Source organism: Neobacillus sp. BF23-41 (assembly GCF_041106275.1).
In genome coordinates this window covers 1-108,349 of record NZ_JBGBPR010000016.1, presented here as the reverse complement: position 1 = coordinate 108,349, position 108,349 = coordinate 1, and the positions used below count along the sequence as shown (strand labels likewise).

Sequence of the window (108,349 nt, the reverse complement as noted above, 5' to 3'; positions counted from 1 at the left end):
GTTACGTTGGCTTAGTTTCTTAATTGAAACTAAAATTTTTGTTTGTTTGCACGATTTTGTTTGTTTAGTTTTCAAAGGACAATTTCTCTATCGCCCGTAAGCGACTTAACTAATATACCATCTGTAAAAATTAAAGTCAACAGTTTTTCTATCTTTTTTACTATGAACAATATAATAACTCTTTCTTACGATTACATCTCTATTTTATAATTCATGGACATAAGAAAAGGAGCACATTTATTGTGTGCCCCCTCTACTTTTTTATTCTACATCCTCGTTTGTTTCAACCTCATGATTTTCTTCAGGAGAGTCTCCTTCAGCTTCATTAGGATTATTTTCAAGGTTTTCTTCCTCTTCTTCTTTCTCTACTTTTGCCACAGTGGCAACAAATTCATCTTCGCTTTCCTTCATACTAATGAGCTTTACACCTTGAGTATTACGTCCCATTTTAGAAATACTGCCAACATCCATTCGGATGAGGACACCACCTGTGGTAATAAGCATCAGGTCCTCTTCACCTGTTACCGCACGCATCGAAACAAGGTCGCCATTTTTTTCTGTAACGTGGCAGGTTTTAATCCCTTTACCGCCCCTGCCTTGGATCCGGTATTCTTCCGCTTTGGTACGTTTACCGTAACCATTTTTCGTTACAATTAACACATCATTCGTTTCCTCTAATACTTCCATTCCGACAACTTCATCGTCACTATCGAGCGTAATGCCTTTCACGCCAGTGGCTGTTCGTCCCATTGATCGAACATCCGTTTCCGGGAAACGAATCAGCATACCCTTCTTTGTTCCGATAATCATATGCTTTGTGCCATCAGTTAAGCGGACAGAGATTAGTTCATCCCCTTCACGCAAACTTAGCGCAATTAGGCCGTTGTTGCGGATATGTGCAAACGATGTTAACGGAGACCGTTTTGAAATCCCTTCTTTGGTCGTAAAGAATAAGAACCAATCATCTACAAATTCCGAAACGGGAATGATTGCATTGACCCATTCTCCCTTTTCGACACCAAGGAGATTGATAATTGGTATCCCTTTCGCTGTTCGGCTGTATTCAGGGATTTCATATCCTTTAGAACGGTATACCTTCCCTTTATTTGTAAAGAAAAGGATCGTATCATGTGTTGAGGTGGTGATCAAGTGTTCAACAAAGTCATCCTCGTTTGTACCCATTCCTTGGATTCCCCGTCCGCCTCGTCTTTGAGCACGATAGGTGGAAACAGGGAGACGTTTAACATATCCGTTATGGGTTAAAGAAATAACAATATTTTCACGAGGAATTAGATCTTCATCCTCAATATTTTCAATTCCGCCCGTTACGATTTCTGTCCGGCGCTTATCATTAAAACGCTCTTTGATTTCATTCATTTCTTCGCGGATAATTTCAAATACCTTTTCCTCATCCGCTAAAATTGCCTTTAATTCAGCGATTAGCTTCACAAGGTTTTGATATTCTTCTTCGATCTTTTCTCTTTCCAATCCAGTTAAACGCTGTAGGCGCATATCCAGAATGGCCTGAGCTTGCTTTTCAGAAAGATTAAAGGTAGTCATTAAGCCTTCACGAGCGATGTCTGTCGTTTGTGAGCTGCGGATTAAACTAATAACTTCATCAAGATGATCCAAGGCAATTCTTAAACCATCTAAGATGTGGGCACGTGCTTCCGCTTTACGTAATTCAAACTCGGTCCTTCTACGAATGACTACTACTTGATGATCTAAGTAATGCACTAAGCATTGCTTGAGAGTCAACACCTTTGGATGTCCATTAACTAGGGCTAGGGTGTTAATTCCAAAGCTGGTTTGAAGTGCTGTATGTTTATATAAATTATTTAAAAGGACGTTGGCATTCGCATCTTTACGAACCTCAATAACAATCCGCATTCCTTTACGATCGGATTCATCTCTTAGGTCGGTAATGCCTTCAATTTTTTTATCGCGGGCTAATTCAGCGATTTTTTCAACTAATCTCGCTTTGTTCACTTGGTATGGTAATTCATTAACAATGATAACTTCTTTACCATTTGCTTTTTGTTCGATTACTACTTTTGCACGAACTGTTATTGATCCTCTGCCTGTTTCATACGCTTTACGAATACCGCTCCGGCCCAAGATGATTCCACCTGTTGGGAAATCTGGACCTGGGATAATTTCCATAAGCTCCTGCGTCGTAATTTCAGGGTCACGACTAAGCGCTAACACAGCATCAATTACCTCGCCAAGCTGGTGCGGAGGGATATTGGTCGCCATACCAACGGCAATCCCGGTCGACCCATTGACTAAAAGGTTAGGGAACCTGGCCGGTAATACAACAGGCTCTCTTTCTTCGCCATCATAGTTGTCTTGATAATCAATGGTATCTTTGTTTATATCTCTTAATAATTCCATCGAGATTTTAGACATTCTTGATTCTGTATAACGCATTGCTGCCGCTGAGTCACCATCGACAGAACCGAAGTTTCCATGTCCATCTACAAGCATGTACCGATAGTTGAAGTCCTGTGCCATCCGAACCATTGTTTCATAAACGGCAGAGTCACCATGCGGGTGATACTTACCGATGACATCCCCAACGATACGGGCTGATTTTTTATATGGTTTATCTGAATGCATACCCAGATCATGCATAGCATATAGAATTCGGCGATGAACTGGTTTCAACCCATCCCGAACATCTGGAAGGGCACGTGAAACGATAACACTCATCGCATAGTCAAGAAAGGAAGCTTTCATTTCTTTACTAATATTAATCTCTGTTACTTGAGAATTTGGGGTTTCAGCCATACTTATTTCCTCCTTTCACCTTTTCTTTATATATCTAAATTCTTCACGTATTGAGCATTCGCCTCAATGAAATTACGACGTGGTTCTACTTTTTCACCCATTAACATATCAAAGGTTTCGTCTGCTTCGATCGCATCTTCAAGACTTACCTGCAGCATAGCTCTATTTTCAGGATCCATTGTTGTTTCCCATAATTGATCAGGATTCATCTCACCTAAACCTTTATACCGTTGGATATTCGGTTTTGGAGCAGCTGGAAGCATGGCAAATATCCGTTCAAGTTCTTTATCATTATAGGCGTACTCAATTCGTTTACCTTGTTGAACCTTATAAAGCGGCGGCTGGGCAATATAAATATAACCGGCTTCTAAGATTTTTCTCATAAAACGGTAAAAGAACGTTAAGAGAAGCGTCCGAATATGGGCACCATCCACATCAGCATCGGTCATAATGACAATTTTATGATAACGGGCTTTAGCAATATCAAAATCTTCACCAATGCCTGTTCCAATCGCTGTAATCATCGCCCTAACTTCATTGTTAGAAAGGATTCTATCGAGACGTGCTTTTTCCACATTAAGAATTTTCCCTCGAAGTGGCAGTATCGCTTGGAAATGGCGATCACGACCTTGCTTTGCCGATCCGCCAGCGGAATCACCCTCTACGATATACATTTCACTTTCAGCCGGATCCTTTGAAGAACAGTCAGCCAATTTCCCAGGTAAACTAGAAACCTCTAAAGCACTTTTCCGGCGTGTTAATTCCCTAGCTTTCTTTGCAGCAAGCCTTGCACGTGCTGCCATTAAGCCTTTTTCGACAATTTTTCTAGCAACTGATGGATTTTCCAACATGAACTTATCAAAGGTACTTGCAAAAACGGTATCAGTGATCGTTCTCACTTCAGAATTCCCTAATTTAGTCTTCGTTTGTCCTTCAAATTGGGGATCAGGATGTTTAATCGAGACGATCGCCGTGATACCTTCACGAACATCTTCACCAGAAAGATTGGTATCGTTCTCCTTGATTAAGCTATTTTTCCGAGCGTAATCATTGATAACCCTTGTTAACGCAGTCTTAAAACCGGATTCATGCGTTCCACCTTCATAGGTGTGGATATTATTTGCGAAAGAGTAAATGTTATCTGTATACCCCTCGTTATATTGGAGTGCGACTTCAACACTAATGCCGTCACGCTCTCCCTCCATGTAAATCGGTTCTTCATGAATCACTTCTTTTGTGCGGTTTAAATGCTCAACATATGATTTAATTCCGCCTTCGTAGTAGTATTCATTGCGTTTATTTTCAACACGCTTATCCTCAATCGTGATCTTTATTCCCCTGTTAAGGAAGGCAAGTTCACGAAGTCTAGTGGCTAGAATGTCATATTCATATACTAATGTTTCTGTAAAAATCTCACCATCTGGTTTAAAGTGCGTAACTGTACCCGTGATATCAGTCGTTCCAATGACCTCTAATTCTTGAACTACCGCGCCGCGTTCAAATTTGATTGAGTAAATTTGACCATCCCTGTGTACATATACCTCAAGTTCCGTGGAAAGGGCATTAACTACTGACGCGCCAACACCATGCAGTCCTCCGGATACCTTATATCCTCCGCCGCCGAATTTACCGCCGGCGTGCAGCACAGTCATTATGACTTCTACCGCTGGTCTACCCATTTTTTCCTGAATTCCGACTGGGATTCCACGGCCATTATCCTTTACCGTGATGCTGTTGTCTTCTTCAATAATGACATTGATTTCATCACAGAAACCAGCCAGCGCCTCGTCAATACTGTTATCAACAATTTCCCAAACAAGATGATGAAGACCTTTACCACTTGTTGAACCAATATACATACCGGGTCTTTTTCGAACAGCTTCAAGTCCTTCAAGAACCTGTATCTGTTCCGCACCATATGCTTCTTCGACTGCTTTTTGTTCCAAAGTCATGCTTGTTCACCTGCACCTTCTGACAAAAATATATCTATATCGTTAATTAAAAAATAAATAAATATCAAAATTCATGTATATTCATTTGAGTTGATCGTTTCTTTAAAGTTCCTGAAGAAATCGGGGATAAGTAAACATTGTCATATGTAATAATGACTGATTTAAAGGGGTTTTTCGATAGATTGATTACCTTTTCTTTACGTTGACTGATGAACTCCTCTACAAGCGGCGAGTTGTTTGCACTCTCTTTATCCAAGATAGAAATAATATCTCTTGCCCTAATATTAATATCTTCCCCGATATGGATATACATGGTACACCTCAATTAATTTTCTTTATGACACCAGCTTCAACGATAAACGTGGAAGCTTCCCTTAATGTTTGATGGTCAATCCCCTCGACACTTGTGGTAGTCACGAAGGTTTGAACTCTTCCTTGGATGGTATTAAGCAAGTGAGACTGCCGATAGTCATCTAATTCCGATAAAACATCATCTAGCAGTAAAATGGGATATTCACCAATTTCAGCAGAAATTAATTCAATTTCTGCAAGCTTTACGGATAGTGCTGTGGTACGCTGCTGACCTTGTGATCCAAATGTTTGAACGTCTCTTCCGTTTACATAAAAAAGCAGATCATCACGATGGGGACCGAAAAGCGTAGTACCTCGCTCAATTTCCCTAGTTCTAACCTTGCTGAATTTTTCTTCAAAGCATGCTATCATCTTCGACAAATTTTGATCTTCTAATACCTCTACCGACGGTTTATAGGTAATTTCGAGCGTTTCCAAGCCTCTTGAAATCCCTTGATGAATCGGTTTTGCCCAATTCTGAAGTAAGTGCAGGAATTCAAACCTTTTCGCCACAATTTTCACAGCCATCTGGATAAATTGTTCCGTTAATATCTCAAGCATGGTCTGATCGGTCTGTTTTCTGATCTGTAACATTTTCAAAAAATGATTACGCTGCTGGAGAATTTTTTGATATTGACTCATATCATGTAAATAAATGGGCGATACCTGTCCAATTTCCATATCAATAAATCGTCTTCGGACCTGCGGGCTGCCTTTCACTAAGTTAAGGTCCTCAGGAGCAAACATAACCACATTCATATTGCCTACATATTGACTTAATTTTTGCTGCTCAATATGGTTGCATTTTGCTTTTTTGCCCTTTTTAGAAATAATTAATTGCAGCGGCAATGAGCTGTGTTGTTTTTGAACCCTACCCTCTATTTTAGCATACTCTTGGTCCCAGCGAATAAGTTCTTTATCATTGGAGGTCCGGTGCGACTTCGCCATAGCCAAAACATAAATTGATTCCATGACGTTTGTTTTACCTTGGGCGTTTTCACCCAGGATGACATTTACTTTATTTTCAAATTCTACGAACAATTCTTCGTAGTTTCGATAATTTGTTAGCGCTAATTTTTCGATATACATGCAAACGACATCCTTTAGCCTTGCTACTCGGTAATTATTTTGATAATTACTCGGTAATCACAAACTCCCCAAAACCAGCAATTTGGATTTTGTCACCGGTGCGCAGCTTTCTTCCTCTTCTTTGATCTTGTTCGCCATTAATCAATATATCATGTTCACTTAAAAACCATTTTGCCATGCCGCCCGATTGAATTACTTCAGCCAATTTAAGAAATTGACCCAGCGTAATAAATTCAGTATCGATCTTAATTTTTTCAGGCAAATCGTCACCCTCGTTTCTAAAATGGTCTCAATACTTTATTTTACTAAATATTTCACAGAGATACAAAGGAAACTAAAAGAAAGCCACCAATGTGTGGTGGCATATGGGTTTAGACTCTATAAATTTAGTATGTTCGAACGGGTAATATTAATTGCAAAATCGTTTCATCATGAAGCGGGCGAATGACGAACGGGCGCATGGCTCCAGTAAAGCTTACCCTAACATCTGTTCCTTCAAGCGCCTTTAATGCATCCATCATATATTTGGCACTAAAAGAAATCTTCAAATCTTCACCCTCGATGGCTTCGCTTTGAATTTCCTCGACTACCTTCCCGACCTCAGGAGTATTTGAAGAAATTTCAATAATTCCGCCTTCAATTGTCGAAAATTTGACAACATTGTTTCTTCCTTCTCTTGCCAGCAAAGAGGCACGATCAATTGCATGCAAGAATTCCTTTGTATTTACCGTCACATCCGTTTTACTTTCATTCGGAATTAAACGAGAGGTATCCGGATAATTTCCTTCTAACAATCTTGAGAAAAATAATAAGTGCTTCGCTTTAAATAATATTTGATTCTCGGTAATAACAATATCAATTAAGTCATGGCTGTCATCAATAATCTTACTCAACTCATTCAAGCTTTTTCCTGGAATGACCACATTATAGTTTTCGTTGTTCGCTATTTCGATCTTTGCCTTTCGAAGCGCGAGTCGGTGACTATCTGTTGCAATACAGTTTAGTTCCCCGTTTTCAACCTTCCAGTTTACACCTGTCAAGATGGGGCGTGTTTCTGAGGAGGACACTGCAAAATGAGTTTGGCGAATCATCGCTTTTAAAAGATCTGTTGCAATATGAAATTTATTATTTTCTTCGATCTGTGGAAGGTGAGGATACTCTTCAGCATCCAGGCCAATCAAGTTAAATTCAGATTTTCCAGAACGAATGACCGTTTGAAGCGAGCCTAAGACTTCAATTTCAACCGAATCAGTCGGGAGCTTTTTGACAATTTCACTAAATACTTTTGCTTGGAGAACGATCGCTCCTGCTTGTTTCAATTCAATAATTTCATTACCAGCATCCTCTTTTGGAATAAAGGATTCAATGGAAATATCAGAATCACTTCCTGTTAAGGTAACACCTTCTGATGTAGCTGTGATTTTAATTCCGGTTAAGATAGGGATTGTTGTTCTTGTAGTAACAGCCTTCATAACGTCTTGAACACTCTGAACTAACCGATCTCTTTGAATGATAAATTTCATCGCATGTATTCCTCCGTTTTAAGCATATTTTTTATAGCTATAACATAATATATTTTTTTAAAAAAAGAGTAGAAGTACTAGTAGGGCCTGTTGATATGTGGATAACTGGATTATTTCAACGGAAACACAGCCTATCCACATGTGGACAGACTGTGTGTAAATGCAAAGAAGTTATTCACATATTTGAAAGAAAAAAACACCAATAACTGCCTAAACTTTTAATAGTTCATGCAGTTCTTTCATTTGCCTTTGCAGCTGGGCATCGGTCTGAAGTAGTTTGGAAATTTTCTCATGAGCATGTATGACAGTCGTATGATCGCGGCCGCCAAATTCTTCTCCTATTTTAGGCAAAGAATAATCGGTTAATTCCCGTGATAGGTACATCGCAATTTGTCTAGGAAAGGCAAGCGACTTTGTCCGCTTTTTTGCCTTAAAGTCCTCGAGTTTTATACTAAAGAGTTCCCCGACTGTCTTCTGAATATCCAGAATGGTTATTACTTTAGGCTTTGAACTTGGAATAATATCTTTTAATGCCTCTGCTGCTAAATTAGCATTAATATCTTTATTGATTAAGGAAGAATAGGCGACCACTCGGATCAGTGCTCCTTCTAGCTCCCGGATGTTTGTATCAATTTGGTTGGCGATATAAAGCATTACCTCGTTAGGTATATCTAATCCTTCGGCTCTAGCTTTTTTGCGAAGAATGGCAATTCTCGTTTCCAAATCGGGCGGTGTAATATCTGTAATCAATCCCCATTCAAACCGTGACCTGAGCCGGTCCTCTAACGTTGGAATTTCTCTAGGCGGCCGGTCGCTGGAGATAATAATCTGTTTGCTTTCCTCATGAAGAGCATTGAAGGTATGAAAAAATTCTTCTTGTGTTGATTCTTTTCCAGCTAAAAATTGAATATCATCTATAAGTAAAATATCGACATTTCGATATTTATTGCGGAAACTCTCTGCTTTATTGTCACGAATCGAGTTAATAAATTCATTTGTAAATTTTTCAGATGATAAATAAACCACTTTTGCTGCAGGGTTATGATCTAAGACATAATGGCCAATTGCATGCATTAAGTGCGTTTTTCCTAATCCAACTCCTCCATAAATAAAGAGGGGATTGTATGCTTTGGCTGGTGCTTCGGCAACTGCCAGTGAAGCAGCGTGGGCAAAACGGTTGCCTGAGCCAATAACAAACGTATCAAAAGTGTATTTCTGATTTAAAATACCCTGAGGAAATTCCCCATGGTCATCGTCCTTTTTTACCTTTTTCGGTGGCAGCAGGACATCACTTTCTGACTCGTTTTGATTTTGCGGAATGATAAACTTAACAGAAAGCTCTTCTCCGGTAATTTCATAGAGGATCCCAGAGATTAGCTGCGAATAACGCTCTTCCAGCCAATCACGAGCAAACTCATTGGGAGCAGTGATGATTAGCAAATCGCCTTGAAGGGAATGGGCCTTTGTGGACTTAAGCCAGGTATCAAAGCTTGGTTTGCTTATTTTTTTTTCTATATTGGCTAATGCAGCATGCCAAAGATCCGCGATATTTTCCAAATAATATCCCTCCTTTGTTGTGTTTTTTTATAAAACAACGCGTTTTTCTTAATTATACCGTCAGTACAACCTATTAATTTATAAATATACGAAATAGTGAATGTGGATAATAAATAATAAGGAAGTAAAATGGAGTTTCGACAATATCCACCTCTTGTGGACAACTTTCTGCAGTACCCTCGGATAAACTATCCACATGATATCCACAAATTGTGGATAACGTATTATTGTGGATAAAGTTATTCAGAGTGAAAACACAAATATGATATCAAATTATTGCTTGATGTGCAATGCCTTTTCGCAGTTTATCCACAACTGTAACAATATGTGCACAGTAATTGTCCACAAGTAGATATTTTGTGCAAAACCTGTCAATATCTTGTGTAGAATGTGAAAAAAATGTCGAAAATTTATCCACAGGATATTCGTACTTTCCAGGAGAAAGGGCTGGATGAATTATGGGAGTAAAAATAAGAATTCCACTTTCATGGTTCAGATCTATTCTTATAGCTATAGAATTTCTGGAAATTAGCAAATTCATGTTCAATAAAATTTGGAAATGGAAACAATAGTGAAGAGTAGTTGACAATTTTATGGTGAGGTCTTTATAATAAGTAAGACTGTCATTTAAACTTGATAGCTATTCCTCAGGGAGGTGTCATATAATGAAAAGAACATATCAACCAAATAGCCGTAAACACAGTAAAGTTCATGGCTTCCGTAGTCGTATGAGCTCAGCTAATGGCCGTAAGGTTCTAGCTCGTCGTCGTCTAAAGGGAAGAAAAGTATTATCAGCATAGACCACTGCAAAGTCAGTGGTCTTTTTTCTAATCCGACTGAAGGTGTTTTTATGAAAAAAGAGCTGCGTATTAAAAAAAATAAAGAATTTCAAACGGCATTTCAAAAGGGCCAATCATTTGCAAATAGGCAATTTGTCGTCTATTCATTAAAAAAAGAGGGACAAGACTATTTTCGCATTGGCCTATCGGTGAGTAAGAAGATTGGAAATGCGGTGACAAGGAATAGAATTAAAAGGTATGTAAGGCAATCCATTTTTGAACTGAACGAACAGTTAGCACCAGGGAATGATTACGTGATTATTGCCAGGAAGCCAGCAGCTGAAATGGATTTTTTTGAGGTGAAAAAAAGTTTAACCCATGTACTTAAAGTTGGGAAGGTTTTGAAAAAGTGACTTTAAGGACAAAATTTGCAAAGGAATTCGTTGAATATTTATATCCTATTGAAGACAATTCCTTTGCCTAGGTGATAAAATACCTTTGAAATCATCCAAAATAAATTGTACATAGATTTGATTCTAAACTGTTCATTATCTTTATTGTAAGGAGGAAAATTTGGTTGAAAAAACGAATATTACTAGGTATTGGTTTACTTTCTGTATTTATGTTCCTAACAGGATGCAGTGAAATTAAGAAGCCAATCACATCGGAGAGTTCAGGCTTTTGGAATGAGTATATTGTCTATCCTTTATCCTGGTTGATCAAAGAAGGGGCGCTTATTCTCGGGGGCAGTTTTGGGTTATCGATTATTGTCGTAACTATCCTGATCCGCCTTGCGATTTTGCCACTAATGATCAAGCAGACAAGAAGTTCAAAAGCGATGCAAGCATTGCAGCCAGAAATGGCCGAACTGAAAAAGAAATATAGTTCTAAAGATCAAAAAACACAGCAAAAGCTGCAACAGGAAACCATGGCACTTTTTTCAAAACATGGTGTAAATCCAATGGCTGGCTGTTTTCCATTAATTGTACAAATGCCAATTTTAATTGGTTTTTACCATGCCATCTCACGAACAAGGGAAATTGCAAACGATAATTTCCTATGGTTTGACCTTGGTGATAAAGATCCTTACTATATTTTGCCGATAGTGGCAGGTATAACCACGTTTATTCAGCAAAAAATTATGATGGCTGGACAAGATCAGAATCCACAAATGGCGATGATGCTTTGGATGATGCCAATCATGATTGTTGTTTTTGCCTTTAGTTTCCCTGCCGCGCTTTCGTTGTACTGGGTAGTAGGAAATATTTTTATGATTGTGCAGACCTATTTTATTAAAGGACCGGATTTGAAAATGGCAAAAGCATCCGGTAATGCGGGAGGAGCAAAAAAGTGAAACAGGTAACTGCTACAGGACAAACTGTCGAAGAAGCAGTAAAATCAGCTTTAGCTCAATTACAAACCAGCAAAGACCGCACAGATATTGACATTATTGATCAAGGAAAAAAAGGGATTTTCGGTATTTTTGGTTCACGTCCGGCTGTTGTAAAAGTAACTGTCATCATAGATCCCATTGAAGAAGCAAAGAAATTTCTAACTCAAGTAAGTGAACAGATGGGAGCGCCCGCAGAAATAGAAATCAAACGCGAAGGTAAACATGTTCATTTTATTATGACGGGTGAAAAGATTGCGTTATTGATTGGGAAAAGAGGTCAAACATTAAATTCGCTTCAATATTTAACACAATTAGTGCTAAATCGTTTTTCGAATCAGTATTTAACCGTGATCTTGGACGCGGAGGATTACCGAAAAAGAAGAAATGAAACGCTGATTCAATTAGCCCATCGTCTCGCCCAAAAGGTGGTTAAGTCAGGAAAAGATGTAACCTTAGAACCGATGCCTTCCTATGAGCGAAAAGTGATTCATGCTGCTTTATCTGATAATAAACGCATCAAAACACTTTCTGATGGATCGGAGCCACATCGCTTTATTGTGATTACTCCAGCATCAAAAAGATAAGGATTTAAACTTAAAAACAAAATCACAAAGGCATCCTATTGAATGATAGGGTGTCTTTTTTTGTCGAATTTTAAAAAAATGAGCCTGTTGATAACATTCAATTTTTTCACATTTTTCGTTTTATTGTTATTCACATGTGGATAAGTTAAAATAATAATGAGATAGAAGTGAATTGTGGATTAATAATTATTTGGAAGATGGTTTACTTTTTCCACAGAAAATGATGTGGTATTCTATTGTTTTGGAGAAAAAATATTTTTTATATAGATGAACCGATTTTTTAATGTGAGGTGAAGGAAATGGAATCTGATACGATTGCGGCAATATCGACTCCGATGGGTGAGGGTGCGATTGCGATTGTGCGTTTGAGCGGGGATGAAGCATTCCCGATAGCAGACAAGCTATTTAGGAGTATCGGTGGGAAAAGGCTGACTGAGGCAGCAACCCATACGATCCACTATGGACACTTGATAGACCCTAATACGGGGCAAGTGGTTGAAGAGGTTATGGTGTCTGTCATGAAAGGGCCAAAAACTTTTACAAAAGAGGATGTTGTTGAAATAAACTGCCATGGCGGGATTGTTTCTGTGAATAGAGTTCTTCAGCAGGTGTTAACGAATGGAGCGAGACTCGCGGAACCGGGAGAGTTTACAAAAAGGGCATTTTTAAATGGACGGATTGATTTATCCCAAGCGGAAGCGGTGATGGATTTAATCAGGGCAAAAACGGACCGCGCGATGAACGTCGCTTTGGGACAAATGGAAGGGCGCCTGTCGAAATTAATTCGAAGACTACGTCAGGAGATTTTAGAAATCCTTGCCCATGTGGAAGTGAATATAGATTATCCGGAATATGACGATGTCGAAGAAATGACCCATAAGATGTTAGCAGAGAAGGCCCATTTTGTTCGGGAAGAGATCAAAAAGCTATTGCAAACGTCGGAACAGGGGAAAATTTTACGAGAAGGACTGTCTACTGCGATTGTTGGCCGTCCGAATGTAGGAAAATCCTCGCTATTAAACAGTCTAGTTCATGAAAACAAGGCGATTGTGACGGATATTCCTGGAACCACAAGGGATGTAATTGAAGAATACGTGAATGTTCGCGGTGTCCCATTGCGACTTTTGGACACGGCAGGAATTAGGGAAACAGAGGATATTGTCGAACGAATTGGAGTGGAGCGTTCCCGCCAAGTTTTACAAGACGCGGATTTAATTTTGCTTGTTTTAAATTATGCTGACAAGTTAAGTATGGAAGATGAGCAGCTTTTTGAAGTGGTCAAAGGGATGGATGTTATCGTTATCGTCAATAAAACGGATTTGCCGCAGCAAATTGATCTGGAGAAAGTGAATGAGTTAGCAAAAGAGCATAAGATTGTCACTACTTCACTACTTGAGGACCGTGGCGTCGATGAGTTAGAGGAAGCGATCGCTTCGTTATTTTTTGCAGGCTCGATTGATGCTGGCGATATGACCTATGTTTCAAACAGTCGTCATATTGCACTATTGCACCAAAGCTTAAAGACAATCGAAGAAGCAATTGATGGGGTCGAAATGGGTACCCCTATTGATATTGTTCAAATAGATTTAACAAGAACATGGGAATTACTTGGCGAAATCATTGGCGAGAGTGTCCACGAAAGCCTGATCGACCAGTTATTTTCGCAATTCTGTTTAGGGAAATAGAAAGAGGAGTGACTACATGCAATACGAAGCAGGAAATTATGACGTCATTGTCGTTGGAGCAGGCCATGCCGGCTGTGAAGCGGGCCTTGCGGCGGCGAGACTTGGCGCCAAAACATTAATGATTACCATCAATCTTGATATGGTTGCCTTTATGCCATGTAACCCATCCGTAGGCGGACCAGCTAAGGGGATCGTCGTTCGTGAAATAGATGCTCTGGGCGGGGAAATGGGTCGAAATATTGATAAAACCTATATCCAAATGAGAATGCTGAACACGGGAAAAGGTCCAGCTGTCCGCGCGTTAAGAGCGCAGGCTGATAAATTTGCTTACCAGCATGAAATGAAAAAAACACTCGAGGAAGAACCGAATTTAACTTTACTGCAGGGTATGGTCGAGAAACTGATTGTCGAGGATGGAATTTCTAAAGGGGTTATCACAAAGACAGGGGCGGTCTACCGCTCAAAAACGGTCGTCATTACAACCGGAACCTATTTACGTGGGGAAATTATCCTTGGTGAGTTGAAATATTCAAGTGGTCCAAATAATCAGCAGCCATCGATTAAGCTGTCTGAACATTTAGAGGAGCTTGGTTTCGACCTTGTTCGTTTTAAGACTGGAACCCCGCCACGTGTTAATAGTAATACGATTGATTATAGTAAAACAGAAATCCAGCCTGGCGACGAAGTTCCACGATCGTTTTCCTATGAAACAACGAAATATATTACGGACCAACTGCCATGCTGGTTGACCTATACCAATGAACGCACCCATCAGTTAATTGACGCCAATCTACATCGTTCTCCAATGTATTCCGGAATGATTAAAGGGACAGGACCAAGGTATTGTCCATCGATTGAAGATAAGGTCGTCCGCTTTAATGATAAGCCGCGCCATCAGATTTTCCTTGAGCCTGAAGGAAGACACACAAAGGAAGTCTATGTACAGGGTCTATCCACGAGCTTACCGGAAGATGTACAGCAGGAAATTCTTAAAACCGTTCCAGGACTTGAAAATGTGCAAATGATGAGAGCTGGATATGCGATTGAATACGATGCGATTGTGCCAACACAGTTATGGCCTACCCTGGAAACCAAAGTGGTTGAAGGACTGTATACGGCTGGTCAAATTAATGGAACTTCCGGCTATGAAGAAGCAGCAGGACAAGGAATCATGGCTGGTATCAATGCAGGACTGAAAGCGATTGGCCGTGACCAGTTAATTTTAAGTCGTTCCGATGCGTATATTGGAGTTTTAATTGATGATTTGATCACTAAAGGAACAAATGAGCCATACCGATTGTTAACGTCAAGAGCAGAGTATCGCCTACTGTTACGACATGATAATGCTGATTTACGCTTAACCGAAATGGGCCATCAAATCGGACTGATTCGTGACGACCGATACGAACGATTTTTAGCAAAGAAAGACGCAATTGAGGCTGAAAAGCAGCGTTTAGAGTCGACGTTTTTGAAACCGACGGCTGAGGTTCAAGAGCTGATTCGAAGCATTGGCGGCAGTGAATTAAAGGATGGAATCCGCGCTTCTGATTTATTAAAAAGACCAGAAATGAACTATGAACTGCTTGAAACCATTTTTCCAAGTGATGTCAGCCTTGATGAAGATGTGAAGGAACAGGTTGAAATCCAGTTAAAATATGAGGGCTATATTACCAAGTCACTACAACAGGTTGACCGCTTAAAGAAAATGGAAGATAAGAAAATCCCTGAGAATATTGATTATGACACGGTGTCAGGCCTTGCGACAGAAGCCAGACAGAAACTAAAACTAGTCAAACCGCTATCAATTGCCCAGGCATCCCGGATTTCAGGAGTGAATCCAGCGGATGTTTCGATCCTGCTTGTGTACCTAGAACAAGGCAAAATAGCTAGAGTTTCAAATGAATAATTATGTGAGGAAGATTATTGAATGATCATTGAACAATTTGCAGCAAACCTAAGGGAAAAAGGGATCTCCCTTTCAAGTGAACAGCTCGGCCAATTTGAAATATACTTTGAGACATTGGTCGAGTGGAATGAAAAAATGAATTTAACCGCTATTACGGATAAAGCTGAAGTGTATCTTAAGCATTTTTATGATTCGATTACGGCTTCCTTCTATTTTGATTTTACAAAGCCTTTTCATCTTTGTGATGTGGGGGCGGGAGCGGGGTTCCCTAGTATTCCGCTAAAAATTGTTTTCCCACATATCGAAGTGACGATTGTTGATTCACTAAACAAGCGCATTTCGTTTTTAAATCATCTCGCGAAGGAATTAAAATTGGAAAATGTTCATTTTATTCATGATCGCGCCGAAACCTTTGGGGTAAATCCAAATTTCCGCGAAAATTTTGAAGTCGTAACCGCAAGGGCCGTGGCAAGAATGTCTGTGTTGAGCGAGCTCTGCCTGCCACTTGTTAAAGTAGGCGGACACTTTATTGCCATGAAAGCTGCCCATGCGAAAGATGAATTAGAGATCGGTCAAAAGGCAATTTCCATTCTGGGCGGAAGGTTGGAAGATATGCACACCTTTACACTGCCAATGGAAGAAAGCGAGCGGAATATTTTAATCATTAAAAAGGAAAAACAAACACCAATGAAATACCCGCGCAAGCCTGGGACACCAGGAAAGACACCGATTGAATAAGAAAAGCACACTTCCTTTGCGAGGTGTATTGTAAGAAAAACGGATTTGGAGTGCTAACAATTTTTCAATAAACATGTTATTCTAGGCAGGAAGAATGTCTGTATTCAGAGAATAAGTAATAGGGAGTTTCGTAAAGGTGGTGTTGGGGATGAAGCAATCGTTTACACGCTTTTTTGGCCTCGGCGATAAGGGAGAACAAGAGGTTGCGCTTGAAAAAGAGCTAATTGTAGAAAAAAACGAGGAAATAAAAAAGATTCCAATTGACCATATTGTTGCAAACCGATTTCAGCCTCGTACGGTTTTTGATGAAGAGAAAATTGAAGAATTAGCGCGAACAATTCACATTCATGGGATCATTCAACCGATTGTCGTTAGAGAGTTTGCCATTGACCAATATGAAATTATTGCTGGGGAACGCCGTTTTCGTGCGATGAAAAAGCTCGGTTGGACCGAAGCACCAGCCATTATAAAAAATTTATCAGATACTGAAACGGCCTCTGTTGCTTTAATTGAGAATTTACAACGGGAAGAGCTGTCGCCGATTGAAGAAGCGATGGCGTATGGGAAATTGCTGGAATTGCACAATTTAACCCAAGAAGCATTAGCACAACGCCTTGGGAAAGGGCAGTCAACCGTTGCCAACAAGCTTCGTCTTCTTAAATTGCCGCAGCCTATTCAAGAGGCATTGTTAAATAAAATTATTACAGAGCGTCATGCACGTGCACTGATCCCTCTTAAAGATCCAGAAAAACAAGTGGTGCTATTGGCTGAAATTATTGAAAAGAATTTTAATGTCAAGCAGACAGAGGAACGTGTGGTCAAACTGCTTGAACAAAAAAGCGAAAAGCCAAAGCCGAAACGGAAGGCTTTCAGTAAAGATATGAGAATCGCCGTAAATACCATTCGTCAATCATTAACAATGGTAACAGACAGCGGGATTAACCTCGATGCTGAAGAAGAAGAATTTGATGAATTCTACCAATTTACAATTCGCATACCAAAGAAAAAGTAAGATCAATAGAATAATAGATGCTAGAACCAAACGAAATCACAAGTTTGGTTCTTTTTATTATGTTAAAGATCAATATTGATTTTGCCACTATGTTGATTGGAGCGGAAATCAACATTCCAGTATAAAGAGCCTTTATTTGAGGAATTTTCGTAATAAATAGTAATTTATGGATAATTAATGTCCATTCCCCCTCTAAATCACAGATATAAACTAATTGAAAATTTGAATATTTTTAGAAAAAATCCAACAACCTTTCTGTTTCATGCTAAAATAAAGGAATGGAATTTTTCCTATCATAAATTCAGTTTAGATTAGCCAAATGACTAGTATTTTAATAGAATTTAATAGAAACATAGAATAAAACTTTGAGAGAATAAAAGGGTAGGTGACATCGTGGGCAAAATTCTTGCAATCGCGAATCAAAAAGGCGGAGTCGGTAAAACGACTACCTCTGTCAACCTAGGGGCCTGCTTAGCATATATTGGGAAACGTGTCCTGCTAGTCGACACGGACCCGCAGGGAAACGCAACAAGCGGGATTGGTATTGAAAAGGCAGAAGTTGACCAATGCATATATGATGTTTTAGTAGATGATGTAGAAGCAAAGGATGTTATTAAACAAACATCGGTCGAAAATTTGTATGTGATACCAGCAACAATTCAGCTGGCAGGGGCAGAAATTGAATTGGTTCCGACGATTTCTAGAGAAGTTCGTCTGAAACGAGCTCTTGGAGAGGTTAAAGATCAATTTGATTATATTATAATTGACTGTCCGCCATCGTTAGGATTATTGACGATCAATGCGTTAACGGCCTCTGATGCTGTCTTAATTCCTGTTCAATGTGAGTACTATGCGTTAGAAGGCCTAAGCCAATTATTAAGTACAGTAAGACTTGTTCAAAAGCATTTGAATCAGGATTTGAAAATTGAAGGCGTCTTATTAACGATGCTTGATGCTCGAACCAATCTCGGCCTTCAAGTAATTGAAGAAGTAAAAAAGTATTTTCAAGATAAAGTGTATAAAACCATTATTCCAAGGAATGTCCGTCTAAGTGAAGCACCAAGCCATGGGGAACCAATCATTACTTATGATTCGAAATCGCGTGGTGCTGAGGTGTATTTAGATTTAGCGAAGGAAGTGGTCTCAAATGGCTAAAGGTTTAGGAAAAGGACTAAACGCAATTTTTACGGATGTTGGCAAGGAAGAAACAGTTCAAGAAATCAAGCTTAAGGAACTGCGCCCCAACCCTTACCAGCCGCGAAAAACCTTCCAACAAGAGGCAATTGATGAATTAAAAGATTCTATTTTAGAACATGGAATCTTACAGCCAATCGTCGTGAGAAAAAGCCTTAGAGGGTATGAAATTGTTGTCGGTGAACGGCGTTTTCGGGCTGCAAAGGAAGCAAAGCTTGAAACAGTCCCGGCTGTTGTCCGCGACCTTTCAGAGCAGCAAATGATGGAATTAGCCGTCCTTGAAAATCTGCAGCGGGAAGATTTAAATCCCATCGAAGAGGGTTTAGCGTATCAAACATTAATGGAAAAGTTAAAGCTAACCCAAGAAGAGGTAGCGAAGCGATTAGGCAAAAGCCGGCCGCATGTAGCGAACCATGTTCGTCTGCTTTCCCTCCCACCGAACATTCAAGAGTTAATATCCACTGCTAAGATATCAATGGGACATGGCCGTGCCTTGTTAGGACTCAGAGAAAAGGCAAAAGTTCCTGCATTAGTGGAAAAGATCATCAAGGAAGCGCTCAGCGTCCGTCAGTTAGAAAAACTGATTCAGCACTTAAACGAAAGTGTTTCACGTGAAACAAAAAAGCCAGAAAAGAAAAAAGATGTGTTTATCCAGGAACGTGAACACACCCTGCGTGAACGGTTTGGAACGACTGTAAACATTAAGCAGAATAATAATAAAGGGAAAATTGAAATTGAATTTTTCTCTAAAGATGATCTTGAACGAATTCTGGAAATGCTTGATCAAAATGAATCCTTATAACCATCATTTCGATGGTTTATTTTTTTTGGTAAATATGATAGTTTATTAGGTATATATTTCGAAGGTCGAAGAAAAAGGTGGAAATAGGATGTTTTTATTAGGAACACTTGTAAATGGGCTGTTAATAGTCATTGGAACGCTTCTTGGGAAGTTGTTAAACCGCATCCCAGAAGGAATGAAGGTTACTGTCATGTATGCCATCGGGTTGTCCGTCATGGTTTTAGGGTTGCAAATGGGCTTGAAGAGTGAAAATTTTCTCATTGTTATTATTAGTTTGGTGGTTGGAGCTGTGGCCGGCGAGGCTCTCAAATTAGAGGATAAATTAAATGACTTAGGTATATGGCTTGAGCAGAAAGTCGGTTCTAACAATGGAAAAGGGAGTATCTCAGAAGGGTTTGTCACTGCTACCCTCATCTTTGTAATTGGGGCGATGGCGATTATTGGTGCACTTGATAGCGGCATCCGCGGCGATCATGCTGTTTTGTACACCAAATCACTGATCGATGGATTTACGGCGTTAATCTTAACGACAACTTTAGGGATAGGCGTTATTTTTTCTGCGATTCCGGTTGTCCTTTATGAAGGGTTGATTGCCCTGTTTGCTACCCAGATTGACCGATTTGTTCCCCAAGCATTAATGGATCAGTTTATTGTTGAAATGACGGCCACGGGTGGGATCATGATTTTTGCGATTGGCCTAAATTTAACCGGAATGGTGAAAATTAAAGTAGCCAATCTGCTGCCAGGCATTGTTGTAACGGGACTGATTGTAACCGTTCTTTATTATTACCATCACTATTTGTAGCCAATGGAAATAAAAGAGCAATCGGATATAACACCGTTTGCTCTTTTAATTTGTCTTCTCTTCTTCGAGCCAATTTAAGTTTAATTCCGTCCAGGTTTGTTTAGGATATAACAGGCTTGCTTGATAGATCCCATTGGCAATCGTTTTTGCCATTCTCATGACAAGATTTAAGCGGGTGTTTTGCAGGACAAAAAACTCCATAAATCCGCTGACATTGACGATGCCGGTGATATGTATATCTCCGACCGCTGGTAGTTCTTTGTTTACTCCAGCTCCTGGTTTGACAGGACCATTTCCTAATTGAATGACTCCGACATTTTTTATCCTGCCCAAACAAGCATCAATCCCAATAATATAGGGGTCATCATGTTTTGCATGGATTTCCTTTAGTTTTTCAGAAAGATTGACGGCATGAATCGGTTCATCTAATGTTCCGTACACAAAAAACGACCTTATACCCTTTTCTTCCAGCAGTGTCCCAACAAGTGGTCCTAATGAATCCCCTGTGGAGCGGTCGGTACCAATACAAACAAAGACAATAGGGCGCTTTGTCAGACTGGGAATCACAGCAAGCAACTCTTCAGCTAGATTTTCAGCCGCATGCAAATCATCGTGGCTGATTCGCGTCTTAGCCCTCCTGTCAAAAAAACTGGTCTTCAGATTCATTAAGTCACTCCCTCACAGTAAATAGTCTTATTAGTATACGGAATTTTCAGTAAATCTATACATGAACTGGGGAGAAAAAGGAAAATTCATTATGCTATTAACTGCGCAGAATAATTGCTAAAATAGATGTGGATTATGAAGTTATTAGAGGATGGTGTCTGAATGAGTCTCACACAAAAGGGAATGCAAAAATTAATCGATAAATTTCAAAATGAAGATACATGGTTGAATATGGGTGAAGCCCTTCTAAAAATCCTTGCGATTTTGGTCATTACCAATATCTTGATTCGAATTGGAAAATTGATGATCCATAATATCTTTAAAATTAGAAACCTCTCTCCGCTCAATACATCAGATCGGCGTGAAGAAACGCTCTCAAGGCTGCTCGATAATGTCCTTTCTTATGTGGTTTATTTTATCGCCTTTATGATGATCCTTTCTGTGTTAGGAATTGATGTAAAAGCACTGATTGCCGGAGCGGGGGTTGTTGGTTTAGCCGTTGGTTTTGGTGCACAAAGTTTAGTGAAGGATATTATTTCTGGCTTTTTTATTATTTTTGAGGATCAATTTTCAGTTGGTGATCATGTTCGCATAGGACAATATGAAGGTAATGTCGAAACTATAGGGTTAAGAACCACAAAAATAAAAAGCTGGACCGGGGAACTGCATATTTTACCAAATGGCAGTATTATCGAAGTAACCAATTTCTCAATAAATAATAGTATCGCTGTTGTTGATATTGCCATCGCCTATGGTGAGGACATAGCCAAGGCGGAAAAGGTAATTGAGGAAACCATTCAGTTTATGCCTGCCCAATATGAAGAGTTAGTTAAAGCCCCTGAGCTATTAGGGATTCAAACAATGGGTGCGACCGAGGTTGTTTTACGGGTTGTCGCAGAAACACAGCCAATGAAGCAAGCGGCTGTTTCTCGAAATATTCGCAGGGATATCAAGCTTCAATTAGACGAGAATGGCATTAAAGCACCAACTCCAAGAGTGGTCATGTATGGATCTGAACAACCAAAATAAGGGGAGATTTTGCAATGGAAGAAAAAGAATTTGCCTTAAATGATGTTGTCGAGATGAAGAAACAGCATCCCTGTGGAACAAATCGTTGGAAGGTGATCCGCATGGGGATGGACGTTCGGATCAAATGTGAGGGCTGTGGTCACAGTGTCCTCATACCAAGGAGAGAATTTTCAAGGAAAATGAAGAAAATTTTGGTGAAGCATGAGGAGTAGTTCATGCTTTTTTTTAATGGAAAACTATATTATTCTTATTAGAAAAGTAAAAATAGAATTTTTCACATAGGGGATGGGGAAATTGGCACAAATACGTAAGGCAGCATGTCCGTTAAATTGCTGGGATAGCTGTGGTTTTAATGTAACAGTCGACAGTGACCGGGTCATTAAAGTAGAAGGAGATCCCTCCCATCCGATCACACAAGGGAAAATTTGCGGACGGGGACGGATGCTCGAAACAAGGACAAACTCCTCGCAACGGTTGTTGCATCCATTAAAAAAGATAAACGGTCAATTTGAGCAAATTTCCTGGGAACAGGCACTTAATGAGATTGCAGATAAATTAAAACAAATAAAAGAACAGTACGGCTCTACCGCTGTTTTACACAGCCATGACTATGCGAATAATGGTTTATTGAAAAACCTCGACCAGCGTTTCTTTAATTGCTATGGCGGTGTGACCGAGCTTTACGGCTCACTCTGCTGGGGAGCAGGAATTGAAGCACAAAAGTGGGACTTTGGCGATGCTTACAGCCACGAACCAGATGATCTTTACAACAGCAAAAATATTATTGTCTGGGGACGAAATGTCGCCCGCACAAATATGCACTTTTACGAAAAACTTTTAGAAGCGAAAAAGCTTGGCGCGAAACTAGTGGTTATTGACCCTATTTTTAATGCAACGGCGAAAATTGCCGATGACTATATATCGATCAAACCTGGTATGGACGGACTATTAGCAGCAGGTATTATCAAGGAAATGATCCGCTTAGGATTAGAAGACCGCAGCTTTATAGAGCAATTTACGGCTGGTTTTGATGAGGTGGTACAGCTCCTTAACAGCATCTCAATCGAAAAAATTAGTGAAATGACGGAAGTCCCTTGTGAAGTGATCACTAAATTAGCTCATGTTTATGCGGACAAACCAACTTCTACCTTTATGGGGCTTGGCTTACAACGCTATAAAAATGGCGGCAATACGATTCGCTTCATTGATGCCCTTGTTGCATGCAGCGGGAATATTGGCATTGCGGGCGGCGGCGCCAATTATGCCAACCTTCAAGTTGGGCAAAGCTTCGTGTTTGAGGAGTTGACCCTGCCAACTCGCAAACAAAAGCAGCGCCAATTTTCAATTATGAAACAGGCAGAAGAAGTGTTAAAGGCAATAGACCCAGAAATTCAGATGATTGTAGTGACGTGTGGGAATCCTTTAACCCAGGTGCCTGACACCCAAGTGGTTGAAAAAGCCTTCTCTTCCGTAGAAACGCTGGTGGTGATTGAGCAATTTATGACGGACACCGCGCAGCTCGCGGATTATGTGTTGCCGACCACAACTGCCTTTGAGGAAGAGGATATTTATTATTCTTCGATGTATCATCATTATGTGAATTATGGTCCTAAGCTTGTAGAAGCACCGGGTGAAGCCAAACCGGATTTATGGATCTGGACAGAATTAGCAAACAGACTCGGTTTTGGAGCGGATTTTGATTTTTCAAGAGAGCAATTCCTAAAGATGGCCTTTCAAGCATTGGAAGAAAAGGGTGCATCTCTAGAAACTTTAATGGATAAGCATACATTAGAATTGCCGGTACTCGCCATCCCATGGCAGGACCGAAAGTTTAAAACACCATCCGGTAAGTTTGAATTCACGGCACAGTTAGGTCAACGTAACGGCAGCGATGGACGGTTAACCTTAGCTGTACCCGCAGAGTCTAAATGGGAAAATCCGAAGCTTGCTGAAAAATATCCATACAGTCTGCTGACGATTCATCCGATGCGCTCTAATCACTCGCAGAACTATCACCTTTACCCAGTGAAACCAAAAGTGAAGGTGGAGGTTGCCAAAAATATTGCTGATGTTCTCGGTTTGCAAAAGGATGATTTTGTAATGGTCTGGAATGACCGCGGCGAAGTAAAGGGCTATATTTCGATAGCAGCGGCTGCCCATCCTAACACCATTAATATCGATGAAGGAATTTGGAAGCAGTTTGGCGGGTCGGTTAATCATCTGACCTCGAGCGGTGCATCTGATAATGGTCTTGGGAGCACCTTATATGATTGTCTCGTGAATATTGAAAAGGTCCATTAATTTATAATAGAAAGGGGGCTGCACAGCGGCCCCCTTTCTTATAACTACCCTTATTTATATCGTGGAATCTCTAGTACTAGTTTATAAGAATCTATTAAACTATATAAATTGTATATTTGGTGGACTTGCTTGGCAGCCCAGCCGATATCTGACGCATATTGATGTGTTGCACGACCGCTTGTTACTGTTGAACCTGGATTCCATTTCATTTTATAGAGGGTATCCTGCCCTGCGTTAATATATCCGTTGGCAATAAATTGTGCACCTCCGAGAATAGCCTTCTCAGGAGTAAACCAACCAGCATTATAAGCAAATTGGGCCCCACTGGTGACCGCAGTTTGATCATAAGCACCAATTCCGAACATATTATAAACAGTTTTTCCATTAATTTGGACTCCTTGAGCCAGTTGTGATTTACCTTTATTTGTTTCTAATAAAGCATGGGATATTAAGTAAAGTTCATTTATTCCATATGTATTTCCAGCCTTGATAAAGGTGGATGCTATTCCTTGCAAACTACCTTTTCCAGACAGAATTCTTTCATTAACCTCTTTAGCACTTATATTGGCTGTCACTGACAGTTTAAGAAATTGCAAGGAATCGACCGTATTCTTTTGGAAATTATTTGGATCCACATAATAGGTAATATCTTCCGGACTCGCATTTACCCAGGTTTTATTAAATTTTACTTGGTACCAGTTATACCCATCTGTCCCCTTTAGTTTACCAAGAATTTGTAAAGTATCCTGTTTCTTCACTTGGCCGACTACCCAATAGGCAGGACCAGCCCCACCTCTTACATTCAAACTCGATCCATTGACTGTCCCGCTTGTTTCACTAGTTAATGTTAAGCCATCAGCTCTGATGTACGTATCATATGACTTGTCTGTTTGTGGATTAACTGCCATCTGCTTTTGTACCAAATCAGATAAGGGAATGTCATAGCTTTCAATAACCTTATCAATGGTTCCACTAGTGGTATTGGGATTAAAGGGCGGAGTTGTTGACAAGTATTGCGTGCTGACATATCCCGTTTTCCCATTGACCGCTACTTTAGCCCAACCATTTCCTTCGGAAAGAATCGTGACAAGGGTTCCTCTTGATAACTTTGTTACGATAGAGGCGCTCCCAGCAGCGCTAGAACGCATATTTAAGCTGGAACCATAAATAACATCCACATATTTTGTCTTCGTAGTTTCTTTACTCGGTTCCGAATTATTATTGTTCGCAGCAACCCATCCGGCAGGGGGAGTTATTTCAGATAAATAGTGAGCTTGGACATAGCCCGTTTGCCCATATGCTTCTATTTTAGCCCAGCCCTTTGCTTCAGAATGAACGATGACTTTCACCCCACGAGCTAATTTAATCAAAATGGATGCATTCAATGAGGCACTTTTGCGCATATTTAGAGTGGAGCCTAGGTTGACATTTACATATTTGTTTATGGTCGTTTGTTTATCCGGTATTTCGTTCACAGGAGTAGAACTTACTTTCGTAGTAGAAAGGTATCCAGAACTTACATACCCCTCTTTCCCATTGAATTTTACTTTAGCCCAGCCCTTTGACTCGGAATAGACCTCTACTTCAGTTCCATTTTTTAATTTTTCAAGAACTGTTGAACTGGTTGACGGACCTTTCCTTAGGTTCAAGGTAGAGCTAGCACCAACATTTACAACCTTTTTTGTGGTCTTCACAGGGGTAGAAGCTGATGTACCCGTACTAGGATTTTTGCTTGGACTCGTACCAGATAGAAAAGCAGAACTTACATAGCCCGTTTTTCCATAAACCTTAATTTTCGACCAGCCACCCGCTTCAGAATAAACCATTACCGCCGTCCCTTTTGCAAGTTTTACAATAATCGATGCACTTGTTGAAGTACCATTACGCATAATTAACGTGCCACTTTTTACATTTACGTATTTAGTTTTGGCGGTTGTCGTTGATGATGAGGGGATATTGGTCGGACTTTTGGATGAAAGAAAGCCCGAGCTGACATAGCCAGTTTTCCCGTTCACGCTTACCTTGGCCCAGCCTTTTGTTCCAGAATAGACTTTTACAGCCATCCCTTTTGATAGAGTTGTGACGATAGCTGAACTAGTTGAAGTACTTTTCCGCAAATTTAATGTCCCACTGGTTACATTTACATACTTGGTAGTCTGAACACTATTACCACTGATTTGTGAAGTACTTGTTTTTTCTGCAAAAATTGTTTCCTCAAAAGCAACGGTAGACAGCACTGCAAAACAAAAACTCGGAAGTAAGGCTTTTTTTACAATACTTCCTGAAATCCAGGGTCCATCTGACTTTTTAGGTACTTGTTGTGTGTTTGTTTTTTTCATTACTCCTCCTCCATATATCTATTAATCTATTATTCTAGTAAAACTATCAAGTAAAGTTTGTATTAAATTTTACCATATTTACTAAATAATATAGGAAAATTTGTAGAAAGAGGGGGGGGTTAGTTTGAAATTTCGATCTCTTTTTATCTTTACTCAGCATTCATTGGCATAAAACCCAATCTTCGTACCTGCTTTCTTTGATTGTCGTTACCATTAATCATTCTTGTCTTTTTACATTGAAATGCCTATAATTGTGAAAGACTTGTCTTTTTATTATCAGAACTAATTTTATTTAAAATAGATCTTATTTTTTTGAGGAGTGAAATAAATGGCATTAACAGCTGGTATCGTAGGTTTACCGAACGTTGGTAAGTCTACTTTATTTAACGCAATTACCCAGGCAGGGGCAGAATCGGCCAATTACCCTTTCTGTACGATTGATCCGAACGTCGGAATCGTTGAAGTACCTGACGCCCGTCTGCAAAAATTGACTGAACTTGTTCAACCAAAAAAGACGGTTCCCACCGCTTTTGAATTTACCGATATTGCCGGGATTGTTAAAGGCGCAAGTAAAGGTGAAGGACTCGGAAATAAGTTCCTCTCACATATTCGCCAAGTGGATGCGATTTGCCAAGTAGTCCGCTGTTTTGCAGACGATAACATTACCCATGTATCTGGTAAAGTCGACCCTATCGATGATATTGAAGTCATTAACTTGGAGTTAATTCTTGCTGACATGGAATCGGTTGAAAAGCGGATTAACCGTGTTGAAAAATTGGCTAAGCAAAAAGATAAGGAAGCAGCTGCTGAATTCGAAGTCCTCTCCATGCTTCGCGATGCGTTTGAAGCAGAGAAACCAGCTCGTACCGTAGATTTTACGGAAGAACAAATGAAACTTGTTAAAGGACTGCATCTGTTAACAATCAAGCCTGTTCTTTATGTGGCCAACGTGAGTGAAGATGATATTGCCGATCCTTCTGACAATGAATATGTTCAAAAGGTCCGCGAATTTGCTGCTGCAGATAATGCAGAAGTGATCGTGATTTGTGCGAAGATTGAAGAGGAAATTGCTGAACTTGAAGGCGAAGAAAAGCAAATGTTCCTATCGGAGTTAGGAATTGAAGAATCCGGCCTTGACCAGTTAATCCGTGCGGCCTACCACTTGCTTGGCTTAGCGACTTATTTCACAGCAGGTGTTCAAGAAGTTCGGGCCTGGACCTTCAGAAAAGGAATGAAGGCACCGCAATGTGCAGGAGTTATTCACTCTGATTTTGAACGCGGCTTTATTCGCGCCGAAACCGTTTCTTATGAAGATTTATTAGCAGCTGGCAGTCATACGGCAGCAAAAGAAGCGGGCAAGGTCCGTTTAGAAGGTAAAGAATATGAAGTAAAAGACGGCGACGTCATCCATTTCCGTTTCAACGTATAATATTCCAAGCTCTGCAGGATTTGCAGAGCTTTTTTAGTTGGAAAAATCTCAATCCTGTGAATGAGATTGCTTTTGTTAAATAACTATGCTATAATTTCAACTTGTGAGTAATGAATAATTGCTCCTTGCCCAAATGGGCCGTTTAGACCAAAAGGAGGTGACTGTGATGAATAAGTACGAAATCATGTACATCATCCGCCCAAATATTGAAGATGAAGCTAAAAAGGCTCTTGTAGAGCGTTTTAATACAATTCTTCTTGATAACGGTGCGGAAACTGCTGAAACAAAGGATTGGGGTAAGCGTCGTTTAGCATATGAAATCAACGATTTCCGCGACGGATACTACGAAATCACTAAAACAACATCTTCAGCTGCTGCAGTACAAGAATTTTCTCGTCTTGCAAAAATCAGCGAAGATATCATTCGCCATCTAGTAATTAGAGAAGAAGCTTAATAATAGATTTGAAAATGTTTCATGTGAAACATTTTCTGAAAAAAAAGGAGTTGATTCTGATGATAAATCGTGTTGTTCTTGTTGGCCGTTTAACCAAAGACCCTGAACTGAAATATACACCAAATGGCATTGCGGTTGCTACATTTACTCTTGCAGTAAATCGTCAATTTTCAAATCCCCAAGGGGAACGTGAAGCAGACTTTCTTAACTGTGTAGTTTGGCGTAAGGCTGCTGAAAATGTTGCCAATTTCTTGAAAAAAGGCAGCTTAGCAGGTGTTGATGGTCGAATTCAAGTTCGTACTTACGAGCAGGATGGAAAACGTCAGTATTTTACTGAGATTGTGGCAGATAATGTTCAATTTCTTGAGCCTAGGGGTTCTTCAGGCGGCAATGGTAGAAACGATAACAATCAATTCGGTGCTCCACCAAGGGAACCTCAAGGGAATCCTTATGGCGGCGGCAATCAGAATCAACAACGTCAAAACCAAAACACGAATAATGGTTTCCAAAGAATGGACGAGGATCCGTTTGCAGGTAATGGTCAAATTGATATTTCCGATGACGACCTTCCATTCTAAACAACCTTAAATGAACGATAAACTAAAAATGATAAAGGAGGGAATTTTCATGGCAGGAGGACGTAAAGGCGGTCGCGCAAAACGCCGTAAAGTATGTTATTTCACAGCAAACGGTATTTCTCGCATCGATTATAAAGATGTGGATTTACTTAAGAAATTTATCTCTGAGCGTGGAAAGATTTTACCACGTCGTGTAACTGGTACTAGCGCTAAATACCAACGTAAATTAACAGTTGCAATCAAACGTTCACGTCAAATGGCATTACTTCCATTTGTTGCAGGTGAATAAAAATAGATAAGTAAAAAGGCAGTTAGGGTTATCCCTGCTGCCTTTTTGTTATACTCTAGAGTTGAATAGAACACCTTATATCGCTAAAATAAAGAATAGCGTTGTAAAATTAGGGGTGAAGTAGTGAAAGATGTACGAAAGCTTACAGAGGGTGCTGTTCTTTTGGCGGCCTTTGCTGCACTATTATTAATAACGATTTATGTTCCTGTCGTTGGATCAATCCTAAACCTGGTACTGCCGCTGCCATTTATCATGTTTTCTGTTAAAAATAATCTGAAACTGATTGCCGCCTTTTTAGTAGCAGCCATATTTATTGCATTTATTGCAGGCTCTTTAATGGGTGTTGGCTTAATGTTGATTTATGGTTCGGTAGGTACCGTTATTGGCTATCTGCTCCAAAAAAGCAAGAGCCGGACGTTCATATTAATAGCTAGTTCCCTTACATTTATGGCTGGGCTAGTGATTTCATATGTTGTCATGGTTGCTTTTATGAAAATCGATATTATCCATGAACTTACTGTAGCGTTAAATGAATCAGTTAAAAGCTCTGAGGTAATGCTTAAAGCAATGGGAAGAGAAGACCAAGTTGAACTCTTAAAAGAGCAAAATGCCTTAATGCTTAAGCAAATCGTAACGCTTGCACCAAGTGCACTGATTTTCGCTTCCATCCTTTCCTCTTTTATTACTCAATGGATTTGCTTTCCAATTGCGAAGAGGTTTGGGGTGAACGTACAGCCATGGGGCAGTTTTCGCAATCTTGTCCTGCCTAAAAGCCTTTTATGGTATTATTTAATTGCCTTAGGGATGATGCTGCTCTTTCATCCGCAAGAGGGAACTTACTTATATTCTGTTTTAATTAACGCCAGGTACATATTAGAGACATTTATCATGCTTCAGGGTCTGGCTCTTTTATTTTTTATTTTCCACCAAAAGTCGGTTGCAAAGGGACTTGCTGTATTAGTTGTAATTCTTACTTTCATGATTCCAATAGTCCGTTATATAATAATGTTATTAGGCATTACTGATTTAGGCTTTGATTTTCGAAAGCGTTTTGAAATGAAAGAGTAAGATTCACGACTAGGAGCTGAAAATATTGCCTGCATTTTTAGAAAAGCGGTCGATTCGTTACCCTTTTTATGGGTTAATAGGCGTTACAGTGGTATTGATCATTGCCCTGTCCTTCTATAATTGGACCATTAGTGCAGCCGGGCTGTTTATCATGCTCTTCCCGCTCTACTATATGTTTGTTGTTGACCGTCGCCAAAGAAAAGAAATGGAAGAGTATATCGCGACCCTTTCTTACCGGGTTAAAAGGGTGGGCGAAGAAGCATTGATGGAAATGCCAATCGGGATTATGCTTATTAATGATGAGTATTATATCGAATGGACAAATCCATTTCTAGCCTCTTGTTTCGATGAGGATACCTTGGTCGGAAGATCACTTTATGATGTCGCAGATACACTGATTCCGTTAATTAAACAGGAAGTAGAGACAGAAATCATTACGCTCCATGAACGAAAATTCCGTGTGATTCATAGACGGGAAGAACGGCTTTTATACTTTTTCGATGTGACGGAACAAAAGGAAATCGAGAAAATGTATCAAAATGACCGAACTGTCATTTCAATCATCTTTTTAGACAATTATGATGATCTTACCCAAGGGATGGATGACCAGATGCGTGGCAGCATCAATAATTTGGTGACGTCAATCCTGAATAAATGGGCGCAGGATAATGGGATCTTTTTAAAAAGAATTTCATCTGAACGATTTATGGCTGTGTTTAGTGAAGGAATTCTTCAGAAGTTGGAAAAAGGTAAATTTACGATTCTTGATGAAGTAAGAGAAATGACTTCCAAACAAAACGTCTCATTTACCTTAAGTATTGGCGTCGGAACAGGCGTTTCTTCCCTGCCAGAATTGGGGGTTTTAGCTCAATCCAGCTTGGACTTAGCCTTAGGCAGAGGCGGCGATCAAGTGGCCATTAAACTGGCAAGTGGCAAGGTGAAGTTCTATGGCGGTAAAACGAATCCAATCGAAAAGAGAACCAGAGTTAGGGCACGGGTCATTTCGCATGCCTTAAGGGATTTAATTATAGCAAGTGATAAAGTGATCATTATGGGCCATAAACATCCGGATATGGATTCGATTGGCGCTAGCATTGGCATTTATAAAGTAGCCCAAATGAATCAGAAAGATGCTTATATCGTTGTTAACATGCAGGAAATCGACAATGCTGTCAAACGGCTCATGTCGGAAATCCGCAATCAAGAGCAATTATTTTCACATTTTATTGGTCCAGAAGAGGCGCTTGAAATCGCATCTGATAAAACCCTGCTCGTCGTCGTCGACACCCATAAACCTTCCATGGTCATGGAAGAACGGCTTCTTAATAAAATTGACCATGTCGTTGTGATTGACCATCATCGCCGCGGAGAGGATTTTATCCAAAATCCGTTACTTGTTTACATGGAACCTTATGCCTCATCGACATCAGAGCTGGTGACTGAGTTTCTTGAATATCAGCCAAAACGGGGTAAAATTGAAATGATTGAAGCGACCGCCCTGTTAGCAGGAATCATCGTCGATACAAAAAGTTTTACGTTACGAACAGGCTCAAGAACGTTTGATGCTGCCTCCTATCTAAGAGCACATGGAGCAGATACGATCCTCGTTCAAAAGTTTTTAAAAGAAGATGTTGATACATATATCAAACGCTCCAAGTTAATTGAGTCTGTTACCTTTTACCGTGATGGGATTGCCATTGCAAAAGGAAATGCAAATGACTTTAATGATCAAGTGATTATTGCCCAAGCAGCGGATACATTGTTAACAATGGACGGAGTGCTTGCTTCCTTTGTTATCTCCGAGCGCAGCGAAGGGGTCATTGGTATCAGTGCAAGGTCACTCGGAAACATCAATGTCCAAGTGATTATGGAAGCCTTAAAAGGCGGAGGGCACCTGACTAACGCCGCCACACAGCTGAGTGGTTTATCGATCGCAGAAACGGAAAGTAAATTAAAGCTAGCAATTGATGAATATTTTGAAGGAGTGAAAAAAGAATGAAAGTAATTTTCTTAAAAGACGTGAAAGGTAAAGGGAAAAAGGGCGAAGTCAAGAATGTAGCTGATGGTTATGCCCATAACTTTTTAATTAAACAAGGTTTAGCAAAGGAAGCCAATAACGCGAATATTAGTACGCTGGATGCACTTAAGAAGAAGGAAGAAAAAGCAGCTGCCGAAGAATTAGCGGAAGCACAAAAATTAAAAGAGGTATTGGATCAGATTACGGTGGAATTAACTGCTAAAGCTGGTGAAGGCGGCCGCTTATTTGGTTCGATTACAACAAAGCAGATTGCTGAAGAATTACAAAAGAAACATGGTATTAAAATTGATAAACGCAAAATGGAATTAGCGGATGCGATTCGTACGCTTGGCCACACAAAGGTTCCAGTAAAGCTTCATCATGAAGTAGTCGCAACGTTAACCGTTTCTGTTACAGAAGTAAAATAAAAATTTTCCCAGTGCGAAATCGCTGCGGAACATGATAGAATATAAAATGTAATCAACGACATGTGATCGGTCTTAACTGGTCACTTTTTTCTTTTTTGGATAGGATATGATAGTTTAGAACTTTGATAATTGCTGAGCTTTTGCTATTTTAATATAAATCATCCTCTTCATGATAGGAGGTTTTTGATAGATGAATGACTTATATGCGGACCGGATGCCGCCGCAAAATATAGAGGCCGAACAGGCTGTTTTAGGGGCGATTTTTTTAGAACCTGCCTCTTTGATTTTAGCTTCAGAAATATTAATTCCTGAGGATTTTTATCGTGCTTCCCACCAAAAAATATTTAATGTCATGCTTAGTCTAAATGATCAAGGGAAAGCAGTTGACTTAGTTACGGTAACTGAGGAGCTTTCAGCTGCCAAACTGATTGAAGATACAGGCGGGGTTAGTTATTTAGGGGAATTGGCCGCCTCTGTTCCGACAGCAGCAAATATTGAGTATTATGCAAGAATAGTAGAAGAAAAGTCATTACTTAGAAGATTAATTCGTACAGCAACGAGCATTGCTTCGGATGGGTATTCCCGCGAAGATGAAGTGGAAGCTCTCTTAAGTGAAGCGGAAAAAAGTATTATGGAAGTGGCGCAGCGAAAGAATGCCGGTGCTTTCCATAATATCAAGGATGTACTTGTGCGTACGTATGACAATATTGAGGAAATGCATAACCGTGTTGGGGACATTACGGGTATTTCAACAGGATTTGCGGAACTGGACCGAATGACAGCAGGATTCCAGCGTAATGACTTAATTATTGTTGGCGCTCGTCCTTCCGTGGGTAAAACAGCGTTTGCCTTGAATATTGCAGCCAATGTGGCGACGAAAACGAATGAAAATGTCGCGATTTTTAGTCTGGAGATGGGTGCCGAACAGCTGGTTATGCGTATGCTTTGTTCTGAGGGGAATATCGATGCGCAAAGGCTTCGTACAGGTTCCCTGACGGATGAAGACTGGGGTAAGCTGACGATGGCGATGGGCAGCTTGTCGAGTTCAGGGATTTTTATCGATGATACTCCAGGGGTACGAATCAGTGATATCCGTTCCAAATGCCGCCGTCTCCAGCAGGAGCATGGTTTAGGCATGATTCTAATTGATTATTTGCAGCTGATCTTAGGAAGCGGACGATCTGGTGAAAACCGTCAGCAGGAAGTTTCTGAGATTTCACGTTCCCTAAAGCAATTAGCACGTGAATTAAAGGTTCCTGTTATTGCTCTTTCTCAGCTCTCACGTGGTGTCGAGCAGCGTCAAGATAAACGCCCGATGATGTCCGATATCCGTGAATCCGGAAGTATTGAGCAGGATGCCGATATCGTGGCGTTCTTGTATCGTGATGACTACTATGATAAGGAATCAGAGAATAAGAATATTATCGAGATCATTATTGCAAAGCAGCGTAACGGCCCGACTGGAACAGTGTCGTTAGCCTTTGTAAAGGAATATAATAAGTTCGTCAACCTAGAGACACGGTATAATGATCCGCCGGGTGCATAGATTAAGGCTAGCCAAGTTTTTGGGCTAGCCTTTTTTGTGTTTAGATTAATAGCGACTATTGGTCGTGGAGGCTTAGATAATGGATCAGCGGTATGCTCAGCTAATTTGAAGTGTCTTTTATTCAATTTTGCCGGCTTCGTATTTAACTTTTTCAAAAAGCGGTTCAGCTGTGTTGGAAAAACAATAGAAGGATTTATTGAGGTTTGATATAAATGAAACTCGGGGTTAATGAAGATAAGGTAGGATTCCAGCGGATAATGATAACCAAGGTCGCGGAGCAAGGATCGAAGTAAAGTTTCACAACGACTCAATTGGTGTAACGGATTCTTTCCGTCTTTTTTAGCGCTAATATACCATTTATCAACTTAGTGGTCACCTTCATAATTTTTCACATCTAAAGGGTAAATGGTGTTCTGCGAAATAAATAAGGTATCAATTTGAAATTTAGAATTGTTATACTTAAGTAATAAATCATGGATAATAAGCCAATCCTCGGAAAGCCCTTCTAATCATATATCACTCTTTTGCTCCCCTTCGTATCCTTTTTTAAGATTTAAATAGTTAGTAACTTCCTTATCTGATAAACTCATTCGAACATTTAAAGATCTTAAAATTATTATTTCCGATCGCTCTTGCCGATGTTTAATAATCATATTCCACATCCTTATCATTATTTTACGAAACTATAATTCTATTTTATGGAAAAATATTTAGATTTACAAGTTGGGATATTGATAGATTCCTAAATTAATATTTTACGAACATAATAATATATACTTATATAAAATGTTCGTGTTTTGTTTGCTTTTAGCCATGAAAGTTGGTAAACTTGTGTATGGAAAATAGAAAAACGTATTTAATTTGGAGGTGCCTTATATGTCATCAGTAGTAGTGGTTGGGACGCAATGGGGAGATGAAGGAAAGGGTAAAATTACCGATTTCCTTTCAGAAAATGCCGAGGCAATTGCCCGTTACCAGGGAGGAAACAATGCAGGCCACACCATTAAGTTCAATGGAGAAACATACAAATTACATCTAATTCCATCAGGAATTTTTTATAAGGAAAAAATTTGTGTCATTGGAAACGGTATGGTTGTTGATCCAAAGGCACTTGTAACCGAACTTGCCTACTTACATGAAAAGGGCGTTACAACCGATAATCTTCGTATTAGTAACCGGGCCCACGTCATCCTTCCGTATCATTTAAAACTTGATGCAGTGGAAGAGGAAAGTAAGGGCGCTAATAAAATTGGAACGACTAAAAAAGGGATTGGACCTGCCTATATGGATAAGGCAGCTCGCGTGGGGATTAGAATCGCTGACCTGCTCGAACATGATGTATTTGAAGAAAAGCTTGATCGTAATTTACAAGAGAAAAATCGTTTGTTCGAACGTATTTATGATACTACCGGATTTACGAAGGAAGAAATCCTAGAAGAGTATTATGAATATGGTCAGCAAATTAAACAATATGTTTGTGATACATCAGTTGTATTGAATGATGCCTTAGATGAAGGCAAACGGGTTCTTTTTGAAGGTGCACAGGGTGTAATGCTTGATATTGACCAAGGTACATACCCATTCGTGACCTCATCTAACCCAGTAGCCGGCGGTGTGACGATTGGGTCTGGTGTCGGACCATCTAAAATCACTCATGTGGTTGGAGTGTGTAAGGCATACACTTCTCGTGTTGGTGATGGACCTTTCCCTACTGAACTAAATGATGAAATCGGCGATCGCATCCGCGAAGTTGGTCGTGAATATGGAACAACAACTGGGCGTCCTCGTCGAATTGGCTGGTTTGACAGTGTGGTAGTTCGCCATGCTCGCCGTGTAAGTGGCTTAACCGACCTGTCCCTCAACTCGATTGATGTACTATCGGGTATTGAGACATTAAAGATCTGTACTGCATATCGTTATAAAGATGAATTGATTACAGAATATCCTGCAAGCTTAAAGGTGTTATCACAGTGCGAACCTGTCTATGAAGAATTACCTGGCTGGAGTGAGGATATTACTGGAGTTAAAACATTAGATGAATTACCTGAAAATGCACGTCATTACGTGGAACGTGTAACACAGCTTACTGGAATTCCGTTAACAACTTTCTCTGTCGGTCCAGATCGTAATCAAACAAATGTAGTCCGCAGCCCATGGAGACAAATTTAATTATTAACTTAACTAATGGAGCCCTCTAATTAGAGGGCTTCAAATCTTTTGAAAAGTTTTTTTGAAAAAAGTATTGCGTTTAATAGATAGTCCGTGCTATTATAAAAAGCGTCGTCACAATACGACAAAGTTTTTGAAACGTTTTTAGTACGAGCCATTAGCTCAGTTGGTAGAGCACGATCGAATAAGCTTCCTTGAAATAGCATCAGGGCACACGCCGAGCTGCTACTTGAATAAGCTTACTGAGGCGTGGGCATCCGGCGAATTAATGGATTAGAGAATTATTTTAGTACGAGCCATTAGCTCAGTTGGTAGAGCATCTGACTTTTAATCAGAGGGTCGAAGGTTCGAGTCCTTCATGGCTCACCATAGTTTTTTGCTTTAGCAAAATAACTTTCAATATATGGCCCCTTGGTCAAGCGGTTAAGACACCTCCCTTTCACGGAGGTAACACGGGTTCGAGTCCCGTAGGGGTCATGGCTTTTGATTGTCAGTAAGAGGCTGGCAAGGACGGTTTCCTTGCTGACAATCAATTAAATATTGGTCTGGTAGTTCAGTTGGTTAGAATGCCTGCCTGTCACGCAGGAGGTCGCGGGTTCGAGTCCCGTCCAGACCGCCATTACTCTGGCTCAGTAGCTCAGTCGGTAGAGCAAAGGACTGAAAATCCTTGTGTCGGCGGTTCGATTCCGTCCTGAGCCATAAAAAGAGAAGCTTGCATTTGCAGGCTTCTTTTTTTAGTTAAAAACTGCGATTGTAATCCCAGTGTAATAAAACCACCTCTTTTTTACAAAAGAACCATGAGTTTTTGTCGATTATTGTAATAATTTCATCCTCCACCTTCTGGACTAGAAAAACCCTTATTTAATAGGGCCTTTCCCCTGCTTTTTAAAAAGAAAAACGAGGAAATCTAATTAGAATATTTCACGTAAATGTAGGTGAATGTCAGTAATTATACATTTTTGTTACAGTATAAAGACTATTAATCTATTTACAAAAAATTATGTTAAAGTATAGAAGGTCTAAAATACTGGGGAATTCTTAAGTGGGTAAACACTAGATTAAGAGGGTTTTACCGTGGTTTAGGGAGGATAAATGCTACTTTTCAATAAGATATCAAAAACAAAAAAGTTATTTCTCAAGACAACGATGGCTACTACAATCGCTTCATCGCTGATTGCATTTAGTAACGGACCGGTCGCTTTTGCCGATACATCAAATTCAACCAAGGATTATGACGTATATCTGGATGGTACATATATAGGAAATGTTGCAGATAAAGCTGTAGTAAATAAAATAATTGCTGCAGAAGTCGATAACAGCAACAATATCGATCAACAGGTGCAAAACATTCCATATCAAGTATTTCCTTCTTCTGCAAACAAGCAAGAAACAGTCCGAACTATTAAGAGTATATTCCAACTTCAAACAGAGGCCTCTGCGATTATTATTGATGGTAAGCCCGTTGTTTACGTAGATAATCAAAATACAGCTGAAGAAGTTATGAAGAAGCTGATCCAACATTACGTGCCGGAGGATCAATTAACCGAACTTAAGGCCAGAAAAGCTTCCGTCAATTCGACATTACCAGCATTAAAAGAAAATGAGTCTCGTCTATTAGACGTTCGATTATCAAAGAATGTTTCCTTTTCAGTAGAAAATATTGTTCCAGAAAAAATGATGTCAGCCGAAGAAGCAGTAACCTTTTTACAAAAAGGTACATTAGAAGGACAGAAATATGTGATTAAAGAAGGCGATGTGCTCGAAATGATTGCACAAGACCACGACTTGACACTGGCGGAGATCTCAGCAGTGAATCCCGGACTAAAAGGGGATACGCTCTTAAAAATCGGAGAAAAAATTAATATTACCGTTCCAAAACCATTTATCGAAGTGATTGTGGATAAAGAGGTAAATAAAAAGGAAGAAATTCCATTTAAAAATACAGTTGTTGAAGACTCTTCCTTGCTAAAAGGTGAGACAAAGGTAAAACAAGAGGGTAAAAGTGGCTCGCGGTCTGTTACCTATAAAATTACTGAACAAAATGGTGTAGCAGTGCAGAAAGTGGAGTCAAATGCAACAGTCCTTGAACAGCCTGTGAATCAGATTGTTATCAAAGGAACAAAAGTCATTCCGTCTCGTGGAGAAGGAAACTTTGCCTGGCCGACTGTAGGTGGGTATGTATCCAGTAAACAAGGGCCTAGATGGGGCAGAATGCACAAAGGTATTGATATTGCCAGACCAAGCAACAGAACAATAAAGGCAGCTGATAATGGCGTCGTTGTTTCTGCTGGCTGGGGCGGTGGTTATGGGAATAAAATTGTCATTGACCATAAAAATGGTTTCCGTACCCTTTATGGACACATGTCGTCGCTCAAGGTTAGGGTAGGCCAGACGGTTTCAAAGGGTACTAGTATAGGTGTAATGGGAGCTACTGGAGATGCAACAGGTGTACACTTGCATTTTGAAGTGTATAAGAATGGCAGCCTAGTAAATCCACTTTCCTATTTAAGATAAAAGGTAAGTCTCTAGTTGGCACTAGAGGCTTTTCTTTATTCTTAGAGAATTGTTTGGCTCCAGACCCCAGATCTTGCCAAATAGTACTTATAGGTGAATTTATGCCAATAACATGATACAGTAATCTAGTATAGTTATGACTTCTAGAGCATTTGTTAAATAGATTAGATCGACTAAATGATAAGGAGATATGGTATGGAAAAGAAAATTCTTGTAGTTGATGATGAAAAGCCAATTGCTGATATCTTACAGTTTAACTTAAAAAAAGAAGGTTACGTTGTCTATTGTGCTTATGACGGAAACGAAGCACTCCAGTTGGTTGATGAAATCGAACCAGACTTAATCCTCTTAGATATTATGCTTCCATTACGAGACGGGATGGAAGTTTGCCGTGAAGTCCGCAAGAAGTATGAAATGCCGATTATTATGTTGACTGCCAAAGACTCTGAAATTGACAAAGTCTTAGGTCTTGAACTCGGTGCGGATGATTATGTAACCAAACCGTTTAGTACAAGAGAATTGATTGCACGCGTAAAAGCTAACTTGCGCCGTCACCAGCAAATTCTGACGCAGCCAGATGCAGAGAACGAAACCAATGAAATTGAAATTGGTTCACTTACTATCCATCCTGATGCTTATGTCGTTTCAAAACGCGGTGAGACAATCGAGCTTACACACCGTGAATTTGAATTGCTTTACTATTTGGCTAAACATATCGGTCAAGTGATGACGAGGGAACACCTCCTGCAAACGGTTTGGGGTTACGATTACTACGGAGACGTGCGAACCGTTGATGTAACTGTTAGAAGATTGCGGGAAAAAATTGAGGACAGCCCGAGTCATCCAACGTGGATTGTCACTCGCCGCGGAGTTGGATACTATTTGCGGAATCCTGAACAGGAGTAAGATGAATGAGAAAGGTTGGTTTCTTTCGCTCTATAAACGTCAAATTCGTTATCATCTATGTCCTCCTTATTTTAGTAGCCATGCAAATTATCGGTGTTTATTTTGTCAATCAGCTTGAAGAAACATTACGGACAAACTTTCAGACTTCGATAAAGCAACGGGTGGATTTGCTTGCCTACAATCTGGTTGAGGAAATGGAGAAAGAGAGAACGCCTGAAGATCCAACACTCGAAGAGGATATCAAAAAAATCCTTAGAGACTTTGATGCAGGTGATATTTCGGAAGTTCGGGTGATTGAAAACAGATCCCTTAAAATTCTTGGTACCTCACATCCCAGTAACCAAGGGGTGGTTGGACAAAGGACAACAGAGCTCCGGATCAAACAATCAATGGTTTTAGAAGAGGATCAAAGCGCAATATTAATCGACCCCCAAACAGGTCATCGGATTTGGGTCCTCTCTACTCCAATTATGTCTGGTAAAAAAGTAATTGGTGCGATCTACCTTGTCGCAAAAATAGAAAATGTCTTTGAACAAATGAAAACTATTAATGGGATTTTTGCTACAGGGACAGCGATTGCCTTATCGATTACAGCTATATTAGGGATATTATTAGCCCAAACCATCACAAGGCCGATTGCAGATATGAAGAAGCAGGCATTAGCGATGACCAAGGGTAATTTTTCAAGGAAAGTAAGAGTATATGGCAACGATGAAATTGGGACACTGGCTGTTACGTTTAATAATTTAACGAAAAAGCTCCAGGAAGCACAGGCCATGACCGAAGGGGAACGCCGGAAGCTGTCATCTGTTTTGTCCTATATGACGGATGGTGTAATTGCTACCGACCGGAAAGGCCGGGTTATTTTAATCAATGAACCAGCGGCAGAAATGCTGAATGTTTCACGTGAAACAGTGCTGACCCAGCCAATTGTATCGTTATTAGATTTAGATGATACCAATTCCTTCGAAGACTTATTGGAGGAAAAGGATTCGATCATTTTAGATTACAGTACAAAAACCGAGCGTTATTTCCTGCGTGCCAATTTCTCTGTGATTCAAAAAGAGACGGGCTTTGTCAATGGATTAATTGCGGTTTTGCATGATATCACGGATCAAGAAAAAATTGACGCCGAACGAAGAGAGTTTGTCGCCAATGTATCCCATGAACTTAGGACACCGCTAACGACAATGAGGAGTTATTTAGAAGCTCTTGCAGATGGTGCCTGGCGGGATGAGGAGATTGCTCCGGAATTTTTAGAAGTGACGCGGACCGAAACAGAAAGAATGATTCGCTTGGTCAATGACCTGCTCCAGCTTTCAAAAATGGATAGTACGGATTACAGGCTGAAAATCGAATGGGTAAACTTCGTCGACTTCTTCCACCGCATCATCGACAGGTTTGAAATGTCGAAGGAACAAAACGTCACCTTTAAAAGAAAACTCCCGAATCAGGTGATATTTGTTGAAATTGATGAAGATAAAATGACACAGGTTTTATACAATATTATTTCAAATGCCTTAAAGTATTCACCTGAAGGCGGAAACGTTACATTTTCGATTAAAGAAAAGGACGATAAAATGATTGTCAGCGTAAAAGATCAAGGCATGGGGATTCCGAAAGAGAATATTGGAAAGATTTTTGACCGTTTTTATCGTGTCGATAAAGCGAGAACTCGGAAACTTGGCGGTACGGGCCTAGGTCTGGCGATTGCAAAGGAAATGGTTAATGCTCATGGCGGAGCAATCTGGGCAACAAGTGAGGAAGGGAAAGGAACAAAGATTTCCTTTTCACTCCCATATGAACGTTCTGAAGAGGATGAATGGTCATGAGATACGAAAATATTAAGTCAGGGATTTTAACCTTTTTAGTTCTGGTTAGTATTCTTTTAACATGGAATCTTTGGACCTACCAGCCTAATTACGACACGATGGAAAAAAGTAATACGGTTGCTGAAGTCACCTTAAGTGAAAAACAAGAGGTCCAAAAGATCGTCAGGCCTGACCAGGTGTTTTTTCACGTAAAGGGTCAGCATTATGGAACCAATAACACGGAAGAGATCGAAAAGGTTCTTAAGCAATTAAGCAGTTGGGCCTTTTTTGATGTAAAAAAATATACAAACGAAGTGAAAAACATCAAGGAATTAATCCATGGCAGCGGCAATGCGGAAATTATTTTTCCAGGAGAAGTCCCGATTGAGTTATATCGCAGTGTCTTAAATATTGAAACTAAAAAAATACCTTCTTTCACCTTCAATCGAATCATTGTCAATGTTGAGAATTCAGAAAAGGAAAATGGGATTGTTTATTTTGTTTCCACTGAACATCAGCAAGTATATATAAGTCATATTTCTTCCGCTCATTTAAGTGAATTTAATCGTAATATTTATAAAAATGCAGCGCAGTTCCCACGTCATTTCGCCTATGAAGCTTCTGAATGGCGGACGATTTTTCTTCCAGAAACTGAAACAGAAATGACAACCTATAAATATTTGCCTGTTAATCTTGATTCAGAGGAATTTAAAGAAGCACTTTTCAGCGACCCTAGTTTTGTGCAAAAAAGCTTCGTCCCTTCAGGGGAGGAATATACGAACGATTCTAGTAAAATGACGTTGAATTTCGAAAGTAACGTCCTTCGATATGTCAATCCAACCGTGGAAGAGAATTTTGTTAATAGCTCTTATGAATTAGTCAAACGGAGTATTGACTTTGTGAATGAACATGGTGGCTGGACAGACCCTTATCGCTATGTTGATAAAAATGAACTTAATCACTCCGTAACCTTTCGTTTATACAGCATCGAAGGCTATCCCGTCTTTAACGGAAACGGGATTGCTGAAATTAGTGAAGTTTGGGGTCGAGATGAAATCAATCAATATATTCGGCCAAATATTTCTTTGGAGCTTCCCCTTACAACGGAAATGAAAAAGGTCACACGCCCATCAGGGCATGATGCACTGGAATTTTTACAAAACAAAAAGAATTTTAAGCCAAGTCTTCTTGAAGAAATGATCTTGGGCTATCGGATGGAAAGGGATTCAGATGAGAATAAGCTAATCCTTTTAGAACCCGCCTGGTTCTATCGCTATGATAAAACATGGGGGCAGATTACGATGGAAGACCTAGGAGGATTGCAGCATGGATTGGAGTAAGATTAAAACCATTTTTATTATAACGTTCTTAATTTTAGATGTTTATCTCTTATTTCAATTCATGAAAGTCCGTGATGCCAATAAATATGAAGTGATTACTGAGGCCTCATTTGAAGAAAAACTGAAAGCGGATGAAATCAAATTTGTGGACCTTCCCAAGGATCCCATTAAGTCTCAATACCTTAGTGCAAAGCCTAAGATGTTTAATCAAGAAGATATTAAAAAACTTAAGGGGCAGAGTGTTGTTCTAAGCGGAATCGGGACAACCTCTCTCCATGCCAAATTAGAGAAACCACTGCAGTTAACTAATAAGTTTGAACCGGCAGAGCTTTCTTCTTTTTTAATGGATAATGTTCTTTTTGGAGAGGATTATCAATTTGGAGAGAAAAGTGACAAAGATCAAACGATCACTTACTATCAACGATCAGAGAATTTCCCGTTGTTTAAGAATATTAATGGGATGATCATATTTAAAGTGGATGAAGATAATCAAATTGTTTCTTATGAACAGACCTTCCTAGAGGAAATGGAAACTTTAACAGCAAAAGAAGAAATTCTTAAGCCGTTAAAGGCGATTGAAACCTTGCACCAGAAAGGGATGTTGAAGTCGAAGAGTAAAATTACCAGGGTAGAGCTTGGCTACTCCACACTCATCCAGTTGGCTGCTTCACAAGTATTAGCACCAACTTGGCGCTTTGAGGTCGATGGTAAGGAGAGCCTGTTTGTGAACGCATTTGAAGGGCAGATTATTCAATTTAACAGCGATGAAAATAGTAAATTGGAGTGAAATAGCATGTCTTTAAGTTATAGCATTCTTGCAAGCGGGAGTACGGGAAACGCCCTTTATGTGGAGTCTGATGAACATTCGTTTCTAGTTGATGCTGGGTTTAGCGGTAAGCAAATGGAGGCACTGTTTGGACAAATTGACCGTGATATTAGTAAACTTTCCGGAATATTTGTTACGCATGAACACAGTGACCATATTAAAGGCATTGGGGTTCTCGCCCGTAAATATCAGTTGCCTGTATACGCGAATGAAAAAACATGGCGGGCGATGGAACACTCGGTCGGGGCGATTCCAACGGAGCAAAAGTTTGTTTTCAATATGGAAACAGTGAAGAGCTTTGGTGCTGTTGATATTGAATCATTCGGGGTATCACATGATGCAGCAGAACCCATGTTTTACGTTTTTCATCATGGAGGGAAAAAACTTGTCTTAATCACGGATACAGGCTATGTCAGTGACAGGATGAAGGGGACCATCTCCAATGCAGATGTGTATATTTTTGAATCCAACCATGATGTTCAAATGCTGCGGATGGGCAGATACCCATGGAATATTAAACGAAGAATTTTAAGTGATGTGGGCCATGTTTCCAATGAGGACGCAGCCTTTGCGATGAGTGATGTGGTTGGCGATCAAACCAAGCGAATTTATCTTGCCCATTTAAGCATGGATAATAACATGAAGGACTTAGCAAAAATGGCGGTAACACAGACCCTTCAGGAGCGTGGGCTGATTGTTGGCGAACAATTTGGCCTTTACGATACAGACCCGAAAATCCCAACTGCCTTAACGGCTGTGTAAGCATTTCAAAAGAATGAAGAGCCTTTTCAAAGGGTGCTTCATTCTTTTTTTTATTTGTTAGGCTATGTTAAAGCTAAATGTTGATTTTACACACTCTGTTGATTGGAGCGGAAGGCGCGAGACTCCTGCGGAAGTACGGGGCTGGGGAGACCCCACAGGTGCGTAGCACCGAGGAGGCTCCCCGGAACGCGAAGCGCCTGGAGCGCAAATCAACAGACGGTAATTTATGAAAAAACTATGAACAAAGTCGTAAGTTTTTATTAATACAAGGTAATTATTTAGTAATTTATAGATGAACGAGTATAATTATAATTATAAGCCAAAATAAACGGTAGCAATCTTTTCGGAAAGTGAGGAATGATGTAAAGTGGGTTATTATGATGATCATTCACAAAACCGCTTCAGGGAACAGAAAGGAAACAGGGGTGGAGTTTTCCTAGCCAGCGTAGTTGGTGCGATACTTGGTGCAATTTTAGTAATCATTGCTATTCCGGCCTTATCCAATCGTGGATTCCTCCCCTACCAAATTGATACAAATGAAAACAATGCAGTAGAATCAACTAACAATAATAATGATCAGAATATCATCCAAAAACAGGTTTCCTATGATGTGAACACAAATACAACGAAGGCAGTTGAAAAAGCAGCTGATGCGGTTGTCGGAATCAATAATATCCAGTCCACCAGCTTTTGGTCAGATGATCAAGCCGATTCAGAGGAAGAAGCCGCTGGAACAGGCTCTGGAGTTGTCTATAAGAAGGCTGGGGGTAAAGCTTTCGTTGTCACAAATCATCATGTGGTTGAAGGGGCGACAAAGCTGGAAGTAAGCTTGATCGACGGTACAAAGATCCCTGCTAAGCTGCTCGGCAGTGATGTCTGGACTGATTTGGCTGTCCTCGAGGTCGATGCGGACAAGATAAAAAAGGTAGCTGAATTTGGTGATTCCGATAGTTTAAAAATGGGTGAACCCGTTATCGCGATTGGGAACCCGCTTGGCGCAACCTTTTCAGGGTCGGTCACACAAGGAATTATCTCTGGACTTAAGCGGACGATTCCGGTTGATATTAATCAGGATGGATTAATCGATTGGAATGCAGAAGTACTGCAAACCGATGCGGCTATTAACCCAGGAAACAGCGGCGGGGCCTTAATTAATATTACCGGCCAGCTAGTTGGAATTAACTCAATGAAAATTGCGCAAAATGCAGTTGAAGGAATTGGATTATCCATCCCAATCAATTCGGCCCGGCCAATTATCGATGATCTTGAAAAGTTTGGAACGGTCAAACGTCCATATATGGGAGTGGATTTAAAATCAGTCTCTGAAATTCCAGCCTACTACCAAGAAGAAGCTTTGAAATTGCCTCGATCAATCAATTATGGTGTAGCCTTACGACAAGTCGTACCAAATTCGCCAGCCGCTCAAGCAGGCTTGCAAGAGTTGGATGTCATCGTTGAGATGGATGGCCAAAAAATTAACGACGTCATTGATCTTCGGAAACATTTGTACGAGAAAAAGAAAATTGGCGAGCAATTGGAGATTAAATATTACCGTGAAGGTAAGTTGAAGCAAACGACATTAAGATTAGCAGCAGAAACAACTCAATAAAAGCGTGGGTAAAACAGGAAAGTGAACCGTTCACTTTCCTGTTTTTATTTGTGTTATGATGTATAAGTTATTGAGTTATTTCGTATGACAGGTGGATATAAAGTAAACAATAGCTTTAATGAAATGAATAAGTGTAGGAAAGGTGAAGTAGAAAATGATTTATTGCTGTGAGGAACATGTGGATATAGCATTAGATACGATTGTGGATGATTTTGAGACTTTTCCCGTTTTGTCGAAAATAGATGTGGATAACTTATCAACAAACTGTGAATATTGTCAAAATACGGCTACATATGTTGTGGCGAACAAATGATTCCATACAAGATGTGGATAAAAAATGTGAATATGTGGATAACTTCTGTGGATATCTTGTTTGTAAGCTGTTTGTAATCAAGTTGTAAAGGGCTGTGGATTGTGAATATCTCAATTGTTACGGTTGGTAAATTGAAAGAGAAATATTTAAAACAGGGTATTGAGGAGTATTTAAAACGACTGACTGCCTATGCAAAAGTTGATGTCATTGAAGTTGCCGATGAAAAAGCACCTGAAATATTAAGTGAGTTGGAAATGGTGCAGGTAAAGCAAAAAGAAGGCGAAAGAATTTTAGCAAAGATTAGCCAAGATACATATGTAATTGCCTTAGCGATTCAGGGAAAATTAGGCTCATCCGAGGAACTTGCTGATTCATTAGACAAGCTAGCTACCTATGGAAAAAGTAAGATTGCCTTTGTGATCGGAGGTTCATTGGGCTTGAGTGAGGAAGTCATAAAAAGATCGAATGAGCAGCTTTCTTTTTCGCGGATGACCTTCCCCCACCAATTGATGAGGCTCATACTCGTTGAGCAGATATATAGAGCGTTTCGGATTAATCGGGGAGAACCTTATCATAAATAGAGGCGGCTTTTTAAATATCTTGGTCCCAATCCTGTTCAAAAGTAACTAAGGAAAATATAAATAAAAGTTTTTCTGATAAAGTAGTCTTTAGGGCTGCTTTTTTTGTTTTTCAGCGCCCTTATTTCACTGAGCATCGCCCCTATTAAAAAACGTTAAGAAATTCTTAAGAAATCTATCCATAAATTCGTAAGATATATCCGTTACTATTAACTTCATCAGCATTCGGTTCCCGCCAGCTTTTGTTTATGTTTGCCGAAAGATGTAAAGTACATGAAAATAAATAATAAAGGGGAGTTGGGATTTCCAATCAATTTAGAGGAGTGGCTTACATGAACATATTGGTTTGCGATGATGATCAGGCAATTGTGGATGCAATCGGAATTTACCTGGAAAACGAAGGCTTTTCAATTTTCAAAGCTGCTAACGGACTAGAGGCGATTGAACTTATAGGTGATCAGGAGATTCATCTAATTATCATGGATATTATGATGCCTAAAATGGATGGAATAAGAGCAACTATGAAAATTAGAGAAGAGAATAATATACCATTGATTATGCTTTCAGCAAAATCTGAGGATTACGACAAAATTTTAGGATTAAATATAGGAGCAGATGACTACATAACCAAGCCTTTTAATCCCTTGGAGCTGATCGCAAGAGTTAAATCACAGCTGAGAAGATATACAACATTAGGAAGTCTTGAAACCAAGAGCCATGTATATCGGTCGGGAGGACTCGTAATTGATGATGAAAGCAAAAACATCTCTGTTGATGGAGAGGCTGTCCATCTTACACCTGTGCAATATAAGATCTTAAAACTTCTGACTGCTAACGCCGGAAGAGTGTTCTCCATCGAAGAGATTTATGAAAAGGTATGGAATGAACCATCCTTTAGTCCGGAAAATACAGTAACTGTTCATATAAGAAAAATTAGAGAGAAAATAGAAATCAATCCGAAAGAACCTAAATATTTAAAGGTGGTGTGGGGAGTTGGATATAAGGTTGAAAAAATTTAGTCATTCTATTACAACAAAACTAATTGTTTTTATCATCATGATTGCTTTGTTTGTAGGTGCCGTAAAGGCAATTGGCGATTTAGTTGTGGCGAATGATGGGGATATTGGAATCGTTTTTGAGGACAATTACTTTCTAAGTAAGTCATATATAATGGAAAGTGAAATGCTTGTAAGTGACCTCACGAGGCTGGTGGGAGAATATAAAACTGAAGAACATATTTTAAAGGGCGGGACTATTAGTAAGGAAGAATTAAGAATCGAAGAGCAGGACTTATTTTCTGATTATCAGTTGGATTCAAAAAGTTATAATCCAAATCTTAGTGGAGCGGAGAACTACGAAAAGTTTAAAGTGGAGAATGCTAAAAAAATAGCCCAGGTAAAGGATAAGCTGATAAAGAGGGATTTAAGAGAATTCCAATTACTGTTGCAAAGTATTGAAGGGGTTAAAGATCCATTATTTTATGCAAGCGATGGCGTAAATGTATTTACGAACAGCACGATGGATGAAAGGGAACAATTTAAAAGCTATCCATCTTATATGATGTTTGAGGGATATAAAACAGAGGTCTATCCAAAAAAAGTAGAAGCGAATAAATACTTGGATTGGGTTTCAGTGCAAATAGATGACTTGGGCCCAGAAAACCATATGATTTATATTGCTTTTACGAAAGATTTTTTAAATTCGAAAATAAATACGTGGAATGAAAATAAAGTAAATGCTACAAAAGCCTTTTATCATTTTCTAGGATTCTTAGCAGGATTTATAATATTCTTTTTCTATCTGATGCTTGTGAGCGGTAGAAAGTTTTTTAAGGATGAAGAACTTCACCTGCATCCAGTCGATAAATTATATGTTGATTTATACCTCGTGTTATGTTTAGTGCTATTGATGCTATGGGCTGCCATTCTTGCCGAGATGGGCATTCAAAACGTCTCCAAATGGGCAGTTTTAATTACAATCCCAATTTCTGTAGCCGTGTTTTCGTTCGTATTCTCACTAGTGAGGCGTATGAAGAATAGAACGTTCTTCAAGCATACTTTAATCTATCAAATTATTTTTAGGCTGGTTCAATTTGTAAGAAATGTTTATGATAGCGGAAGTGTCGGAGTAAAGACAGTCCTCATTGTAATTGGGTATCCACTATTGATTGCTTTAACGTTCTTTATGTTCCCGGTCACCATAGGGATTGCTGCCTGGTTTACCTTAAAGAAAGTCCAGTCATTTATTGCTATTAGAGATGGGGTAAAAAGAATAAAAGATGGAGATATTACTCACAGCATTGATGCTGGTGAAAAGGGGGAGTTTGCCAGTCTTGCTGCTGATATTAATAGCATCACAGATGGGTTGAAAAAAGCTGTGGACAGCGAGCTGAAAAGTGAGCGGTTAAAATCGGAGCTCATCACCAATGTATCCCATGACATACGTACACCTTTAACATCCATTATCACTTATGTGGATCTATTGAAGAAAGAAAGGAACCCATCAAAGATAGAAGAATATATGGAAGTACTAGATCAAAAATCTAAAAGACTAAAAATCCTGACAGATGATTTATTTGAAGCAGCAAAGGCCTCCAGCGGAACCATTCCGGTACAGTTGGAGCGAATCGATATTGGTTCGTTAATCACCCAGGGGCTGGGAGAAGTAAGTGAAAAGATTAACGAGCTGGAATTAGAATTTAAGTTCAATCAACCTGTAAAAAAGGTCTATATTGCAGCTGATGGAAAATTATTGTGGAGATCGATTGAGAACGTATTATCCAATATTTTTAAATATGCTCTTAAAGGGTCAAGGGTCTATATTGATATTGAAGATTTAGGTAACGAAGCCTTGCTTACCATTAAGAACATTTCGTCTTATGAGTTAAATATTTCAGCAGATGAATTAATGGAGCGTTTTAAAAGAGGCGATGAATCTAGATCCAGTCAAGGCAGCGGGCTGGGACTATCCATTGCAAAAAGCCTGATTGATGCACAAAAGGGGAAATTTGTAATTCAAATTGATGGGGATCTATTTAAGTCCATGATTTTTATGCCTAAACATAGCAATGAGTGATTGATCAATTACATTTCCGTTAGCCTGTTCCACGTGAAACAAATAGGAATGATAAGAAAAACCGCCACTTAGACATGTGAGGTGAACCTTACCATAAATAACTGCTAAAATTTGAGCCTCTCGTTTGGTAATGAGAGGCTTTTTTATATATTTTAAAAAATTTTTAAAAAAGGGTTATCTTCGTTTGAATTCTACCTTTTCGGAAATCATAAGATAAGGTTTCTGCTTATAAAAAATAGTTTTATCTAAGGTGAAATTTCAAACAAGGAGATCAAAAAAATGAATGCGATTAATACGAATGATGCTTCTATAGAAAAAAAAGAAACGGTCATGAATAAAATTTTAGGAGCAATCAGTGGAAGTTTCGCGCCTATTTTAGGGGTACTTGCGGGATCCGGATTAATTTCAGCCTTATTATCCATTTTATCGACCTTAGGATGGTTATCTGCTAAAAGCGGAACCTATGCCATTCTTTCTGCAGCTGGACATGCTGTTTTTTATTTCTTCCCAGTTTTTCTAGGGATTACATTAGCCTTAAAACTGGGAGCCAACGGCTATGTTGGTGGTGCGATCGGTGCAGCACTTTTGGAACCGCATTATACGGGTTTAGTTGAAGCAAATGCTCAAAACGTAGATTTCTTAGGGATTCCTGTTATATTAGCAAATTATTCTTCAACCGTTTTTCCAATATTAATGGCTGTTTCCATATATTCCGTATTAGATAAGTTTTTGAAAAAAGTAATTTATAAAGACTTACAAATGTTTCTAAATCCACTTATCTCATTAATGGTGATTGTTCCTTTAACCGTACTCGTATTTGGTCCTTTTGGTACATATGTGGGCGGGGCCTTAGCAGTGGTTATCAAATTTTTAAGTTCAAAAAGTGGAATGTTAACTGGAGCGGTGATGGGAGCTGCATGGTCATTCTTGACTATATTAGGCCTCCACTGGGCCATAATTCCAATATTTATTGCAAATCTTGCGACTGGCGGTGATCCGCTTAGTCCGATGATATCAGCTGCTCCTTTCGCTCAAATCGGGATGGGTCTTGGGGTGTTCTTTAAAACGAGAGATAAAAATTTGAAAACGCTAGCTGCATCAGGGCTTATCCCTAGTGCCTTGGCAGGTACAACAGAAATCCTCACATACGGTATCCTAGTACGTTACAAACGAACGATGCTTTTTGTTGCAGTAGCCGGAGCAATTGGCGGAGCGATTAATGGGGCACTTGAAGTAAAAGGGACGGCATTTGCTCTTCCAAGTTTCTTGTCGATTCCTGTATTTACACCAATCGGAATATATTTAATGGGTACTTTAACGGCATTAGTTATCGCATTGGTTCTGACACTTGTACTTGGATATGAAGGGAAAAGCGACGCAGTCTCTGCCAAAACGGTGAAAGAATTTGGATTAGCGAATGTAAAGAGAGAAACCATTTTAAGTCCATTAAGTGGGGAAATTGTTCCATTAAGTGAAATTAGCGATCCGCTTTTTTCAACTGAGACAGTAGGTAAAGGAATTGCGATTGAACCAACAAACGGCGAAGTGATCTCACCCGTTGATGGAACGGTTACCACTCTATTTCCAACCGAGCATGCCATTGGGATTACATCAGAAGATGGGGCTGAAATCTTAATTTGTATTGGGGTTGATACTATTAATTTAAAAGGTCAATTTTTCACTTCTCAAGTAAAACAATGGGATAAAGTGAGAAAGGGCGACTTGCTAATTCATTTTGACATTGAAAAAATTAAAGCTGCAGGCTTTGATGTAAAAACTCCTATAGTCATCACTAATACCAATCAATATATTGATGTTGTCCCAGCCATAGATGGGAAAGTCCAGGCAAAAGATGAATTAATCAAGCTGGTTGTATAAATGAAAACTCGCCGATTGGAGTGTCCGTTAAGACAGTTCACATTTGTTAGGGGTGAGTGGGTTGGATCCATTGTCAGATTTTCAAATATCATTTCAACATATAGAGTTACTAGTTCCTAGAGTAAATAAAGGGATTCAATTTATTCTGGTAATTAGTGGTGAATTATTAATAGAAACATCTAGTCGCTTTTATCATATGGTAGAAAATGATTTGCTTGTCATTAATCGTAATCAGCTTTACCAGGTCCAGGGTAGTGAAAATAATAGGGTAATGATACTAACCATTTCGGATGCCTTCATGGACCATCATTACGGAGACTATCGAAATCGGCGATTTGACTGCTATTCTAGAGAAATTGATCTGGGAAGAGAAGATATGATTTTTTCAATTCGCAAGCTACTTGCAAATGTGATGATTAGTTATTATAGACAAGATGAAAGCTATCGAATTGAGGTGAAAAGCTATATCTGTCAAATGTTACTTATCCTGATTCGTAGTTTTAAAGAAGAAGGCAGTGTTCTTGAGAAAATGGATACCGGGGATCTGCGTTTATCGCAAATCATTGACTATATGGAAGAAAACTATGACCAGATGATTACATTAGAGGAGATTGCTAAGAAATTTTTTCTTTCAACAGGCTATCTATCCCGCTACTTTAAACAGAAAATGGGGATGGGGTTTAGTCGCTTTTTAATGAATATCAGGCTTAAGCATAGTATGAAAGATTTGCTTTATACGTCTGACTCCATTTCGCAAATCGCCATGAATAATGGCTTCCCAAATACAAAGTCTTTATCAACTTTTTTTAAAGAAGTGTACGGAATGACCCCTCATGTATATCGAGAGAGCCATCCTGTAAAAAAAGAAGATTCCGTTCAAAGCTATAGCAAAGAAGATGCTTCAAATCTTGTCCGATCACCAGAAATTGTAGCAAAATTAAGCAGCATGATTTTAGATGAACAAAAACCCTATACCCATTCAGAGACAAGATATGAAAAGTTGCCGGTAAACTTGTCCAAACCTGTGGCAATGAAATTAAATTGTCCTAATCACATTCTTAATATTGGAGAAATTATTGAATTATTAAAAGAAGATGTTCGATCTCAAGTACTAGATGTGAAAAAGGATTTGCAATTAAGGTATATCGGAGTTCGTCATCTTATTAGCAATACGGCCATTCCTCCTGAAGTGGAGACAGATGAAGAGATTCCGACAACATCTCCGTATTTTAATATTGATAGTGCTTTGGAATTCATGAAAAAGCATGATTTATCTTTGTTTGTACGGGCCGATTATATGGATATTTCGAGAAATGAAGAAGGATATTTTACAAAACTCAGTCAATTCATCAGACATTGTTTGCAACTGTACGGAGAATTGTTTATTAAGCAATGGCATGTGATGTTTTATGAGCCGTACTATACTGGAGTCGAAGCAAAAGAACTTCAGAGGGTGTATATAAAACTTCACGAAGTATTGAAAACAATTATACCTTCCATTCAGGTAGGAGTGTATATGCCTTTTTCTTTCCGTAAAGAAAAGACAAGTGATAATCATGCATGGCAGCTAGATTATGGCGTGTCTATTGATTTTATCGGTTATAACGCTAACCAAAATGAGGTCATTGATTTTAAAGAAATGGCGGATACCAAGTTCGATTTAGCAAAGGATTATATTAAAGAAAAAACCGATAAGATGAAGCATTATTTAAAAAGGAACAATATAGAAAAACCGCTTCATCTCGTATCATGGAACACGTTGTCTGGAAATACTAGGTATACGAACGGCACTTTTTTTCGAGGAGCATTGGTCTTGAAAAATGTCTTAGATATAGCCAATGACGTGAAAACAGTTGCTCTCTGGATTAATACCATCGTACATGAAGATGCAGGAAAAGATAAGCATTATCGAATGGATGGCGTAGAATTATTCCATTATCTAAACGGAAAACGCCCAGCGTATTTTGCATTGATGTTTTTAAAACGCCTACATGGCGAGATTGTTGCACATGGTCAGGATTACGTAATGACAAAGAATGAGCGGGGATATCAATTGATTCTGATGAATTGTAATATCATCAATCCGTATTTCTCCGTTGAAGAGACCTTTCTTCAAAAACTCAATAAAGAAATTCACGTAACAATTACTGGAATACCTAAAGGGGAATACCAAATACGCAAGCATGTATTTGATAAAGATCATGGAGCTTTGTATACAAAATGGTGGAACTTGAACAGTAAGCATGGTATGGATGCTGAAATTATTGATTATATTATTAATTCCAGCAGGCCTTCCTTAGAAATCTTCGATGAATCCATTGAAGATGATTGGTCATTTTATTCCTATTTAACAAGCAATGCTATTCACTTTTTCGATATTCGAAAAACCTATCGATAAGATTGATACAAATAAATATCGAAATGAGGACAACCTAAAAGGGTCTAACCCCGCGGCCTTATACACTTGAAATGTATATAGGGTGGCGGGGGTGGACCCTTTACTTGTTGGGAATGGCAAAAATCGACCCTATTATTTTTACCTCATAAAACTGCAGGTTAATTATTTTACACTTTGTTAGGTTGATTTACATAAAAATTGACTCACTTAAATACGCTTAAATTTTTATAATCAAGGTATAGAAACACAACCATGTGTTCCTGTTAGTTATTAATTGCTTTAAGGTTCATTCATTAGGAGAATACAAACTTAATTAAAGTGTAGGGGGTTTAACCATGGATACAAATTATAAAGGTACAGATAAGATGATCACAGGGATTGTGTTCGGCGTTATCACATTTTGGCTTTTTGCACAAGCAATGGTCAATGTGGTCCCGGCCGTTCAAGAAGATTTGGGGATTACATCCGGAACATTGAATATAGCCATCAGCTTAACAGCCTTATTTTCTGGATTGTTTATCGTAGCGGCTGGTGGGCTCGCAGATAAAATTGGCCGAAAAAAAATTACCTATCTCGGGTTAATTTTAAGCGTTGTCGGTTCCCTTTGCCTAGTATTAGCGCAAGGAGCGACATTGTTAATTATCGGACGTATCATTCAAGGACTTTCCGCAGCTTGTATTATGCCATCAACGATTGCCTTAATGAAAGCTTACTTTGATGGAAAAGACAGACAACGTGCCCTTAGTTACTGGTCCATTGGATCTTGGGGCGGTTCAGGGGTATGTTCGTTTGCAGGTGGTGCCATTGCAACTTATATGGGATGGAGATGGATCTTTATCTTCTCTATTGTATTTGCCCTTCTCGCCATGTGGCTGATTAAAGATACACCTGAAAGTAAAGCAGAAGGAACCGGTGAGTTTAAATTCGATTATAGTGGTTTAGCTATCTTTATCGTCACCATGATCGCATTAAACGTTTTTATTACATTCGGTGCGGACTTAGGCTGGACAAGCCCAACTTCCATCATCTCTGCCATTATTACCATTATTGGAGCTATTGTCTTCTTCAAAGTTGAAAAAAGGAAAAAGATTGCACTAATTGATTTCTCTTTATTTAAAAATAAACCATACGCTGGTGCCACATACTCAAACTTTTTGTTAAATGCGGTAGCCGGAACGCTCGTTGTGGCAAATACGTATGTTCAAGTCGGTCGAGGATTCACTGCATTTCAGTCAGGGATGCTATCCATTGGATACTTAGTGGCGGTGCTTGGCATGATTCGTGTCGGAGAGAAAATCCTGCAAAGAGTGGGTGCGAAATTACCAATGATTTGGGGCGCTGTTATCACGACTGTTGGTGTAGCGGTTATGGGTCTAACCTTCTTGCCTGATTTTGCTTATACCGTTGTCGTATTCATTGGGTTTGCCTTATTTGGTCTTGGACTTGGGGTATATGCGACGCCGTCTACAGATACATCCGTATCCAATGCCCCATCCAACAAAGTGGGTGAAGCAGCTGGGATTTATAAAATGGCAAGCTCACTAGGCGGAGCATTCGGTGTTGCCATTTCCGCAACGGTTTATAGTTCAGTTGCAGCGGCTGGAAGTGTTGAGACTGCTGCATCCATTGGGATCATTGTAAACGTGATTTTTGGGGTACTTTCTATTCTTTCGATTATGATTATGGTTCCTAATAGTGCAGGAAAACCTTCAGAGGCTTCATCGACAAAGTCAAGACGCACACCAACACCAACACCGTCAGAAAGTCACTAATTGAAAGAATAGAATGGAGATTCCTTTCATTCTTTGCCATCAAAAGGGGAGACGAAAATGATGAAAAGCGAATTAATGAGCATGTTAGAATCACGTAAGGAAGAAATAATCGAAATCCGCCGCCATTTACATGAAAATCCTGAGATCTCTTTTAAAGAGGTGAAAACGGCTCAGTATATTGCAGATTTTTATAAAGGGAAAGATGTTGACATCCAAACGAATGTTGGAAATGGTTATGGTATGATCGTAACGATAAAAGGTGGAAAACCTGGAAAAACCATTGGTCTTCGTGCTGACTTTGATGCACTTCCAATTGCAGAAGAAACAGATGTGCCGTTTAAGTCAAAGAATGAAGGTGTCATGCATGCGTGCGGACATGACGGACATACGGCTTACCTGTTAGTTTTGGCTGATTGCTTAATTCAATTAAAAGACTCCATCCCAGGTACCATCAAAATCATTCACCAACATGCAGAAGAAGTTCCGCCAGGTGGGGCAAAAAGTATTGTAGAATCTGGCTTGATTGATGACTTAGATGCCATTTATGGCATTCATTTGTTACCGATGGGGCCTGCGGGAACAGTAGGATATCATGCGGGGTATTCCTTCAATGGACGAGCTTACATGAAATTGAAAGTGCAAGGAAGAGGTGGACATGGTTCTTCTCCTCATTTAGCAAACGATGCCATTGTTGCTGCTGCACATTTTGTTACAGCTGCTCAAACCATCGTTAGCCGCAGATTAAGTCCATTCGATGTCGGTGTGATCACAATCGGATCTTTTGATGGAAAAGGGACATTCAACGTAATCAAGGACAGCGTCGAACTTGAAGGCGATATTCGCTATATGACTGTAGAAACAAAAGAAACGATTGAGAAAGAAGTTAAACGGATTGTAAGAGGAATTGAAGAAGAATTTGGCGTAACATGTGAGCTTACTTATGCTCCAGATTATCCACCTTTATACAACAACCCGGAGCTTACGGCAATGGTTGCAGAAAGTTTACGAAGCATGAATGATAAAGATATAAAAGAAGTAAAAGAATTTCCGGCTATGTCTCCATCCGAAGACTTTGCTTATTATGCTGAAAAATTCCCTGCCTGCTTCTTTTACATCGCATGCACACCAAAAGGAGTAGAAAATCCTTACTTCAATCATCATCCAAAATTTGATATCGATGAAGATGCACTCCTAGTAGCTGCTAAAGCTGTTGGACAAGTGGTTTGCAGTTATTATCAATTAGATTAAAAAATATAAAAAAACCTATCACATCCGCCATTAGATTCAGTTTGTGATAGGTTTTTTTGCATGGACAGTGACGCGATATTAGTACCACCTTTGTAGAAACTGGATACCATTTGACCAATTTCAGTTATAATAGAAGGAATAGATTGGAGGAAGGAGTTCATATTTTTGAACAACGATAAACAGGATCAAACGAAAACATCCAATATACAAGTGATCACTCGTGCGGCTAAAATACTAAGGGCTCTTAGAGACCATCCAAAAGGATTAAGCCTATCGAAAATTGCTAAAGAAGTAGGTCTGGCCAGATCGACGGTTCAAAGAATTGTGACTGCTCTTGAACAGGAGAGGTTAGTTTCAGCAGCTTCCGCTAATGAAGGTTTCTGTCTTGGGCCAGAGATTGCGTTGCTAGCGGCTGCGGTCCAGAGTGATTTAAGAGAAGAAGTCAGGCCATTTTTAATAGAACTATCACGTCAAGTTAATGAAACGGTAGACCTGTCCGTTTTAGATAACAGTAAGGTGCTTTTTGTGGATCAAATAATCGCACCGCATCCATTGCAAGCAACTTCACAACCTGGTGCGTCTTTTCCATTACATTGCACGGCAAACGGAAAGGCGATACTTGCCTCCTTACCTATAGCAGAGGTTGAGAAATTAATACCGCTGGACATGCAACAGTTCAATGATCAGACAATTACAAGTCGGTATGAACTGTTAAAGGAATTAGAAGTGGTTCGTAAAGAGGGAGTAGCTTTTGCCAGGGAAGAGCACATTCAAGGAATTTGTGCAGTGGGCGCAGTTATTTTTGATCGAATGGGAAATTTAAGTGCTATCTCGATTCCGCTCCCCTCCATTCGTTTTTATGGCAATGAAGAGAAGCTAGCGGCTGCCCTCCTTCATACATGTCAAACGATTAACCAGCACTTTAATAACAAATATTGAAGGATGGATATCATGGATCTTCGTTATGGCTAAAATGAAAAAGGACCACGAAATGATATTTCGGGTCCTTTGAATCTTCTGGCTAACATACGGGTATGTTAGTTTAAAATGGTTACCTTTAATTGTTTTACCCCAAAATTGATGGCATCTTGTTCAGCAGGAATAAAGACATCAATTCGATTGCCTTTAATAGCCCCGCCAGTATCTGCAGCCGTTGCTTCACCATAGCCTTCTACATAAACTTTACTGCCAAGCGGTATAACCGATGGGTCAACTGCGATGACTTTTGCATTTGGATTTGCTTTAAGGTTAATTCCAGTTGCCGTAGTACCAGAACATCCCTCACACGAAGCCGTATAAGCTGTAGCCTTCACTGTAATTTCCCTTGAACTTGTATTAGTAGTTGATGCAGCTTCTACCGCTGGTTCACTTTCCTTTGGTGCTTGCGCTGCAGGCTTTGCTGATGCTGTAGATGCAGCAGGCTTCGTTTGTTTTTCTGATACAGCCGTATTAGTAGTATTTAAACCTTCATAGATTAATAGATTTAATCCAGGATGGATGAGATCGGTAGTTAATTTGTTCCATTCTTTAAGTTGCGAAACAGTTACCTGATAATCAAGGGATATATCCCATAGTGTGTCACCTTGTTTAACAGCATAATGTTTTTCCGGTGCAATGGTTAGTATATCTCCAGGGTGAATTAGATCTGTAGTAAGATGATTTAACTTTTGGATATTTTCTAAAGATGTATTATTTGCGCGTGATAGATCCCAAAGGGTATCCCCTTTTTGTACTGTTACTGTTGCAGCTTGTACATTAGCACTTACAGTTACTGAGAGTACAGCAACTGCTATAATTGAAATAATTTTTTTAAGCATTCTTTTACCCTCCATGTTCTTTGGTTGCTAAGTTTTTATCATCGTAACATAGAATTTTCTGAAACAAAGAACAGGGAGATGTTAAATCGTTTACATCCGTGGCAATATTATTGCGATAGTATTTCTTAATTCATTTAATAATCTGAAAATACATCCCTCCAAGGCTTCTAAAATGCAAAAGACCCAGTAGTGGTCCTATCTGGGCGCGTTACTTCTATTTTTACAATAGTGTTACATAAAATGAATTTTAAGTTTATATTATCCTATTATTTTCCTTAAATACCATTTGTTTTTCCCTTTAAAAACTAATTTCCCATCAAAGCAAGGCACAGCATTCGCCGTGCCTTGTTTTTTGGAGTGTTTATTTACGGGAGAATATTGCCTGCTGCACGATAGATACGATACCATTCTTCACGTGTAAGCTGAACTTCGCTTGCCTTACAGCAGTCCTTTAACCTGTCGATATTCATCGTTCCGATCACAGGCTGCATGTGGGCGGGATGACGTAACAGCCAGGCGGTAGCGATGGTCGTGTTGCTCACTTCATATTTGGCGGCAATTTCATCGATCTGCTGATTCAATTCTGGGAATTTGTCGTTTCCAAGGAATACTCCTTCAAAGAATCCATATTGGAATGGAGACCAAGGTTGAATGGTAATTTCATTTAGTCTGCAAAAATCGAGGATGCTGCCGTCCCGGTTAATTGCAGAATCATTTTCCATGTTTACATTGATGCCATTAGAAATCATATTGGCGTTGGTAATACTTAATTGCAATTGGTTAGCCACAAGTGGCTGCTTCACAAATTTCTGAAGCAGTTGGATCTGCATCGGATTTTGATTGGAGACACCAAAATGGCGCACTTTTCCTGATCTCTCAAGGGTATCAAAGGCCTCGGCAACCTCTTCAGGTTCGACCAGCGCATCCGGGCGGTGCAGAAGGAGAACATCAAGATATTCGGTGTTCAGCCGTTTCAAGATTGCGTCGACTGATTCTAAAATATATTCTTTCGAAAAATCAAACATTCCCTTGCGAATGCCGCATTTGGATTGCAGGATGATTTTTTCACGAATTTCCGCGTTCATGTGGATGGCATCTGCAAAAATTTCTTCACATGTTCCGCCTCCATATATGTCCGCATGGTCGAAGAAGTTTGCCCCTTCTTCTAAAGCAGATTGGACAAAGCTTTCAGCCTCTGTTTTTTCTAGCGAGTTAATACGCATACAGCCAACTGCTACGACAGGCACCTCTAAAGAACTGCTTCCTAATTTAATGGTTCTCATCATTTGTTTCCTCCACTTTGTTATACTTGGCGAACGATGTCGATAGGTAATGCGGATATTCGACTATTTCTTCCAACCACATTACCAGAATGAGTGAAACTATTTTTACCTATTCTTCCCTATTTTGACACATGGGCTTAGTAATAGGCAATTTTTAAACAGCAGCGGCTACATCCATATCGAAGTAGCGATAAAAAATAAATCCGGAAACAGGCTTCTTGCCTCAAGCAAATCAACAGACCATGCATATTTTATTGGTAATTACTATTACACGATAGGTAATCGATCATTTAGCATGGTTTTATTTTTGCATAAAGGGGCTGGTTTTTCTTGGCACGAACGCCATTGGCAAGTATCCTGCAGAAATCATTTTTGTTGGCAGGTACTGAAATGAAGAAACCATTAAGTACTGGACAAGCTAGGACACTAGATAATAATAATTTACAAAAGGCTCTACTCATGCCACAAAAGTATACGAATGAGGGTGGAAAGGCTGCTCCTAGGATCGTCATTGTAGGAGCGGGATTGGCGGGTCTCACGAGTGCTTATCGACTTAAACAAGCTGGGATCACTTCAACTATTTATGAAGCGGCCGATCGGGTTGGGGGACGTTGTTGGACAAGAAGAGGGTACTTCAACGACGAGCAAATTGTCGAGCGTGGCGGAGAATTAATAGATACCTGCCATATCGAAATTCAAGAACTTGCCAAAGAGTTGGGATTAGAATTAGATAATTTAATCATGGCAGAACCGGTTGACACCAAACCATTTTATTTTTTTGATCAACGCCCTTATTCCTTTGATGAAGTAACTAATGATTTTATAAAAATCCTCCCTAAACTACAAAGGGATCTGAAAGCAGTGGGTGAAACGACCCTTTATAATAGTTATACTGAGCGAGGATTTGAGCTTGATCATATGTCTATAGTTGATTATATCAATGAGACCGTACAAGAAGGCATCCATTCAAGATTTGGTAAATTACTAGCACTTGCCTATTCCATTGAAAATGGAGCGGAAGCTCACCAGCAAAGTGCCTTAAATCTACTTTATATGTTAGGATTTGCACAAAATGAGCCCTTTCGAATGTACGGTGATTCAGATGAATGCTTTCATATAAGGGGCGGGAATGACCAACTCCCTGCTTTATTAGCAAAAAAACTTCAGGGGCAAATCGTATGTAATGCCCAATTGATTAAGATTGAACAGTCCGTTCAAAATAAAATAACGCTCGTTTTTCGAAATAAAGAAAAGGAATGGAAGGTCTTAGCCGATAAAGTTATTCTTGCTCTTCCTTTTAGTATTTTAAGAACGATAGATTATGAGGATGCAAGATTTCGTCCGTTAAAAGAAGCAGCAATTGAAGAGCTCGGAATGGGGGTAAACACAAAACTTCATGTACAATTTGTTAATCGGTTCTGGAATGTGCTTGGAAATAATGGTGAAACATTTGCGGATACAGGCTATCATCAGACCTTTGAATCCTCTCGATCTCAACCAGGTAATTCAGGAATTCTTGTTAACTTCCTAGGAGGTGAAACAGCGGCGCAACTGCTTGCTGCCACAGATCGAGAATTAGAAGAGAAGACGAAAGAATTTTTGGACAAGCTTGAGCCTGTACTGCCTGGAAATAATAATAAATGGAATGGTTTAGCAACCGTAGACCATTGGCTAAGTAACCAATGGTCTAAAGGCGCTTATTCCTATTGGAAAGTTGGCCAATATACGAAATTTGCTGGTATTTTGGGAGAGCGCGAAGGCAATATCCTCTTTGCCGGTGAGCACACTTCGATTAAGTTTCCTGGTTATTTAAATGGGGCGGTCGAGACTGGTGAGAGGGCAGCACATGAAGTAATCAATGATATAAAAGTAGATTAGGAAAAAAAAAGCTGACAAATATGGAATCTGTTGTTCCTATTTGTCAGCCTTTTTAATTATGTATTTCTAAGGGAAAGCTAACGGTGTTTAGAAAATGTCATTTAGTTCGCTATCAGAATAGATGGAAATTAACACAACTGCTTTACCATCACCAATATTTTTTACGAAATGCGGGACACTAGCGTTCCAACTGAAGGAATCGCCTTCGTCAATGATCATTGAGTCTTCGCCTTGTTCGGCCAGGACTTTTCCCTCCAAAACCAAATGACATTCTTCTCCTTCATGTGCATTTGATTCACCCATGGAAGCACCAACAGGGAATTCGACCAGCATCATTCTTAATCCACCTTTGGAGGTTAGATGCTCAACCTTCAAATGGTTAAAGGTGGAGTGAGTCCTTTCAGCCTTTCGAACGACGCGCATATGCTGCTTCTTTTCTAATAATAAATAAGGTAAAGGGATACCAAGAAAGGTTGCAATGGTTTGCAAAGTACTAATCGATGGTGAGGTGTTATTGTTCTCTACATTTGAGATAAACCCCTTTGAAAGTCCAGTCCCCTCACACATTTGCGCAATGGTGATTTTTTTTCTATTACGTATTGCACGGATTTTCGATCCAATATCCAAATGATCCACCTCAAAGGTTTCCAAATAAAAAACATAATTCTATTTTACCATTCTTTCGGCTGATAGTTTAAGTCTGCAAACAATTGATTGCGTTCTTTCTTAGATAGGTCGCGCCACTGTCCGATCGGTAGATTGCCTAAATGAATATTCATGATGCGCGTCCGCTGCAACCTGACAACTCCATAGCCAAGGGCAGAACACATTCGGCGGATTTGCCGATTAAGACCCTGTGTTAAGATGATTTGAAATACATATTTAGACAATTGCGTTACTTTACATGGTAATGTCTTTGTATCTAGAATCTCCACACCCGCTGCCATTCTCTTTAAAAATTCAGGTGTGATCGGTTTGTCGACTGTCACGATATATTCTTTTTCGTGCCTATTTTCGGCACGCAAAATCTCGTTAACGATATCTCCATCATTCGTTAAGAGAATTAATCCATCTGATTCTTTATCTAAACGGCCAATATGGAAAATCCGTAAGGGATGATTGACCAAATCAATGATATTTCCCTTTATATGTCTTTCTGTTGTGCTGGTAATCCCAACTGGTTTATTTAAAGCGATATAGACATAGTTTTTAGCCACTTTAATCGGGCTGCCGCTAATACGGACATCATCGCCGGGCTCAACCTGGCTCCCGATCACCGCGACTTTTCCATTAATCGTAACTCTTCCTTCACTAATTAACTTATCTGCTCCTCTTCTAGATGCCTTGCCAGACTCGCTAATAAATTTATTAATACGCATGATACACACCCTTAAGTGGAGAATTGTAAGTTTACCATACCCAACTGCTGCCTTTTTTTCAAGTCTTCGGTGCCTGACACTAATTATTACAAAAGTTACTCAATAGGCCAGGTAGCTTACGAACTGGCGGAATTATTAAGGAACAAGTAATGGTGGAAAAAGAGAATATTTGTGAAACGGCATTAAATATCACTAAACTGCTACAAACCCGAGAAAACCAATAGCCAAGGACATAGATTGTTATTAGAAAAACTATATTAGCGGTAGAAAATTGTCGAAAAAGTAAAGATTTACAATCTAAATTTCTAAATAGGCAGGAAATTATCACCATTTTATCTCCAATTTTTGACAAAATATTTTGATTACATATGTTACTTTTAGTAATAACTACATAATTGGGGAGATTACGATGAAAAAACTATCTATTATTTTTGTTTTGCTGTTCAGTGTATTTTTATTTACAAGCCAAGCAGATGCAAGCAGTGGGTCACAATTAATTATTATTAACAAAAAGACAAATACCCTTGCATTCTATGATAGTGGTAAATTAGTTAGAACATTCAGCGTTGCTACTGGAAGATCGAGGTCTCTTACACCAGAAGGGACTTTTAGAATTGTAACTAAGATCGTTAATCGCCCCTATTATAAATTGAAAATTCCGGGCGGAGATTCTCGCAACCCGCTAGGTAATCGGTGGCTGGGATTAGAAGCTCGGGGCACCTATGGTACCACCTATGCTATTCATGGGAATGCAAATGAAAATTCGATTGGTACTTATGCAAGTTCAGGTTGTGTACGGATGCACAATTCGGAAGTACGTTGGCTTTATAGCCATGTCAACAAGTACACATTGGTAGTCATCACTCATTCAAACAGCAGCTTTGATTCGATTGCAAAGGCCAACGGTTATGGCAGTGGCTGGGTGGAACTTAGCGGCAACAAGTATTATTATGTGGATGGCCAAGTAAAAACGGGCTGGCAGTCGATAGACGGAAAAAGGTATTTCTTTGATGACGCTGGTGTGATGAAAACCGGTTGGATAACCCAGGGTGATAAGAAATATTATCTCGGTAACAAAGGTGAAATGAAAACGGGATGGCTGGACGATGATGGAAATAGGTATTATCTCGATCAAACAGGTGCGATGAGAACGGGCTGGGTCGCAGACGGTGGGAAGGAATATTATCTTGATAACAAAGGTGTAATGAAAACAGGTTGGTTATCTATCGCTGAGAATCGGTACTATCTTGATAGCAACGGAGCTATGAAAACTGGCTGGCTAGCAGATGCTGGAGGATGGTACTATCTCGATAATTCAGGATTGATGAAAACGGGTTGGGTCAATTCGGAAGGCCGCTGGTTCTATCTCAATGGTAGTGGTGTCTTGAAAAATACTCAGGCTCTTGCCAACAACAGTCAGTGGGATTATCTTGACAAAAATGAAGAAGTAACGGCAGATCGGTCCAATTTATTAGAGGAAAAATACAAACTTAACAATCAAGAGTCGGTAGTGACTGGTTGGTTGAATTATAAGGAGAAATGGTATTACCTGTATGTAGGTGCTGACATGGTTGCTAGCGCGATGAGTGAAGGGTAAATAGGTTGGCAGGATATAATGCCTCATAGATTAATAGATAGCTTAAAGTGCCTCTAGAAGGCGCTTTTTTGCTGTGAAGCCATGAGTATTTGAAGGGATATAAACAAGCAAAAACCTACCCTCAGAAGCTTCTGAAGGTAGGTTTTTTATTAGTTTATTTGAAGATTAAGACTTTACCTACTGTCCCATCAGGACTTTCACCAACCACACGGAATTTTAATCCGTAATTTGGCACGTTACGGCCAGCATCAACGAGTCCAGCGTTACTGTAGTTTGCGCTGTCATCAAATAATGGGTTACGTTGAGAGAAGTTATCTTTCATTGTGACACCAAATCCTGGGATATTAGAGTAGTCTAAGAACATTTTATCTGTTTTGCTTAGCCCAAATGCCGTAGTGGGTACTTTCGTAGCTGCTGCTGCGGACTTTGGAGCTAAGGTAGAGCCTCCCAGTGTTCCAACAAACAAGCTGGAAGCAACGATCGTACTTGCGGTAATACTAGAAAAAACCTTCAGTGCTCAATTTTTCTTTACCAAACGTATTCCCCCCTAATTAATATGTCTATAGTGCATTTTTAATCTTACAATAGTGACTGAATGTTACGAATATTTAAATCATATTCGCTAATTAATAACATATTTATAGATTAAATTTTTACAAGAAGGCTGGTTTAATAGTTTCTTAGTTAACGATTTTAGAAGAGGGGAGGGGCACTTAAATCTATGTGAGATCGGATATTGGGGGATCATCGGAAAGTATACATTTCTGCATACATGTTTACATTTTGTATACTTTGTGTTTACAAAGGCGTAAACATGTATACGAATTCGTACACATCGCGTAATGGCGCAGTGTTTACAAGTTTGTAATCGTTGTTTACAAAAACTTGATAACAGCGATACCTGAAATAGGATGGCTAGCGGACGGTGGGGAATGTTGTTGACTGGATACTTCTCGCTTCATGAAGACTGGCTAGATAAGCTCTGAAGGCAGATGATGCGTTCTCGATGATATAACATGAATAATAATCCTCAAGCTCTTGTCAGCAACAATCAGTGGGATTATCTCGACAAAGATGAGGCTGTTGATTTAAATAGTTCCTATTTGTTAGAGGAATACAAACTTAATAGTAAAAATGAAGTAGTGACGGGCTGGTAAAATTACAAGGAGAAACGGTAGTGCTTATATGTAGGAAAAGATATAGTTGCCAATTCGATGTTTGAAGAGTAGGGGACCTGTATCCTTCTTCCTCCCTCATGATAAATTAATAATTAAAGCACACCTTAAATGGTATGCCTTTTTGCTGATAAAAGTATTGATCAAAATAGGTTGGATCTGACAGCGGGGCATTGGCAAGTATACAATTTTGAATACATGTTTACGTTATTTGGTTACTTGTATACATTTTCGCATACATGTTTACAGTTTATGTGTACTTGTTTACAACTTGTATACTTTATGTTTACGGAAGTGTTTACATGTATACAAAACTGTGTACATTATGGATTGCGCGATGTTTACAAATTTGTTATTGTTGTATACAATAATGTTTACATCCTTCTGAAGTTTACATGTTGTTTACATTTTTACAGTTATATTTTTTTTACTTATAAATCATTGAAGAATCTATCAATCTTATATACTCTTAAAGGTGTAACTAGAATTACATAACTACTATTAAAAAATAAATCTATAAATGAAGAGGAATGATGTTTATGACTAAATCCAGAGTTGCAGCTATTGATGTTGGGAATGACTCCATTAAGGCCATTTTCGGAGAACTAGACTATGAATTGAATATTCCTAACATAATTGCTAGGGATACAGAAGATCGACCTGTTATTGGGATTGAAGAACTTGATAATAAAAATCCATTGGATGGAATTCACATCAAAGTCCACTCCCCTGCTTTAAAAGAGAACAACGGAATTTATCGTATTGGTAATTTAGCTACTAAAAGTATTAACGCCACTGAACTAGACCCTGGCAGCAGCAAGTCAGAAGAAGATCAAACGTTAATTATGCTTTTTGCAACATTAGCTTTAGACGCAGTAAAGGAAAATAATTCACATGGTTTTCCGCGTACAAAAAATGTGATTGATGCTAACTATACATTGGGAACAGGTCTTCCCCTTCGTGAAGTAAAAGAAGGTAAGGATGCTGGCTATCGTTCTAAATTAGTTGGTTCCGTTCATCAAGTTGAATTCCTTGTCACACCAAAGTACCAAGGATTGAAAGTAAATATTAAATTTGAAGAAGTAAAAGTATATCCTGAAGGATTCGCTGCATTTATTAACCTTGTTTTGGACAACAGCGGGAAAATAATCAATAAGGAACTTATTGATAAGCGCATCTTAATTCAAGATATCGGCGGATTATCAACGGATATTGCAGTCATCAAAAATCGAAATGTTGATGATGATAAAGCACAAGGATTTAATCTAGGGGTTTCAGAATCATTAGAAGCCATTCGCGAAGAGATTAGAACTAAGCATGGGGTTGAACTCGATAGCCGCCGTGATGTCGTTGAGATTATTACCAAGAAAAGTGATCGTAATCATATTATGGTTAAAGGTAGCCGGACAAGCGTTCATGATATTACCGACCGAATCCTGCTTGATTTAGCTAAAAAGCAATACCGTTTATTACGTAATGTTTGGCAGAGAAATTCGCAAACGGAAATTTGTTACTTTGTGGGTGGCGGAGCCAATGTCTTAAAGGAATATCTTAAAACGTTAAATAACAATTTAGACGGTTATAATATTGATTTCTTTGAAGATGAAAAAGAGAGTATTTGGATGATGGCCAATGCATATTATAAACTCATCAACGACTTTGTTCGTAAAGCAGAGAAACAAAAGCCAGTTAGAGTTGAACCTGTAAAAAGCTAAGTAAGGTGATTATATGAAAAAAGCAGCCTCAAATGAGGTTCAGCGGGGTCAAGCGATATCCTTTCGTGTCCCCTCTGATACACCTGACCATATTTTAAAACATTTACAAAAGTTGAAGGATACAGAAAGAAGGAATTTTTCCAGTAAAATTGCCGAGTTTGTGATGCAAGGTGTGAGTAGTTCTGTTTCGAGGGAAAAGGAGACAATTACGATCCCTCTCCCCCAGAAGTTAACGAAAGCCCAGCGAAATTGGTTAAAGCATGAGCATTCAGAAGCCTTGCTGGGAAGTATTCTTTATCAGCTGATTTCTGACCCAGTCCGCTCGACTTCGCTGCTTGCTTCATTAAATAGTCATTCAATCGATATCGACGAAGCTTTGTACCTTCAGGAAGAAGTATTTCCCGAGAAACTTCAAAAAGATGACAGTTATCTGCAGATCGCTGCAGCTAAGGAGGATCCGCCCTCCCCTATCGATTTAAGTGACATGGAAGATGACCTTAGTGAGTTTGATTGGGAAGATGCGAAAGAGAAACAACCCCAGATTGAGGAAGAGGAAAATGATGAAGAGCCAGATATCGATGACTTACTTGGCGGTTTTCTTGCAAACATGAATAAATAATTTAAAAGGGCCAGACCTCACACACCGCCTATGCGCGGCTGAGAGGTTTGGCCCTTTTTTGTAATTAGTGCTGTTTATTAGGCATCCTTTGACTTTTTTGCCCTGTTGCTTGACGTTCTTTATTTCTCTTATCTTTTTCCTGTTTTTCATGAAGCTGTTCTACAAATTCGTGTGTACTTTTGTTATCCATTCTCCTTAACCTCCTTGAAAAATCGAACCAATGTTATTTTGACCAAACAAGTAGGAAATATTCTGTAATGCATTTCATTTGTTGTGAATAAGAATAAACATTATAGTCATAGTTGAAAATAAATAAATCTATGAAACTATTAATAGATGCGGTGGTGAGCCCATGGAACTGCTTAACAATATTGTCCGGGCCGATGGAAATTTAAATGAGGAGATCATCCTTAAAAAGGAAATCCTCTATAAGGGGATGAATGGGAGATTTGTGGAAAGATTCTACCTAACTCCATCAACTAGCTATATTTTTAAACCACTGACAAACGATGGCCAATTAGGCAAAGAGGTCTGGGTCCATGAACATATTCTCCCCATATTTCCAGCGATTTATCCAAAAATTATCTCCTATTCCATAAGTGAACGGACTGATTTAAACTGGATGATTCTTGAGGATCTTGGCCCACTCTCCCACGAATTTAATGAAGAAAGTGTAATGGGTGTGATCAAATGGGTGGCGTGGTGGCATTCGCTCCCCATTGAGGAATTGGGAAATGTCCCGGTAACTGGTTTGAAGCCAAAAATAGAGGAAATAGTATCAGATGTTTGTGATAAGAAGGATGAGTTTTACCGCTTATTTCCATCGTTAAAAATCGAGGAAGAGCTCATCGATGCCATTTTCTCACAAATTGATCACCTGAAATTTTTAGAGAAAAAGGTGTTAACCCATGGCGATTTACATACGGGAAATTTTGCGATCGTCGGCGATGAGTTGAAGATATTGGACTGGGAGCATACCCATCTTAACTCACCGTACTGGGATTTGTACCATCTCATTGATATGTCCCATCCCCTCTTCCTGAAAAAAATAACCAGTCCACTTCGGGTTCGCATCTTGGAGTCCTATCTTAGTCTAGTTAAGTTTGAGATTGATCGGGATTATTTTTTCAAAGAGTATTATTTATTTGCGACCGTGTTTTCGATGTGGATGATCCTGCTGATTCAGAAGGACCTAGTGGAGAACGGCGGGAAATGGTCTGTTGCGCAGCTGAATACCCAGCTTGAAGAAACCGTTTCTAGTCTTCAACAGTGCGCAGCAGCTCTTCTTTTATGAAAAAGCTAACCTTGTTTTTAGTAAAGGTTAGCTTTTTTTGTTAAAATTTAAGCTTTTTGTTCTGTTAATTTGATGATTTCAATGACGGTGTTGGTAGCTTTGATCATATTATCCACGGAGATAAATTCAAATTTGCCGTGGAAATTTTCGCCGCCTGTAAAGATATTTGGTGTTGGCAGACCCATGTAAGAAAGCTGGGAGCCGTCGGTGCCGCCGCGGATTGGTTTGACAATTGGCTTAATGTCTAAGTTCACCATCGCTTCATGGGCAATGTCGACAATTTCCATGACTGGCTTGATTTTTTCACCCATGTTGTAATATTGATCGTTCAGTTCGAGGTTGATGGTGTCTGTACCGTATTTAGCCTTGAGTCCACTGACGATGTTTTCGATCAACGCTTTTCTCGACTTGAAAGTTTCCATGTCATGATCTCTGATAATATAGTGGAGCTTTGTGAGCTCGACATCTCCATTGAATGATAGCAGATGGAAGAAGCCTTCGTATCCTTCAGTATGTTCTGGTGCTTCCTGTGCTGGGAGTTGGCTATGTAATTCCATCGCAATTTTCATCGAGTTGACCATTTTGTCTTTTGCGGAACCAGGATGAATATTGTTTCCTTTGATCGTGATTTTCGCCGCTGCAGCGTTGAAGCTCTCGTATTCTAACTCCCCTAGCGGACCGCCATCGACAGTATAAGCATGCTTCGCATCGAAGGCCGCAACGTCAAACTTATGGGGACCTCTGCCAATTTCCTCATCTGGGGTGAAGGCAACGCGGACCTTACCGTGCTTAATTTCCGGACGGTTAATCAGGTAGGCCATTGCTGCCATGATTTCAGTGATGCCGGCTTTGTTGTCCGCTCCAAGCAATGTGGTCCCGTCGGTCGTAATTAGTGTGTGACCTTTATAGTCGGGTAGGCTCGGGAAATCCTTCGGAGACATCACAACTTTTAGTGCCTCGTTTAAGACGATTTCGTTGCCATCATAATTTTCGACGATCTGCGGGTTAACCCCTTTTCCAGTAAAGTCAGTGGCAGTGTCGACATGGGCCAGGAAGCCGATGGTAGCCACTTCTTTTTCTGTGTTTGACGGTAAGGTCGCCATCACGTAGCCGTTCTCGTCGATGGTAACTTCATGCATCCCGATGGTTTGCAATTCCTCGACAAGCATGCGGGCTAATGTCCACTGCCCCTCTGTTGACGGACAAGTTTCGTTGTTTTCATTGGATTGTGTGTCCACTTTTACATAGGAAGTAAATCTTTCAATGAGTTCGGTTTTCAATTGCACTACACTCCCCTTTTTTGGATGAATTCATGATTATCATATCACTATGAGAGAGCGGTTACACGTTTTTAGAAACATTTTGAATGGTGTGGTTTACTGGCGGATAACTATCCAATACTGGCGGATAGGCGCTATTAACTGGCGGATAAGGCATCTTTACTGGCGGATAAGTCCACTTTACTGGCGAAAGCCGAAATAACTGGCGGATAACTATCCAATACTGGCGGATAAGCTCCAATTACTGGTGGATAAGAGTCAATTACCGGCGAAACTACTCCTCACTTGTGAATTATTATGGTTTCCTGGTTCTGGCTGAGGTTTTTACAGCTAAAATCCATAAAATAACAACGATCTCGATAAGTCCCCTGGCTTCGCAAATTCATACCTAGCAATATGCGTTTGGCTGTATGGATATCCCCTACCCCCAAAAACTCCCGGCATTCCTTATTCGTGATGGTTCTATTACAAATCAAAAACCACTCTCGTAAAGTCCTAAGGTGGGCAAGATGATCATTCGCTCCACAATATGGGCAGCACCAGGTCCGGGGCAGCTTCACCATGCCAAACCTGCCGCATGGCAAGCACCTCACCCCAGAACGAAAATCCCCGAAAGGAATACCGTAGGCTGCGCATGTCGGTTTTGGGATAAATGGTTGATGACTTTTTAGAAGTTCGGCAGACAGCCATTGAAAGGTTTCTTGGTCCAACTTATTTGCTTGTTGTGGGATGCTTTTCATAAATGAGGGGATTAAGCTGGGGAACAAGATTTTAGTCTTTGCAGGAGGAACGGTAACCATTTGTTTCGGGTAAGCCAAAACGACTGCCCCGTAGATTGGGAGCAGGATGTTTCGATTCAGAAACCAATCACTAATTAACCCACGATTTCTTTCCAATTGGACAACAGGATTCTCAAAACCATCCTTGTGTCCATCCTCCCGTGTTCGGATTAATTGAGGGGGATTGTCCTTGAACTCCAGGCTTCCGCCAATATTCTTTACCTCTAAAACCACGCCACCCCAAGGAGTCAGCCCAAACGTATCCATTTGAAAATTTTCGGACCATGCGGGAGATAAATCGTGGAAAATGTGGTGTTCTGCTGAATTTTGGTGTTTCCGGAAGACTTCTGCTACCCTTTCCTCTCCTCCAATACCCGCCTCAACGGATGCTCGTTTAGCAGCCAATACTGGCTGGAGCGAATGGCCAGCTGATAACCGCTGCTGAGCTGCAATTAATCCTTCTAACGTCAATGATACATCTCTGTCTTTAATAATAATCTTCGATCACCTCCATCAATGATACAACTCTGTCTTTAATAATAATCTTCGATCACCTCAGTCCAGGATACATCTCTGTCGTTAATATTAATCTACAATCACCTCCTTAAAATCTATCTGTCATCTTGCATCGTAGCACGTCCCAAAAGGGCATACTATACTTCAAACAACTTTTTCATATTTTTGTAAAAAAATAGGGCTTGACTGCTATTGACCGAATGAGTCAACGGGAGTACAATGTGGTTGACTGATGTGGTCAATAACCGAAAGAGGAGGGCCGCGACAATGTTTTCAAAATTTCTCAACTTAGATAAAGAAAAACAAGACCGAATTATTAATGCTGCCATAAAGGAATTTGCTGAGAAAGGATATGACCGAGCATCGACCAATGAAATCGTCAAAGAGGCCGGTATTTCAAAGGGATTGCTGTTTCATTATTTTCAGAACAAAAAGCAGCTGTTCTTATTTTTATTTGATTATTGCTACGAACTCGTTACCGATGAATTCTACAAGAAAATTAATTTAAAAGAGACTGACTTTTTTAGGCGTATGCGGCATGCCATCATGATCAAAGCGGATATGCTTGGGACGTATCCAGATATCTTTAAGTTTATCCAAGAGGTATTTTTGGAGGAATCTGCTGAAATTAAGATTGAATTTGATAGAAAAAAATCAGAACTGACACATATCAATATGGAAAGAGCATATGAGGGGATTGATTTTTCCAAATTTAGAGATGATGTCGATCTGACAAAAATAATAAAAATCATCAACTGGACGTTTGAAAAGATGAGTGATGAGGCGATACAAAAAGCCAAGTTGTCGCCAACCCACGAGATTAATTATCAAGCGATCCAAGCCGAAGCAGAGGAGTATTTTGAGGTTTTGATTAAATGTTTCTACAAATAGGAGGCTGTCACGATGAATGTAATTGAAATTAACAATTTGACAAAGACGTATGGCAAGTCGAGAGGGATCACGGACATTAGCTTTCATGTCGAAGAAGGCGAGATTTTTGGTTTCATTGGGCCAAATGGCGCCGGTAAATCCACCACAATCCGAACACTCTTGTCGCTTATCTATCCTACCAGCGGCAGTGCGACCATCTTTGGCAAAGACTGTGTTCAATTTGCACCTGAAATTAAAAAGGAAATTGGTTATTTGCCTTCTGAAGTTTTTTACTATGACAATATGAAGGTTAAGGATCTATTAAAATATTCAGCTAGTTTTTATAAAAAGGATTGCAGTAAGCGAATCAAGGAATTGGCTGAAATTATGGACCTCGACCTTAATAAAAAAATTGATGATCTCTCCCTGGGAAATAAAAAGAAGGTGGGGATTGTTCAAGGGCTGCTTCATGAACCGAAGCTGATTATCCTTGACGAACCAACCAGCGGACTTGACCCGCTCATGCAGCAAAAATTCTTTGAACTCTTAGAGGAAGAGAACAAAAAAGGGGCGACGATCCTTTTTTCCTCGCACATCCTTAGCGAGGTTCAACGCTTATGTAACCGTGTTGCGATCATTAAAGAAGGTAAAATCGTCACGGTTGAAAAGATTAGTACCTTACAAGAAAACAACTATAAAAAGTTCAAAATTGAAACGAAAGCTCCGCTCGATCCAAGCTATTTCAGCATCAGCGGCGTCAATAATTTAGAAGTTAAGGACACGACGACTAGCTTTTTATTTAGAGGAAACATCAATGCTATCTTGAAAAAGATTGCTGACATTGAACTTGTGAATCTGTGGATTGAAGAGCCAGACCTTGAGGAGATCTTTATGCATTACTACGAAAAGGAGGCCTAAGACTATGAATATCTTTTTTCATGAATTGAAGGCTTATCGGAAGTCGACGATTATTTGGTCGGTATCGTTAGTGTTGATCATCGCTCTATTTATGTCATTCTATCCTGCCTTTGCTAAGGATGCAGAGGATTTCCAAAAAATCATGAAAGGCTATCCCGAGGCCATCAGGAATGCCATCGGCTTTAACCTTGGGAATTTCTTTACCATTCTAGGTTTCTATTGCTTTCCGTTGTCGTTCATTACAGTGTGTGGAGCAATTCAGGGGATGAATCTTGGCACGAGCATTGTCAGTAAGGAAGTCCGCGAAAAGACAGCCGATTTTCTGTTAACGAAGCCTGTTACCCGGCCAACTGTTCTAACAGCGAAACTGATGGCAGCCTTTATCTCGCTCATCATTACTAATATTATCTATCTAGCTGTAACGATAATCCTGGCATTTCAAGTCAAGACAGATGACTTTAGCTTGAAGGTACTTATTATGCTCTCACTGACGATGTTTTTTATCCAGCTGATTTTCCTAGCCTTAGGGGTGATGATGTCGGTGATTGTCCCTAAGATTAAGTCGGTATTAACCGTCTCCCTTACGACCGTCTTTGCGTTCTATTTTCTGGGGTTTTTTAGCAGCACAACGGGTGAGGAAGCAAAACGCTATATTTCGCCGTTTAAGTATTTTGACACCGCCTATATCATCAAACATGAAAGCTTCGAAGCATCCTTTTTAGTGGCTGGCGCCGTTATTATCATTCTGGCCATCGCGGCGAGTTATTTTGTTTATTTAAAAAAGGATATCCACGCTGTATAGCTGCGAAATGGAGGGGTTTGGTCATGAATATATTTTTAAAAGAACTGAAATCTTATCGGAAATCGCTGATATTTTGGAGCATCGGTGTCTTCCTCATGGTGGCATCAGGCATGGCTAAATATGAGGCCTATTCCTCATCGGGCCAATCGATCAATGATCTGATTGCCGATCTACCCAAATCGATGAAGGCAGTCATGGGTTTCGGTGTCGTTGATTTATCAAAGATTAGCGGTTATTATTCCTTGCTGTATATTTATTTATTATTAATGGCGACGATCCATGCAGCGATGCTCGGAGCTTCAATTATTGCCAAAGAAGAACGGGACAAAACAGCGGAGTTTCTCTTTGTCAAACCAGTTTCCAGAAATACCATTATTAGCGCAAAATTATTGGCCGCCTTCACAAATATTGTCATCTTCAATCTTGTCACCTGGGGTTCATTGATTATTTTGGTTGGGAAATACAATAGCGCAGGTGAAGCGGTTAATGGGGATATCGCCCTTACCATGGTAGGCATGTTTATTTTACAGGTTTTGTTTATGGTCATCGGAAGCGCGCTTGCGGCTGTAAAAAAGAAACCGAAGACAGCGCCATCTCTAGCAACCGGTGTGCTTCTTCTTACGTATATGTTATCGATTGCAATTGATTTGAACGAGAACATCGAAGGCATGAAATACTTCACTCCCTTTAAATATTTTGATGCAAAAAATGTGATGTTTGGTGGTGGACTCGAGGCGATTTTCATCGTCATATCCGTGATTATCATTGCCGCATTATTAGTAGTAACCTTCACTTTTTATAAAAAGAAAGATTTAAATGCATAATGAGAGGCCTGACTTTTGTCAGGCCTTTCCTTTTGTGACTACTTTTCCCGTGTCATTTTTACAAGGGTATTGATATCACTTGAAAGCTTGCTATAGGAAGGAGTATCTAATTTAATATTTGCCTTTATTCCATCAATAAGCGGCAATGCTTTTGGGTTTGTAATTGTTAAAATTTGAACATGGCCATTAAAGGCTTTATCCATCAAATCTTTTGCTCGATCTAAATTGTCATCGTTATTCAACTTCGAAGGGTCAACCCCATCGAGATTACCGGTTCCAGATTCTCCTGCGGTGTTTTTTAACACCTTGCTTTGTAATTCATCATAGCGAGTGGAGGTCACTTCCGGTTGTGCTCTTGCCAGAATAATGGTGTCATCTAAGACAAATACTTTTATTCCTGGAATCCCCTCTCCAGATAGGCGTGATTCCAAATGGGAGGAAATCCCGCCGTCATGGAGGCTGGAACTGCCAATCAAGCTATAGACATTCGTTCCAACCCCGCTTGTTGTTTGACCATTTTTGTTTGTGGTATCTTTCTTAGCTCTGTCCACACTTGGAATGACATTTGGACTATTATGATGTCCATGGACATTCCCATTTCCTTTTTTATTAACAGCCGGATCATGATAGTCAAGATTTTCTGCAGCCCCGACCTCATTTCCCTTCACTCCGTTTTGGGCTGAACATCCCGACAGCACTAATAAGGCAGCAATCGGGAACCCCCAGATTTTCCACTTTCGTTTAAACATAAAATAGCCTCCTTTTTTTAAATGTATTTTCCCCATGAATTTTCTAATTATGAATGGAATATTTCGGAACATATTGAGAAAAGTATTTATTAAGAGAGAATAATGTCGAAAATACTGGAGGTATAAAAGATGGCTGAAGAAAACAAGGAAAATCCAGAATCGTTATCTAGAAGGAAATTCATTCGTAATACCGGTTTCACCGTGGGCGGGCTGGCTGTTGGTGGTGTCTTGGGCAGTCTGCTCCCTTTAAATCGTAAAAAAGAGGAAAAAGTAACACAGACAAAAGCTGAAAATTTTAATCAGGCGTTGATGTATTTTACACCTGAACAATTCCAATTGACCGAAGCAGCAACAGAAAGGATTTTTCCGGAGGATGACCATGGGCCGGGAGCAAAGGCTCTAGGTGTGGCTTTCTTTATTGACCATCAGTTGGCTGGTGATTGGGGTTTTAATGCAAGGGAATATATGCAGGCACCCTTTTTCAAAGGTGAAAAGGTTCAAGGCTACCAGGGACGGTTAAGGCGCAGAGATATTTTTGATATCGGGCTGAGGGAACTTCAAAATCATAGTATGTCCGTTTATAAGAAAAAATTCACTGAGTTAAAAGAGGAAGAGCAGGATGCCGTTCTGAAAGATTTTGAGGAAGATAAAGTAAACTTAACGACCATTTCTCCGAGTGGATTTTTTCAAATGCTTAGGGGCGCCACACTAGAAGGTGCTTATAGTGATCCATTATACGGGGGAAATAAAAATATGGACGGCTGGAAAATGAAGAAATATCCTGGCAGTCAAATGGCTTATACAGACATTATTGACAAGGATTTTAAGGAAGTTAAACCACAAAGTTTAAAATCTCATATGAATCACTAAGGAAGTAGGTGGAAATGATGGTGAGGAAGTTACCGAAAGTAGATGTAGTTATTATTGGCGTGGGATGGGCAGGTGGAATCATCGCGTCTGAACTGACCAAAAAAGGACTGAAAGTGGTCGGTTTGGAAAGAGGTAAGGAACGAAAAACGGAAGATTACTTTATGGTCCATGATGAACTAAGGTATGCATTGCGCTATGGGATGATGCAAGACCTATCAAAAGAAACGATTACTTTTCGCAGTAATGAAAAAATCCGTGCACTTCCGATGCGGCAGTATGGCTCGTTTCTGCTAGGAGATGGATTAGGGGGTTCAGGTGTCCATTGGAACGGGCAGACCTTCCGTTTTTTGCCGTATGATTTTGAAATCTATAGTAAGACAGTTGATAGGTATGGCAAAAATAAAATTCCTGCAGGAATGACGATTCAAGATTGGGGAATTACCTATGATCAAATTGAGCCCTATTATGATAAATTTGAAAAACTTACAGGTATTTCCGGGGAGGAAAATCCGCTTGCTGGCAAACGATCAAGTAAGTATCCAACTCCACCGATGAAAAAGTCGCCTCCATTGCAAATGTTCGAGGAGGCTGCGAAAAAATTGAAGCTCCATCCCTATATGATGCCGTCTGCTAACCTCTCTGAATCCTATACAAATCCAGATGGAATCGCACGATCAGCCTGTCAATATTGCGGATACTGTGAGCGCTTTGGCTGCGAATATGGAGCAAAGGCCGATCCGGTTGTAACCGTAATTCCTATCGCAAACAAAACGGGGAATTTTGAAATTAGAACCCATTCAAATGTGAGGAGGATATTAAAAACGGGGAATAAGGTCACCGGGGTTATGTACACAGATGTGACAACAGGCGAGGAAATTGAACAGCCTGCTGATATTGTCGTCTTAACAAGCTATGTATTCAATAATATTCGCCTTTTATTAATGTCGAATGTGGGCAAACCTTACGATCCAGGTACAGGAAAAGGCGTGATTGGGAAAAATTATGCTTATCAAGTGATCAAAGGGAATGCCATAGGTTTTTTTGATGATAAAGAATTTAATACGTTTGCAGGCGCCGGTTCGCTCGGAATGGTATTGGATGATTATAATGGTGATAATTTTGACCACTCCAAGGTTGGCTTTATTCATGGCGGGATGGTTTCTCTCAGTCAAACGGGATTAAGGCCGATTCAAAATAACCCGGTCCCTGGAGGCAAGCCTACATGGGGAAAAGAGTTCAAGGAAAAGTCAGTTAAATATGCCAATCGCTATTTATCCGTAGGCGCCCAAGGTTCCTCGATGCCTTTTAAACATCACTATCTAGACCTTGATCCAAGCTATAAAGATGCTTACGGGGACCCTTTAATCCGGATTACCTTTGATTTTGAAAATCAAGATCAGCAGCTGGCCAAGTTCCTTGCCTCCAAATGTGAAGGAATCCTTAAAGAAATGGGAGCAGACCACATCGATGCGATGAAAGATTTAGGTCCTTATGATATCACCACCTATCAATCGACCCACAATACGGGCGGTGTGATTATGGGGAATGATCCGACGACCTCGGCCGTCAATAATTATTTGCAAATGTGGGACGTCGATAATTTGTTTGTGGTGGGAGCATCCGCATTTCCGCATAACTCTGGCTATAATCCGACGGATACCGTGGGTGCATTAGCCTACCGTGCGGCTGAAGGAATTATTAAATACCATGATAAAGGCGGACAGGTTGTTTAATTCTCCTTGAAAATGGATTTAATGATAACGATAGTGATAATATAGGTAAATGAATTAGAAATAGGAGGAGAACCAAATGACAACACAAAATGAAAACAATACCTTGCCGCCAAAAACTTGTTCCGTAGAACGCTTAGTCACACTTGAAGGAGATGTAAAGAAGGTACTTTCAGGTGAAAAAACAGCGACGCGCCGGAATGGCCGCTATGCGGATCCTGGTGAAATCATGACATTGGAAGGCCGTGACTTTGTGGTAGACCGTGTCTATTCTCAGTCATTAGGTGAATTAACGGATGATGATGCACGCCGTGAGGGCTTCGAAAATGTGGAAGCCTATAAACAATCGATTCTAAGTATTCATCCTGGAATGCCATGGCTGCCGCAAATGCGCGTGTGGGTTCATGAGTTTAGCCCTGTTCAAAAATAGTCTTAAATGCTCGAGGTCCATTTCAAAAGTGGGCCCTTTTTTTATGGAATTTTCAATGCTAATCCCAAAAAGACCTTCGAAATATACCTTATATTTACAGGTAAATTATTTGGTTAATCGAAGTAAAAAAATTATAATATTCCTAGAGAGGATTTCCGAGAGGCTGGGTGAGTGAATGAAATTTTTATCAAAATACATAAAGAAGTACTGGAAATCTTTTAGCATAGCGGTTTTATTCCTTACCATTGAGGCGATTAGTGATTTAATGCAGCCAACCATTATGGCGAAAATTATTGATGAAGGTGTGGCCAACAAGGATATCAATTATGTTTTTAAAATGGGAGGTTTGATGCTGCTCATTACGGCCTGTGGAGCGGTCGCTGCTTCCACTAGAAGTGTAGTCGCTAGTATTGTTTCACAAAACTTCGGGACGGAGTTAAGGTCGGACTTATTCAAAAAAATTCAAACGCTTTCGTTTAAAAACATCGATAAATTTGATCGCGCCTCCCTTGTTACCAGACTGACGAATGATGTGACCCAAGTTCAGGTGTTTGTTAATGGATTGATGCGGATTTTTGTCAAAGCCCCGTTGCTAGCTATTGGCGGTTTGATTATGGCCACACGGTTAAACCTGCAGCTTTCCGTGGTCCTGGCGGTTGTGGTTCCAATTGTTGCGCTATTAATCATCTTTAATATGAGATTGGGCTTTCCTCTCTTTTCCCGTGTTCAAAATGGATTGGACCGGGTGAATAGTGTCATGCGGGAGTACCTATCCGGGGTCCGAGTTGTGAAGGCGTTTAATCGCTTTGATGTCGAGGTTGGCAAGTTTACGAAGGTAAATGACCAGTATAAAAATCAAGCCATTTCAGCAAATCGACTGATGTCCTCCTTCAGTCCAGCGATTATGCTTACCGTTAATCTAGGGATTGTTGTTGTCCTTTGGATCGGCGGCAATGGTGTGAATACGGGCGATATTCAGGTCGGCCATATTATTGCCTTTATCAACTATATGACGCAAATCCTATTTTCATTGATGATGATCTCGATGGTTTTTACGATGTTTGTTAGAGCAAAGGCGTCGGCAGGGAGAATCGATGAGGTATTTTCTCAAGTGGATAGCGTTTCTTGGAATGAGGAACTTAGGTTAAATTCTATTGAAAAAGGCCGAATCGACTTTGAAAATGTTTCTTTTTCCTATGAACAAGCAACAGGGGAGCCAATCTTAAAAAATATTAATCTTACCATCCTGCCTGGAGAAACAGTAGGAATCATCGGCTCAACAGGATCAGGGAAAAGCACACTTGTCGGACTCATCCCCCGTTTCTACGATACAGTGAGCGGCACGATTAAAGTAGACGGTGTTGATAGTAAACTGGTTAGTCCGAAGAAATTACGAGAGAAAATTGCGATCGTGCCCCAGAAGAACATTTTGTTTACGGGGAGTGTCGCGGAAAATATTCGCTGGGGTAATGAAGAGGCAACGGATTCAGAAGTGGTTACGGCCGCGACAATGGCCGGGGCACATGATTTTATTGAGAGGTCACCGGAGGGTTACCAAACAAGGATTGGCCAAGGGGGCGTCAATTTTTCCGGCGGACAAAAGCAACGGATTTCCATTGCTAGAGCCTTAGTAAAGAAACCAGAAATTTTGATATTAGATGATAGTACAAGTGCCGTTGACGTCGCAACCGAGGCGAAGATCAAGGAGGCCTTGAAGAAATATGCTAAAGGGCTTACCTGTTTATTAATTGCCCAGCGAATCACCTCGATTATCGATGCCGATAAAATTGTCGTCCTCGACCGCGGCGAAGTTGTTGGGGTTGGTACACATCAGGAACTATTGAAGGATTGCCGTGTTTATCAGGAAATCTACCAATCTCAAGTTGGCAAGGAGGTGCATCCGTAGTGTCAAAGGGAAACGTACAGACTGGGAATACTCCCCCTGCTCCGCCGCCGATGAGACCAGGCGGTTTTGGCGGAGCCCAACGCCGTGGGCCTGTTGTCAAGCCAAAGAACTTTAAAGGGACATTGCAAAGACTTTGGCAATACTTCGGCAAAGAACGAAAAATGCTCACGGTTATTTTTATTTTTATTGTAATGGACGCAGCCCTGATGCTGCTTGCACCCTTCCTGATTGGAAAAGCGATTGATTCGATGCGAATAAATGGTGGAAAAGTAGATTTTGGCTTTCTAGAGATGATGATCTTGATCTTGGTGGCAGCGTATCTGACTGACAGCCTGTTAACCTTTTTACAAGGATGGCTGATGGCCGGTGTTTCCCAGCGAATTGTCAAAAGCTTAAGGGATGCCCTTTTTAAAAAATTACAAAAGCTGCCGGTATCCTTTTTTGATTCTCGTTCACACGGCGAGTTAATGAGCAGGCTATCGAACGACGTCGATAATATTAGTAATACAATCTCGCAATCAACGACGCAATTAATGTCCGGGGTGGTCATCATTACAGGGTCATTAATGATGATGTTACTATTGAGCCCTATCTTGACATTAGCAAGCTTAATAACCGTACCGCTTGTCTTTTTACTCACAAAAACGATCGCTAAACGGACGAGTGTCCTGTTTAAAAACCAGCAAGTGGAGCTGGGAAAATTAAATGGCCATATTGAGGAAACAATCTCTGGAATTGAAATTGTCAAAGCCTTTAATCACGAGGAAAAGGTCATCGAAGAATTTGAAGTGGTCAATACGAGGCTGCGTGAGGTCGGCCTCAAGGCGCAAATTTGGTCCGGATTTTTGATGCCGATCATGAACGTCATTAATAACCTTGGCTTTGCAGTGGTAGCGGTGGTTGGAGGAATCCTTGCGGTCAAAAGCATCATTACGATTGGGGCAATTGCCAGCTTCATCACCTACTCCAGGCAATTTGTCAGGCCGCTTAATGACCTGGCGAATATTTTCAACATTCTTCAGTCTGGCGTTGCTGGGGCCGAACGTGTCTTTGAAATCATCGATGAACAAGAGGAGCCAGAAGATCTCCCAGGTGCAATCGCCTTAGAAAATCCAAGAGGACATGTCATATTTGAGAATGTAAGTTTTGGTTACCGACCAGATGTGGCGATTCTAAAAAATGTCAGCTTTGAAGCGGATATCGGCAGTAGTACCGCGTTCGTCGGACCAACCGGCGCCGGAAAAACGACGATCGTAAATCTCCTGACAAGATTTTATGACGTGACAGACGGAAGAATTCTCCTCGATGGCCATGATATTCGGGAATACACAAGGGACAGCTTAAGAAGATGCTTTGGATTTGTCCTCCAGGATACGTATTTATTCTCAGGGACGATCAAGGAAAATATTAAGTATGGAAATACGAAGGCAACGGACGATGAGGTGGAACGCGCGGCGAAGATGGCCAATGCCGATACTTTTATCAAACGGCTGCCAAACCAATATGAAACGGTCTTGTCTGAAAATGGCGGGAATCTAAGCCAAGGACAGCGGCAGCTGCTGGCGATTGCGAGAGTCATTTTAGCTAAGCCCGCCCTGCTGATCCTAGATGAAGCGACGAGCAGCATTGACACCAGAACAGAGCTCCATATTCAAGAAGCCTTGTTAACATTGATGGAGAACCGGACCAGCTTTATCATAGCCCACCGCCTCAATACGATCCGCGATGCCGACACCATCATGGTCATTGACCATGGGGAAATTATCGAGAGTGGAAACCACGATACGTTAATGAGTCAGCAAGGAAAATATTACAATATGTTTTTTAATCAGTTCAAAAATGTGGAAACGGGTTTGGATGGATAGGTATAGGAGGAGAGACTGGGGTTCCAGTCTCTTCTTTTAGTCAATACATATGGTTGATGGGCTTTCTTTCATTTACCGAGAGAGCACCTTTTGATGCTTTAGGGTAAATGTAAACTTACAATAACATTATCTATCGACCCCAATGTAATCTTCTAGCAAAGGACGGACCCCCCTCTACCAAAATAAAGTAAATTATTAATGACAACTGTAAAGACACCTGCTAGAATACTTATGGTTAATCGATTATTTTCGTACCTAAAGTAAAGAAAATTAGGGAATAATGTAAAAAAACAGCTACAACTTAGGGGGATCCATATGAAAGACAAAAAGGAAATTTCAAGCCGGAGATTGCTTGGCATTGCCGGGATGGGCTGGATGTTTGATGCCATGGATGTCGGCATGCTCTCTTTTATCATTGCAGCCTTAAAAGTAGAATGGGAGCTGACTCCTGGGCAGATGGGTTGGATTGGAAGTGTCAATTCCATTGGGATGGCCGTTGGTGCACTCATTTTTGGATTAATGGCAGATAAAGTTGGCCGCAAAAATGTATTTATCATCACGTTATTATTATTTTCCGTTGGGAGCGGGCTTTCCGCAATGACCACCACATTAACCGCCTTTTTAGTGTTAAGGTTCTTCATCGGCGCTGGTTTAGGAGGAGAGCTTCCTGTTGCCTCCACACTCGTATCAGAAAGTGTCCCCGCCGAAAAACGCGGCAGGATTGTGGTTCTGCTTGAGAGCTTTTGGGCAGGAGGCTGGCTAGTTGCTGCAGTTATCTCTTATTTCATTATTCCAAAGTTTGGCTGGCAAGTGGCATTACTTATTAGTGCCATTCCTGCTTTATATGCATTATACCTACGCATGGGGCTGCCGGATTCACCCCGTTTTACGGCAGTTAAGGACAAGGAAAAAATTTCAGTCTTCCAAAGCATGAGGAATTTATTTTCAAAGGATTACAGGCGCCAAACAACGATGCTTTGGATCTTATGGTTTTGTGTAGTTTTCTCCTATTATGGAATGTTTTTATGGCTTCCAAGTGTAATGATTATGAAAGGATTCAGCTTAATTAAAAGCTTTGAATATGTGCTAATTATGACGTTAGCACAGCTCCCTGGTTATTTTACAGCCGCCTGGTTTATTGAAAAATTCGGCCGTAAGTTCGTTTTAGTTGTCTATTTAATTGGTGCAGCAGTGAGTGCCTATTTCTTTGGTGCAGCAGAATCGACTGCCCTGTTGATGACTTCAGGAATTCTATTATCATTTTTTAACCTAGGTGCTTGGGGAGGTCTATACGCTTATACCCCTGAACAATACCCTACCATCATGCGTGGTACAGGCTCTGGTATGGCAGCAGCGATTGGAAGAGTTGGCGGCGTGTTAGGCCCCTTATTAGTCGGTAATCTTGTCGCACAGCAAGTATCGATTTCAACCATCTTTATGATCTTCTGTATTTCTGTCTTAATTGGAGCAATGTCCGTTTTCGTATTGGGAAAAGAAACGAAAAATACAGAACTAGTATAATAAATAGTCCAAAGAGATTCCTTATAGAGGAGTCTCTTTTTTTATATATAGAACATTGAATCATATTTAACCAAAATATTTAAAAAAGAGAATTCATTTTCCCGTTTCACATAAATCCTTTTCGACTTTAGTGTAATAAAGGCTATTTAGTGGATATAATTCATATATTTGCTTTATTGCAAATTATCTTAAAATAATGTATAATACCACTAGACGAACCCCCAAATATTTTGTACAATGTTTTCAGAATATTATCTTTTTTTAAAACAGTTAGACAAAGGCGTTTGGGAAAATTTTTTCAAAAAACAGGGGGTAAATCATGAGGAAAAAGAAATTGGCTGGTATCTTTATGTCGTTTATGGTTGCAGCAGGTGTGTTGGCAGGATGTAATTCAAGTGCTAGTAGCGATGGGGAAAAAGGAGGCACAATTAAGATTGGTGCGAACCTTGAACTATCGGGTGGAGTAGCTTCTTATGGTCAATCTGCCAAAGAAGGTATTGAGTTAGCAATCGAAGAAATCAACAAAAAAGGTATTAATGGCAAAAAACTAGAATTAGTGACAGTTGACAATAAGTCAGATGCAGCAGAGGCTACAAATGGTGCTCTAAAACTTGCCACTCAGGATAAAGTTGTTGCGATGATCGGTGCGGCAACAAGTACAAACACATTAGCACAAGTGCAGATTGCTCAAGATAACAAAATTCCATTAATTACACCAACGGCAACAAACGCAACGATCACAAATAAAGATGGAAAGGTAAATGATTTTGTGTTCCGTACATGCTTCATTGACCCATTCCAAGGTACAGTTGCAGCAAATTTCGCTTCCAATGATTTAAAGGTTAAGAGCGCGGCTGTTCTGATTGATAGCTCAAGCGATTACTCTAAAGGTCTTGCTGATTCTTTTAAAAAGAATTTTGAGGCAAATGGCGGAAAAATTGTTAAAGAAGAAGCCTATGTGGCGAAGGATACAGATTTCCGTGCAACCTTAACAAATATAAAATCAGCAAAACCAGAATATATATTCGTTCCTGGCTTTTATGAAGAAGTAGGTTTAATTATCAAACAAGCTCGTGAGCTTGGCTTAAATGTGCCAATCATGGGTGGTGACGGTTGGGACTCTCCTAAACTAGTAGAAATCGCTGGAGCAAATACACTGAATAATACATTTATTACAAACCACTATTCATCAGGTGATAGTGATAAGAAGGTTCAAGACTTTGTTGCAGCGTTCAAAGCAAAATACGACGGTAAATCTCCTGATGCCTTTACAGCACTAGGTTATGACACAGTATACTTCCTTGCGGATGCGATTAAACGTGCTGGAAGCAGTGATTCTAACAAAATTCAGAAGGCACTCGCTGAAACAGATGGATTAGAACTTGTTTCTGGAAAAGTGAAGCTTGATAAAAACCATGATCCAATTAAAGCCGCTGTTATCCTTGAGTACAAAAACGGAGAACAACAATTTAAGACAAAGATTAATCCTTAAGAGAAAAGCGGAAGCGCCTGTCCAGGGGCGACAGGCATAAGACGAGCCGGCGAGAAGGCTGTTTTTTAGCCTTCTTGACGGATTGGCTTATGACCCCGAGCCCCTAGGCGCTGCAGCTAGCCCAAGAGAAAAGCGGAAGTGCCTTATCGTTGAAGCTAGCAAAATTTTATAGTTTGCCAGAGGGATAGGGAGCGTGATGTCTCCCTATTCCACTTTATAAAAGAAATGCAAGTTTCCCAACATGCAAACTTTGTTTAATTGTATTTAAAAAAAGATACGTGAAGTCGGTCCAAAGGAGTGTAAGACATATGGAATTAATACAGCAGCTTGTAAATGGAATATCCTTGGGCAGTATTTATGCATTAATCGCTCTAGGGTATACAATGGTTTATGGTATTGTAAAACTGATTAACTTCGCCCATGGAGATGTATTCATGGTTGGTGCATTTATAGGGTTTTATTCCATTACTATTTTAGATTTAGGATTTTTCCCAGCATTACTTATTTCAATGGTGGCCTGTGCCATCTTTGGTGTTTTAATCGAGAGGATTGCTTATAAGCCTCTTAGAAATGCAACTAGAATTGCGGCCCTTATTACCGCAATTGGGGTTTCGTTGTTTATTGAGTATGGTACCATTTATATTCGTGGTGCCCAGCCGGAAGCCTATCCAGATGGAATCGTTCCAATAAAGAGCTTAGAGCTTTTAGGGGTAAAAATTAGCGGTCAGTCCTTACTTATCTTAGGAACTTCGTTAATTTTAATGATTTTACTACAATTTATCGTTCATAAAACAAAAATTGGTAAAGCCATGCGAGCCGTATCACACGATATGGATGCCGCAAGATTAATGGGAATCAATGTGAATAACACGATTTCAGCAACTTTTGCGATTGGTTCTGCCCTTGCTGGTGCAGCCGGAGTTATTTTTGGTGTCTACTATACAAAAATTGAGCCTTTGATGGGAATTATTCCAGGACTTAAAGCATTTGTTGCCGCAGTTTTAGGCGGAATCGGGAGTATTCCTGGGGCGATGACTGGCGGTTTAGTTTTGGGTGTAATCGAGTCACTTGTTAGTGCAGCAGGCTACTCCCTATGGCGTGACGCCGTAGCATTTGTCGTCCTTATCTTAATCTTAATCTTCCGTCCAGCAGGTTTATTTGGTAAAAATATCAGGGAAAAGGTTTAAGGGGGTCTTTTAGCGATGGCAATTTTAAAACAAGCGAAGTTTTTCTGGACCTCGATCGTTTTAGCCGTTATATTTTCAGTCGTCATGCAATTTTTAATAACTGGCGGGTCATTGAACCAGTTTTATGTAAACACACTATTTTTTATCGGAATTAATATCATCCTAGCCGCAAGTCTCCATTTAATTATTGGGATTACAGGGCAATTTTCAATTGGACATGCTGGTTTCCTAGCCGTTGGAGCCTACGCTTCAGCAATCATGACCATGAAATTGGGCCTGCCCTTTCCAGTGGCCATCCTTGTTGGCGGATTGGCAGCCGCTGTGGCGGGGCTCATTATAGGGATTCCGACACTTAGATTAAAAGGAGATTATCTTGCCATTGCCACGCTTGGCTTTGGAGAGATTGTAAGAATTGTCTTTTTAAATATTGAATATGTCGGTGGGGCAAGCGGGATGACAGTCTCCCACTTAACAACGTGGCCATGGCTGGTTGCTTGTGTATTGCTAACCATCATTGTGATTGTGAACTTTACCAACTCGACACATGGACGAGCTTGTGTTTCAATTAGAGAAAATGAAATTGCTGCAGATGCAATGGGGATCAATACAACCTTTTATAAGGTTACAGCTTTTGCCATCGGTGCCTTCTTTGCCGGAATTGCCGGTGCCTTATATGCGCATAACTTTTATATCATTCAGCCGACTAACTTTGGCTTTTTGAAATCATTTGATATTTTAATTTTTGTAGTATTAGGCGGGCTTGGAAGTATGTCTGGAGCGGTTATTGCAGCGGTCCTATTAACGATTATTTCGACCTACCTTTCCAGTTATCCAGAGGTTCGGATGGTTGTTTACAGTCTTGTCTTAATTGCAATGATGCTTTTCCGACCACAAGGATTGCTAGGAACGAGAGAGATTACCTCATTCTTTAAAGCTGGTAAAACCGCTAAAGGAGGAGTGCAAAAATGAATGAAAAAACAACGTTGCTTAAAGTAGAAAATACCGGGATCCGTTTTGGCGGCTTAAAGGCTGTTTCGGATGTAAACCTGGAATTAAATCAGGGTGAACTTGTCGGTTTAATTGGCCCAAATGGTGCCGGGAAAACGACGTTTTTTAACTTGCTAACAGGTGTCTACGTTCCAACCGAGGGAAGCATTACGTTAGATGGCGAAAAACTAAATGGCTTTGCGCCATATAAAATTACCAAAAAGGGAATCAGCCGGACCTTTCAAAACATTCGTTTGTTTAGTGAACTGTCTGTTCTCGATAATGTAAAGGTAGCCTATCATTCGTTGGCCAAGCATTCGATGCTGAGCTCTATTTTCCGCCTCCCTTCCCACTTCTCCGGAGAGAAGGAAATGGAAGAAAAGGCGATTGAATTCTTAAAAATCTTTAAGCTAGAAAATGTGATGCATGAAAAGGCAAAAAATTTACCATATGGTCAGCAGCGTCGCCTTGAAATTGCCCGGGCATTAGCTGCTAATCCTAAATTATTGCTGCTGGATGAACCGGCTGCCGGCATGAATCCACAGGAAACAGAAGAACTGATGAATTTAATCGCGTTAATTCGTGAGAGATTTTCGTTAACGATCCTATTAATTGAACACGACATGCTTCTTGTTATGGGTGTCTGTGAGCGAATTTATGTGCTTGACCATGGTCAATTAATTGCCAATGGTACACCTGAACAAATTAGAAATAATCCAAAAGTCATCGAAGCTTATCTTGGAGAGGAGGTCTCCTAATGCTAAAAGTAAATGATATTAATGTTTATTATGGAAATATCCATGCATTGAAGGGAGTTTCTCTCGAGATCAATCAAGGAGAAATTGTCACACTGATTGGCGCCAATGGTGCTGGGAAAAGTACGCTTTTACAAACCATATCAGGGTTACTAAAACCGAAAAATGGTGAAGTATTGTTTGAAGGTGAACATGTGGAGGGCAAGGTTCCTCAATTAATTGTTAAACGGGGGATTTCGCAAGTACCAGAAGGCCGCCGTGTTTTCTCAAACATGTCGGTTGAGGAAAATCTAGAATTAGGTGCGTATTTACGGAAAGATAAAAAAGGCATTCAAGAAGATTTTGAAAAGATTTATCAGTTATTCCCTCGCTTGCTGGAGCGCCGTAAGCAACTATCTGGTACGCTTTCTGGGGGAGAGCAGCAAATGGTCGCCATGGGCCGTGCATTAATGGCTAGACCTCGTCTATTACTATTAGATGAGCCTTCCATGGGTCTTGCGCCGATTTTAGTAAAAACCATTTTCAAGATTATTGAGGAAATCAATAAAACTGGGACAACCATTTTATTGGTAGAGCAAAATGCTAATATGGCGTTATCGATTGCCGATCGTGCCTATGTCATTGAGACCGGAAAAATTGTTGCTTCAGGTACAGCTGAAGAGCTTAATCAAAGCGATCAAATTAGAAATGCTTATTTAGGCGGTCACTAAGCCTTGGCTATAAAAGAGGAGTTGGGAATCCCCCAGCTCCTTGTAATATTTATATATTCATTTTTCTTCGTTCGGTATCAATCTGGAATTGCTGTCGTCTTTTCGGACTTAATAGATGTCTAATTTTGTTCGCATAATCTTCATAGAGCTGTTCGAGTCCGACTAATGTGAGCGAAAAGAAGTTAGCGTAATTCTTTTGAACTTCCCACTTTAACTCGTTCTTTCCACAAATACTATATTTATTTAACTCTTCAATTTCCTCACGAATCTTTGCTAGTTCACCAGGTTGCAGCTCTGCTGGAAGAGAGAGAACATAATCAATTTTTTCAATATAATCCATCGATTTCTCTATTTTCCATTTGATTTCTAGATAATTTTCTTCATCAATCAGGCCGTATTTTAATTTGAAATCATTTAGTAGTTGTGCCGATTCATAGGTTGAATTAACAATGTCATCACGTGTCATATCTTTTGTTTCATAGCTAAGCATATGCTTCCACGAAGGCTGGGTAATCGCCTTGCGGTGATCCTCAAGTGTGTGGCAGAACTTTTTATAGCCATGGTGTTCTGGATTTTCAAACGCTGGGCTTGCAGGATCTAGGAACGGTGCAAGTGGTGCGACGAAGTAGAATATCCGTTTGTCTTGATTGCAGGCAAGATGGATTTTTTCACAGAAATCAATGTTTTCTAACACGCTGTCATAGGTCTGTCCTGGAATCCCAACCATGAAGAATAAATCAATTTTTTTACAGCCATGCTTTAAGGCAAAATTAAGCGTATCGATTACTTTAGGGTTCGTACAGTTGAATTTCCCGTTGTAGCGTCTGATTTTTTCATCGTGTGTTTCCAGGGTAATTTCAATACAATATTTCGGAACGCTATCATTCATCTGTTGAAAGAACCCTTCGTCTGCATACTGGAATAACTCAAAGACGACCTCATTTTTAAGATGAAGTTCCTTCAGCCGGCTAAAAAATTCCTTCACGTATTCACGTCCGCCCTGGCGCAGGTCATGAAGGATAAAAATCGGTGACCGGCTAAAGCGTGAAATGAATTTAATGTCCTCAACTAGTTTTTCGGGCGACCGTAAGGCAAGGGAGCTTCGGTTACAGTTTTGATCATAGGCATCCTTAGAACCGCCGCAGATGAGACAGTTTTGTGAACAGCCTCTCGCTGTCAGTAAAGCGGTATTTGGATATTGCAGCCAGCCATTGTACGGAAGCGGGTCAAGGAAATTCCGATATTTAAATACAGAACGGATCGCATAACGATATCCTGGAACGTCAAGGTCATCCAAATCCTTTGGTACATAAGTAAGCGGATTGCAGCCAATGCCGCTCCCCTTTTTCCAAGTTAAATTGGGAATGTCCGCATAGTGGGTATTCCCTTGTTCAATTTTATTCATCAATAACAGCATCAGCTTTTCGGTTGAATCGCCGCGCATAACAAAGTCTATGCAAGGATATTCAATTAACTCCCTATGATAATAAGTGGCAGAAAGTCCGCCAAAAATCACTGGAATATCTGGATGAAGCTTTTTTACAATTTTCGCCAGCTCGATACTGCCGTGTGCATGCGGAAGCCAATGGAGATCAATGCCGAAAGCCTTGGTGTTAATATTCCTTAACTTTGCTTCCACATCAAACTTATTACTCATCAGCATCCGATTGGCGATATTAATGATCTTGACCCGAAGACCGTATCTTTCAAGGTATTCTGCAATACTAGTGATTCCGATGGGGTACATTTCAAAAACAGGTGATGATGGCACAACATCACTGATGGGGCCGGCTAGCAGGGAGTTTTTTCGAAAGTCATAAACACTTGGTGCATGCAAAAGCACTAAATCGTATTTCATTGATTCCACCTCAAGTAGATTAGTTTGGAAGAGCAACTTCTTTCTCTATGTATGATTAAATGTAACTTATTTCAATATAATATTTGTGAGGAATTTCACATAAGCAATTTCTGAATTGCGATAATGAAGATATTATCTATTTTGGGAATGTATGTAATTTAATCTTGTTAATTTTAGTGTACTATAATAATGGTTTAATAGAGTGACAAACGGGTGACAGAATTTGGGTGATTTTGTGTAATTTTTGCTGTTCCAGTATGCTGATACTGGATAGTAGTCTTTAAAGTCAGGGAGGAGTTTGTAAAGTGGCACAGGGTAAGACCAATGCAATGCGTATTCTTGACGCAAAAAAGGTTAGCTATGAGATGCTGACCTACGATAATAAAGATGGGAAAATTGACGGTTTTTCTGTTGCGGAGAAAATTGGCCGGGAGCCAAAGGAAGTCTATAAAACGCTTGTTGCAATGGGCGCGAGCAGGAATATATTTGTTTTCGTCATTCCCGTGGCAGAGGAATTGGATTTGAAAAAGGCAGCCAAAGCAGCCGGTGAAAAGAATATTGAAATGCTTCCGGTGAAGGATATTCAGAAATGGACTGGATATATCCGCGGCGGCTGCTCGCCGATTGGCATGAAAAAAGAATATAAGACGTTTATTGATGTAAGCTGCAGGTCGATCGATTCGATCATTGTTAGTGGTGGGAAAATTGGGGTTCAAATCGTATTAGAACCTGTTCTATTGCAAGAGGTCACAAAAGCTGACATTGTCCCCATCATTAAGTAAGATTTTTTCCCTAGGCACTCACCTATAAATAACAATCGCATAAGATAGGGTGAAATTGACTTTATCTTACGATTGTCACTATAAAAGGGAGTGTTGATGAGTGGCAGGGAAAATTAAAAATTACTTTGCAGGCGGGAATACAGCAAGAGGCTTTCATAATTTATATGACTCCAATCTTCAAGGTCTCGACCGGTTATTTATTTTAAAAGGCGGTCCAGGAACAGGTAAATCCTCATTAATGAAAAAAATCGGTAATGAGTGGCTTGAAAAGGGCTATGATATTGAATTTTTACATTGTTCTTCTGATAACAATTCCATTGATGGAGTGTTGATCCCAGCGTTAAAGGTGGGAATTGTCGATGGTACCGCTCCGCATGTGATTGAACCGAAAACACCTGGAGCGGTTGACGAATACATTAACCTTGGTGAAGCCTGGGATGCCCGTGCGCTGGCCATCCATAAAAATACGATCATGAAGTTAACCAATCAGATTAGTCAATCCTTTCATAAGGCGTATGATACCTATAAAGAAGCGCTGGATATCCACGATGATTGGGAAAAGATTTATATCAACAGCATGGATTTTAAGAAAGCCGATCAATTAACTAACAAATTAATTGACACCTTCTTTGGAAAAATGAAGCTCAGTAAAAAATCTGATATCCGCCATCGCTTTTTAGGTGCTGCTACGCCAAAAGGGCCGGTAGATTATGTCCCGAATCTAACCGAAGGGATTCCAAAACGTTATTTCATTAAAGGGCGTCCGGGTTCTGGGAAATCAACAATGCTGAAAAAGCTTGCGGCAGCAGCTGAGGTTAAAGGGGTCGATGTAGAAGTTTATCATTGTGGCTTTGACCCGCACAGCCTTGATATGGTGATTTTCAGGGAGCTGGGCATTGCCATCTTTGATAGTACCGCACCACATGAATATTTCCCAAGCAGAGATGGGGATGAAATCATTGATATGTATGAATTACTGATTGCGTCCGGGACAGATGAAATTTTTGCCGATATCATCACTAAAATCTCAACCAATTACAAAAATAAAATGCTTGAGGCTACTTCCTATTTAGCCAAGGCTAAGGAACTTCATGATGAGTTAGAGGAAATTTATATTGCCGCCATGGATTTTTCAGTCGTCGAACGGATCCAGAGTAAAATTGCGGAGGAAATTAGGGAGTTAGCAGCAAGCAAGGTAGAATAGCCAAACGTTCGAATATCACTAATATATATTAATAGCTTTTCACCAAATTAGGCGGGGCGCATACATTAGAGGGAATATAAATAGAAGGGGACTAAAGCCTTGGATCATTTCAATTACCCTCAGGGTCATGGTAGTATGCCAATTTTTTCTTATGAAAACAACCTGCGGCAATCACCGCCGCATGGTGGAGGCCAACAGCAGCAGCCGCCGTCGCATGGTGGAGGGTATCAACCACCGTCGCATGGTGGAGGGTATCAACCGCCGTCGCATGGTGGAGGGTATCAACCGCCGTCGCATGGTGGAGGGTATCAACCGCCGTCGCATGGTGGAGGGCATCAACCACCGTCGCATGGTGGAGGGCATCAACCGCCGTCGCATGGTGGAGGGTATCAACCGCCGCCGCATGGTGGAGGGCATCAACCACCGCCGCACGGTGGAGGGCATCAACCACCATTTGGAGGTGGCCCGCATTATGGAGGTGCCCCGACTGCACCGCCGCCAACCTACATCCCTCAGGAAACAGCTGGATTATATGCGGTTGACCCAGGTGGAATTAGGCACTGTCTGTACCGTTATACCTATGTTTGGTTGAATAATGGAAGAAGCTTCTGGTATTATCCAACCTACGTAGGCAGAACCTCGATCGCCGGGTATCGCTGGCGCGGATACCACTGGGAATATTACGGAATGGATTTAAACAGAATCCGTTCATTTAGTTGTCACTAAGTAAGAAAGAACTGACCTGAAATGGGTCAGTTCTTTCTTTTGGTGTCATTCATCTTAATAATCAATGGTTGAGTGTAGCCATAAACATTCCAACTTATATGAAAAGTTTAGATAACAAAGGTGTGAATTGGGCAACATACTTAAATACTTTGAAATCAAAGGGGCTTACATAATGGCAAAAGACGAGAATGCAGCAAATGAAACGGTTGAAGCAAACATTAAGATTAACGAACAACTTGAAGATGGGAAGGTACACGCATCTACGGAAAGACGTTCTGCAGCAGAAAGTGCAAACCTCGAAATGCAGGATCAATTCAGAGGTGAGCAAAAACAGCCCTCTGAAGGTGTTTCGGGTGCATTTATTTTTAACCCATCAATAAAATTAAATGAGGATAATGAAGACTAAAAAATCGACTTTCAAATGTGAAAGTCGATTTTTACCTTTTAAGGGTTTGGATTCGTCTTGCTTTTCTGTCCTTTATTCCGCTTATTACCTTTGCTGTTGTCACCGCTCACAAACTCACTGGCAAATTCGGCCTCGGCATTCCCTGCTTGCGGGGAGTTTTGATTGTTGCTGCCCTTGTTGTATTTCTTGGTCATGGTAATATCCCTCCTTTTCTACTATGGTTTAGTTTGGTTTCAGGAAAGTGGTTTATTCGAAAAAAATAAAGGAAATATAGGAAGATAGGAGAATTACTATTGATTTAGTGGGTATTATTTTTGAAAAGGTGGAATTGGATGTCGTCAAATATTGCGCTGTTAACACAATTATTTGAAGAAAATCGCAATGAAGCAAATGCCGAACCGATGAAGAAATATATGAAAGATCATTTCCCCTTCTTGGGCATCAAGAAACCACAGCGTAGTGTGCTGGAAAAGCAATTTTTTCAAGAGACAGGGATCTTAAAAGAGCCGTTTAACCAAGATTTGATTCGAGAACTTTGGGCGAAGGAAGAACGAGAATACCAATATACAGCATTGGTTTATATGGAAAAATCGTTGAATAAGCTCGAGAAAACGGATTTGCCATTTATGGAGCAACTGATTACAACCAAATCTTGGTGGGATACGGTTGATGCGATTGCTCCCAAGCCGGTTGGGAAAATTGCCGAGAAATTCCCTGAAGTGGTGGCCGAAACAATTAATGGCTGGGCCAATGACGACAATCTATGGCTGCGAAGAGCGGCACTGCTTTTTCAATTAAAATATAAGGGAAAAACGAATGAAGAATTGCTTTATCAATACATACAGCAAAATGCGGACAGCAAGGAATTTTTTATCCAAAAGGCAATTGGCTGGGTGTTACGGGAATATTCGAAGACAAATCCCACCTCTGTAAAGGGATTTATTGAAGGAACAAAGTTAGCACCGTTAAGTGTTCGCGAGGGTAGTAAGTATTTAGCATGAGCATATGGGAGATAATGTTTTGGTAATCATGTTAAAATGGCAATAATGAAAATGGATAGAGGGTGGACAACATGATTAAATGTATTGCATCAGACATGGATGGAACATTATTGAATTCGAAGCAATTAATCAGTGAGGAAAATAAGGACGCGATCGTAAAAGCACAAGCGCAAGGAATTGAATTTGTGGTCGCAACGGGAAGGTCGTATCAAGAAGCAACTTACGTCCTAGCTCAAGCAGGCATAAATTGCCCGGTTATCTGTGCGAATGGCGCAGAGGTACGCTCCAAGGAAGGAGTCGTTCTTTCAGCCACACCAATCAGCAAACAAATGGCAAGAGAGGTAGCGGCAAGGCTAAGGGAAAAGGATATTTATTTCGAAGTATACACAAACAAAGGTGCCTTCACGATGGATGCCGACAAGGCGGTTTCCATTCTCGTTGACATCATCATGAGTGCCAATCCCGAAGTAAATCGAGAAGAGATTACTGAGGCTGCTGGGGCTAGACTACGTGATGGCCTAGTACATACGATCGAGGATTATGAACTTTTATTTGCTGATGAAAACTATCAAATCTATAAATTACTTGCCTTCTCTTTTGATGCAGACCGATTGGAGTCAGCAAACGAGTCCCTTTCAGAGCTAAAAGGAATCGTCGTTTCAACGTCTGGCCATGATAATTTGGAAATTACCAATACACAGGCTCAAAAGGGGATTGCACTGGAGTCGTTTGTGAAATTAAAAGGGATTGATTTAGCTGAAACCATGGCGATTGGCGATAATTATAATGATGTTTCCATGCTTGAAAAAGCAGGAAGATCGGTTGCGATGGGGAATGCTGATTATTACATAAAGTCTCTTTGTGATGTGATTACGGATACGAATGAAGAGAGTGGCGTAGGGAAGGCAATTCTTGAGGTAATTTAAGAAAGGTAGGAGTCAATGAATAAAGCTTGTTCTATTTTACTACTGATGGTTGTCTTGTTGTCGGGCTGTTCTCTTTTTGAAAAGGACGACAGAATCCAAGAGGAAGAGGTCGTTGTCAATCAGCCAAATATTGAAGTTTTGGCTGGAAAATTGCAAGTGCCATGGTCAATTGACCGGATAAATCAAGCTTTCTACATCAGTGAACGAACCGGAAACATTGTTAAGATGGAAAACGGTAAAATAGAACGCCAGCCAGTTCGTTTAGAAAAGCCGCTTGCCAAGGCGGCTGAAGCGGGGCTGCTAGGTTTTGTTCTTGATCCTCAGTTTCAAGATAATCATAAGGCGTACGCCTATTATACCTATAGTGATGATGGCAAGGGGCAATTTAATCGGGTGATTGTCCTAAGGACGAACGGTTCTGTGTGGTCCGAGGAGAAAATCCTGCTTGATCGGATTCCGAGTGCTGCCTATCATCACGGCGGCAGGCTGAAAATCGGTCCGGATGGGATGCTGTACATCACCACAGGTGATGCGACCACTCCGGAAACGGCTCAGAATTTGAAAACGTTAAATGGGAAAATTTTACGAATGAACTTAGATGGAACGATTCCTGAGGACAACCCTTTTCCAAACTCATATGTCTACAGTTATGGCCATCGCAATCCACAGGGATTAGTGTGGGTTGGCGGGACTTTATATGCAAGTGAGCACGGTCCATCGGCTCATGATGAAATCAATCGGATTACCCCAGGGTCGAATTATGGGTGGCCGGTAATTCAAGGTCCGGAACAGCAAGCGGGGATGGTAACCCCATTGTATCAGTCCGGTGATGAAACGTGGGCACCGTCCGGGCTGGCTGCGGCGAATGGGAAGCTTTATGCAGCAACATTAAGAGGCAATGCCGTCCGCGAATTTGGATTGCGTCAGATGATTACCAGACCCGTTATTACAAGTCTGGGGCGAATCCGAGACCTGTATGTCGACGGCGACTACCTCTACTTTGTCAGCAACAACACCGACGGCAGAGGAAACCCGGACGAAAACGACGATAAACTATACCGCGTGCTATTAAGAGAATTGTAAACTAAGTCCAAGAAGGGTGTCAGGCACCATGTGAATTTCTCACATGGTGCCTGACACCCTTCTTCGATCAATGGTAATAGAAGAGTTGAATAAGGGATGAGAGACAATGGGACACTATTGGAATAAAAACAGGTAACTTTCCTTAATATAGGGTGGTTGAATATTTATACCAATGGAATGATGCAAAACGTTATTAAACTCATTTAGCATACTTTATACTGTTGTTATGAAGAGATCTTTATAGGGGGATAAAATGGAACTATCTTTATTATTAGAGTATAGCTGGGTTCTGGGTTTTAATTATTTTGATTCTTCTAGAAGGTTTATTATCAGCTGATAATGCTTTAGTTTTAGCTATTATGGCAAAGCATTTGCCAGAAGAACAGCAAAAAAAAGCGATTAATATTGGATTGCTTTTAGCTTTTATATTTAGGATTGGGGCAATCTTTATTATTTCGTACCTTTTCCACGTTTGGCAAGTTCAAGCAATTGGGGCTGCTTATTTACTTTTCATCGCATTAAAACATTTACTAAAAAAGGATCACGGAGAAAAAGATAAAAAAGGGAAAAGCTATCGTATGACAGTTGCGCAAATTGCATTAGCAGATATCGCATTCGCTGTTGATTCTATTTTAGCAGCAGTAGCTCTTGTCATTGCCCTGCCAGATACTCCAATGGGAGATATAGGGGGTATGGATGGGGCTCAATTTATTGTTATTTTATTAGGAGCAGTTGCAGGTTTAATTGTTATTCGGTTTGCAGCAGGATTCTTCGTTAAGATACTGACAGAACGTCCTAGTCTAGAAACAGCAGCAATGTTACTTGTCGGTTGGGTTGGGGTTAAGTTATTAATGCATACTCTTGCGCATCCATCACTGCACATTATTTCTCACGAGTTTGTTGAAGGACCCATTTGGAATACAATCTTTTGGTCAGTCATGCTTCTTATTGCTATAGGTGGATGGTTTTTATCTAAAGGAAAAATAGAAAAACCCAGAGAAGTAAAATAAATATATTGACTGAAAAAATAACGATTTTATATAATGTTATGTCTTGGAATAAATTGAAATTAGGTAATTAATGTAAAGAGTTAAAGAGATTGGTGTTACCAATCTCTTTTGTAGTGCTAATTCGAATGGTTATTTTTATTGTGATTTGTCTGTAATTTACGGTGCGTTTTGGTGTTTTCCCCTCATAACGGAACGCGTTATGAGTTTGCCCAGTTTTCTTAGAGAATTTCAATCTTTAAGGAGTTGACCTGGGAGACGAGGAGTTCTTCGTATTCTTTTTGGGCTTGGTAGTAGATTTCTTGTTCGCCGGCTTTTGGGTTTTCCTTTTTGACTTTTTCAATTAAGTCCTTTTGCACCTTCTGCGACATGACAATCATTCGATATTGCTGTTTTTCCGTTGCCCAAAATTTATCTGCGCCGTACTCATTAATTAGCTTTTTAGCGGATTCGAACTGATTATATTGTTCGCGCGCTTTGAGGAGGGCTGCACCCACTTCAGTCTCGGCAGCTTTATGGCCCTTTTCATCCGCCAGTAAGGCCATCGCACGAAGGCGGATAATTTGCGTTAATAATTGATTTTTATCCTCAAGTGTTTTTTCCTGGGAATCTAAATAAGCCAATTCTTCCTCTAACTGTTTACCCGTGTATTTTTTCTGCGCGCTCTCACGGTTGATTTCCAGCTGTAACTGGTTAATAAACTTATAGAAGCTGACATCTTCATTGGTAATCCATTCGCCGTTGATGATGGCGACACCTTTTGGCTTGGTCACATTTAGATCGATGACTTTCTCTGCCTTTTTGCCTTCTTTTTCTAATGTAAACGCGGCCTCATATTTACCGCCCATCGGCAGGTTCACTTTGCCGGAGTAGGTCCCATTTTTGCCTTCCACAAGCTTAACATCATAGCTGCCATGGTCCATATTGGTCATCGATAATTGGGCAGATACATCGAGCCCTTTTACGGCCTTGTTGTTTTCGGTTACTTTTATTTCAAAGGGCATCGCTGTGTCCTTGACGAAATAAAGGTCCTTCGTCATTGTTACCTTATAGTCAGGGCCTGAACTGCATCCTGTGATTAAGGCAATCAGCAGAAGCAAGCTAAAGATAATCCGTGTCTTCATGAACTGATTCCTCCTAAATTATGAGTTTGTAAGAATTCATCTACTGTAAACTTTTCCATTTTTCCATTGTCCAAATAGGCGACATGGGTACAAATCTGCTTGATTTCATCGAGATGGTGGGAAGACAGCAGAATCGTTTTATCATGGAGGGAACCAAGGACCTCCAAAATTTCTTTTCTTCCGAGCGGGTCGATGCCGCTCGTTGGTTCATCCAGAATGAGCAGGCTTGAATCCTGATAAAGGGTGATTGCTAAACCAAGGCGCTGCAGCATCCCTTTGGAATATTTCTTCACTTGAACACCACGGTCCTCCCACAAGCTGACCGAGCGTAGCACCTGCTCGATCCGTTCCTGATTGGAAGTCTTGGTCACAGCTTCTGCAAAGAAGGTGATATTTTCAAGACCGGTCAGCATCGGATATAGCATGAATTTTTCCGGCAAATAAGCAATCGTCTTTTTCCATTCAACATTTTTCTTGTTAACAGCAGTCCCGTTAATCAAAATGTCCCCTTGCTTCACTGGCAGTAACCCAAGCAGACTATTGATGAACGTTGATTTTCCGGCCCCGTTGCGGCCAACAAGGGCACATATTTCGTTTGGGTTAATGTCTAGATTGATGGAATCTAAGACATTTTTTTTTCCAAACGATTGGTTTAAATTCGTTACTTTGATCATTCGTACCCCTCCTTACGGTTGAAAACAATCGCTGTTAAAAACGAAGTGATAAGCCAGAACAACAGATTTCCGAGCAGGAAGAATACGGGTTTCGTCCACATAAATGCTTGTAAGAGCCTTGACATATGGCCAAAGGAATATACCCCCGTGCCTGTTTCTAGAAACATTCGAATCGCTTGAAGCGGATTTAAAAAGTAGACGGAAGAAAATAGTTTCACATTTTCATAGGTGACATCAGGTAAGAACGACAGCAAGATAAAATCATGTAAGAAGAAAAAGTAAAACCAGACGAGGATCGTAAACCCTAAAATCTGCATCCGCGAGCGGCTAAAACTACCGATGGCCGCACCTATTTGCAGGAAGACGAGGCTCATACAAACGATTGCTGCCACAAAGATAAAATAGCCCTTTATATCGAGTTGGAAATTAAATTTTAATAGAAACAAATAGATGAAAAACCACGTAATCAGCGGGACAAGGACGACTGCATAAAGCCCAAGGCTTTTTTTAATTAGGAAGCTTCCGAAAGAGTCTGTCTTTGTTAGCAGCATGATCAATGTTTTTTGTTCCTTTTCTTGAAAAATCGAGAAGGCCCCGATAAATAGGCATAGAATCGGGATAAAATAGATAATCGTATCAAACAAGTTGATTAAGAGCACATAAAAGCCTTTATCAAATGAAAGGGCTGAGGAACGAAATAAAATCGCGATTGAAATGAGAACAATAATGCTTAGACTTAGCCAAAGCCCTTTTCCTCTTATATTTTCCTTCCATTCCTTCCAAATGTAATGCATAGTAGGTGTCTCCCCTTTATTAAAATCCCCACAATTAGTAAGCTGACAATAAGGAAAATAGCTTTCGTATGTGTTCCATTTGACGCTGTTAATGGGTGTGGGTCATTAAACATAATGGCTTCGTTTGTAAGTGCGGCATTCATTTTTTCATATATTTTCAGGGCCGGACTTTTTAAAAATAAATAGGATAATTCTTGGTCCTCCATTAATTGATATAAAGATGAACGATAGGTTATTGGAAAATCCCCAATGCGGTCTTGGTTTAAATCAGTGATCGGGAACGCGCTGCCCCAGTCATTCCCTTTGCCATCCTTGCTCCAGGAATTATTCTCATTATTGCCGCCAAGAGTTACCGCAGGAATCGTATTTTCGGAAATTTGGTTTAATGTAAATACTTGATCATTGGAACTCGCCCATAGTTCAATTCCGATTTGGTTTTGAACGATTTTGTTGTGACGAAATTCGTTTCTTGTCGCTTGATCGATATACAAACCACGCTGGTTCATGTAAAAGGTATTATTGGCGATAAAATTATCATTGGCTTGGAGGAGTAATAGGCCAAATGATTGGTTGCCATAGTTAACGATAAATTGATTATCCTCGAGCTTCAAATGATTGGAGTTCATAATGGCTGCGCCGCCGGTATTCATCGTGAAGGTATTTTTCATAAAAATGTTTTCGTCAGAATACATGTAATGCAGTCCATATCTTGTCTGGCTGATATTATTTTCATAGCTGTGATTGTTGTTGGCATATTCAAAGAACATCCCGTCCCGGGTGCCTTCAATCGTATTCTTTTCAAGCAGATTATCATTTGCATAATAAACGTGAATTCCATTTCCCTGCTCGGCGATTTTGCCCTTGCCCATTCCCTTAATATGGTTAGCACGAATCGTATTATCGTGAGCCTGGCTTAAATATATGCCGTGAAAGGAGTCGCGGATGTTGATATGTTCGACAACGTTGCTGTTTGTATAAATCTTGATGGCCGCGTATTCCTCAGCAGAGTTCCGGTTCATACTTCCATGCGTTACCGTTAGATGGCTCAGCTTCACATGAGGGGCTTTAATGGAAATGACGTTCCCCGTTCCGTCGCCCTTAATAACGGTTTTAGGTGAGCCAATAATCGTCATTGCTTTGTTGATGACAATATTGCCCTGATATGTTTTATTTTCAAGCTGTAATACCGCCCCATCTTTCAGGCTGTCGATGGTTGCTTGTAAATTTTCGGCGGCCAGCTTTTTCTCAGGGCTCATCAGTAGAAATAGAGAAAAAATGAAAGATAAGAGCGCAGTTTTTTTCATTTACTTTCGATCCTTCCATAACGGAATGAGTAACAGGATAAATGCTCCAATAAGTAAATAGGAACCAGGGCCAAGCACACTGTTGGTAATAAAGTTTGCTACTGTATTATGTCCCAAAATCGGCGGTACAAAAGGATCTATTTTAATGGGTGCTTCAGGGCTTAAATTTGTTCCGAAATCATGAAGTGCCTGCCGCAGGTCAATCACCCCAAGTAAGCCGCCAATTACAAACACGCCAATCAATCCATAAAGAATAGATTTTTTTCGAAAGACGGCGGTTAGTAAGGTAAGAATAACTAAACCACCAACAAGATAGGCAAGATAGCTCAATTCAGGGAAGTTTTCTTCACTAAAGTTATCCATCCCGATATAGTGGTTGAGACCATTAACAATGTCAATTTGTCCTTCGAGTTTATTTGGGTAAACAATGATATTTAGTCCCTCTGGATATTGCGGAGCAAAGAAAATCATTTGCCACCACGGGAAAAATAATGAGATGACCATCAAAATGGCTGAAACAACTATTAATATCGAAGAAACCACTGATAATTTTTTCGTTTTACCCTTCATGTTAACATCGCCTTTATTATAAAGTGGAAGCGCCTTGCTCAGCCCCGACAAGCATAAGGCAAGCCCTTCAAGAAGGCGTTTTTTGCCTTCTTAAGGGATTGACTTAGACCAAAGAGGGGCTAGGCGCTGCAACTAGATTTTATCGATAATAAGATTTGTAAACAGGGATGGGTATCAATCTATTTAATTGATACCCATCTCCAACATATTATTTCTTAGGTTTTACAAGGAAGTAACCGTTCATTTCTTGGTGGAGCGCAGAACAGAAGTTTGTACAATAAAGTGGGTAGGTTCCCGCTTTATTCGCGACAAATTCCATTGTGTTGGTTTGTCCAGGCTGAACTTCCATGTTTAAGTTATAGCTGTTGATGGCAAATCCGTGTGTAATATCCTCATCGAAATCAATATTCGTCAGATGGATGGTGACGTGATCTCCTTCATTCACTTCAATGACGTCTGGTCGTTTTGCTTTTGCATCAAAGATGAATTTCGAACGCATCGCAATACCGTATACGTCAACTTTGTTGCCATTGCGGACGATTTTCGTATCACTCTGCTTGTAAACGGCTTCCTTATTCTTGACATCCTTAGGATATACATTAATCGTTTTAATCTTATCCGCTTTAATCATTTGTGCATAGTGCGGTTCAGGGTCTACTGGTGAAGATTGGATGACCTTCATCTTACCGCTGATATCAATCAATTGCATTGACTCAGGATGGGAAGGTCCGACAGACAAGTAACTGTCTTTAGCAATCTTGTTTAAAGCAATAATCCATTTTCCATCTGGTGCAACGGTATCACCTTCTGCGGCAACAGAGTGTCCTGGGGAATATTGAACAGGCACACGGTCTAATGTTTCACCTGTATTTGGATCCCATTTCACGATTTCAGAAGAAATGAACATCGTTGTATAGGCCATGCCTTTGTCATCAAATTGAGTGTGAAGCGGTCCTAAAGCGTTTTCAGGGTTTACTTCTCTTTCCATCACTGATTTGTAATTAAGAATTGGAATCCCATTCCGTTCACCAGCGAAGTCTTTGTTTGCGACCGCTTTAAACGCTTTTTCAAACGAGAAGACAGTCATTGTCGGTGCTAATTTTCCTGAAGCGATGAATTGCCTTCCATCTGGTGTGACGTCAACACCATGTGGTGATTTAGCGACAGGAATTAAATAAATTCCGCCTTTTTGTTTTTCAGGGAAAATCATTTTTTGACCGCCAACATTTTCGTACTTGCCTTCCTTGACCATTTTCGCAAGCTCTTTCCAGTTAAAAAGAACAATATAGTCACGATCAGCTTGTGATGCGTTAATTTCAAGATTAGTAGTCGCTTCTTCGGTATTATAAGTTGTCATTACCGCCCAATCACCTGATTCTTTTTTACCAGCATCAGATAGGTCATAGGACCATGGCGGAAGTGCCACTTGATAAGCAATACCTAGTTTTTGATTCTTTTCATTAAAGGTTACAGCAGACATAACACCACGGTATTGTGTGCCGAAGTCATCAAGAGATTCATACTTCTGGCCAAGCGGAACGGCGAAACGTGTTGGCAGGAACATGTACTCTGTATTTTCTGTCACGAATGCTGCACAGTGTGGGCCGGCAGTGTTCGGAACTTGAATGATATCTTTCGTCGTAAATGTTTTAAGGTCTACAACGGCGGCACGGCTGTTTCCTACATCAGTAGCAAACATATATTTTCCATCATAGTCGCCCTTTGTTTCTGAAAAGGCTGGATGGTGAAGGTCGCCCCATGTATAGTCGCCCATCATTTTTTTGGAATGCTCATCGAAACCGTATCCTGTTGCGGAATCTTGAGAGAATACAGGAATCGTTCTAATTTTTCGCATCGACGGAACCCCATAAATAAACATTTGGCCTGAGTGGCCGCCAGAGGCAAATAGGTAATAATCATCCTTTTGACCGAATGGCACAAACACCTTTTCTGCATCGTTCTTAGTGCTTGAAGAAGCTTCCGTATTCGTCTTTGCTGAGAAATCGGCAAAAGAGATCGTTGCTGCAACAAACCCTGCAAGCAGACCCGATGCAATCGGAATCCATTTTTTCATCTAATTACACCACCTTTTTATTTTTCAGAAGCTTGTTTAAGTAGTTCTAACACTTGTTTGCGTTCTACATCTGATAATGGATTTTTGCCAATAACGCCTGACATAACGGCAGAAGTAGGCGCCTTCAGGAATTCTTCAATCGGCTTGCCATGTTTCCCTTCCACGTTAGTAAATGCTTGGGAAAGGTCCGGTCCTACGGCACCGCCCTTAATATTTAATGCTTCAACACTGTGACAGCCAAGACAGCCCTTCTTGTTAAGGATGTTATCCTCATTAGCTGAAACGGTTGTTGCTTCCTTTGCATCCGTACTTTCATCTTTGGCAGCAGCAGTTTCTGTAGTTTCTGTTTGTGCCACCTGAGGCTGTTTTTCGGAATCCCCCATGATTACGCCAAACACTAAGTAGCCAAGTCCAAAGCCAAGTAATGCACAGACTACAAAACTAATAATGGCTTTATTCACTTTTTTTCCTCCCTTTTTATATAAAATGAACACCTTCATCCTAACCGCTCAAGAGGGAGAAAAATGTGAGCTAACTCACACCTTTTTTGTAGATTTTGAACGTTATGTGAAACCGATTGTTTCAATTGGCTTTATAACAATGAACATTTTGTGAATTTCGTCACTACATCAGCGGATGGAGTTGTTTACAATAGATGGTAAGTATTTATCAAAAGTAGAGTTCTTTAAAGGGGTGGTGAGAAGGATGAATCGAGTCGATTGTTTAAAAGATCCGCATCTAGGAGTCTATCAAGAAGTAATACAAACGGATTTGCTTCGAAAAATTGTTATTTTTAAGGATCTATCACAAAAGTCGCTTTCGATTATTGAAAAGAGGATTCAAACGCTGGAGTTGAAAAAGGGGGAACAGATCATTTCTGAGGCGGAGGTGGCCAAGGGGGTGTATTTTGTTCATTCAGGTGCTGTTAAGCTGACAAAGCAGGATGAGAATGGCAATGAAATTATTGTCTGTGTGAAGCAAAAAGGGGATGTGTTTGCAGAAGCCTGTTTGTTTACAAAGCGGACAGAATGCTATCCAGCGACAGCGACTATGCTCCAGGATGGAAAGATCTTCTTTTTGGATAAGTTGGAATTAGAACGGGATTTATTCAACCACCCAGAGCTGTCGATGCAAATGATCAGTTATATGAGCGATGCCTTACGGGAAATGACCTCACAATTACGAGATGTTGCCTTGCTCGATGTATATGCGAAGACAGTGAAGACATTAGAGCGCCTGGGAAATAAACTTAATAATGGTCTAAACAGATGGGATATTGAGATTCCCTTGACGATTCAAGAGTTTGCAACCGTCGTTGGCACGACGAGAGAAAGCGTAAGCCGTGTTTTTTCCAAGCTAAAAAAAGATGGGATTATTGATATGAAGTCGAGGAAGATTATTATCCGGGATTGGTGTACGCTATGTACACTGCTGCACAGGGAATATTAACATTGAAAAAAGCCCTTCGCTATGAAGGGCTTTTCGTTTACTTATCAAATTTGTATGTCCAGAATCGTTCGTTGTTGATCCACTTCATCATTTGTGGGTCTTGATTTTTCAACTTCTCTTCCATACCAATAAACATCTGCTCGGTTTGCGACCGGTGAGCTTGGATGGCAGCCAGTTTTGTTTCTGCGACGGGGCTAATATCATTGACGATGTCTGGTTCCCCAATTTCGTCTACACAATTATTCGAAAAGGCTACACAGTGTAGGGTTGGCCGCACGGCAGCAGGCATCTTCCCAACTGCCCGAACAACCGCCGCACCGGTGGCATCATGGTCAGGATGAACGGAATAGCCTGGATAAAAGGTAATAATAAGAGAAGGGTTGACTTCCTCAATCAATGCTAACATTTTGTTGGCGAGTTTCTCTTCGTCTTCGAATTCAATCGTTTTATCACGGAATCCAAGCATGCGCAGGTCTTGAATGCCCAACACCCGAGCCGCTTCCTTCAATTCCTCTTTCCTAATTTTCGGCAGGTTTTCGCGATTGGTAAACGGGGGATTCCCCATGTTGCGTCCCATTTCTCCTAAGGTTAAACACGCATAGGTGACAGGAGTGCCGTTCTGTACATGGGTCGCAATCGTCCCGGACACACCAAATGCCTCATCATCAGGGTGCGGAAAAACGACCAAGAGGTGACGTTCTTTTTCCATAAATCATTCTCCTTTCGGGCCTTGCCTATTATCAATGGCTGTATTAATGGTTATTGTTGATATATTAGCCATGTTGATTGGAGCGGAAGGCGCGAGACTCCTGCGGGAGGACGGGGCTGGGGAGACCCCGCAGGCGCTTAGCGCCGATGAGGCTCCCCGGACCGCCCGCGAACCGCACGCGCCTGGAGCGGAAATTAACAGCCAAGT

At 40.2% G+C, this 108,349-nt stretch carries 96 protein-coding genes, 4 tRNA genes and 2 pseudogenes; 73 read left to right on the top strand and 29 right to left on the bottom strand.

The annotated features are described in order from the left end of the window. Positions 1–261: 261 nt before the first annotated feature. From gyrA to dnaA, 7 genes are all read right to left on the bottom strand, one after another. Positions 262–2,790: a DNA gyrase subunit A gene (gene gyrA, locus AB7942_RS21520; protein WP_369448431.1), complete on the bottom strand. Its 2,529-nt coding sequence runs from the start codon at positions 2,788–2,790 to the stop codon at positions 262–264. Between the two features lie 26 nt (positions 2,791–2,816). Then, positions 2,817–4,742 carry a DNA topoisomerase (ATP-hydrolyzing) subunit B gene (gene gyrB, locus AB7942_RS21515; protein ID WP_483310895.1) on the bottom strand — a complete coding sequence of 642 codons (1,926 nt, stop codon included), beginning with the start codon at positions 4,740–4,742 and terminating at the stop codon, positions 2,817–2,819. Positions 4,743–4,806: 64 nt separating this feature from the next. Beyond that, positions 4,807–5,055, bottom strand: a complete 249-nt coding sequence (gene remB, locus AB7942_RS21510; RefSeq protein WP_088084890.1) for an extracellular matrix regulator RemB — start codon at positions 5,053–5,055, stop codon at positions 4,807–4,809. A gap of 8 nt (positions 5,056–5,063) precedes the next feature. Then, positions 5,064–6,182, bottom strand: a complete 1,119-nt coding sequence (gene recF, locus AB7942_RS21505; protein ID WP_369448430.1) for a DNA replication/repair protein RecF — start codon at positions 6,180–6,182, stop codon at positions 5,064–5,066. 46 nt (positions 6,183–6,228) lie between these two features. Continuing rightward, complete coding sequence (yaaA, locus tag AB7942_RS21500; protein ID WP_098934341.1) at positions 6,229–6,444, bottom strand: S4 domain-containing protein YaaA; 216 nt, start codon at positions 6,442–6,444, stop codon at positions 6,229–6,231. Positions 6,445–6,568: 124 nt separating this feature from the next. Next, the gene (gene dnaN, locus AB7942_RS21495; RefSeq protein ID WP_369448429.1) at positions 6,569–7,705 is read right to left on the bottom strand and encodes a DNA polymerase III subunit beta; all 1,137 of its coding nucleotides are present in this window, start codon (positions 7,703–7,705) and stop codon (positions 6,569–6,571) included. Between the two features lie 210 nt (positions 7,706–7,915). Then, positions 7,916–9,262: a chromosomal replication initiator protein DnaA gene (dnaA, locus tag AB7942_RS21490; protein WP_214716260.1), complete on the bottom strand. Its 1,347-nt coding sequence runs from the start codon at positions 9,260–9,262 to the stop codon at positions 7,916–7,918. A 665-nt stretch (positions 9,263–9,927) separates the two neighbouring features. On the opposite strand from dnaA, the gene rpmH reads away from it, so the two are divergent. The 11 genes from rpmH to AB7942_RS21435 all read left to right on the top strand — a co-directional run bounded on the left by rpmH (position 9,928) and on the right by AB7942_RS21435 (position 20,160). Further along, the gene (gene rpmH / locus AB7942_RS21485; protein ID WP_035446353.1) at positions 9,928–10,062 is read left to right on the top strand and encodes a 50S ribosomal protein L34; all 135 of its coding nucleotides are present in this window, start codon (positions 9,928–9,930) and stop codon (positions 10,060–10,062) included. Between the two features lie 50 nt (positions 10,063–10,112). Further along, a complete protein-coding gene (gene rnpA / locus AB7942_RS21480; protein WP_088084885.1) occupies positions 10,113–10,454 on the top strand; it encodes a ribonuclease P protein component in 342 nt (113 codons plus the stop codon). A 164-nt stretch (positions 10,455–10,618) separates the two neighbouring features. Next, complete coding sequence (gene spoIIIJ / locus AB7942_RS21475) at positions 10,619–11,395, top strand: YidC family membrane integrase SpoIIIJ (protein WP_088084884.1); 777 nt, start codon at positions 10,619–10,621, stop codon at positions 11,393–11,395. Beyond that, entirely contained in the window at positions 11,392–12,018 is a 627-nt protein-coding gene (gene jag / locus AB7942_RS21470; protein WP_369448428.1) for an RNA-binding cell elongation regulator Jag/EloR, read from the top strand. Before spoIIIJ ends, jag begins: the two co-directional genes overlap by 4 nt. A 299-nt stretch (positions 12,019–12,317) precedes the next feature. Next, the gene (mnmE, locus tag AB7942_RS21465; RefSeq protein WP_088084882.1) at positions 12,318–13,703 is read left to right on the top strand and encodes a tRNA uridine-5-carboxymethylaminomethyl(34) synthesis GTPase MnmE; all 1,386 of its coding nucleotides are present in this window, start codon (positions 12,318–12,320) and stop codon (positions 13,701–13,703) included. 16 nt (positions 13,704–13,719) lie between these two features. Then, the gene (gene mnmG, locus AB7942_RS21460; protein WP_369448427.1) at positions 13,720–15,609 is read left to right on the top strand and encodes a tRNA uridine-5-carboxymethylaminomethyl(34) synthesis enzyme MnmG; all 1,890 of its coding nucleotides are present in this window, start codon (positions 13,720–13,722) and stop codon (positions 15,607–15,609) included. A gap of 21 nt (positions 15,610–15,630) precedes the next feature. Next, positions 15,631–16,347 carry a 16S rRNA (guanine(527)-N(7))-methyltransferase RsmG gene (gene rsmG, locus AB7942_RS21455; RefSeq protein WP_369448426.1) on the top strand — a complete coding sequence of 239 codons (717 nt, stop codon included), beginning with the start codon at positions 15,631–15,633 and terminating at the stop codon, positions 16,345–16,347. Positions 16,348–16,495: 148 nt separating this feature from the next. Next, positions 16,496–17,359, top strand: coding sequence for a nucleoid occlusion protein (noc, locus tag AB7942_RS21450; RefSeq protein ID WP_088084879.1), 864 nt, complete (start codon positions 16,496–16,498; stop codon positions 17,357–17,359). A 393-nt stretch (positions 17,360–17,752) separates the two neighbouring features. After that, positions 17,753–18,514: a ParA family protein gene (locus tag AB7942_RS21445; RefSeq protein ID WP_214716249.1), complete on the top strand. Its 762-nt coding sequence runs from the start codon at positions 17,753–17,755 to the stop codon at positions 18,512–18,514. Beyond that, complete coding sequence (locus AB7942_RS21440; protein WP_369448425.1) at positions 18,507–19,355, top strand: ParB/RepB/Spo0J family partition protein; 849 nt, start codon at positions 18,507–18,509, stop codon at positions 19,353–19,355. Before AB7942_RS21445 ends, AB7942_RS21440 begins: the two co-directional genes overlap by 8 nt. Positions 19,356–19,443: 88 nt before the next feature. Then, entirely contained in the window at positions 19,444–20,160 is a 717-nt protein-coding gene (locus AB7942_RS21435; protein ID WP_098934346.1) for a DUF554 domain-containing protein, read from the top strand. 45 nt (positions 20,161–20,205) lie between these two features. Here the strand turns inward: AB7942_RS21435 and yyaC are convergent, their stop codons facing one another. Continuing rightward, positions 20,206–20,826, bottom strand: coding sequence for a spore protease YyaC (gene yyaC / locus AB7942_RS21430; protein WP_369448424.1), 621 nt, complete (start codon positions 20,824–20,826; stop codon positions 20,206–20,208). A 162-nt stretch (positions 20,827–20,988) separates the two neighbouring features. Here yyaC and AB7942_RS21425 point away from each other — a divergent pair, with 162 nt between their 5' ends. The 3 genes from AB7942_RS21425 (at position 20,989) to AB7942_RS21415 (ending at position 24,156) form a co-directional block, all read left to right on the top strand. Next, positions 20,989–21,855, top strand: a complete 867-nt coding sequence (locus AB7942_RS21425) for a mechanosensitive ion channel family protein (RefSeq protein WP_335712182.1) — start codon at positions 20,989–20,991, stop codon at positions 21,853–21,855. A 14-nt stretch (positions 21,856–21,869) separates the two neighbouring features. Continuing rightward, positions 21,870–22,067, top strand: a complete 198-nt coding sequence (locus AB7942_RS21420; RefSeq protein WP_026568062.1) for a DUF951 domain-containing protein — start codon at positions 21,870–21,872, stop codon at positions 22,065–22,067. A gap of 82 nt (positions 22,068–22,149) precedes the next feature. Then, the gene (locus AB7942_RS21415) at positions 22,150–24,156 is read left to right on the top strand and encodes a molybdopterin-dependent oxidoreductase (RefSeq protein WP_369448423.1); all 2,007 of its coding nucleotides are present in this window, start codon (positions 22,150–22,152) and stop codon (positions 24,154–24,156) included. Positions 24,157–24,206: 50 nt separating this feature from the next. Here the strand turns inward: AB7942_RS21415 and AB7942_RS21410 are convergent, their stop codons facing one another. Continuing rightward, entirely contained in the window at positions 24,207–26,495 is a 2,289-nt protein-coding gene (locus AB7942_RS21410; RefSeq protein WP_369448422.1) for an SH3 domain-containing protein, read from the bottom strand. Positions 26,496–26,823: 328 nt separating this feature from the next. Here AB7942_RS21410 and ychF point away from each other — a divergent pair, with 328 nt between their 5' ends. The 8 genes from ychF to dnaB all read left to right on the top strand — a co-directional run bounded on the left by ychF (position 26,824) and on the right by dnaB (position 34,304). Continuing rightward, positions 26,824–27,924, top strand: a complete 1,101-nt coding sequence (ychF, locus tag AB7942_RS21405) for a redox-regulated ATPase YchF (RefSeq protein ID WP_088084871.1) — start codon at positions 26,824–26,826, stop codon at positions 27,922–27,924. A gap of 166 nt (positions 27,925–28,090) precedes the next feature. After that, positions 28,091–28,378 carry a 30S ribosomal protein S6 gene (gene rpsF, locus AB7942_RS21400; protein ID WP_088084870.1) on the top strand — a complete coding sequence of 96 codons (288 nt, stop codon included), beginning with the start codon at positions 28,091–28,093 and terminating at the stop codon, positions 28,376–28,378. Positions 28,379–28,437: 59 nt separating this feature from the next. Further along, positions 28,438–28,956, top strand: a complete 519-nt coding sequence (ssb, locus tag AB7942_RS21395) for a single-stranded DNA-binding protein (protein ID WP_088084869.1) — start codon at positions 28,438–28,440, stop codon at positions 28,954–28,956. A 49-nt stretch (positions 28,957–29,005) separates the two neighbouring features. Continuing rightward, entirely contained in the window at positions 29,006–29,245 is a 240-nt protein-coding gene (gene rpsR, locus AB7942_RS21390; RefSeq protein WP_088084868.1) for a 30S ribosomal protein S18, read from the top strand. 123 nt (positions 29,246–29,368) lie between these two features. Then, entirely contained in the window at positions 29,369–30,313 is a 945-nt protein-coding gene (locus AB7942_RS21385; protein ID WP_369448420.1) for a YybS family protein, read from the top strand. Positions 30,314–30,338: 25 nt separating this feature from the next. Further along, complete coding sequence (locus tag AB7942_RS21380) at positions 30,339–32,312, top strand: DHH family phosphoesterase (RefSeq protein ID WP_369448419.1); 1,974 nt, start codon at positions 30,339–30,341, stop codon at positions 32,310–32,312. Further along, on the top strand, positions 32,309–32,758 hold the full coding sequence (gene rplI / locus AB7942_RS21375; protein ID WP_214730835.1) for a 50S ribosomal protein L9: 450 nt from the start codon (positions 32,309–32,311) through the stop codon (positions 32,756–32,758). Before AB7942_RS21380 ends, rplI begins: the two co-directional genes overlap by 4 nt. A gap of 190 nt (positions 32,759–32,948) precedes the next feature. Beyond that, positions 32,949–34,304, top strand: coding sequence for a replicative DNA helicase (gene dnaB / locus AB7942_RS21370; protein ID WP_088084864.1), 1,356 nt, complete (start codon positions 32,949–32,951; stop codon positions 34,302–34,304). Positions 34,305–34,669: 365 nt separating this feature from the next. Here dnaB and AB7942_RS21365 read toward each other — a convergent pair. Further along, positions 34,670–34,792: pseudogene (locus AB7942_RS21365) on the bottom strand (nuclease-related domain-containing protein); the annotation flags it as partial. 388 nt (positions 34,793–35,180) lie between these two features. On the opposite strand from AB7942_RS21365, the gene AB7942_RS21360 reads away from it, so the two are divergent. The 21 genes from AB7942_RS21360 to AB7942_RS21260 all read left to right on the top strand — a co-directional run bounded on the left by AB7942_RS21360 (position 35,181) and on the right by AB7942_RS21260 (position 58,442). Then, complete coding sequence (locus AB7942_RS21360) at positions 35,181–36,473, top strand: adenylosuccinate synthase (RefSeq protein WP_369448418.1); 1,293 nt, start codon at positions 35,181–35,183, stop codon at positions 36,471–36,473. Between the two features lie 293 nt (positions 36,474–36,766). Beyond that, positions 36,767–36,842: transfer RNA gene (locus AB7942_RS21355), tRNA-Lys, on the top strand. 36 nt (positions 36,843–36,878) lie between these two features. Further along, positions 36,879–36,950: transfer RNA gene (locus tag AB7942_RS21350), tRNA-Glu, on the top strand. A gap of 65 nt (positions 36,951–37,015) precedes the next feature. Beyond that, positions 37,016–37,092 (top strand) — tRNA-Asp (locus AB7942_RS21345). A 7-nt stretch (positions 37,093–37,099) separates the two neighbouring features. After that, positions 37,100–37,172 (top strand) — tRNA-Phe (locus AB7942_RS21340). Positions 37,173–37,565: 393 nt separating this feature from the next. Then, positions 37,566–38,987: a peptidoglycan DD-metalloendopeptidase family protein gene (locus tag AB7942_RS21335; RefSeq protein WP_369448417.1), complete on the top strand. Its 1,422-nt coding sequence runs from the start codon at positions 37,566–37,568 to the stop codon at positions 38,985–38,987. Positions 38,988–39,182: 195 nt separating this feature from the next. Continuing rightward, positions 39,183–39,893: a response regulator YycF gene (yycF, locus tag AB7942_RS21330; RefSeq protein WP_088084860.1), complete on the top strand. Its 711-nt coding sequence runs from the start codon at positions 39,183–39,185 to the stop codon at positions 39,891–39,893. Between the two features lie 5 nt (positions 39,894–39,898). After that, on the top strand, positions 39,899–41,725 hold the full coding sequence (gene walK / locus AB7942_RS21325; RefSeq protein ID WP_369448416.1) for a cell wall metabolism sensor histidine kinase WalK: 1,827 nt from the start codon (positions 39,899–39,901) through the stop codon (positions 41,723–41,725). Next, on the top strand, positions 41,722–43,044 hold the full coding sequence (locus AB7942_RS21320; protein WP_369448415.1) for a YycH family regulatory protein: 1,323 nt from the start codon (positions 41,722–41,724) through the stop codon (positions 43,042–43,044). Before walK ends, AB7942_RS21320 begins: the two co-directional genes overlap by 4 nt. Beyond that, entirely contained in the window at positions 43,031–43,831 is an 801-nt protein-coding gene (locus tag AB7942_RS21315; protein WP_369448414.1) for a two-component system regulatory protein YycI, read from the top strand. Before AB7942_RS21320 ends, AB7942_RS21315 begins: the two co-directional genes overlap by 14 nt. Before the next feature lie 6 nt (positions 43,832–43,837). Then, the gene (locus AB7942_RS21310; RefSeq protein ID WP_369448413.1) at positions 43,838–44,632 is read left to right on the top strand and encodes an MBL fold metallo-hydrolase; all 795 of its coding nucleotides are present in this window, start codon (positions 43,838–43,840) and stop codon (positions 44,630–44,632) included. A gap of 367 nt (positions 44,633–44,999) precedes the next feature. Then, on the top strand, positions 45,000–46,241 hold the full coding sequence (locus AB7942_RS21305) for a S1C family serine protease (RefSeq protein WP_335401026.1): 1,242 nt from the start codon (positions 45,000–45,002) through the stop codon (positions 46,239–46,241). 154 nt (positions 46,242–46,395) lie between these two features. Continuing rightward, the gene (locus AB7942_RS21300) at positions 46,396–46,554 is read left to right on the top strand and encodes a CxxH/CxxC protein (protein WP_088084854.1); all 159 of its coding nucleotides are present in this window, start codon (positions 46,396–46,398) and stop codon (positions 46,552–46,554) included. Between the two features lie 101 nt (positions 46,555–46,655). Next, positions 46,656–47,135, top strand: coding sequence for a 23S rRNA (pseudouridine(1915)-N(3))-methyltransferase RlmH (gene rlmH, locus AB7942_RS21295; protein ID WP_214716222.1), 480 nt, complete (start codon positions 46,656–46,658; stop codon positions 47,133–47,135). Between the two features lie 329 nt (positions 47,136–47,464). Continuing rightward, positions 47,465–48,151 (top strand): response regulator transcription factor, encoded by a 687-nt coding sequence (locus AB7942_RS21290; RefSeq protein ID WP_369448412.1) that lies wholly within the window; start codon positions 47,465–47,467, stop codon positions 48,149–48,151. Then, complete coding sequence (locus AB7942_RS21285) at positions 48,138–50,207, top strand: HAMP domain-containing sensor histidine kinase (RefSeq protein ID WP_369448411.1); 2,070 nt, start codon at positions 48,138–48,140, stop codon at positions 50,205–50,207. Before AB7942_RS21290 ends, AB7942_RS21285 begins: the two co-directional genes overlap by 14 nt. A gap of 279 nt (positions 50,208–50,486) precedes the next feature. Beyond that, a complete protein-coding gene (locus AB7942_RS21280; protein WP_369448410.1) occupies positions 50,487–52,085 on the top strand; it encodes a glucose PTS transporter subunit IIA in 1,599 nt (532 codons plus the stop codon). A gap of 61 nt (positions 52,086–52,146) precedes the next feature. Further along, on the top strand, positions 52,147–54,483 hold the full coding sequence (locus AB7942_RS21275; protein ID WP_369448409.1) for a helix-turn-helix domain-containing protein: 2,337 nt from the start codon (positions 52,147–52,149) through the stop codon (positions 54,481–54,483). 335 nt (positions 54,484–54,818) lie between these two features. Beyond that, positions 54,819–56,255, top strand: coding sequence for an MFS transporter (locus AB7942_RS21270; protein WP_369448408.1), 1,437 nt, complete (start codon positions 54,819–54,821; stop codon positions 56,253–56,255). A 60-nt stretch (positions 56,256–56,315) separates the two neighbouring features. Then, complete coding sequence (locus AB7942_RS21265) at positions 56,316–57,503, top strand: amidohydrolase (protein ID WP_369448434.1); 1,188 nt, start codon at positions 56,316–56,318, stop codon at positions 57,501–57,503. Positions 57,504–57,668: 165 nt separating this feature from the next. After that, positions 57,669–58,442: an IclR family transcriptional regulator gene (locus tag AB7942_RS21260; protein WP_088084841.1), complete on the top strand. Its 774-nt coding sequence runs from the start codon at positions 57,669–57,671 to the stop codon at positions 58,440–58,442. A 98-nt stretch (positions 58,443–58,540) separates the two neighbouring features. Here the strand turns inward: AB7942_RS21260 and AB7942_RS21255 are convergent, their stop codons facing one another. Together AB7942_RS21255 and AB7942_RS21250 are read right to left on the bottom strand one after the other, a co-directional pair. Then, positions 58,541–59,320, bottom strand: a complete 780-nt coding sequence (locus AB7942_RS21255; RefSeq protein ID WP_369448407.1) for a LysM peptidoglycan-binding and 3D domain-containing protein — start codon at positions 59,318–59,320, stop codon at positions 58,541–58,543. A gap of 365 nt (positions 59,321–59,685) precedes the next feature. Next, entirely contained in the window at positions 59,686–60,603 is a 918-nt protein-coding gene (locus AB7942_RS21250) for an aldo/keto reductase (RefSeq protein ID WP_369448433.1), read from the bottom strand. A gap of 330 nt (positions 60,604–60,933) precedes the next feature. Between AB7942_RS21250 and AB7942_RS21245 the strand changes: the two genes are divergently transcribed. Then, positions 60,934–62,481 carry a flavin monoamine oxidase family protein gene (locus AB7942_RS21245; protein ID WP_369448406.1) on the top strand — a complete coding sequence of 516 codons (1,548 nt, stop codon included), beginning with the start codon at positions 60,934–60,936 and terminating at the stop codon, positions 62,479–62,481. A gap of 87 nt (positions 62,482–62,568) precedes the next feature. Here AB7942_RS21245 and AB7942_RS21240 read toward each other — a convergent pair whose 3' ends face one another. Then, entirely contained in the window at positions 62,569–63,108 is a 540-nt protein-coding gene (locus tag AB7942_RS21240; RefSeq protein WP_369448405.1) for a helix-turn-helix domain-containing protein, read from the bottom strand. 44 nt (positions 63,109–63,152) lie between these two features. Next, positions 63,153–63,860, bottom strand: coding sequence for a 23S rRNA pseudouridine(2604) synthase RluF (gene rluF / locus AB7942_RS21235; RefSeq protein WP_088084836.1), 708 nt, complete (start codon positions 63,858–63,860; stop codon positions 63,153–63,155). A 409-nt stretch (positions 63,861–64,269) separates the two neighbouring features. Here rluF and AB7942_RS21230 point away from each other — a divergent pair, with 409 nt between their 5' ends. After that, the gene (locus AB7942_RS21230) at positions 64,270–65,457 is read left to right on the top strand and encodes a L,D-transpeptidase family protein (RefSeq protein ID WP_369448404.1); all 1,188 of its coding nucleotides are present in this window, start codon (positions 64,270–64,272) and stop codon (positions 65,455–65,457) included. A gap of 154 nt (positions 65,458–65,611) precedes the next feature. Here the strand turns inward: AB7942_RS21230 and AB7942_RS21225 are convergent. Beyond that, positions 65,612–65,878 (bottom strand): annotated as a pseudogene (locus AB7942_RS21225) (protease); the annotation flags it as partial. A 595-nt stretch (positions 65,879–66,473) separates the two neighbouring features. Here AB7942_RS21225 and AB7942_RS21220 point away from each other — a divergent pair. From AB7942_RS21220 to AB7942_RS21210, 3 genes are all read left to right on the top strand, one after another. Continuing rightward, entirely contained in the window at positions 66,474–66,614 is a 141-nt protein-coding gene (locus AB7942_RS21220; protein WP_369448403.1) for a hypothetical protein, read from the top strand. 557 nt (positions 66,615–67,171) lie between these two features. After that, entirely contained in the window at positions 67,172–68,347 is a 1,176-nt protein-coding gene (locus AB7942_RS21215; protein ID WP_088084830.1) for a ParM/StbA family protein, read from the top strand. 13 nt (positions 68,348–68,360) lie between these two features. After that, on the top strand, positions 68,361–68,966 hold the full coding sequence (locus tag AB7942_RS21210) for a hypothetical protein (protein WP_369448402.1): 606 nt from the start codon (positions 68,361–68,363) through the stop codon (positions 68,964–68,966). A 64-nt stretch (positions 68,967–69,030) separates the two neighbouring features. On the opposite strand, the gene AB7942_RS21205 is transcribed toward AB7942_RS21210, so the two are convergent. Further along, a complete protein-coding gene (locus AB7942_RS21205; protein ID WP_088084828.1) occupies positions 69,031–69,156 on the bottom strand; it encodes a DUF4023 domain-containing protein in 126 nt (41 codons plus the stop codon). 162 nt (positions 69,157–69,318) lie between these two features. Between AB7942_RS21205 and AB7942_RS21200 the strand changes: the two genes are divergently transcribed. Further along, positions 69,319–70,260: a phosphotransferase gene (locus AB7942_RS21200; RefSeq protein WP_369448401.1), complete on the top strand. Its 942-nt coding sequence runs from the start codon at positions 69,319–69,321 to the stop codon at positions 70,258–70,260. 47 nt (positions 70,261–70,307) lie between these two features. On the opposite strand, the gene pepT is transcribed toward AB7942_RS21200, so the two are convergent. Both pepT and AB7942_RS21190 read right to left on the bottom strand, forming a co-directional pair. After that, entirely contained in the window at positions 70,308–71,540 is a 1,233-nt protein-coding gene (gene pepT / locus AB7942_RS21195) for a peptidase T (RefSeq protein WP_369448400.1), read from the bottom strand. A gap of 281 nt (positions 71,541–71,821) precedes the next feature. Continuing rightward, positions 71,822–72,790, bottom strand: coding sequence for a nuclease-related domain-containing protein (locus AB7942_RS21190; protein ID WP_369448399.1), 969 nt, complete (start codon positions 72,788–72,790; stop codon positions 71,822–71,824). A gap of 312 nt (positions 72,791–73,102) precedes the next feature. Here AB7942_RS21190 and AB7942_RS21185 point away from each other — a divergent pair, with 312 nt between their 5' ends. Genes AB7942_RS21185 through AB7942_RS21170 form a run of 4 tightly spaced genes read left to right on the top strand, consistent with a single transcriptional unit; the run spans position 73,103 to position 76,249 of the window. After that, positions 73,103–73,726: a TetR/AcrR family transcriptional regulator gene (locus AB7942_RS21185; protein WP_369448398.1), complete on the top strand. Its 624-nt coding sequence runs from the start codon at positions 73,103–73,105 to the stop codon at positions 73,724–73,726. A gap of 12 nt (positions 73,727–73,738) precedes the next feature. Then, positions 73,739–74,623 (top strand): ABC transporter ATP-binding protein, encoded by an 885-nt coding sequence (locus AB7942_RS21180; protein ID WP_098932332.1) that lies wholly within the window; start codon positions 73,739–73,741, stop codon positions 74,621–74,623. 4 nt (positions 74,624–74,627) lie between these two features. Next, complete coding sequence (locus AB7942_RS21175; RefSeq protein ID WP_369448397.1) at positions 74,628–75,425, top strand: ABC transporter permease subunit; 798 nt, start codon at positions 74,628–74,630, stop codon at positions 75,423–75,425. Positions 75,426–75,448: 23 nt separating this feature from the next. After that, on the top strand, positions 75,449–76,249 hold the full coding sequence (locus AB7942_RS21170) for an ABC transporter permease subunit (RefSeq protein ID WP_369448396.1): 801 nt from the start codon (positions 75,449–75,451) through the stop codon (positions 76,247–76,249). 38 nt (positions 76,250–76,287) lie between these two features. Here the strand turns inward: AB7942_RS21170 and AB7942_RS21165 are convergent, their stop codons facing one another. After that, positions 76,288–76,998 carry a hypothetical protein gene (locus AB7942_RS21165; RefSeq protein ID WP_098932335.1) on the bottom strand — a complete coding sequence of 237 codons (711 nt, stop codon included), beginning with the start codon at positions 76,996–76,998 and terminating at the stop codon, positions 76,288–76,290. A 129-nt stretch (positions 76,999–77,127) separates the two neighbouring features. Between AB7942_RS21165 and AB7942_RS21160 the strand changes: the two genes are divergently transcribed. From AB7942_RS21160 to AB7942_RS21110, 11 genes are all read left to right on the top strand, one after another. Continuing rightward, positions 77,128–77,868 (top strand): gluconate 2-dehydrogenase subunit 3 family protein, encoded by a 741-nt coding sequence (locus AB7942_RS21160; protein ID WP_335398109.1) that lies wholly within the window; start codon positions 77,128–77,130, stop codon positions 77,866–77,868. Between the two features lie 17 nt (positions 77,869–77,885). Further along, entirely contained in the window at positions 77,886–79,601 is a 1,716-nt protein-coding gene (locus tag AB7942_RS21155) for a GMC family oxidoreductase (RefSeq protein ID WP_335439735.1), read from the top strand. 76 nt (positions 79,602–79,677) lie between these two features. Next, positions 79,678–80,028, top strand: coding sequence for an ASCH domain-containing protein (locus tag AB7942_RS21150; RefSeq protein WP_088084818.1), 351 nt, complete (start codon positions 79,678–79,680; stop codon positions 80,026–80,028). A 175-nt stretch (positions 80,029–80,203) separates the two neighbouring features. Next, a complete protein-coding gene (locus AB7942_RS21145; RefSeq protein ID WP_369448395.1) occupies positions 80,204–81,934 on the top strand; it encodes an ABC transporter ATP-binding protein in 1,731 nt (576 codons plus the stop codon). A 50-nt stretch (positions 81,935–81,984) separates the two neighbouring features. Continuing rightward, entirely contained in the window at positions 81,985–83,799 is a 1,815-nt protein-coding gene (locus AB7942_RS21140; RefSeq protein ID WP_369448432.1) for an ABC transporter ATP-binding protein, read from the top strand. Between the two features lie 315 nt (positions 83,800–84,114). Further along, entirely contained in the window at positions 84,115–85,320 is a 1,206-nt protein-coding gene (locus tag AB7942_RS21135) for an MFS transporter (protein ID WP_098932339.1), read from the top strand. Positions 85,321–85,639: 319 nt separating this feature from the next. Further along, positions 85,640–86,812 (top strand): ABC transporter substrate-binding protein, encoded by a 1,173-nt coding sequence (locus AB7942_RS21130; protein WP_088084815.1) that lies wholly within the window; start codon positions 85,640–85,642, stop codon positions 86,810–86,812. 308 nt (positions 86,813–87,120) lie between these two features. Then, positions 87,121–87,999: a branched-chain amino acid ABC transporter permease gene (locus tag AB7942_RS21125; RefSeq protein ID WP_088084814.1), complete on the top strand. Its 879-nt coding sequence runs from the start codon at positions 87,121–87,123 to the stop codon at positions 87,997–87,999. Positions 88,000–88,014: 15 nt separating this feature from the next. After that, positions 88,015–88,968 carry a branched-chain amino acid ABC transporter permease gene (locus AB7942_RS21120; RefSeq protein ID WP_088084813.1) on the top strand — a complete coding sequence of 318 codons (954 nt, stop codon included), beginning with the start codon at positions 88,015–88,017 and terminating at the stop codon, positions 88,966–88,968. Further along, on the top strand, positions 88,965–89,744 hold the full coding sequence (locus AB7942_RS21115; RefSeq protein WP_088084812.1) for an ABC transporter ATP-binding protein: 780 nt from the start codon (positions 88,965–88,967) through the stop codon (positions 89,742–89,744). Before AB7942_RS21120 ends, AB7942_RS21115 begins: the two co-directional genes overlap by 4 nt. After that, entirely contained in the window at positions 89,744–90,451 is a 708-nt protein-coding gene (locus AB7942_RS21110) for an ABC transporter ATP-binding protein (RefSeq protein WP_088084811.1), read from the top strand. Before AB7942_RS21115 ends, AB7942_RS21110 begins: the two co-directional genes overlap by 1 nt. Positions 90,452–90,500: 49 nt before the next feature. Here the strand turns inward: AB7942_RS21110 and AB7942_RS21105 are convergent, their stop codons facing one another. Beyond that, positions 90,501–92,309 carry a TIGR04190 family B12-binding domain/radical SAM domain protein gene (locus AB7942_RS21105; protein WP_369448394.1) on the bottom strand — a complete coding sequence of 603 codons (1,809 nt, stop codon included), beginning with the start codon at positions 92,307–92,309 and terminating at the stop codon, positions 90,501–90,503. A 305-nt stretch (positions 92,310–92,614) separates the two neighbouring features. Between AB7942_RS21105 and ybaK the strand changes: the two genes are divergently transcribed. The 4 genes from ybaK (at position 92,615) to AB7942_RS21085 (ending at position 95,427) form a co-directional block, all read left to right on the top strand. Beyond that, positions 92,615–93,091 carry a Cys-tRNA(Pro) deacylase gene (gene ybaK, locus AB7942_RS21100; RefSeq protein ID WP_088084809.1) on the top strand — a complete coding sequence of 159 codons (477 nt, stop codon included), beginning with the start codon at positions 92,615–92,617 and terminating at the stop codon, positions 93,089–93,091. A gap of 100 nt (positions 93,092–93,191) precedes the next feature. Continuing rightward, the gene (locus AB7942_RS21095) at positions 93,192–94,295 is read left to right on the top strand and encodes a PRK06851 family protein (protein WP_088084808.1); all 1,104 of its coding nucleotides are present in this window, start codon (positions 93,192–93,194) and stop codon (positions 94,293–94,295) included. A gap of 127 nt (positions 94,296–94,422) precedes the next feature. After that, a complete protein-coding gene (locus AB7942_RS21090; RefSeq protein ID WP_369448393.1) occupies positions 94,423–94,887 on the top strand; it encodes a hypothetical protein in 465 nt (154 codons plus the stop codon). Between the two features lie 306 nt (positions 94,888–95,193). After that, positions 95,194–95,427, top strand: coding sequence for a hypothetical protein (locus AB7942_RS21085; RefSeq protein WP_098932342.1), 234 nt, complete (start codon positions 95,194–95,196; stop codon positions 95,425–95,427). Positions 95,428–95,465: 38 nt separating this feature from the next. Here AB7942_RS21085 and AB7942_RS21080 read toward each other — a convergent pair whose 3' ends face one another. Next, on the bottom strand, positions 95,466–95,621 hold the full coding sequence (locus AB7942_RS21080) for a hypothetical protein (RefSeq protein WP_214716119.1): 156 nt from the start codon (positions 95,619–95,621) through the stop codon (positions 95,466–95,468). 138 nt (positions 95,622–95,759) lie between these two features. Here AB7942_RS21080 and AB7942_RS21075 point away from each other — a divergent pair, with 138 nt between their 5' ends. The 4 genes from AB7942_RS21075 (at position 95,760) to AB7942_RS21060 (ending at position 99,447) form a co-directional block, all read left to right on the top strand. After that, positions 95,760–96,428, top strand: coding sequence for a DNA alkylation repair protein (locus tag AB7942_RS21075; protein ID WP_369448392.1), 669 nt, complete (start codon positions 95,760–95,762; stop codon positions 96,426–96,428). 71 nt (positions 96,429–96,499) lie between these two features. After that, complete coding sequence (locus AB7942_RS21070; protein WP_369448391.1) at positions 96,500–97,354, top strand: Cof-type HAD-IIB family hydrolase; 855 nt, start codon at positions 96,500–96,502, stop codon at positions 97,352–97,354. A gap of 15 nt (positions 97,355–97,369) precedes the next feature. Continuing rightward, complete coding sequence (locus AB7942_RS21065) at positions 97,370–98,437, top strand: PQQ-dependent sugar dehydrogenase (protein ID WP_369448390.1); 1,068 nt, start codon at positions 97,370–97,372, stop codon at positions 98,435–98,437. Positions 98,438–98,715: 278 nt separating this feature from the next. After that, entirely contained in the window at positions 98,716–99,447 is a 732-nt protein-coding gene (locus AB7942_RS21060) for a TerC family protein (RefSeq protein WP_483310896.1), read from the top strand. Positions 99,448–99,665: 218 nt separating this feature from the next. Here AB7942_RS21060 and AB7942_RS21055 read toward each other — a convergent pair whose 3' ends face one another. The 7 genes from AB7942_RS21055 to AB7942_RS21025 form a co-directional block, all read right to left on the bottom strand. After that, the gene (locus AB7942_RS21055) at positions 99,666–100,568 is read right to left on the bottom strand and encodes a FixH family protein (RefSeq protein ID WP_369448389.1); all 903 of its coding nucleotides are present in this window, start codon (positions 100,566–100,568) and stop codon (positions 99,666–99,668) included. After that, positions 100,565–101,242: an ABC transporter ATP-binding protein gene (locus AB7942_RS21050; protein ID WP_369448388.1), complete on the bottom strand. Its 678-nt coding sequence runs from the start codon at positions 101,240–101,242 to the stop codon at positions 100,565–100,567. The genes AB7942_RS21055 and AB7942_RS21050 overlap by 4 nt, the downstream gene beginning before the upstream one ends. Further along, complete coding sequence (locus AB7942_RS21045; protein WP_369448387.1) at positions 101,239–102,036, bottom strand: ABC transporter permease; 798 nt, start codon at positions 102,034–102,036, stop codon at positions 101,239–101,241. The genes AB7942_RS21050 and AB7942_RS21045 overlap by 4 nt, the downstream gene beginning before the upstream one ends. Further along, a complete protein-coding gene (nosD, locus tag AB7942_RS21040) occupies positions 102,000–103,340 on the bottom strand; it encodes a nitrous oxide reductase family maturation protein NosD (RefSeq protein WP_369448386.1) in 1,341 nt (446 codons plus the stop codon). The genes AB7942_RS21045 and nosD overlap by 37 nt, the downstream gene beginning before the upstream one ends. Next, the gene (locus tag AB7942_RS21035; RefSeq protein WP_369448385.1) at positions 103,341–103,910 is read right to left on the bottom strand and encodes a hypothetical protein; all 570 of its coding nucleotides are present in this window, start codon (positions 103,908–103,910) and stop codon (positions 103,341–103,343) included. 208 nt (positions 103,911–104,118) lie between these two features. Further along, complete coding sequence (gene nosZ, locus AB7942_RS21030; protein ID WP_369448384.1) at positions 104,119–105,984, bottom strand: Sec-dependent nitrous-oxide reductase; 1,866 nt, start codon at positions 105,982–105,984, stop codon at positions 104,119–104,121. A gap of 17 nt (positions 105,985–106,001) precedes the next feature. Beyond that, positions 106,002–106,445: a cytochrome C gene (locus AB7942_RS21025; RefSeq protein ID WP_369448383.1), complete on the bottom strand. Its 444-nt coding sequence runs from the start codon at positions 106,443–106,445 to the stop codon at positions 106,002–106,004. Between the two features lie 244 nt (positions 106,446–106,689). On the opposite strand from AB7942_RS21025, the gene AB7942_RS21020 reads away from it, so the two are divergent. Then, entirely contained in the window at positions 106,690–107,433 is a 744-nt protein-coding gene (locus AB7942_RS21020; RefSeq protein WP_369448382.1) for a Crp/Fnr family transcriptional regulator, read from the top strand. 37 nt (positions 107,434–107,470) lie between these two features. On the opposite strand, the gene bshB2 is transcribed toward AB7942_RS21020, so the two are convergent. After that, a complete protein-coding gene (gene bshB2 / locus AB7942_RS21015; RefSeq protein ID WP_088084796.1) occupies positions 107,471–108,142 on the bottom strand; it encodes a bacillithiol biosynthesis deacetylase BshB2 in 672 nt (223 codons plus the stop codon). Positions 108,143–108,349 lie beyond the last annotated feature (207 nt).

Coding starts and splice junctions, on each gene's coding strand:
- gyrA (WP_369448431.1), bottom strand. CDS start 2,790: ATGGCTGAAACCCCAAATTCTCAAGTAACAGAGATTAATATTAGTAAA.
- gyrB (WP_483310895.1), bottom strand. CDS start 4,742: ATGACTTTGGAACAAAAAGCAGTCGAAGAAGCATATGGTGCGGAACAG.
- remB (WP_088084890.1), bottom strand. CDS start 5,055: ATGTATATCCATATCGGGGAAGATATTAATATTAGGGCAAGAGATATT.
- recF (WP_369448430.1), bottom strand. CDS start 6,182: ATGTATATCGAAAAATTAGCGCTAACAAATTATCGAAACTACGAAGAA.
- dnaN (WP_369448429.1), bottom strand. CDS start 7,705: ATGAAATTTATCATTCAAAGAGATCGGTTAGTTCAGAGTGTTCAAGAC.
- rpmH (WP_035446353.1), top strand. CDS start 9,928: ATGAAAAGAACATATCAACCAAATAGCCGTAAACACAGTAAAGTTCAT.
- rnpA (WP_088084885.1), top strand. CDS start 10,113: ATGAAAAAAGAGCTGCGTATTAAAAAAAATAAAGAATTTCAAACGGCA.
- mnmE (WP_088084882.1), top strand. CDS start 12,318: ATGGAATCTGATACGATTGCGGCAATATCGACTCCGATGGGTGAGGGT.
- mnmG (WP_369448427.1), top strand. CDS start 13,720: ATGCAATACGAAGCAGGAAATTATGACGTCATTGTCGTTGGAGCAGGC.
- rsmG (WP_369448426.1), top strand. CDS start 15,631: ATGATCATTGAACAATTTGCAGCAAACCTAAGGGAAAAAGGGATCTCC.
- noc (WP_088084879.1), top strand. CDS start 16,496: ATGAAGCAATCGTTTACACGCTTTTTTGGCCTCGGCGATAAGGGAGAA.
- AB7942_RS21440 (WP_369448425.1), top strand. CDS start 18,507: ATGGCTAAAGGTTTAGGAAAAGGACTAAACGCAATTTTTACGGATGTT.
- AB7942_RS21435 (WP_098934346.1), top strand. CDS start 19,444: ATGTTTTTATTAGGAACACTTGTAAATGGGCTGTTAATAGTCATTGGA.
- yyaC (WP_369448424.1), bottom strand. CDS start 20,826: ATGAATCTGAAGACCAGTTTTTTTGACAGGAGGGCTAAGACGCGAATC.
- AB7942_RS21425 (WP_335712182.1), top strand. CDS start 20,989: ATGAGTCTCACACAAAAGGGAATGCAAAAATTAATCGATAAATTTCAA.
- AB7942_RS21420 (WP_026568062.1), top strand. CDS start 21,870: ATGGAAGAAAAAGAATTTGCCTTAAATGATGTTGTCGAGATGAAGAAA.
- AB7942_RS21410 (WP_369448422.1), bottom strand. CDS start 26,495: ATGAAAAAAACAAACACACAACAAGTACCTAAAAAGTCAGATGGACCC.
- ychF (WP_088084871.1), top strand. CDS start 26,824: ATGGCATTAACAGCTGGTATCGTAGGTTTACCGAACGTTGGTAAGTCT.
- rpsF (WP_088084870.1), top strand. CDS start 28,091: ATGAATAAGTACGAAATCATGTACATCATCCGCCCAAATATTGAAGAT.
- ssb (WP_088084869.1), top strand. CDS start 28,438: ATGATAAATCGTGTTGTTCTTGTTGGCCGTTTAACCAAAGACCCTGAA.
- rpsR (WP_088084868.1), top strand. CDS start 29,006: ATGGCAGGAGGACGTAAAGGCGGTCGCGCAAAACGCCGTAAAGTATGT.
- rplI (WP_214730835.1), top strand. CDS start 32,309: ATGAAAGTAATTTTCTTAAAAGACGTGAAAGGTAAAGGGAAAAAGGGC.
- dnaB (WP_088084864.1), top strand. CDS start 32,949: ATGAATGACTTATATGCGGACCGGATGCCGCCGCAAAATATAGAGGCC.
- AB7942_RS21360 (WP_369448418.1), top strand. CDS start 35,181: ATGTCATCAGTAGTAGTGGTTGGGACGCAATGGGGAGATGAAGGAAAG.
- AB7942_RS21335 (WP_369448417.1), top strand. CDS start 37,566: ATGCTACTTTTCAATAAGATATCAAAAACAAAAAAGTTATTTCTCAAG.
- yycF (WP_088084860.1), top strand. CDS start 39,183: ATGGAAAAGAAAATTCTTGTAGTTGATGATGAAAAGCCAATTGCTGAT.
- walK (WP_369448416.1), top strand. CDS start 39,899: ATGAGAAAGGTTGGTTTCTTTCGCTCTATAAACGTCAAATTCGTTATC.
- AB7942_RS21320 (WP_369448415.1), top strand. CDS start 41,722: ATGAGATACGAAAATATTAAGTCAGGGATTTTAACCTTTTTAGTTCTG.
- AB7942_RS21315 (WP_369448414.1), top strand. CDS start 43,031: ATGGATTGGAGTAAGATTAAAACCATTTTTATTATAACGTTCTTAATT.
- AB7942_RS21310 (WP_369448413.1), top strand. CDS start 43,838: ATGTCTTTAAGTTATAGCATTCTTGCAAGCGGGAGTACGGGAAACGCC.
- AB7942_RS21300 (WP_088084854.1), top strand. CDS start 46,396: ATGATTTATTGCTGTGAGGAACATGTGGATATAGCATTAGATACGATT.
- AB7942_RS21290 (WP_369448412.1), top strand. CDS start 47,465: ATGAACATATTGGTTTGCGATGATGATCAGGCAATTGTGGATGCAATC.
- AB7942_RS21280 (WP_369448410.1), top strand. CDS start 50,487: ATGAATGCGATTAATACGAATGATGCTTCTATAGAAAAAAAAGAAACG.
- AB7942_RS21270 (WP_369448408.1), top strand. CDS start 54,819: ATGGATACAAATTATAAAGGTACAGATAAGATGATCACAGGGATTGTG.
- AB7942_RS21265 (WP_369448434.1), top strand. CDS start 56,316: ATGAAAAGCGAATTAATGAGCATGTTAGAATCACGTAAGGAAGAAATA.
- AB7942_RS21255 (WP_369448407.1), bottom strand. CDS start 59,320: ATGCTTAAAAAAATTATTTCAATTATAGCAGTTGCTGTACTCTCAGTA.
- AB7942_RS21250 (WP_369448433.1), bottom strand. CDS start 60,603: ATGAGAACCATTAAATTAGGAAGCAGTTCTTTAGAGGTGCCTGTCGTA.
- rluF (WP_088084836.1), bottom strand. CDS start 63,860: ATGCGTATTAATAAATTTATTAGCGAGTCTGGCAAGGCATCTAGAAGA.
- AB7942_RS21230 (WP_369448404.1), top strand. CDS start 64,270: ATGAAAAAACTATCTATTATTTTTGTTTTGCTGTTCAGTGTATTTTTA.
- AB7942_RS21220 (WP_369448403.1), top strand. CDS start 66,474: ATGAATAATAATCCTCAAGCTCTTGTCAGCAACAATCAGTGGGATTAT.
- AB7942_RS21215 (WP_088084830.1), top strand. CDS start 67,172: ATGACTAAATCCAGAGTTGCAGCTATTGATGTTGGGAATGACTCCATT.
- AB7942_RS21210 (WP_369448402.1), top strand. CDS start 68,361: ATGAAAAAAGCAGCCTCAAATGAGGTTCAGCGGGGTCAAGCGATATCC.
- AB7942_RS21205 (WP_088084828.1), bottom strand. CDS start 69,156: ATGGATAACAAAAGTACACACGAATTTGTAGAACAGCTTCATGAAAAA.
- AB7942_RS21200 (WP_369448401.1), top strand. CDS start 69,319: ATGGAACTGCTTAACAATATTGTCCGGGCCGATGGAAATTTAAATGAG.
- AB7942_RS21185 (WP_369448398.1), top strand. CDS start 73,103: ATGTTTTCAAAATTTCTCAACTTAGATAAAGAAAAACAAGACCGAATT.
- AB7942_RS21180 (WP_098932332.1), top strand. CDS start 73,739: ATGAATGTAATTGAAATTAACAATTTGACAAAGACGTATGGCAAGTCG.
- AB7942_RS21175 (WP_369448397.1), top strand. CDS start 74,628: ATGAATATCTTTTTTCATGAATTGAAGGCTTATCGGAAGTCGACGATT.
- AB7942_RS21170 (WP_369448396.1), top strand. CDS start 75,449: ATGAATATATTTTTAAAAGAACTGAAATCTTATCGGAAATCGCTGATA.
- AB7942_RS21165 (WP_098932335.1), bottom strand. CDS start 76,998: ATGTTTAAACGAAAGTGGAAAATCTGGGGGTTCCCGATTGCTGCCTTA.
- AB7942_RS21160 (WP_335398109.1), top strand. CDS start 77,128: ATGGCTGAAGAAAACAAGGAAAATCCAGAATCGTTATCTAGAAGGAAA.
- AB7942_RS21155 (WP_335439735.1), top strand. CDS start 77,886: ATGGTGAGGAAGTTACCGAAAGTAGATGTAGTTATTATTGGCGTGGGA.
- AB7942_RS21150 (WP_088084818.1), top strand. CDS start 79,678: ATGACAACACAAAATGAAAACAATACCTTGCCGCCAAAAACTTGTTCC.
- AB7942_RS21145 (WP_369448395.1), top strand. CDS start 80,204: ATGAAATTTTTATCAAAATACATAAAGAAGTACTGGAAATCTTTTAGC.
- AB7942_RS21140 (WP_369448432.1), top strand. CDS start 81,985: ATGAGACCAGGCGGTTTTGGCGGAGCCCAACGCCGTGGGCCTGTTGTC.
- AB7942_RS21135 (WP_098932339.1), top strand. CDS start 84,115: ATGAAAGACAAAAAGGAAATTTCAAGCCGGAGATTGCTTGGCATTGCC.
- AB7942_RS21130 (WP_088084815.1), top strand. CDS start 85,640: ATGAGGAAAAAGAAATTGGCTGGTATCTTTATGTCGTTTATGGTTGCA.
- AB7942_RS21125 (WP_088084814.1), top strand. CDS start 87,121: ATGGAATTAATACAGCAGCTTGTAAATGGAATATCCTTGGGCAGTATT.
- AB7942_RS21120 (WP_088084813.1), top strand. CDS start 88,015: ATGGCAATTTTAAAACAAGCGAAGTTTTTCTGGACCTCGATCGTTTTA.
- AB7942_RS21115 (WP_088084812.1), top strand. CDS start 88,965: ATGAATGAAAAAACAACGTTGCTTAAAGTAGAAAATACCGGGATCCGT.
- AB7942_RS21110 (WP_088084811.1), top strand. CDS start 89,744: ATGCTAAAAGTAAATGATATTAATGTTTATTATGGAAATATCCATGCA.
- AB7942_RS21105 (WP_369448394.1), bottom strand. CDS start 92,309: ATGAAATACGATTTAGTGCTTTTGCATGCACCAAGTGTTTATGACTTT.
- AB7942_RS21090 (WP_369448393.1), top strand. CDS start 94,423: ATGGTAGTATGCCAATTTTTTCTTATGAAAACAACCTGCGGCAATCAC.
- AB7942_RS21085 (WP_098932342.1), top strand. CDS start 95,194: ATGGCAAAAGACGAGAATGCAGCAAATGAAACGGTTGAAGCAAACATT.
- AB7942_RS21080 (WP_214716119.1), bottom strand. CDS start 95,621: ATGACCAAGAAATACAACAAGGGCAGCAACAATCAAAACTCCCCGCAA.
- AB7942_RS21075 (WP_369448392.1), top strand. CDS start 95,760: ATGTCGTCAAATATTGCGCTGTTAACACAATTATTTGAAGAAAATCGC.
- AB7942_RS21070 (WP_369448391.1), top strand. CDS start 96,500: ATGATTAAATGTATTGCATCAGACATGGATGGAACATTATTGAATTCG.
- AB7942_RS21065 (WP_369448390.1), top strand. CDS start 97,370: ATGAATAAAGCTTGTTCTATTTTACTACTGATGGTTGTCTTGTTGTCG.
- AB7942_RS21055 (WP_369448389.1), bottom strand. CDS start 100,568: ATGAAGACACGGATTATCTTTAGCTTGCTTCTGCTGATTGCCTTAATC.
- AB7942_RS21050 (WP_369448388.1), bottom strand. CDS start 101,242: ATGATCAAAGTAACGAATTTAAACCAATCGTTTGGAAAAAAAAATGTC.
- AB7942_RS21045 (WP_369448387.1), bottom strand. CDS start 102,036: ATGCATTACATTTGGAAGGAATGGAAGGAAAATATAAGAGGAAAAGGG.
- nosD (WP_369448386.1), bottom strand. CDS start 103,340: ATGAAAAAAACTGCGCTCTTATCTTTCATTTTTTCTCTATTTCTACTG.
- AB7942_RS21035 (WP_369448385.1), bottom strand. CDS start 103,910: ATGAAGGGTAAAACGAAAAAATTATCAGTGGTTTCTTCGATATTAATA.
- nosZ (WP_369448384.1), bottom strand. CDS start 105,984: ATGAAAAAATGGATTCCGATTGCATCGGGTCTGCTTGCAGGGTTTGTT.
- AB7942_RS21020 (WP_369448382.1), top strand. CDS start 106,690: ATGAATCGAGTCGATTGTTTAAAAGATCCGCATCTAGGAGTCTATCAA.
- bshB2 (WP_088084796.1), bottom strand. CDS start 108,142: ATGGAAAAAGAACGTCACCTCTTGGTCGTTTTTCCGCACCCTGATGAT.